Source organism: Bradyrhizobium sp. KZN70725, from assembly GCF_055264925.1.
The window spans coordinates 1-113934 of record NZ_JBUYWT010000002.1 but is presented as its reverse complement, the minus strand read 5'-3'; the positions used below and the strand labels follow the sequence as shown (position 1 = coordinate 113934).

Genomic DNA, 113934 nt, shown 5'->3' with positions numbered 1-113934 from the left:
CTGACCGGCATCGTGCCCTATGACCGGCTCAGCGTGCCCGATCCGATCGCCGTCGGCATCGATGCGATCGGTATCGGCTGGCTCGGTCCGTTCATCAAGCTCGGCATCCTGTTCGGATTGACATCGGTGATCCTCATCATGCTGCTGGCGCAACCGCGGATCTTTCGCGCCATGGCGCATGACGGATTGCTGCCGGGCTTTGCCGCCAAGATCCATCCGCGCTTCCAGACCCCCTATGTCTCGACCATCTTCGCCGGCACCGTGGCCGCTCTTCTCGGTGGGCTGTTGCCGATCGGGCTGGTCGGCGAACTGGTCTCGATCGGCACGCTGTTCGCGTTCACGGTGGTCTCGATCGGCACGCTGGTGCTGCGCGTGCGCGATCCGGAATTGCCGCGTCCGTTCAAGGCGCCGGCGATCTGGCTGGTGGCCCCCGCCGCCGCTGCAACCTCGCTGTTCCTGATGTTCGGCCTGCCGCTCGACACCTGGATCAGGCTCGCGGTGTGGCTCGTGATCGGGCTTGTGATCTATGCGGCCTATGGCAGACGGCACAGCCGGCTGCGGGCAAGCGGCGGGGACCGCGCGGGCCTATAGTGTGCGCGCGTGCGGCCTGCTAGATGTACGCGTTGAGATAGCACCGCAAGCCGCGACAGGCCGGCATTCTCCGGGGAGACTTTTATGCAAAATCCAACGGCACGCGCGCGATGGATGGTCGCCGCGCTCGTCTCGATCAGCATCGCGTCGGCTGCGCCCGGTCGCGCAGCCTCGGTTGCGCCGGCCGCCGCCGAGAACGGGATGGTGGTCTCCGCGCAGCATCTCGCGACCCAGGTCGGCGTTGAGGTGTTGAAACGGGGCGGCAATGCGGTCGATGCGGCGGTCGCCGTTGGTTACGCGCTTGCGGTGGCCTATCCCGCCGCCGGCAATCTCGGTGGCGGCGGGTTCATGACCATCCAGTTCGCCGACGGCCGCAAGACCTTCCTGGATTTCCGGGAGACCGCGCCGAAGGGCGCCACAGCCGACATGTATCTCGACAAGGACGGCAAGGTCATCCCCGGGTTATCGACCAAGGGGCATCTCGCCGTCGGCGTACCGGGCTCGGTGGCCGGCATGGAATATGCGCGCGAGAAATACGGTACGATGAAGCGCGCTGACGTCATCGCGCCGGCGCTGCAACTGGCGGAGGATGGTTTTGTGCTCGACCAGGGCGACGTCAGCATGCTGCAGGCCTCGACCAAGGACTTTCAGGACGATCCGGCCTCGGCCGCGATCTTCCTCAACAACGGCAAGCCGTTCCAGGTCGGCGAACGGCTGACGCAGCATGAGCTCGCCGAGACGCTGCGCGAGATCAGCAAGCGCGGCAGTGATGGCTTCTACAAGGGCTGGGTTGGTGCTGCGATCGTCGCCGCGAGCCAGGCCGGCAAGGGACTGCTGACGCAGGAGGATCTGGACAACTACAGGGTTCGCGAGCTGGCGCCGGTCGAATGTGACTATCGCGGTTACCACGTGGTCTCGGCGCCGCCGCCCAGTTCGGGCGGTGTGGTGATCTGCGAGATGCTCAACATCCTCGAGGGCTATCCGCTGAAGGAGCTCGGCTACCACTCGGCGCAGGCGGTGCACTACCAGATCGAGGCGATGCGCCACGCCTACGTCGATCGCAACAGCTATCTCGGCGATCCGGACTTCGTGAAAAATCCGCTCGAGCGCCTGCTCGACAAGACCTACGCCGCGAAGATCCGTGCCGCGATCGACCCGGCCAAGGCCGGTGTGTCCAGGGACATCAAGCCCGGCGTTCCGCCGCATGAGGGCAGCAACACCACGCACTATTCGATTGCCGACAAGGACGGCAATGCGGTGTCGGTCACCTACACGCTGAACGACTGGTTCGGTGCCAAGGTGACGGCGGCCAGGACCGGCGTGCTGCTCAATGACGAGATGGACGACTTCACCGCCAAGGTCGGCGTGCCGAACCTGTATGGGCTGGTGCAGGGGGAGGCCAACGCGATCGTCCCCGGCAAGCGTCCGCTGTCCTCAATGAGTCCGACCATCGTCTCCAAGGACGGCAAGCCGGTCATCGTGATGGGCACCCCGGGCGGCAGCCGCATCATCACCGCCGTGCTGCTGACGATGATCAACGCGATCGACTATGGCATGAACGCGCAGGAGGCCGTGGACATGCCGCGCTTCCACCAGCAGTGGCTTCCCGAGGTGACCAACCTCGAGGACTACACGCTGTCGCCGGATACGCGGAAGATCCTGGAGGGCATGGGCCACAAATTCGGCCCGCCGCATCCGGCCAACCACCTCGCGGTGATCATCATCGGCGCGCCGTCGCTGGGCGGCAAGCCGGTCGGCAACAACCGCTTCTATGGCGCGAACGACCCGCGGCGCAATTCGGGGCTCGCCGCGGGCTATTGATCGTGACGGCTAGCGACAATCCGTAGCCCGGATGAGCGAAGCGATATCCGGGTCTTGTTGAGCTCCCGCATGTCGCTCCGCTCGTGCGGGCTGCCGCTCCAATTGATCCGCGCTGCGGTCAGGCGACGGCGGTCGACCTGCCGTCCTTTTGCCCGCTGGTCAGCAGCAAGCGCTGGCGGATCGCGTCTTCGATCAGAGCCAGGGATTGCTTGGCTTCGCGCGCCTCGACTTCGGCGGCCTGGGCGCGGAATTCGGCCGCATCGAGTTGCTCCTGTTGGGACTCGATGCGCCGTCGGGCTTCCTCAAGCGCCCGCGACGCATCCCTCAATTTGCGCTCGGTGGCGGCGATGATTTCGAGCTGCGCCTGTTCGGCGGCCTCGGCGCGCGCTTCGCCGGCGCGGGCCCTGTCCTCGATGCTGCGGAACAAATCCGCCGCCTGATAGACGAGGTCCAAGGCTTCTGTGCCCATGGCCGATGCGGGTGGTCTTGGAAATCCAAGAACGTTAGGGTCGGCCGTAAATGGCCGTTTGAATCCGCGCAGTGCCATCCAAATCAGCCCGTCGCGAGTCGGTGTATGCCAACAACTTGCGGTAGTTATGGTTAACAAATCCTTAATGTGATTGGCGCGCCGGCGCTGTCCACCGATTTCTGATGTCGCAGCACCCAAATCGTCGGCCGGATCGGGGAATCGGTCCGTCCGGCCCGCGCTTTTCTTTCGGAACGTGCTCTCCGCGCAAGCGTATCGAGACCGCAGCGCTATCAGGCGCGGTGCGCGAAGCGCGCAGCGCTGCAGCGGCGATCGATGCAGCCTCCGCGGGCGCTGCCAGTCGGCGAGGTCTGCCGATTTGGCTGCGGGCGCGAGCCGGGCTCTATGGCATAAGTTTGACGCCTGGCTTGCTTTAATTCTCCGGTGTTGAATTGCAGGTCCATGGAGCGACCGATATACCGGGCGGCCTAAGTGGCACGCAGCGCGCTCAGAACGAGCGACGTATTCGCCACGGAAATCTGGTCGATGAAATTTCTGTTGCGGTTCTTCGGGTTCCTGTTCACCGCAGGCACCATCCTGTTCCTGGCTGGTCTGGCCGCGGTCGCAGGGCTGTTCTGGCATTTCTCCAAGGACCTGCCCGAGTATTCGCAGCTCCAGAACTACGAGCCGCCGGTGATGACCCGCGTGCACGCGGCCGACGGCTCGCTGCTCGGCGAATACGCCAAGGAGCGCAGGCTTTATCTGCCGATCCAGGCGGTGCCGAAGCTCGTGATCAACGCGTTCCTCGCCGCCGAGGACAAGAATTTCTACGAGCATGGCGGCGTCGACTACACCGGCATGGCGCGCGCCGGTGTCGCCTACATCCAGAACTTCGGTTCCAACCGGCGGCCGCAGGGCGCCTCGACGATCACCCAGCAGGTCGCCAAGAACTTCCTTTTGACCAACGAGGTGTCGTTCACCCGCAAGATCAAGGAAGCCTTGCTGGCGATGCGAATCGAGCGGGCTTACTCCAAGGACAAGATCCTCGAGCTCTATCTCAACGAAATCTATCTCGGCCTTGGCGCCTACGGCATCGCGGCGGCCTCGCTGGTGTATTTCGACAAGTCCGTCAATGAGCTGACGGTCGCGGAAGCGGCCTATCTGGCGGCGCTGCCGAAAATGCCGGCCAGCCTGCATCCGGTGCGCAACCGCGCGCGCGCCGTCGAGCGCCGCAACTACGTGATCGACCGCCTGCAGGAGAACGGCTGGATCACCGCGGCCGACGCCGACAAGGCGCGCAAGGAGCCGCTGACCGTCACCAACCGCAGCAATGGCGCGCACACCTTCGCCGGCGAATATTTCTCGGAAGAAGTCCGCCGCGACATCTTCGAGCGCTATGGCGAGAAGAAGCTCTATGAGGGCGGCCTGTCGGTGCGCACCACGCTCGACCCCAAGGTCCAGGTGATGGCGCGCAAGGCCATGGTGGCTGGGCTCGTGAACTATGACGAGCAGCAGGGCTATCGCGGTGCGATCCAAAGGCTCGACCTGACCAGTGACTGGGGCGTGCCGCTCGCCGAGATCAAATCGCTGTCCGACATCTCGCCGTGGCGAATGGCGGTGGTGCTGGAGAGCAACGACCAGTCGGCACGGATCGGCTTCCAGCCGGGCCGCGAGCTCGGCGGCGCCATCAGCAAGCAGCGCGAGACCGGCATCATCACGATGGACGGCGCGCGCTGGGCCAAGAGCAAGGGCAAGACGCCGACATCGGTGGCGCAGGTGCTGCAGCCAGGCGACGTGATCTACGCCGACCCGCTCTTCAGCAAGGACGGCCAGCGCGTCGAAGGCCAGTACCGGCTGCGACAGATCCCTGAGCTGTCGGGTGCGATGGTGGCGATGGATCCGCACACCGGCCGCGTGCTGGCGATGGTCGGCGGCTTCTCGTTCGACCAGAGCCAGTTCAACCGCGCGACGCAGGCCTATCGGCAGCCCGGCTCGACCTTCAAGCCGATCGTCTATTCGTCGGCGCTCGACAACGGCTACACCGGATCGACCATGATGATCGACGCGCCGATCGAGATCGACCAGGGGCAGGGCAACATCTGGCGGCCCGAAAACTTCTCCACCGGCAAGTATCAGGGCCAGGTGACGCTGCGCAACGCGCTGCGGCTCTCGCTCAACACGGTGACCGTGCGGCTGGCGCAGGAAATCGGCATGCCGCTGATCGGCGAATATGCAAAGCGCTTCGGCGTCTATGACGAGTTGCCGAACTATCTCGCCTACGCGCTCGGCGCCGGCGAAACCACGGTGATGCGGATGGCCACGGCCTATTCGATGATCGCCAATGGCGGCGTCCGCGTGAAGCCGACCTTGATCGACCGCATCCAGGACCGCTACGGCCACACCATCTTCAAGCACGATCAGCGCGAATGCCGCGGCTGCGACGCACCGGAGGGCTGGAAGAACCAGCCGGAGCCGCAGCTCGTCGACCGCCGCGAGCGGGTGCTTGACGCGATGTCCGCCTACCAGATCACCTCGCTGATGGAGGGCGTGATTCAGGCCGGTACCGGCACCGCGCTGAAGGACGTCGGCAAGCCGCTCGCCGGCAAGACCGGCACCTCGAACGAGGCCAAGGATCTCTGGTTCGTCGGCTTTTCGCCGGACCTCGTGGTCGGTCTCTATGTCGGCTACGACAAGCCGCGCTCGCTCGGCCGCAACGCGCAGGCCGGCCATACCGCGGCGCCGATCGCGCGCGACTTCCTGAAGCTCGCGCTGGCCGACAAGCCCGCCACCCCGTTCAAGCAGCCGGTCGGCATCCGGCTGGTCCTGGTCGATGCCAAGACTGGCCAGCGCGCTGTGCCCGGCCAGAACCGGGGCGTGGTGCTCGAGGCCTTCAAGCCGGGCCAGGCGCCGCCGTTCAATGATCCCGGGATGGTCGCCGGCACCGACGTGATCGACGGCACCCAGCAGGGCATTTCGCCGGACGCCGATCGGGCCGTGATGCGGTCTGGGAGGGGCGGGCTGTACTGAGGTCGGGCCGGCAAGGCGTTCACGAGACGCGGCTCGACCTTTTCCACGAACGGGCGGTGCATGCGTAAGCATGACACGTCAGATGACATGCCTTGCGCCGATGTCCCGCGCTAAGGCCTGCGTCCCCACGCTTGGCGCTGATGTCCGGCGGTCTGTGGGCGATCAACTTCGAGGGAGGTGTGTGAACGGCCCGCCGGTGAGCCGCACCAACCAGAGAGAACGGTCGCGACGTCCGCGCGAAGGCGCCGCGGGTGCCGTTGTTAGGGCGGTTACTCCAACAAGCGATTGTGCGTGAGACCAATGATCAAGACGCTCGTTGTCGTGGTTCAGGTAACCTGGACGGTTTCGATGGTTGGAATGGCAACCGTGATCGGCGTGCAGGGATTTGGGTGCCACGGCTGGATCGGCGCGATTGGGTTCGGCACCGCCGGATTTGGTGTTGGAGCCGTGTGGGCAGCCTGGCCCGAACTGCTGCTGGAATTGCTCGCCGGGATGTGACTCGTGTGGCTCGCACCGGTCGGGTCAGTGGCGTCCCGACTTGCGATTTTCGCGCCCGCTCCGCCAACAATGCTTGCCAAGCGTGGGACCAAGCGGGTAGAAGGTCGCTCTCGCGCGGGCGCTGATTTGGCAGGCGAACCCGCTGCACCGAGATGTCCAGTCATCCAGCTAAGCTGTTGATACCACGGACGATTCTTGGGGAATGGTGTAACGGTAGCACAACAGACTCTGACTCTGTTTGTCTTGGTTCGAATCCAGGTTCCCCAGCCAATCCGCCTCGGTGGCGTGATCATCCTCTCAAATCCCGACGAGATAGCCGGCTGCAGCTGCCGACGGAGGACCAGTCGTATGTGTGCCATCACGGCAGGGTGGATTGGTCCGGCGTAATCCACCATGGTCTCGCGCGTGTGGTCCGGCTCGTTGCAACAGAGGTTTAGGCTGATGGACGAAATTCTCTATGCCCGCGAAGCGTCGATCGGCGTCGATGAGTTCATCGAGGTGCTGCGGCAGTCGGGCCTCGGCGAGCGGCGACCGCTGGCGGATACCGACCGGATGGAGCGCATGATCGCCAATGCGAATCTGATCGTGACGGCGCGGAAGGCGGGCAAGCTGGTCGGCGTGTCGCGCGCGCTGACCGATTTCGCCTATTGCTGCTATTTGTCGGACCTTGCGGTCGATCGCGGATACCAGGGACATGGCATCGGCAAGCGTCTGATCGCGGAAACGCGGCGCCTCGCCGGACCTGAATCGATGTGCCTGCTGTTGTCGGCGCCGGACTCGATCGGGTTCTACAAGACCATCGGCATGCCGCAGCCGGACAACGCGTTCCTCTACAAGCGGGAGCGATAGCGGACGGCTACGCTGCGCGGCGCTATTTGATCTTGTCGTAGACCGTCGCGAAGTCCGCAAGCGGCATCGGGATGGAGATGGTTTCCTTGCCGAGATTCTGGAACGACACTTTGAGCTGCTTGCCCGATTTCAGCTGGGTCAGGACATCGGCGGCGATCGGCGTATTGATGTAGCAGCCGCGTGCCTCGCACGTCTGGATCGGCACGTCGACGGCCTTGCCGTCGTCGACCTGCAGCTTGGCGCCGACCGGCAGGTTCAATCCGAGTGGAAGCTGGATCAGCGCCACCGGCGTGCGGGTGTCGCCGGGAACGCGGATATTGACCAGCACGATGAGCTGGCCGGTCTTGGTGAGCACCGCGGTCTGTTCCATCGCGCATTCGAGCGGAGCGTCGCGGCTCGCACTGGTGCAGCGCGCAATCCAGCCGGAATTGTTGGGGGCTGCTGTATCACCCTGAGGAGCCGCGGGCGCAGCTGCCGGAGCGGGCGCGTTCTTGCTCTTGGCCGTCTGGGCGTGGCCAGAGTGGGCCATGCCGAACGCGGTCAGCAGGACGAAGAGCGACTTGGCGACAATCTTCACGGTACCGGCTCCGAATGGACATCTTTCGGATGTGCCGGGATGCCAGCAAAGTCAAGTCACTCGGCGGCCTCCTTGACCGATCCATGCTCGTCGTCGTCAGCATCGTGGTCGGTGCGCGGCGAGCGGCCCCAGTTCGCAAACGCATTCGAGAGCCTGTCGAGATAGAGGTAGACGACCGGCGTCGTGAACAGCGTCAGCGCCTGGCTGACGATCAGGCCGCCGACCATGGCGTAGCCGAGCGGCTGGCGGATTTCCGAGCCGGTGCCGGTCCCTAGCATCAGCGGCACGCCGCCGAGCAAGGCGGCCATCGTCGTCATCATGATCGGGCGGAAGCGGAGCAGGGCGGCTTGGCGGATCGCCGCGACAGGCTCCATGTGCTGGTCGCGCTCGGCCGCGATCGCGAAGTCGACCATCATGATGCCGTTCTTCTTCACGATGCCGATCAAAAGGATGATGCCGATCAGCGCGATCAGCGAGAAGTCGAAGCCGGCCGCCATCAGGATCGCGAGCGCGCCGACGCCGGCCGACGGCAGCGTCGACAGAATCGTGATCGGGTGGATGTAGCTCTCGTAGAGAATGCCGAGGATCAGGTAGACGACCACGAGCGCCGCGAGGATCAACAGCGGCACGGTCGACAACGATTGCTGGAACGCCTGCGCGGTGCCTTGGAAGCTCGAGCTCAGTGTCGGCGGCGCGCCGAGGTCGACCATCGCCTTCTGCACCGCTTCCGTCGCCTGGCCGAGCGCAACGCCCTGCGCCAGGTTGAACGAGATGGTGATCGCCGGGAACTGGCCCTGGTGGCTGATCGAGAGCGGCCGTACCGGCACGCTGGTCCAGGTCGCGAAGGTCGAGATCGGCACCTGTTCGCCGGTCAGCGGAGACTTGATGTAGATCTTGTTCAGCGTGTCGATCGCGCCCTGGAGCTCCGGCAACACCTCGAGGATGACGTGGTAGCTGTTGAGCTGGGTGAAGTACTGCGTCACCTGGCGCTGGCCGAACGCGTCATAGAGCGTGTCGTCGATCAGCTGCGGCTGGATGCCATAGCGCGAGGCGGTGTCGCGGTTGATCTTCAATTCGAGCGTGGTGCCGTTGGTCTGCTGGTCGGTGGCGACGTCGCGCAGCTGCGGCAGCGTTTGCATCTTGCCGAGAATCTTCGGCGCCCATTCGTTCAATTCGGCGAGGTTGGCATCCTGCAGCGTGAATTCGAACTGGGTGCGGGTCGGGCGGCCGCCGAGGCGGACGTCCTGCGCCGCCTGCATGAACAGCCGGGCACCCTCGACCTTCTCCAGCTTCGGCCGCAGCCGGGCGATGACCTGCTGCGCGTTGGCGTCGCGATCCTTCAGCGGCTTCAGCGTGATGTACATCGCGCCGTTGTTGCCGGCGCGGCCGCTGCCGCCGATCGCCATCGCCACCGTCGCCACCGCGGGATCCTGCTGCACGATCTTGCCGAGTTCCTCCTGCTTCCGCTTCATGTCGGCGAAGGAGATGTCCTGGTTGGCTTCCGAGGTCGCGGTGATCAGGCCGACGTCCTGCTGCGGGAAGAAGCCCTTCGGGATGACGACGAACAGGTAGACTGACAGCGCCAGCGTCCCGAAGAAGATCATCAGCGTCGTGAACTTCCAGCGCAACGCGAGGTCGAGCACGCTCTGATAGCCGCGCAGCATGGCGTCGAAGCCGCGCTCGCTGAGCTGGTAGAACCGACCGTGCTTCTCGTCATTGTGGGCGCGCAGGAAGCGCGAGGCCATCATCGGGGTCAGCGTCAGCGACACGAACATCGAGACGAAGATGGTCATCGCGAGCACGACCGCGAATTCGCGGAACAGGCGGCCGATGATGCCGCCCATCAGGAGCAGCGGGATCAGCACCGCGACCAGCGAGATGCTGATCGAAACGATGGTGAAGCCGATTTCCTGCGAGCCCTTGAAGGCGGCAGCCATCGGCTTCTCGCCCTCTTCGATGTAGCGGCTGATGTTCTCCAGCATCACGATGGCGTCGTCGACCACGAAGCCGACCGCGATCGTCAGCGCCATCAGCGACAGATTGTCGAGCGTGTAGCCGAACACCCACATCAGCGCGCAGGCGCCGAGCAGCGCCAATGGCACCGTGACCGTCGGGATCACGGTCGCCCAGAAACTGCGCAGGAAGACGAAGATCACCATCACGACCAGGAAGATGGTCAGCAGCAGGGTGAACTGGACGTCCTCGACCGCCGCGCGGATCGTGGTGGTGCGGTCGCTGATCACGTCGATCTTGATCGCCGGCGGGATCGCGGCGACCAGTCGGGGCAGCGCCGCCTTGATCTTGTCGACGGTGTCGATGACGTTGGCGCCGGGCTGCTTGAAGATGACCAGGAATACGCCGCGCTTGCCGTTGGCCCAGGCGGCCTGCTTGGCGTCCTCGGGCCCGGTGACGGCCTGGCCGATATCACGGATCCGCAGCGGCCCGCCGTTGCGGTAGGCGATGATGACGTCGTTCCACGGGCTCGCCGTGAGCAGCTGGTCGTTGGCGTAGATGGTATAGGCGCGGGTGGCGCCGTCGATGTTGCCCTTCGGACTGTCGACGGTGGCGATGTTGATCGCAGCGCGGACGTCCTCCAGCGACAGGCCCTTGGCGACGAGCTTGGCGGGGTCGATCTGGACGCGAACCGACGGCTTCTGCTGGCCGCCGATGATGACCTGCGCAACGCCCGAGATCTGGCTGATCTGCTGCGCCAGCTGGGCGTCGACGGCATCGCTGACCGTCGTCAGCGGCAGCGTGTCCGATGTCGCCGACAGCAGCATGATCGGCGAGTCCGCCGGGTTGACCTTGCGGTAGGTCGGCGGCGAGGGAAGGGTTTTCGGCAACTGGCCGCTGGCCGCGTTGATGGCGGCCTGCACGTCGTTGGCGGCGCCGTCGATGCTGCGGTTGAGGTCGAACTGGATGGTGACCGCCGCCGTGCCGAGATAGCTGGTCGAGGTCATCTGCGCGATGCCGGGGATCTGCGCGAACTGGCGTTCCAACGGCTGGGCGACCGATGTCGCCATCGTTTCCGGGCTGGCGCCGGGCAGGGTCGCAGTGATCTGGATGGTGGGGAAGTCGACCTGCGGCAGCGGCGCGACCGGCAGCAGGGGATAGGCGACGAGACCAACGAACAGGATGCCCGCCATCAGCAGCGAGGTGCCGATGGGGAAACGAATGAATGGTGCGGAAATTCCGGCGCCGACGCTCATTCCTGCGCAACCTTCGACTGGGACGGATCCGAGCTCGCCACTGCCGTTGTCACCGGGGTTCCCGGCGAGACCTTGTACTGCCCCGCGGTGATCACCTGCTGTCCGGGCGACAGGCCCTCGTCGATCACCGACTTGCCGTCGATCGACTGGCTGACCTTGATCTTGCGAAGCTCGGCCTTGTTCTCCTGATTGACTGAATACGCGTAGAGGCCATCGGTGCCATGCTGCACTGCGTCATCCGGGACGACGGTGGCATCCTTCAAGGTCCTGACCAGAAGGCGGGTCGAGACCGACTGGCCCGGCCACAGCGCGTGGTCCTTGTTATCAAACACCGCCTTCAGCCGGACAGTCCCGCTTGACGTGTCGACCTGATTGTTGATCAGCGCCAGGGTTCCCGTGGATAGCACCCGCTTGCCGTCGGTGGTCAGGGCAATGGTCTTGGGCGGCGCCACGGCCAGCGCCGCCTTGATATCCGGCAGCTGGTCTTCCGGCGCGGTGAAGATCACCGTGATCGGCTCGATCTGGGTGATCGTGACAATGCCGGTCTGGGCCGAGGCATTGACGATGTTGCCGATATCGACCAGTCGCAGGCCGACAATCCCGTCGATCGGGGATTTGACGGTCGTGTAGTCCACCTGGGTCTGGGCGTTGAAGATGGCGGCCTCGTCAGCCGAGATCTGGGCGGTCAGCTGCGCCACCGTGGAGCGCTGGGTGTCGAGCTGCTGGCGTGTCGCGAACTCGCCGAGCCTGGTGGTGCGCTGCAGGTCGAGATTGGCGTTGGCGAGATTGGCTTCGTCCTGGGCCTTCTTGGCCTTGGCCTGGTCGAGCGTCGCCTGATAGGGCCGCGGATCGATCTCGACCAGCGTGTCCCCTGCCTTGACGAACTGGCCTTCCTTAAAAGCGATCCTGGTGATCTGACCGTCGACCCGGGTGCGGACCTGGACCGTGTTGAACGCCTGCACGGTGCCGAGGCCGGTGAGATAGACCGGGAAGTCGGCTTTCTCGACCGGCGAGATCTTGACCGGAACGGCCGGGCGTTGGGCGGATCGCTTCTGCGCGGCTTCGATCGCCTGCTGGTTGCTCGTGTGTTTCTGCCAGCCGAAATAACCGGCGGCGCCGACCGCAGCGATCACTAAAACCCAACCGATGGTGCGTGACTTTGACATGCGGACTCTTGGGTTCGACGTAACAATAAAGGCTGATCGAAACGGTTCACAGAGCTTGCGGATATAATATGCGTGCACTTAATGTGTAAACACACCAAGGCTTGAGAATCCTAAACATTTGGAAAGGTTTAGGTCAGAAACGAGCAGAAACAATTCGCCTGGGAAACGCACCGAGGACCCCTATGTCGCTCGATCTCAAACGCCAGTTTATCGCGCAGCTCGTCGAGAGTTCCCGGCTGCTGCGCAATTATATCGATCATCGCGCCAAGGCGCGAGGCACCACGCGTGCGCAATGGATCGTGCTGTTCCGCCTGCGCGAGCAGGAGGGACTGTCCCAGGTCGATCTCGCCGACGTCCTCGAATTGCAGCCGATCTCGCTGGTGCGGCTGCTCGACCGCCTCGTCGAGCATGGCCTGCTCGAACGCCGTCCCGATCCCAGGGATCGCCGTGCCAATCGCCTGTTCCTGACCAGGAGCGGGCGCCGCCTCGTCGACGATCTCGACAGCCTGCGCGACGCGATCGCCGGCGATGTGCTGCGCGACGTCTCGGACAAGCATGTCGAAAGCGGCCTCGCCACGCTGCGCGAGGTCAAGGATCGCATCAAGGCGCTCGGCGAGGAGGCGGAGCGCATCGCTGCGAAATAGCGCATCTCATCGTGCGCAGATTCCTTCGCTCCATCCATTCACCCGTTGCAGCGTGCGCGAGCCGGTTGAATCGTCGCGGGATGTCGTCCATATCGCGCAGCGACGATGCGAGAGGACGAGGGCTGCGATGGATGAGTTGAACGGGCGCATGATGGCATGCCAGATCCTGGTTACCGGATTGATCGCGCGCGTCGCCAACGAGCAGCGCGACCCGCTGCGCTTTCTCACCGACTTCCGCGACGAGATCAAAGCGGTCGTCAACGGCGTCAACATCGCCGGCCTCGAGAACAGCGACCGCGTGCGGCAGGTCGCGCAGCGGACGATCGACGAGCTGTTTTCGCTGATGAAGCCGCCAAGCGCCGAGTAATCGCGTGGTCGCATGGACAGCGCCCGCACGCGGCAGCCAATGACGGGCGGCATCGATTTAGAACGATTATTAGAACACTTAAAAACTACAGTTTAGAACGATTTCAAACCGTAGATTAGAATCGCTTTGAATTGGGGCGATTCAAGCCGACTGTTGCGCTCGTCGCATTGATAAAAAAGGTCACGCTCGATAACCGATGGAGACAGTTCGTCGCAGCTTCATTTCGCGAACGAGCTGATTTTTCTGGGGCGAGCAAGACATGAGCAATGTGAAGGCGCCGAGATCGCTGCGCTTTGATGCAGCGATCGGTTCGGCTGATGACACCGGTTATTCCGTCACGAAGGTCTCCGCAGTCGCGAGCCTGATCGCGGTGGCGTCGTTTTCGGGGGCTGAAGCGCAGCAATCCAACCTGCCGCCGGTGAATGTCGATGCCCCGGTCGCTCGCCCGCGGCCCGTGACGTCAAGGCCCACTGCGGACCAGGTCCGCGCCCGCAACGCGCTGCGCCGCGCCGCGCGCCGTAACAACCAGCAGGCACAGCAAGCGCCGGTGCCGTTTCCCAACGCCGGCGGTCTTCCCGCCGACCGCGATCCGTACGCGGATCCGGCCGCGCCGTACAAGGGCGACCGTTTGCAGTCGTCCGGGAAATATCCCGAGCCGATCCTGAACACGCCGAAATCGGTCACGGTGCTGACCAAGGACGTGCTCGAAGACAAGAACGCCACATCGCTGAAGTCGGCGATCCTGTCGACCGCCGGCGTCACGCTCGGCACGGGCGAGGGCGGCAATGCCTTCGGCGACCGCTTCTTCATCCGCGGTTTCGATGCGCGCAACGACATCTTCATCGACGGCGTGCGCGACTCCGGCGTCAGCGTCCGCGAGAACTTCTTCACCGAGCAGGTCGAGATCCTGCGCGGCCCGGGCTCGTCCTTTGCCGGCCGCGGCACCACCGGCGGCGCGATCAACATCGTCACCAAGCAGGCGACGACGCAGAACAGCTTCTACAACATGGACACCACGTTCGGCACCGATCGCACCAAGCGCGTGACGCTCGACGTCAACCAGGTGATCAGCCCGACGCTGGCGATCCGCGCCGGCGGCCTGTTCCAGGATGCCGGCGTCGCCGGCCGCAGCTACGTCACCGACGACCGCAACGGCGCGTTCGTCGCCGGAACATGGAAGCCGGTCGATGCGGTGAAGATCACCGGCAACTACATCCACACCGAACTGACCGGACTCCCGGATTTCGGCGTGCCGTACTATCGGCCGAGCACCGCGAGCACGGCCGGCGGTCCGTTCCCGGATTTCGGCGTCAACCGCAACAATTTCTACGGCTTCGTCAACCGCGACTTCTTCAGGACCGGGCAGGACATCGGCACGATCAATGCCGAGGTGCAGATCACGCCGGACCTCGTGGTCAGCAACAAGATCCGGGAATCGCGTTCGACCCAGAACTACATCGGCACGCTGCCGGAAGCGCCGACGCTTGCCGCCGGCGCTCCGTTCACGGCGTATACGTTGAGCGCCAATCCGCAAAGCCGCTACCAGGTCACCGACGTGTTCGCCAACCAGACCGAGGCGACCTACAAGTCGGTCGACGGCCTCGGCTTCAAGCACACGACGACGGCCGGCGTCGAATACGACAACGAGCGGTCGTCGATCGACAGATATCTCGGCCTGAGCTCGGAAATAACGACCGGCACATCGGCATTCACGGGAAGCGGATCGCTCTCCGGCGTCAGCGTGTTCAATCCGCAATACACCAACATTCCGTTCCCGATTCCGTCGGGGCTGTCCGGGCTGCCGACCAAGATCGGGATCGACACCACCAGCGGCTACATCATGGATACCGCGAACTACAATGACTTCGTGATCCTCAATGGCGGCATCCGCTACGACGACTACAAGATCAACACGTCAGGCTATCTGACTTCGGGCGGCAGGACCACATTCGGCAGTCAGTCGGCCGACTTCGGGATGCCGAACTTCAACCTCGGCCTCACCTTGAAGCCGTTGCCGAACGGCAGCGTCTATGCGGCCTATGCGACCTCATCCAACCCGGTCGGCGCCGAATTCGACGGCACCAGCACGGCGTATGGCGGCCTGTCTCCGGTGCTGAACGGCGGCAATACCCAGATCTTCGGGCCGGAAAAGAACAAGGCGATCGAAGTCGGCACCAAGTGGGAATTGTTCGATCGTCATCTGCTGGTGACGGCGGCGCTGTTCCAGACCGAGAAGGAAAATGCGCGCGAATCGCAGAACGTGAACAACGCCACCGCGGCGGCAGCGCTCGGTTGCTCCTATCCGACCGGGACGACCGGCAATATCTCCTGCATCACCGCGGGCGCGGCCTACCGCATCCGCGGCATCGATCTCGGCGTCGGCGGCAAGATCACCGACAAATGGAGCGTGTTCGGCGGTCTCGTGCTGATGCAGTCGGCAGTGACGAGGTCGCTGGCGCCGCCGGCCAACACCATCCTGTACTCCAGCAATGTCGGACTGCCGCTCGCCAACGTCGCGCACCAGTCGTTCAGCATGCTGACCAAGTACCAGCTCACCGACATGTGGGAGCTAGGCGGGCAGGCGGTGTATCGCTCGAAGGTCTATGGCGGCACGCTGCTCGCGGCCAACCAGGGCACCTCGATCCCGAGCTATTGGCGCTTCGACGCCTTTGCCGAAGCTAAGATCGACAAGCACTGGACCATGAAGCTGTTCGTCAACAACATCTTCGACAAGCGCTACTACGATGCGCTGTACCAGAGCGCGGCGCCGTTCGTGCTCGAAGCGCCGGGACGCGCCGCGTATCTGGTTGTTTCTGCGCGTTACTGACGGAGGCTTCGCGGCACGAGATGCTGGTCTGTGTTCCCAACGTATTGAGCAAGGCTGATGTGGCGGACTTCCGCCGCATCATGGCGCAAGCCGAATGGGAGGACGGCCGCTCGACCGCCGGCGCCGCGTCCGCGATGGTCAAGCGCAACGAGCAGCTGCCGCCCGACAGCGAGGTCGCGCGGCAGCTCGGCAACCGCATCCTGTCGGCGCTGTCGGCGAGCCCGCGCTTCATCTCGGCGGCGATCCCGCTTAGAATCTTTCCACCCTTGTTCAACCGCTATGCCGCCAGTGACGGGCACCATTTCGGCCTGCACGTCGACAATGCGGTGCGCGGCGACAGGCTGACGGGCATGAGGATCCGCACCGACCTCTCGGTCACGCTGTTTTTATCGGAGCCGGAGGACTACGATGGCGGCGAGCTCGTCATCGAAGACCTCTACGGATCCCATGAAATCAAGCTGCCGGCGGGCGATCTCGTAGTTTATCCTGCTTCCAGCTTGCATCTGGTCACGCCGGTCACGCGGGGGACCCGGGTAGCGTCTTTTTTCTGGCTGCAGAGCATGATACGGGATGCACACGGGCGCAGCCTGATCTTTGATCTCGATACCGCGATCCAGGCTCTGGTGGAGCGGCTGGGGCGCGATGACCCCGAAACGGTCAAATTGACCGGGATTTATCACAACCTGATCCGTCACTGGGCTGAAGTGTAACTGATGATGACATTCAAGTTCCCCGCTGCATCCGCCATGATCGCCTCGCTGGCGATGCTGATGCTGGCCGCGCCGTCTTCGGCGCAGCAGCAAACGGCGCCTGTAGCGCAGCCCGCACCCGTGACCCGGCCTCAGGCCGCACCCGCCCAGCCGGCGGCGGCCCAGCCTGCGGCGGCTGCCCAGGCCGCGCCGGTGGCCGCCCAGCCGGCACAAGCGGCGCCGCAGGCTCAGGCCGCGCCGGCCCCTGCCGCGGCGGCTCCGGCACCGACGGCGAACGAGGCGTCCCTGGCTGCGCCCGCGAGCGGCGACAGCAAGTCGCTGAAGTCGACCTCGACCGGCCTGCACGAATTGTCGCCGTGGAACATGTTCTTGAACGCCGACATCATTGTGAAGGCGGTGATGCTCGGTCTGGCATTCGCGTCGCTCGTCACGTGGACGGTGTTCATCGCCAAGATGGTCGAGCTGACGGTGGCGCAGCGCAAGCTGCGTGGCGCGCTGGCCAAGATCGCTGAATCGCGCTCGCTGGCCGAAGCGCAGTTCGCGCTCGGTGCCAAGGGTAGCGTGCTGTCGTCGTTCATCGCTGCTGCGATGCGGGAGGGGCGCCTGTCGGCGGGCATCTCGAGCGACAGCGGCATCAAGGAGCGCGCGGCGTCGAGCTTCGCCGAGATCGTGCGCGCCGAAGCCCGCAAGATCCGCATCGGCATGGGCCTGCTCGCGACCATCGGCGCGACGTCGCCCTTCGTCGGCCTGTTCGGCACCGTCTGGGGCATCATGAACAGCTTCATCGGCATTTCGAAGTCGCAGACGACCAACCTTGCCGTGGTGGCGCCGGGCATTGCGGAAGCGCTGCTCGCGACCGCGATCGGCCTCGTCGCGGCGATCCCGGCCGTGATCATCTACAACCACTTCTCGCGCGTCACGAAGGTCTATCTCGAGCTCGTCAACCGAGCCTCGGGCGCCGCCGGACGGCTGCTGTCGCGCGATCTCGATCGCACCCATGGCGACGTTCCGCGCAACGCGCATGCGCGCGCCGCAGCGGCGGAGTAGGCGATGGCAGTCTCGATCTCCGAGAACGATGGCGACGACGATTTCGCGGAATCCCACGAGATCAACGTCACGCCGTTCATCGATGTCATGCTGGTGCTGCTGATCATCTTCATGGTGGCGGCACCGCTCTCGACCGTCGATTTGCCGATCGATCTGCCGACCTCCAGCGCGACGCCGCAGAAGAAGCCGGACAAGCCGACCTATCTCAGCATCAAGCCGGATCTGACGCTGGCGATCGGGGAGAACGCGGTGAAGCGCGTCGACCTGGTCAATTCGCTGGATGCTGTGCCCGACATGACCCGGGACAAATACGTGTTCCTGCGGGCCGATCGGATGGTACCCTATGGCGAGCTGATGGGCGTGATGGAGCTGCTGCGCGCCGGCGGCTACACGCACGTGAAGCTGGTCGCGCTCGAGGGCGTTCCGGGAGCGCCCGCGGCGGCGCAGGCCGATCCTGCCAAACCCTGACGGCGAACGCGATGTCCACCAACCCCGATCTCGATCTGCGGACCTCGAAGCGGCTCTGGGTGATCGCCGCCGTGACGGCAGTCGGGCTGCATCTGGGCGGTGCCGCGCTGGCACTGACCAATTTGCGCGGCGACGACGGCGACGAGGGGCTCGGCGCTGCCGGCGCGGAGTACGCCGTCGAGCTGGCTTCCGCGGATGCGACCGAAGAGGCCCTACCGCCTGGACCGCTGGCTGACGAGCAGCAGGCTATGCAGGAAATGGCGCAGCAGAAGGCCGAGGTGAAGGACACCGACCTGCCTCAGGAAAAGCCGGTGGAGTCCGACGACCCCGATCGCATCGTGACGGAAGACACTGCCAAGAAGCAGAAGGAGGAGGAGGCCAAGGTCGCCAAGGTCGAGGCCAACGCGCAGGAAGCGCAGCAGGCCTCGGAGGCGGCCGCGCCGACCAAATTGGAGGACGCGCGTCAGTCGGAAACCACCAAGGCACCCAACCCAGGCATCGGCAAGGACAAGCTGCTGCTGACCGCCAAGTGGGGCAAGAAGATCAGCGCCTATCTCGACCTGCACAAGAAATTCCCAGAGAAGGGCAAGGCCAAGGAGGCCAAGGTGAAGGTCGCCCTGGTGCTGAATCGTCTGGGCAAGGTGCTGTCGGTTGCCGTGCTGGAATCGTCCGGAGATGCCGCCTTTGACGACGCGGCGATCTCGATGGTCCACCGGTCCGATCCGGTCCCGGCGCCGCCGGCCGACCTGACCGACGATCAGTTCTCGTTCAGCCTCGACGTCAATTACAACAAGCCGAAGAAGTAGCGCGCCGCGGCTGGCTGCGATCAGACCCGGCGTCATTGCGGGGCGCGACAAGTCGCGAACCCGGAATCCATTTCTCCATTGAATGTGCCGCTGGTCGATTCCTGGTTCGCCGTTTCACGCGGCCCGGAACGACGTTGCCTCAGCTCTTCTTCACCAGCGGGCAGACGCTCTTCTCGAGCGGGAGGAAGGCCTCGTCCGCGGGGATGGTGGCGACCAGCTTGTAATAGTCCCACGGATATTTCGAGTCCGACGGCTTCTTCACCTCGAACAGATAGGCGGGGTGGATCTTGCGGCCGTCGACGCGGATCGAGCCCTTGCCGAACAGGAGATCGTCGGTCGGCATCTCCTTCATCTTGGCGACCACGGCGCGACCGTCATGCGGATTGCCGCCGAGCGCTTCCAGCGCCTTGAAATAGTGGATCAGCGAGGAATAGACGCCGGCCTGCACCATGGTCGGTGGGTTCTTCTTGAAGCGCTCCATGAAGCGCTTGGAGAAGGCGCGGGTCTGGTCGTTCATGTCCCAGTAGAACGTCTCGGTGAAGTTCAACCCCTGCGCGACGTTGAGGCCGAGCGCGTTGATGTCGGTGATGAACAGCAGCATGCCGGCAAGCCGCTGGCCGCCCGAGACGATGCCGAATTCCGCGGCCTGCTTGATCGCGTTGGTGGTGTCGCCGCCGGCGTTAGCGAGCCCGACGATCTTGGCCTTCGAGCTTTGTGCTTGCAGCAGGAAGGAGGAGAAGTCCGCGTTGTTGAGCGGATGCTTGACGCTGCCGAGCACCTTGCCGCCATTCGCGGTGACCACCGCCGAGGTGTCGCGCTCGAGCGCCTGGCCGAACGCATAGTCCGCGGTGAGGAAGAACCAGGTGTCGCCGCCGGATTTGACCAGCGCCTTGCCGGTGCCGTTGGCGAGCATGTAGGTGTCATAGACCCAGTGCACCGTGTTCGGCGAACACTGCGCGCCCGTGAGGTCGGACGAGGCGGAGCCCGAGTTCAGGTTGACGACGTTCTTCTCCTTCGAGAGGTTGGCGATCGCGAGTCCGACATTGGAGGCCGCGAGGTCGACGAACACGTCGACCTTCTCGACATCGATCCATTGCTTGCCGATGTTGACTGCGACATCGGGCTTGTTCTGGTGATCGGCCGAGATCAGATCAATCTTCCAGCCCTTCGCCAGCAGCCCGGAATCCTCGATCGCCATCTGCGCCGCCACCGTCGAGCCGGGACCGCCGATATCCTGATAGAGGCCGGACTGATCGCCGAGCGCGCCGACCTTGGCGATCTTGTCCATCGTCTGCGCCGACGCACCGCCGCAGAACGCAAGACTCGTGGCCATGACCAAGGCCGTCGTGACCGAGGCTGCAATGGAACGCTTCATCTTCCCTCCAGTATGATTTTGCTTTTGAGTTCCGGATTATGCCCGGCATCGGGTGCATCGCCTAGAGCGCCGGCGCGTTTGATCGTGCGCTATATTCCGCGCCGCGGCGATTGCGCAGCCGGTGACGCGCGACGGGATGCCGCGGTGCGCGGAGTTCGATCATCAGACGCGGATAGGGTGAAGCGCGGACGGCGCTATTTCCAGTAGTACCGGATCGCGACGTAGATCACGACGAGGCAGGCGAAGATCAGTGCCACCGGCATCGAACGCTTGGCGTTCGGGTCGGAGGTGCTCGTCTTCTTGGGGGGCAGGCGGCGGAACGTCGTGACGTTGCCATTGTCGGCGACCGGCTCGCGCGCGCGCGCCGGAACCTCCGGCGCTTTGCCGGCGCCGCCCATCTCGACATAGTAGGTGCGGTACATCTCCTGGATGGTCGCCTCGCCGGCGTCGGCTTCGCTCATCTGTCCCAGCAGCTTGTTGTAAATGGCCAGGAAATTCTGCGCCTCAGGCGGCAAGGCGGAGGCGCCGTTCAGCTTGGCCATCATCTTCCAGGTCGCAAAGTCGGCCCGCGCTCGGGTGTCGGCGCGTCGTGCAATCAGCATATCGGCAGCTTTGATCACCATGGCCTCGAAGCGTTCCTGTCCTCAACGCGCGACCCGGAAAAATGGCTACCGGTTTTCGGTCGGGTCGTGCGCAGATCAAGGCTATGTGTTTCCGGTAATGAGGAGAAGGGCGTTGATTACATAGCCGGTCAGAGTTCGCAGTATCGTTGAAATAACATCAAGATTTAGGCCGACTTGCTGGCCAATCACCGGCAGCAGGATCAACAGCCCGATCAGGATCAGCATGCCGTAGGGCTCCAGCCGGGCGAGCGGGATCGCCAGCGGCCTTGGCAACAGCCCGACCGCGACCCGGCCGCCGTCCAGCGGCGGGATCGGCATCATGTTGAAGATCGCGAGCACGATATTGATCAGGAAGGCGTTTTTCAGATTGTCCGCGGTCCATTTTGCGGCATCGGCCGGCACCAATGGCACTGCGTGGAATGCCAGCGCCGCGGCGATCGCCAGGATGATGTTGGTGGCCGGGCCGGCCAGCGCCACCCACACCATATCGAGCTTGGGATGATTGAGCTTGCGGAAGTTCACCGGCACCGGCTTGGCGTAGCCGAACAGGAACGGCGAATGCGCGAACAGCAGCACTGCAGGCAGGATCAGCGTGCCGAACGGATCGATGTGCTTCAGCGGGTTGAAGCTGACGCGGCCGAGCTGCCAGGCGGTGTCGTCGCCGAGCCGATGAGCGACGAAGCCGTGCGCGGCTTCGTGAAACGTGATCGCAATGACCACCGGCAATACCCAGACGGAGATGTCATAGAGGGAGATGTTCAATGGCATGCCGCCTCGGGTTCGCTGGGACCGGACCTCAGGCTAGCACGGATTCGCGGAAGGCCTTGCTGGCGAGCGTTGCCGCAGGTCAGCGCATGTCGGGGGCGACCGCGTGCGCCAGAGGCGGCTGGGTGGTCGCGATCCAGATGCCGGCGAACACGGTGACGATGCCGGCCAAAAGATTCCAGCTCAGCGGCTCGCCTAGCAGGGCTGCGCCGACCAGCGATGCCGCGATCGGATTGACGGTGACCGAGATCGCCACCCGGGTCGGCGTCGTCCGCTCCAGCGCGAAGGCCCAGAGATAGAAGGTAAGCGCAGCGCCGAAGGCGCCGAGATAGATCGCGCCGGACCATTGCGGCGCGCCGAAATCGGCAACCGGCGCAAAACTGCCGCGCAGCAGCGAGGCGACAATGAGCACCACCGCCCCGGCGGCCATCGCGAGCGTGGTGAAGGGGATCGGGCCGGCGCGGCGGATATAGGGTTTTGACCAGATGCTGTAGAGCGCCATGCACAGCGCGGCTGCGATCATCAAGAGGTCGCCGCGCCAGGCACCAGGCGGCGCCGTGGCGAGGCCGGAGAGCAGCGCCATCGAGACGCCGAGGATGGTGATCAGGACGCCTGCGGTCTTGCGCGCGGTGAGCGCTTCGGCGCCCAGCACCGCGCCGACCAGCATGGTCAGAAGCGGCAGTGTCGACAGCGCGAGTGCGCCGCGCGCGGCGGTGGTGAAGATCAATGAGGCATTGAACAGGACCGGAAACGCCGCAAAGAACAGCAGGCCGAGGCCGGCAACGCCGAGCCAATCGTGCCGCGTCGGCCAGTTCCGGCGTTGCAGCAGTGCCAGCGGCAGCAGCAGCAGGACGCCGATGCCGAAGCGGAACGCGCCGATCGCCAGCGGGTCGATGGCGCCGACCAGAAACCGCGTCGCCCCGATCGAGGTGCCGCCGAGCGCGCTCGATGCCACCGCCGCCAACACCCCCCAGATCTCGCCCATTCCGTCCGTCCCTTGGTTTTGCTTGCGCAATCTAGGGACGGGGACATAATCAGGAAATGGAATAGATTTGATCGACTAAATCACGGATCGTTATGAGCGCGCCCATCCTGGACCCGGATCTTCTGCAGGCCTTTGTCGCGGTGGCGGAGCATCGCTCCTTCACCCGCGCGGCCTCAGCGCTGAACCGGACCCAATCCGCCGTCAGCATGCAGGTGAAGCGGCTGGAAGAGCGGCTGCAGGCCGAACTGTTTCACCGCAGCACGTCCAGTGTCGACCTGAGTGCAGCCGGCGAGGGATTGCTCGGTTATGCCCGCCGCATCCTGAGCCTCAACGCGGAGGCGGTCGGCCGGGTGCGCGAGCATGGCACGGATGGACGGGTTCGCCTTGGCGTGATGGACGACTATGGGACGATGATCGTCCCGCCGCTGCTCAAGGACTTCATCGCCAGCTATCCGCTGATCCATCTCGAGATGGAGACCGGGTTGACGTCGACGATGACCGATCGGCTCGGCGAAGCCTATGACCTCGTGATCGCGATGCACCCCGAGGGACGCGGCGAGGGCGAGTTGCTGCGCACCGAGCAGGCGGTGTGGGCCGCGAGCGCTGAGCATCGCGTCGAGGAGCTCGATCCGCTGCCGGTCGCGCTCTATCCGCAGGGCTGCCTGTTCCGGAACTGGGCGATGCAGGCGCTGGACGAGGCGAACCGGCCGTGGCGGCTCGCCTTTGTCAGCCACAGCCTGTCCGCGGTCGAGGCGATCGCGGCGCAGGGTCTCGCCGTGACCGTGGTCAAGTCGGGGACGTTTCCGCCGACGCTGCGTCGGCTGACCGCGCGCGACGGCATGCCCCTGCTGCCGCGGGCCGAGATACGGCTGCATCGCGCGCAAAACCTGCCGCACGCGGCGTCACTCCTGGCCGATCATCTCGTCGCGGCGCTTCGGGAGCCGGCGAGGCGAGCGGCGGTTTAATAGGTCGCGCGGCCGCCGGAGATGTCGAACACCGCGCCGGTGGAGAAGGCGCAATCCTCCGACGCCAGCCATGCCACCATCGAGGCGAGCTCCTCGACCTGGACGAAGCGGGCCTTCGGGATCTTCGACAGCATGAAATCGATGTGCTGCTGGGTCATCTGGTCGAAGATCGCGGTCTTCGCCGCGGCCGGCGTCACCGCATTGACCAGGATGTCGTGCTGCGCGAGCTCCTTGCCGAGCGATTTGGTGAGCGCGATCAGGCCCGCCTTCGACGACGAATAATGCGCGGCGTTTGGATTGCCCTCCTTGCCGGCGATCGAGGCGATGTTGACGATGCGGCCGTACTTCCGGCCGATCATGGTCGGCACGATCGCCTTGCAGCAGATGAAGGGCCCCTCGAGATTGATGCGCATCACCCTGCGCCAGTCGTCGAGATCGGTTTCCCATACCGGCTTGTTGGCTCCGGTGATGCCGGCGTTGTTGACGAGAATGTCGATCTTGCCGAACGCCCGCAGCGTTTGATCGCGCGCGGCGTCGACCGCGTCGGGATTGGTGACGTCGGTCTTGATCGCGATCACGTTCTCGCCGATCGCCCGCGCGGTCTTCTCGGCCAGCGGCTGGTCGAAATCCCAGATCGCGACCTTGGCGCCCGACGCGACAAAGCGCTCGGTGATAGCGCGGCCAAATCCCTGCGCGCCGCCGGTGACGACGGCATAGCGGCCGTTGAGATCGATCTTGTTCATGCTGCCTCCCGATTAGAGTGTCCAGCCGCCGTCGATGACATGGGCGACGCCTGTGGTGAACGAGCTTTCGTCGCTGGCGAGATAGACGGCGAGCGCGGCGATTTCCTCGGCGGTGCCGAGCCGGCCCATCGGCTGGCGCGCAACGAACATCTCGCGTCCCTGCGGGCCGGCAGCCGCCGCACGCTCAAGCATCGAAGGCGTCTCGATGGTGCCGGGGCAGATGCAGTTGCAGCGGATGCCCTTGGTGATGAAGTCGGCCGCGACCGAGCGCGTCAGTGCCGCGACCGCGGCCTTGGTGGCGCTATACACGTAGCGGTTCGGCGCCGCCTTCACCGCGCCGGCGGCGGAGGCGATGTTGACGATGGCACCGCCGCCCTGCGCCAGCATGCCCGGCAGGAAAGCGCGCGTGGTGCGGTGCATCGACTTGACGTTGAGGTCGAAGGAGAAGTCCCAGTCGTCGTCCGAACACTCCAGCACCGTGCCGTGATGCACGAAGCCCGCGGCATTGAGCAGGATGTCGGTCTTGCCGGCGCGCTTTGCGATTGCCTCGACCGCTGCGGTGTCGCGCACGTCGAGCTTCGCAACATCGGCGGCGCCTTCCTGCCTGAGCAGCGCAAGCTTGCCTTCGTCGATATCGGTCGCGAACACGCTCGCGCCCTCGCGGGCAAAGGCCAGCGCGCAGGCGCGGCCGATGCCGACGGCCGCTGCGGTTACGAATGCGCGTTTGCCCTTCAGGCGGTCTGACATGCGTTTCTTCCTTCTTTGGCGATTGGCAGTCATGCGCGGGCTTGACCCGCGCATCCATCTTTCGAAGAACGATGGATTGCCGGGCCGCGCCCGGCAATGACGGTTTGCGTCCTAGTGATTGTCGCGCGCCACGCCGACCTTGCCGGCGATGTCGTGGTAGCGCGTCGCGAGCTCGAGACAGGCGCCGGTCGCGTGCTGGCCGACGGTCTTGCGGTAGAGCTCCTGCCACGGCGTCTGGTTGGCCGGATGCGGGAAGCCGCCCTTGGCCTTCAGCTCGGCGCGGCGGGTGCGCAGCTCATCCTCCGAGATCATGATGTTGGCGCTGCCCTTGTTGAGGTCGATGCGCACCTTGTCGCCAGTCCTCAGGATTGCGAGCCCGCCATCGGCGGCGGCCTCGGGCGAGGCGTTGAGGATCGAGGGCGAGCCCGAGGTGCCGGACTGCCTTCCGTCGCCGATGCAGGGCAGGGACAGGATGCCGCGTTTGATCAGCGCGGCGGGCGGCTGCATGTTCACCACCTCGGCGCCGCCGGGATAGCCGATCGGGCCGGTGCCGCGGACGAACAGGACGCAGTGCTCATCAATGTCGAGCGCGGGATCCTCGATACGGTTGTGATAATCCTCCGGCCCCTCGAACACGATGGCGCGGCCCTCGAAGGCATTGAGGTCCTTCGGGTTGGACAGATAGCGGTCGCGGAATTCCTTCGAGATCACGCTGGTCTTCATGATCGCGGAATCAAAGAGATTGCCGCGCAGCACGATGAAGCCGGCGTCCTTCACCAGCGGCTTGTCGTAGCCCCAGATCACGTCGCCGTCGGGCGCAGGTGCTTCCTTGCAATTCTCGCCCATGGTGCGGCCGTTGACGGTGAGGGCGCCTTCGTGGATGCGCTTGTGCTTGATCAGCTCGCGCACCACCGAGGGCACGCCGCCGGCGCGGTGATATTCCTCGCCGAGATAGAAGCCGGCCGGCTGCATGTTCACCAGCAGCGGGACGTCATGGCCGTATTTCTGCCAGTCGTCGATCGACAGCTCGACGCCGACATGGCGCGCCAACGCATTGATATGGATCGGCGCATTGGTCGAGCCGCCGATCGCGGAGTTGACCACGATGCAGTTCTCGAACGCCTCGCGCGTCAGGAAGTCCGACGGCTTCAAATCCTCCCAGACCATGTCGACGATGCGCTTGCCGGTCTCGTAGGCGATCTGGCCGCGCTCGCGATACGGCGCCGGGATCGCCGCGCAGCCCGGCAGCGAGAAGCCGAGCGCTTCCGCGAGCGAGTTCATGGTGGAGGCGGTGCCCATCGTGTTGCAGTGGCCGACCGAGGGGGCCGAAGAGGCCACGATCTCGATGAATTGCTCATAGTCGATCTCGCCGGCGGCGAGCCGTTCGCGCGCCTTCCACACCACGGTGCCGGAGCCGGTGCGCTGGCCCTCGTGCCAGCCGTTCAGCATCGGGCCGCCCGACAGCACGATCGCCGGCAGGTTGACGGTCGCCGCCGCCATCATGCAGGCCGGCGTGGTCTTGTCGCAGCCGGTGGTCAGCACCACGCCGTCGAGCGGATAGCCGAACAGCACCTCGACCAGGCCGAGATAGGCGAGGTTGCGGTCGAGCGCCGCAGTCGGGCGCTTGCCGGTCTCCTGGATCGGATGGGTCGGAAACTCCATCGCGATGCCGCCGGCGGCGCGGATGCCCTCGCGGACGCGGTGTGCGAGCTCGAGGTGATGCCGATTGCAGGGCGAGAGGTCGTTGCCGGTCTGCGCGATGCCGATGATCGGCTTACCCGACTGCAATTCCTCTCGCGTCAGGCCGTAATTGAGATAGCGCTCGAGATAGAGCGCGGTCATGCCCGGATTGTGCGGGTTGTCGAACCATTCCTGGGAGCGGAGCCTGCGGCCCTTGCCCTTGCTGGTCGCGCCTGCGGCGTCGTGCCCGTTGGTGGGGGGTTTTGTCATTGGTTTCTCCCGCAATGCAAACTTGTGGGCCCATTCAAGGGCTCTGGTTCAAGGTCGTTTCTACCTTGCGCAAATCGTCATGCATTACAAACCCGACCGATCACGCACAGGTGTTTCGTGTGATGGATTGGACCTTAGTTGAAGGGTCTTGGTTGCGCTATCATTTTATCATTTTCGCGTCCCTTATGACAGGCAGCTGCCGGGCGACGTCAATTGCGTCGCGCCGAGCTTTGCCGTTCCATGACACTGAAGCCGAGATCGACGACGGGTTCGGTCGGCCGGCGCCCTTCCAGCGTCTCGATCACCATCACGGCAGCGTTTCTGCCCATTTCGTAGCGGTTGGTACGCACGCTGCTCAAGGTCGGCTCGCTCGACGCCATGAATTCGAGGTCATTGAAGCCGACGATCGCCATCTGCTCCGGCACTGCCATGTGCCGCCGCTTGCATTCGAACAGCGCGCCGAGCGCAAGGTCGTCATTGACGCAGAACACGGCGTCGATGTCGGGCGCCTTGGCGAGCAGGTCGGCAAACAGCGTGCCGCCGAGCGTGACCGAGGTCGGGATCGCCGTTGTCACAATAAGCTGTGGATCGAACAGCCCAGCGTCGGTCATCGCGGAGCGATAGCCGTCGAGCCGGCGCTGCACCCGCGGATCCATCCGCGCGCCGAGGAATCCGATCCGCCGGTAGCTCTGCGCCAGCAGGTGGGCGATGGCGGCTTTTGCGGCGTCAAAATGCGAGAATCCGATCATCATGTCGATCGGGGAGGGACCGACCTCCATGATCTGGACGATCGGACAATCGACCGTCTCCATGATGCGGCGGGAATCGGCGGTCTGGTTGATGCCGGTAATGATCAGCCCGGCCGGCTTCTGTGCCAGAAACAGACGCAGCAGGCGCTCTTCCTGCAGGATGCTGTAGTGGGTGTTGGCGAGCTGAATGCTGTAGCGGCTGCCGTCGAGCGCGTCATAGATGCCGCGCAGCACGTCGGAGAACACGTTGTTGGTCAGCGACGGGATCAGGACACCGATCACCTCGGTGCGCTGCGACGCAAGCGCGCGTGCCGCGAGATTGGGCACGTAACCGAGTTCTTTTGCCGCACTATCGACCCGCGCGCGCTTGCCGGCCGAAAGTGCTTCCGGATTCCTGAAGAACCGTGAGGCCGTAATGGGACTGACACCGGCGAGCTTCGCGACTTCGGCGAGCCGGATCTTGCCTGGCGTGATGCGCTTTCGGGCCATTTGCCGCTCATATCACGACGTTCGTCGCAGACAAACTGATATTGACAGCGCTACCAAGCGATTGCTAATCGAACGATTGCCAAAACCGGATAAACTGCGGACAATAACGTCAGTCCAACAGCGCCGCGCACCCAGCGCGGCCGGAACAAAACAGAGCGGTGGCGGCACTCGTCGTACGTCGTCGGGAACTTGAGGGAGGGAAGTGGATGTCGTCGGTCCAGATTCGCGACGTGCGGAAATCGTTCGGCAATTTTGAGGTCCTGCACGGCGTGTCGATCCCGATCGAGGACGGCGAGTTCGTCGTTCTGGTCGGCCCCTCCGGCTGCGGCAAGTCGACCCTGCTGCGCATGCTGGCGGGGCTCGAGAACATCACCTCCGGCACGATCTCGATCGGCGACCGCGTCGTCAACAATGTCCAGCCCAAAGAGCGCGACATTGCAATGGTGTTCCAGAACTACGCGCTCTACCCGCACATGACGGTCGCCGACAATATGGGCTTCTCGCTCAAGCTGCGCGGCGCCAAGCCCGAGGAGATCTCGACCGGCGTCAAGCGCGCCGCGGAAATCCTTGCGCTTACGCCGCTGCTCGAGCGCTATCCCCGCCAGCTTTCGGGCGGCCAGCGCCAGCGCGTCGCGATGGGCCGCGCCATCGTGCGCGATCCCCAGGTGTTCCTGTTCGACGAGCCGCTGTCGAACCTCGACGCCAAGCTGCGTGTTGCAATGCGCACCGAGATCAAGGAGCTGCACCAGCGGCTGAAGACCACGACCGTCTACGTCACCCACGACCAGATCGAGGCCATGACGATGGCCGACAAGATCGTCGTGATGCATGACGGCATCGTCGAGCAGATGGGCTCGCCGCTCGAACTCTATGACACGCCGGCGAACCAGTTCGTGGCCGGTTTCATCGGTTCGCCGGCGATGAATTTCCTCAAGGGCAATGTGAAGGTGAACGGCGCCGCCTATTTCGAGGGACCGAACGGCGTCAAGCTGCCGCTGAAATCGGCGCCGGCCAATTCCGACGGCCAGCCCGCGGTCTACGGCGTGCGGCCCGAGCATTTCACCATCGCCGATGACGGCGCCGAGGCCGAGATCGTGGTGGTCGAGCCGACCGGGTCGGAGACCCAGGTGTTCGCCAAGCTCGGCGGCGAGCAGGTCGTCGCCGTGTTCCGCGAGCGCCATCTGTTCAACCCGGGCGACAAGGTTCGGCTCAAGCCGGATCCGTCGCTGGTCCATCTGTTCGACGATTCGACGGGGAAGCGACTGAACAGCTGACGGACCGATCGATCTTAATGGCCGACCAACAGGCCAGATCAAAAACAACAAAAACACAATCATAGGGAGAAGGACGATGCACGATTTTACTCGCCGCTCGCTACTTCAGGGCGGCACGGCGCTGGCTGCAACCGGCATGCTCACCGGGCCGGCGCTGTTTGACTTCGCCAAGGCCTGGGCGCAGAGCGCGCCCTGGAAGGCGGAGCCCGGCGCCAAGCTCACCGTGATGCGCTGGAAGCGCTTCGTGCCCGCGGAAGACGATGCATTCAACGCCATGGTCGCGGCCTTCAAGTCGGCAACCGGCACCGAGATGAACGTGTTCAGCGAGTCCTTCGAGGACGTGCAGCCGAAGGCCTCGGTCGCCGCCAACACCGGCTCGGGTCTCGACCTCGCCTGGGGCCTGCACACGCTGCCGCAGCTGTTCCCGACCAAGGTTCTCAAGATGAACGACGTTGCCGATTATCTCGGCAACAAGTATGGCGGCTGGACCGAAGCCGCGGCCAAAACCTGCAAGCAGGGCAATGACTGGCTCGGCATTCCCGTCGCGACCATCGGCGGCTATTTGACCTATCGCAAGTCGGCGGTCGAGAAGGCCGGCTTCAAGCAGGTGCCGTCCGATTTCCCGGCCTATCTCGAACTGTGCAAGGCGCTGAAGAAGAACAACACGCCGGCCGGCTTCGCGCTCGGCCACGCCACCGGCGACGCCAATGCCTGGGTGCACAACATCCTCTGGGGCCACAACGCCTGGACTGTCGACAAGGACGACAAGGTCATCATAAACTCGCCGGAGACGATGAAGGCGCTGGAATATGCCAAGGCGCTGTCGGAGACCTTCATTCCGGGTGTCGCGTCCTGGAACGACTCCTCCAACAACAAGGCCTTCCTGTCCGGCGAGCTGTTCCTGACCTCGAACGGCATCTCGATCTACGTCGCGGCCAAGGACGATCCGAGCAAGAAGGAGCTCGCCGAGGACATCGACCACGCATTGTGGCCGGTCGGCTCGATCGGCAAGCCGACCGAATTGCAACTCGCGGTTCCGATCCTCGCCTTCAACTTCTGCAAATATCCGAACGCGGCAAAGGCGTTCATCGCCTTCATGCTGGAGAAGGAGAATTTCGAGAAGTGGCTGTCGGGCGCGCGGGGTTATCTCACCCACACGCTCAATGCCTACGACTCGGCTCCGGTGTGGACCGCCGATCCGAAGAACGCGGTGTTCGGCCAGGCCTCGAAGCGCGCGCTGCCGGCCTCCGGCATCGGTACGCCCGGCGAGAAGGCCGCGACCGCGATCGCCGACTTCATTGTGGTCGACATGTTCGCGAACTACTGCACCGGTGCCAAGGACGGCAAGGCCGCGATGGCGGAAGCCGAACGGCAGCTGAAGCGCATCTATCGCTGATGTGATGGCCGCGGGCGGCGGAGAGCCGCCGCCCGCGTCATCATTGGAATGCCATCATTGGAATATTGCGTAGTCATGCTCAATCCGTTGAGCAATCGGGACATCGCCTATGGCTGACATCGCCCTTGCGCCGCGACGTGCGAAAACCGAAATCCGCGAAGCGACCACCTGGGATCAGCTCCGCCACAACAAGAACTGGCTCGGCTTCTGGTTCATGTTGCCGGCGATGGCGTTCCTGATCTTCTTCCTGGCCTATCCGCTCGGGCTCGGCATCTGGCTGTCCTTCACCGACACCCGCATCGGCCGCGTCGGTCATTTCATCGGCACTGAGAACTATGAATGGTTGTGGGACGATGCCATCTTCTGGCTGTCGGTCTTCAACACGCTGCTCTACACCTTCATCGCGAGCGCCGTGAAGTTCGCGGTCGGACTCTATTTGGCGCTGCTGCTCAACGAGCGCATGCCGTTCAAGGCGCTGTTGCGGGCCGCGGTGCTGATCCCCTTCATCGTGCCGACCGTGCTGTCGGCGCTGGCGTTCTGGTGGATCTTCGATTCCCAGTTCTCGATCATCTCCTGGTCGCTCAAGCATCTCGGCCTGATCACCCAGAACATCAATTTCCTCGGCGACACCACCTGGGCCCGGATCTGCGTGATCTTCGCCAATATCTGGCGCGGCGTACCGTTCGTGGCGATCACGCTGCTGGCGGGCCTGCAGACCGTGCAGCCGTCGCTGTATGAGGCGGCGACGTTGGATGGCGCCTCGCGCTGGCAGATGTTCCGCTACATCACCTATCCCTTGCTGACGCCGATCATCGCCGTCGTGATGACGTTCTCGGTGCTGTTCACCTTCACCGACTTCCAGCTGATCTGGGCGATGACGCGCGGCGGCCCGGTCAACGCCACTCATTTGATGGCGACGCTGTCGTATCAGCGCGCGATCATCGCGGGGCAGCTGGGCGAGGGCGCTGCGATCTCGAGCGCGATGATCCCGTTCCTGCTCGCCGCGATCATGGTGTCATGGTTCGGCCTGCAACGCAGGAAGTGGCAGCAGGGAGAGAGCAATGACTGATCTTCCCGCCTCCAAGGTCGACCTCAAGAGCATCCTGTCGACGCCGTCGCGCGTCGACAACAGCGAGGGCATGAGCTACCTGCAGTCGGTGCCGCGGCGGATCGTGACGCTCTACATCCCGCTGTCGATCATCGTGATCATCCTGTTGTTCCCGTTCTATTGGATGGGGCTGACGGCGATCAAGCCGGACGAGCAACTGCTCGATCTCGACAAGTACAATCCGTTCTGGACCTGGAATCCGACCTTCAAGCACGTCCACAAGCTGCTGTTCGAGAGCTACTATCCGCATTGGCTCTGGAACACGATGTATGTGGCGGTGGGCGCCACCGTGCTGTCGATCATCGCGAGCGTGCTCGCGGCCTATGCGATCGTGCGGCTGCGCTACAAGGGCGCCAACGTCGTCGGCGGCCTGATCTTCCTGGCCTATCTGGTGCCGCCGTCGATCCTGTTCATTCCGCTCGCGACCGTCGTGTTTCAGTACGGCCTGTTCGACTCGCCCCTGGCGCTGATCCTGACCTATCCGACGATCCTGATTCCGTTCTCGACCTGGCTGTTGATGGGATATTTCAAGACCATCCCGTTCGAGCTCGAGGAATGCGCGCTGATCGACGGCGCCAGCCGCTGGCAGATACTGATCAAGATCGTGCTGCCGCTCGCCGTCCCCGGCCTGATCTCGGCCTTCATCTTCTGCTTCACGCTGTGCTGGAACGAATTCATCTATGCGCTGACGTTCCTGCAATCGACCCCGAACAAGACCGTGCCGGTCGCCATCGTCAACGAATTCGTTGACGGTGACATCTATCGCTGGGGGTCCCTGATGGCAGGGGCGCTATGCGGCTCGCTACCGCTGGTTATTCTTTACGCGTTCTTCGTAGAGCATTATGTCTCGGCGATGACGGGTGCCGTGAAGGAATGAGCGCGCAAGGCCCGCAGCTGAATTCGAACAAGACAAGAAAAGGAGCAGGGTCGTGCACATTCTGATTCTGGGCGCCGCCGGCATGGTCGGCCGCAAGCTGACCGAGCGTCTCTTGCGCGAGGGCCGCCTCGGCAAGCAAGAGATCACCCGGATGACGCTGCAGGACGTGGTCGCGCCGGCCAAGCCCGCCAATGCCTCGATCCCGGTCAATGTGGTCGCATCCGATTTCGCCGATGCCGGCGCCGCGGCGCCCCTGATCGCCGAGCGTCCCGAGGTGATCTTCCATCTCGCCGCGATCGTCTCGGGCGAGGCCGAGGCCGAGTTCGACAAGGGCTACCGGATCAACCTCGACGGCACCCGCTATCTGATCGACGCCATCCGTGCCGTCGGCGGCGGCTACAAGCCGCGGCTGGTGTTCACGTCCTCGATCGCGGTGTTTGGCGCGCCGTTCCCCGAGAAGATCGGCGACGAGTTCTTCCATACGCCGCTGACGAGCTATGGCACGCAGAAGTCGATCTGCGAGCTCCTGATCAACGACTACACCCGCAAGGGTCTGCTCGACGGGATCTCGATCCGCCTGCCGACAATCTGCGTGCGTCCGGGCAAGCCGAACAAGGCGGCGTCCGGCTTCTTCTCGAATATCATCCGCGAGCCGCTGGCGGGCGAGGAGGCAGTGCTGCCGGTCTCCGAGGACGTCCGGCACTGGCACGCCTCGCCGAAATCGGCGGTCGGCTTTCTGGTTCACGCCGGCACGATGGATCTCAATGCGATGGGGCCGCGGCGCAATCTCAGCATGCCCGGGATGTCCGTCACCGTCGGCGAGCAGATCGCGTCGCTGGAGCGCGTCGCCGGCAAGAACGTCACCGCGCGGATCAAGCGGGTGCCCGATCCGACCATCATCAGCATCGTCTCGGGCTGGCCGCGCGATTTCGCCACCGACCGCGCGCTGAAGCTCGGCTTCACCACGGCCGAGAAGACGTTCGACGACATCATCCGGATCCATATCGAGGACGAACTCGGCGGCAAGTTCGCCGCCTGAGCAACGTCCGAGCCAAAGCATGATCCGGAGAAGTGCGAAGCGGTTTCCCTCGCGACAAACGCGGAACGCGTTTGCGCGAAGATCATGCTCAGACAAGGGGCTAAGACGCGATGATGATTCAACCAGGCTTCATCGCGCTTTAGCGCGGCGCTTGAGATGACCAGAGTTGCCAGCATCGGCGAATGCATGATCGAGCTGCGCCAGGCTCCTGGCGGCCAGCTCGGCGGGCTGTATTCGCGCTCCTATGGCGGCGACACGCTCAACACCGCGGTCTATCTGTCCCGGCTCGGCATCCACGTCGATTACTTCACGGCGCTCGGCGATGATGCGCTGAGCGATGAGATGATCGCGGGCTGGGCGAGCGAAGGCATCGGCACCAAGCATGTCGCGCGATCGGCGGGCAAGCTGCCCGGCCTCTATCTGATCCAGACCGACGACAAGGGCGAGCGGCGCTTCTTCCACTGGCGTGACAGCGCCGCCGCCCGCGACCTGATGGATCTGCCCGAAACGGAAGACATCCTGAACTCACTCGCGACCTATGACGTCGTCTATCTCTCGGCGATCACGCTCTCGATCCTGCGCGAGGACGGGCAGGAGCGATTGCTGGCGGCGCTGAAGCGTGCGCGGCTGTTGGGGACGCGGTTTGCGTTCGACACCAATTTCCGCGCCCGCGGCTGGCCGGACCTGAACGTCGCGCGGAAGGTCTTCAGCAGCGCGTTCGAGACGGCCGATATCGTGCTTGCCTCGACCGAGGATCTGGCGCCGCTTTATCCCGGCGAGAGCAACACGGCGCTGCTGGCCGGCATCTCGAGCCCCGAGGTGGTGCTGAAGCTGGCCGAGCCGGCCTGCATCGTGCGCTCGGCCGGCGGAACGCGCGAGGTGAAGGCGGAGCAGCTTACCAAGCCGGTGGTCGATACCACCGCGGCCGGCGACAGCTTTGCCGCCGCCTATCTCGCCGCGCGGCTCGGCGGCGCCGAGCCAGAGGAGGCGGCGCGCGCCGGCCATCGGCTGGCCGGTGTCGTGGTGTGCTATCCCGGCGCGATCATTCCGCGCTACGCCATGCCGCCGAAAAAGGCGCTTCGTCTCCCACCATCCCGTAAGGCCTCGCAATGACAACGACATCGAAGCAGGACCGGATCGCCGAGCTGATCCGTCAGGCCACCGTGATCCCGGTGCTGACCATCGAGCGGCTCGAGGACGCGGTGCCGCTTGCAAAGGCGCTGGTCGCCGGCGGCGTGCGGACGCTCGAGGTGACGCTGCGGACGGCGGTCGCGGTCGACGCGGCCAGGGCCATCATCGCCGGTGTGCCGGAGGCAATCGTCGGGATCGGCACGATCCTCAATGGTGACGACCTGATGCGCGCCGAGGCGCTGGGCGCCAAATTCGGCATCAGCCCGGGTGCGACGCCCGAGCTGTTGGCGGCGGCAGCCTCCAGCCAGCTGCCCTTCGCGCCGGGGATCGCGACCGCCTCCGAGTTGATGCAGGCGCTGGCCCACGGCTTCGACGTCGTCAAATTCTTCCCGGCCGAGCAGGCGGGCGGTATCAAGGCACTGCGGGCTCTGGCCGGGCCATTTCCGCAGGTCAGGGTGTGCCCGACCGGCGGGGTCAGCGAGGCCAATGCGGTGACCTGGCTCGCCGAACCGAATGTGCTGGCGGTCGGCGGTTCCTGGCTGTGCCCCGCGGCCGATATCCGCGCCGCCAATTGGGCGGGCATAACCGCCATGTGCGCGACGGCGATGAAAACGCTGAAAGCCGCCTGAAGATACGCTACATAACTCTCCGAACAGGAACAGGGAGATACAGCCATGACCGCCAGCATCGTGGGTTGGGCGCACACGCCATTCGGAAAGTTCGACGCGGAGACCGTCGAGGGTCTCGTGGTCAAGGTCGCCAACGAGGCGCTGGCTGACGCCGGCATCGCCGCGTCCGATGTCGACGAAATTATGCTCGGTCATTTCAACGCCGGCTTCTCGCCGCAGGATTTTACGGCCTCGCTGGTACTGCAGGCCAATCCGGCGCTGCGCTTCAAGCCGACCACCCGGGTCGAGAATGCCTGCGCCACCGGATCGGCTGCCGTGCATCAGGGCATTCGCGCCATCGAAGCCGGCGCCGCGAAGATCGTGCTGGTGGTCGGCGTCGAGCAGATGACGAAGACGCCGGGCCCGGAGATCGGCAAGAACCTGCTCAAGGCGTCGTATCTACCCGAGGACGGCGACACGGTCGGCGGCTTTGCCGGCGTGTTCGGCAAGATCGCGCAGGCCTATTTCCAGAAATACGGCGACCAGTCGGATGCGCTGGCGATGATCGCCGCCAAGAACCACAAGAACGGCGTCGCCAATCCCTATGCGCAGATGCGCAAGGATTTCGGCTTCGAGTTCTGCCGCGCCGAGAGCGACAAGAACCCGTTCGTCGCCGGTCCCTTGAAGCGCACCGACTGCTCGCTGGTCTCGGACGGCGCCGCCGCACTGGTGCTGACCGATGCCGAGACCGCCAAGACCATGGGCAAGGCGGTGAACATCCGTGCCACCGCGCATGCGCAGGATTTCCTGCCGATGTCCAAGCGTGACATCCTGCAGTTCGAAGGCTGCACCACCGCCTGGCAGCGCGCGCTGCAGAAGGCCGGCCTGCAGCTCTCCGACCTGTCCTTCGTCGAGACCCATGACTGCTTCACCGTCGCCGAGCTGATCGAATATGAAGCGATGGGCCTGACGCCGAAGGGACAGGGCGCGCGCGCGATCATGGAAGGCTGGACCCAGAAGGACGGCAAGCTGCCGGTCAATCCGTCCGGCGGCCTCAAGGCCAAGGGCCACCCGATCGGCGCCACCGGCGTCTCCATGCATGTGATGAGCGCGATGCAACTCACGGGGCAAGCGCCCGAGGGCATGCAGCTCAAGAACCCGCAGATCGGCGGCATCTTCAACATGGGCGGCGCCGCGGTCGCCAACTACGTCTCGATCCTCGAGCCGGCGAAGTAGCTTGAACATTGCCGAATGGCTGGCGGCGACGGCACGGGCGCGTCCCGACGCGCCGGCGCTGCTGACCGGTTTCGATCTCGACGCCGACTACGCCACCTTTGCCCGCCGCGCCGCCTCGATCGGGGCGGCGCTGGCGCGCGATCACGGCATTGCCGCCGGCGACCGCATCGCGCTGTTTGCGTCGAACTGCACGCAATATCTCGAATGCCTCTACGGCATCTGGTGGATCGGCGCCGCCGCGATCCCGATCAACGCCAAGCTGCACGGCCGCGAGGCGGCGTGGATCTGCGGCAATGGCGGTGCCGAGCTCGCCTTCGTCTCCGATGACACGATCGGTGCGTTGAACAAGGCGAAGGACGACTGCCCCGCCGGCATGACCACGCTGTCGGTCGACAGCGACGCTTACAAGACGATGCGAAGCGGCGAGGGGCCACCTGCACCGCTGCCGCGCGAAAACAACGATCTCGCCTGGCTGTTCTACACATCGGGCACCACGGGCCGTCCCAAGGGCGTGATGCTCAGCCACGGCAATCTGGTCGCGATGTCGCTGTGCTATCTCGCCGACGTCGATCCGGCGACGCCGCACGATGCCTCGCTCTATGCCGCGCCGATCTCGCATGGCGCCGGCCTCTACAATTTCCCGCACGTCCGGATGGGCGGCCGCCACGTCGTGCCGGAGTCCGGCGGCTTCGATCCTGACGAGGTGCTCAACCTCGGCCGCCAGCTCGACAATGTCGTGATGTTCGCGGCCCCCACGATGGTGCGCCGCCTGGTCGATGCCGCGAAGAAGCGCGGCGAGAACGGCGAGGGGCTGCGCACCATCATCTATGGCGGTGGTCCGATGTACACGGCCGACATCACCGATGCGATGGCGACGATGGGCCAGCGCTTCGTGCAGATCTATGGCCAGGGCGAGTCGCCGATGACCATCACGGCGCTGTCGCGCGGCTGGCACGCCCGGAGCGATCATCCGCGCTATCTCGAACGCTGGCTTCAGTCGGGCTGGCGCAGAGCGTCGTCACCGTGCGCATCACCGACAAGGACGGCACGCCGCTGCCTCCCGGGGAGACCGGCGAGATCGAGGTCAAGGGCGCGACCGTGATGCTCGGCTACTGGAACAATCCGAAGGCCAATGCCGAGACATTGAAGGACGGCTGGCTGCGCACCGGCGATGTCGGCCGGCTCGACGCCGACGGCTTCCTCACGCTGTCGGACCGCTCCAAGGACGTGATCATCTCCGGCGGCACCAACATCTATCCGCGCGAGGTCGAGGAAGCCCTGCTGACCCATCCCGATGTCAGCGAGGTCTCGGCCGTCGGTGTGCCGGATCCGGAATGGGGCGAGATCGTCGTCGCCTGCGTCGTGCTCGCGGACGGCGCCGCCGCCGACGACGGCAAGCTCGACGCGCATTGCCTTGCCTCGATCGCCCGCTTCAAGCGGCCGAAGCGCTATGTCTATCTCGATGCCCTGCCGAAGAACAATTACGGCAAGGTGCTGAAGACCGCGCTGCGGGAGATGCTGGAAGGCATGGGCTAAAGCGGGGCGAGCCTGGGTTGAATCGAAAACATCGAAGACAACCCCATGCACAGTAGGGATTGGGGTCACTAAGGCGGTTAAGGGATATGCCCGGACCTCCCGCCGCGCTAAGCTGCCTGTGCTTGTCACCGGGAGAACGGACCATGGGAATCGAGACGTCTCTGTCGCTGTCGGAAGTGAACGATCGCATCGCGATCCTCCGGGACAATATCAGGCAGCTGATCGAGCAGGCCGCAGGCGCAGCCGGCGCCGAAGTCGAGGAGCGCATCGCCGAGCGGCTCGAGCAGCAGAATGCGGAACTGGAAAAGCTCCTGAAGGCGCGCGAGGTGATGACGGGGCAGTCGCCGGCATAAGGGCGGCGGTGAATACGCTTCGTTTTGCCCAGCCTGCGTTCCGCCGCACGGAAGCGGCCCGGCCGCAGCCATGCATACGCCCATACGCCCGGCGCAGCTTGATCTCTTGGAATAGCTCCCGTTACTAGCTCTATAACCACGACATCCGGGAGCTAACAAGACGATGGGACCACTGCAGGGTATCAAGGTCGTCGACATGACGACCGTGCTGATGGGACCCTACGCCACGCAGATGCTGGGCGATTACGGCGCCGACGTCATCAAGGTGGAATCCCCCGACGGCGACGTGACGCGGCAGATCGGTCCGACGCGGCATCCCGGCATGGGACCGGTGTTCCTCAACACCAATCGCAGCAAGCGCTCGGTCTGCCTCGATCTGAAGAAGCCGGCGGGGCGCGAGGCGGTGCTGCGGCTGATCGCGAAGGCCGACGTGCTGGTCTACAATGTGCGCCCGCAGGCGATGGCGCGGCTGCAGCTCGGCTATGACGTCGTTTCCAAGGTCAACCCGCGGCTGATCTATGCCGGCGTGTTCGGCTTCGGCCAGGAGGGACCTTATGCCGCCAAGCCCGCCTATGACGATCTGATCCAGGGCGCGACCGCGCTGCCGGCGCTGATGGCGCAAACCTCGGACGGCGTGCCGCGCTATGTGCCGAACGCGCTGGTGGATCGCATCGTCGGCCTCACCGCGGTCGGCGCGATCTGTGCGAGCCTTGTGCATCGCGATCGCACCGGGCAGGGCCAACGCGTCGATATTCCGATGTTCGAGACCATGGCCGGCTTCGTCATGGGCGATCACATGGGCGGGTTGACCTACGATCCGCCGCTCGACAAGGGCGGCTATGCGCGCCATCTGTCGCCGGACCGGCGGCCATACAAGACGCTCGACGGCTATATCTGCGTGATCGTCTACAACGACAAGCAGTGGGAGAACTTCTTCAAGGCGACCGGCCGCGACGATCTGCGCAGCGATCCGAAATTCGCGACCTTCGCCGGCCGCGCCACCAATATCGATGTCGTCTACGCCGAGCTCGCGCGCATCCTGCAGACCAAGACGACCGCCGAGTGGAACGGGATCCTCGAAAAGGCCGACGTGCCGGTAATGCCGATGCACGATCTCGAGAGCCTGCTGGAGGACCCGCATATGGTCGCGACCGGCGTCTTCCCCGTGGTCGATCATCCGACCGAGGGGCGGATCCGCAGCATGACGCCGTCGGCGCGGTGGTCGGAGACCAAGGTCGAGCCGAGCCGGCTGGCGCCACGGCTCGGCGAGCACAGCGCGGAGATTTTGCGGGAGGCAGGCTTCTCCACCGAGGAGATCGCGGCGATGGTGCGCGACGGCGCGGCCAAAGCGGTGCAGGCATAGGAGCACGACAGATGGATTTCGCACTCTCCGCCAACCAGGAATCGATCCGCGATGCCGTCGCCAAGATCTGCTCGCGCTTTGACGAAGCCTACTGGCTGAAGAAGGACAAGGAGGGCGGCTATCCGGCCGACTTCCACCGCGCGCTGGCCGATGCCGGCTGGCTCGGCATCTGCATCCCCGAGGAATATGGCGGCTCCGGGCTCGGCATCACCGATGCCGCGATCATGATGCGCACGATCTCCGAATCCGGTGCCGGCATGTCCGGCGCGTCCGCGGTGCATATGAACGTGTTCGGGCTCAATCCGGTGGTGGTGTTCGGCACCAAGGAGCAGTGCCAGCGCATGCTGCCGCCGATCATCGGCGGCCGCGACAAGTCCTGCTTCGCGGTGACCGAGCCGAACACCGGCCTCAACACCACGCAGCTCAAGACCCGCGCGGTGCGCCAGGGCGACAAATACATCGTCAACGGCCAGAAGGTGTGGATCTCGACCGCCCAGGTCGCCAACAAGATCCTGCTGCTCGCGCGCACCACGCCGCTGGAGGAGGTGCGCAGCCCGACCCATGGCCTCAGCCTGTTCTACACCGATTTCGACCGCAAGCGCGTCACCGTGCACGAGATCGAGAAGATGGGCCGCAAGCCAGTCGATTCCAACGAGCTGTTCTTCGAGAATTTCGAGATCCCGGTCGAAGACCGTATCGGCGAGGAGGGCCGCGGCTTCGAATACATCCTGCACGGCATGAATCCCGAGCGCATCCTGATCGCGGCTGAAGCCGTCGGCCTCGGCCAGATCGCGCTGAAGCGGGCGTCGGAATATGCCAAGGGCCGCATCGTGTTCAACCGGCCGATCGGCATGAACCAGGCGATCCAGCATCCGCTGGCGAAGTGCTGGATGGAACTGGAGGCAGCCTGGCTGATGGTGCTGCGCGCCGGCTGGCAGTATGACCAGAACCTGCCCTGCGGCCCCGCGGCGAACTCCGCAAAATATCTCGCGGCGGAAGCCGGCTTCCATGCCTGCGAGCAAGCGGTGATGACCCATGGCGGCTTCGGCTACGCCAAGGAGTACCACGTCGAGCGCTACTTGCGGGAATCGCTGATCCCGCGCATCGCGCCGATCAGTCCACAGCTGATCCTCAGCTTCATCGGCGAGAAGGTGCTCGGCCTTCCGAAGTCGTATTGAGATGACGCAAGTCATTGTAGGTTGTCATTCCGGGATGGTCCGAAGGACCAGACCCGGAATCTCGAGATTCCGGGTTCGATGCTTCGCATCGCCCCGGAATGACGCTCTGAGATAGGTGCGCTGAAATGAGCTTCGTGACCGGCGTCGGCCTCACGTCCTACGGCAAGCATGAGGGCTTGTCCTCGCTCGACCTGATGAGCAAGGCGGCCGAGCTTGCGATCTCGGATGCCGGGCTGAAGCGCTCCGAGATCGACGGCATCCTCTGCGGCTACTCCACGGTCTCGCCGCACATCATGCTGGCCACGGTCTTCGCCGAGCACTTCGGCATTCGCCCGGCTTACGCGCACGCCGTGCAGGTCGGCGGCGCCACCGGGCTTGCGATGACCATGCTGGCGCATCACCTGGTCGACGCCGGTGTTGCAAAACACGTGCTGGTGGTCGGCGGCGAGAACCGGCTAACCGGGCAGAGCCGGGACGCCTCGATCCAGGCGCTGGCCCAGGTCGGCCATCCCGACTACGAGGTGACGCTGGGGCCGACGATCCCGGCCTATTACGGCCTGGTCGCAACGCGCTACATGCATGAATACGGCCTCACGCAGGTAGACCTCGCCGAGTTCGCGGTGCTGATGCGCAAGCACGCGCTGACGCATCCCGGCGCGCAATTCCACGAGCCGATCACGGTTGCCGACGTGATGGCCTCCAAGCCCGTGGCGATGCCGCTCAAGCTGCTCGACTGCTGCCCGGTGTCGGACGGCGGTGCGGCCTGTGTGATCAGCCGCGAGCCGACCGGCGAGCGGCAGGTCCGCGTCCGCGGCTGCGCCCAGGCACACACCCATCAGCACGTCACCGCAGCGCCTGCGCTGAGCGAACTCGGCGCCGAGATTTCGATCGCGAAAGCGAAGCAGGCGGCGGGCGTCGCGATCCCGGACGTGCGCTACGCCGCGGTCTATGACAGCTTCACGATCACGCTCGCGATGCTGCTGGAGGATCTCGGCCTTGCCGGACGCGGCGAGGCGGCGGCGCGGGTGCGCGCCGGCTATTTCAATCAGGATGGCGAGATGCCGCTCAACACCCATGGCGGCCTGCTCAGCTACGGCCATTGCGGCGTCGGCGGCGCGATGGCGCATCTGATCGAGACCCATCTGCAGATGACCGGCCGCGCCGAAAATCGTCAGGTGCGCGACGCCTCGGTGGCGCTTCTGCACGGCGATGGCGGCGTGCTGTCGTCGCATGTCAGCATGTTCCTGGAGCGCGTGCGATGAGCGGACCGATCGTGGACTGGACCAAGGGCACTGAAGCCATCGTCTACCAGACCTGCAACGGCTGCGGCGCGCGGCAATATTTCCGCCGCAGCTTTTGCGCCGCATGCGGTTCGCCAGATCTTGCCGAGCATCGCGCGAGTGGGGCAGGGACGGTGTATGCGACCTCGCTGGTCTGCCGCGCCGCGACGCCGGAGGCGCGGGCGCATGTGCCCTACAACATCGTGCTTGTCGATGCCGACGAAGGCTTTCGCATGATGGCCCATGGCGACAACGACCTTGCCATCGGCGACAAGGTCGCGGCGCGCTTCACGCAATTCGCGGGGAGGCTGGTTCCATATTTCGCAAAGGCGAAATGAGGGGCTGAACGATCCAGTCAGAACGCAAGACCAGGCTGAACAGGTTCGCTCTTGCCCCTCATAGTTTGCGGATCATTTTGGGCATGATCTTTCCGAAAACCGCTACACACTTTTCGGGATCATGCCTCAGTGCCAATAAAAGATCACGCTGGCGATGACGAGCATTGCCGTCACCGCCAGCATTTGCGCAAGCGCTTCCGAGGCCGCCCTCTTGGTGGCTTCCTTCATGCGTTTCCCCTAGACTTGGGCGTGACTCATCGTTGCGCAAATTGCGCGCAAGACGGCCGGATTTTTTACTCGGAACACCCCGCGTCGAGTATTCGCTTTTGACGAGTCCCCACTCAGCGAATATCGACTGTGACAGCGTTGTCTGGGAATGCGGCGGCAATTTGACTCGCGCGTGTCGCTCCTGCGACAGCAGCCCGTACAGAGCGTTTTCGAGCGAAGTGGATATCGGTTCGCGTGAAGAAAACGCGTCGAAACAAGGATCTAGGGCCCCGTTCCGATTTCATCGGAACGGAAAAAGCTCTAGTGTTTCGGAACCCGACAGAAACGACGGCAAGATCAAGGTTAGGAAATGGCCCGTATCGACTACTCCGATCCCGCGAAGGCAAGCCCGCGGACCCGCGAGATCCTCGACAAGAACCGCAACGCCAATATCTTTCGCATGATGGCGCATTCGCCAAGCTACTTTGAACAGTATTGCCGGCTCGGCGGCGCGATCCGCCACAAGGGCGAGCTCGATCCCGTCGTCCGCGAGCTTGCGATCACGCGCACCGGCATTCTCTGCGAGGCGCCCTACGAGATCGTCGCGCACAAGCGGATCGGCAAGAATGTCGGCGTCACCGACGAGCAGAACGCCGCGCTCGAGGATTGGCGGTCCGCGACCTGCTTCAACGATGTGCAGCGCGCGGCGCTCGCCTTCACCGACGAGATCGTCAAGCTCAAGAAGCCGACCGACGCCACCTTCAGGGCGATCGCAGTGAAGCTGACGCCGGCCGCGCTGATCGAGCTGCAACTCTCGGTCGGCTTCTACATCATGACGTCGAAATTTCTCGAGACCTTCGAGATCGACATGCAGCCGGTGACGGAAGTAGTGAGCTGAGCGGATCGCGTCGCGGAGTCCTTCGCCTCGCCCCGCCTGCGGGGAGAGGCCGGAGCGCATGCAGCGAAGCGGAATGCGGTCCGGGTGAGGGGGAATCTCCGCGAGTCTAACTCGAAGTTATTTTGCGGATGCAGCCCCTCACCCCGACCCTCTCCCCGCGAAGGGCGGGGAGAGGGAGAACAGAGAGACCTACCCCGACGTCAGCAGATCCACCTTTGCATTCGCCAGGATCAGCCGTTCGGCGAGGATCTGCGCGAGGTTGCGCATGATCCGCTCGCCGGCGCGCGGATGTCGCTCGCGGAAGCGCTCGAAATCCTCGATCGTCACTTCGTAGGTGGTCGCCGACATGTCGGCGACCACGTCCGCGACCCGCTTCGGCTCCAGCAGCGCCATCTCGCCGAACGCCATGCCGGCAGTCAGCGTCGCGAGCCGGATGCCGTCCGGCAGGGTGACGTGGACCACGCCGCTGCGGAGGAAGAACAGCGAGGTGGCCTCGCTGCCCGCGGCGATGACCTTTTCATTCTGCTGGTAGGTCCGGACCGTGCAAATCGAGGTGAGATCGGCGATCTCGGCTTCGCTCAATCCGGCGAGCAGCGGCTGCTCGGAAAGCTCCGTGGTCTCGAGGAAGTCGATCGAGCCGCCATAGCGGTAGACGATCTGGTCCTCGGCCCACTCGATCGCGGTGTCGAGCAGATAGAAATCCCTGATATTGCCGAGCCGCCTGGTCCACTCGCTGATCGTGGCCCATTCGCGCGAGGTCCGCTTGATGCCGGACAGGATCACGGTGACGCCGAGCTCGGCGAGCTCCTGGAAAGCTTCGGCCACCAGCCTTGCGCCGGCGCGGGTCGTCGCGGTGACGCGGCGCAGATCGAAGATCACGAATTCGGGCCGCGGGCTGCCGGCGAGGCGGCGCGAGACATAGTCGACATTGGAGAGCGACAGGGTGCCGACCAGCTCGATCACTCGGACCTCCTGGAAGTGCCTTGCCAGGATCTCCTGCTCCTGCGGCCGGCGCACCCGCCGCGACGGGTTCTTGCCGATATTGTAGTCGGCGATGATGCTGTGGCGTGCGTCGTCGCTGCGGTTGAGCATATGCAGGTCGTAATGCGCCGACAGCGTCTCGCACACCTTGATGCCGCGCACGCTGTTGCCGTGCTTGTCGAGTTTTGGCGAATAGCTGCCGAGCCCCAGCCGCGCCGGCAGTGCCGCCAGAATGCCGCCGCCGACGCCGCTCTTGGCGGGAATGCCGACGCGGTAGATCCATTCGCCGGCATAGTCGTACATGCCCGACGAGGTCATCACCGATAGCGTGCGCGCGATGGCGTAGGGCGTCACCACCTGCTCCTCTGTCAGCGGGTTGATGCCGCGATTGGCGAGCGTCGCCGCCATCACGGCGGTGTCGCGTGCGGTGACCAGGATGGAGCATTGCCGGAAATAGACGTCGAGCACCGCAGGCACGTTCTCGGTGATCACGCTGTTGGTGCGCAGCAGATAACCGATCGCCCGGTTGCGGTCGCCGGTGGCGCTCTCGGAGGCATAGACCGCCTCGTCGATATCGAGTTCACGTCCGGCGAAGCGGCCGAGCGCCTGGCGGATGTAGTCGAACGCGCCGTCGCCCTTGTCGGCGTGGAGCAGGCCGGAGCAGGCGATCGCGCCGGCATTGACCATCGCATTGAACGGATGGTTCTCGGCATTGAGCCGGATCGAGTTGAAGGGGTCGCCGGACGGCTCGACGCCGATCACGCTTTCCACCCGTTCGGCGCCCAGCGTGTCCAGCGCCAGCGCGAACACGAACGGCTTCGACATCGACTGGATGGTGAACGGCACCCTGGTGTCGCCGACCTCGTAGACGTGGCCGTCGAGCGTCGCCAGGCTGATGCCGAAATGGGCAGGGTCGGCCTTGCCGAGCTCGGGGATGTAGTCGGCAACCGCGCCCGCGGCCTCCGGCAGGAAGTCTGCGTAACAAGTGTGCAGAAACCGCAGCAGCGGCGGCTTCGAGCTGGACCAAGCCGTGGTGGTGGCGGTGACGGGAGGAGGCGATCGTTTCATCGCCTCCTGTTGTGCAACGCAATCAAGGCGCGCGCAACTGGTTCGGAACCAGCGCCTGACGGCGGACCAGCAGCAAGGCGATCAAAACCGTCGGGGCGAGGATCGCGAGCCCCAGCAGCGACACCTGCAGTTGCGACAGCGGGTTGATGCCGCCGCCTGGCGTCGCGAGCACGAAGCCGCCGATCACCAGCAGCACCCGGAGCGGCCATTCCAGGGCACCGGCGCCGCGGAGGTCGCCGACGAAGGCCTGGTAGCCCTGGATGCCGCCGCAGATGAACAGCGTGCCGCAGGCCGCGAGCGCCATCAGGCCGAGGCCGGCGAGATAGGGGCTCGGTCCCTGCATCACCAGCGCCGGGTTCAGCACGAAGAAGAACGGGATGAAATAGATGATGCTGCCGACCCACATCGATTCCCATCCGGTCTTCATCGCGGGCGAGCCGGCGATGCCGGCCGCAGCGAAGGAGGCGATCGCCACCGGCGGGGTGATCGACGACAGCATGCCCCAATAGAAGATGAACATGTGCACCGCCATCCGGTTCAGCCCGAGCTTCTCCAGCGCGGGCGCGACCAGGATGGCGAGGAAGATGTAGCAGGCGGTGGTGGTCAGCCCGAGGCCGAGGATCAGGCTGGTGAAGGCGCACATCACGAGCAGCAGGAACGCGTTGTCGCCCGCAAGCGTCAAAAGATCGTTGGCCAGGCTCGAGACCACGCCGGTCATCGAGAACGCCCCGATCAGCAGACCGCAACCGGCGAGGATGCCGACCAGCTCGACGAAGGTGCGGCCATTGACCTCGAGGAATTTTCCGATCGTCCCGAGCGTCCAGCGGCTCTCCTTGGAGAAGATCTGGTTCAGCACCAGCAGCAGCGCGGTGGCGTAGAACGGCGCGTGGCTTTCGCGCTTGAAATACAGCAGCATCACGATCAGGAGCGCAATGACGAAGACGTAATACCAGCCGTTCTTGATCGTATCCATCACGCGCGGCAGCTCGGCGCGCGGAATGCCCTTCAGCCCGTGGCGTGCGGCGTAGGAGTCGACCTGCATGAACAGGCCGACATAGTAGAGCGCCGCAGGAATGATCGCGGCCACCGCGACCTCCGCGTAGCTGATATTGAGGAACTGCGCGATCACGAACGCGGTGGCGCCCATCACCGGCGGCGCCAGCACGGCGCCGGTGGAGGCGCAGGCCTCGATCGCGCCGGCATAGGAGGCGCGGAAGCCGCTCTTCTTCATGACCGGGATCGTCATGGTGCCGGCGGTCAGCACGTTGGAAACGATCGAGCCCGACATCATGCCGAGCAGGCCGGACGCGAAGATGCAGACCTTGGCGGCACCGCCGCGGAACGTGCCGCACAGCGCGAAGGCGAGGTTGATGAAGAATTTTCCGGCGCCGGTCATCATCAGCGCGGTGCCGAACACCAGGAAGCCGATCACGGTATCGGCGAAGGCCTGGATCGGAATGCCGAGCAGGCTCTCGCCGGACAACACGTGATAGGCGGTGGTCTGGTCGAGCGTCAGCTGCGAGCCGCGGAACGGCCCGAGCCAGCTGGCCTCGGCGAACAGCGGATAGACGGTGAAGGGCAGCACGCTGAGCAGGAGGCTCCAGCCGCCGGTCCGGCGCAGCGCCTCCATCAGCATCACCCACATCACGAGGCCGGCGATGATGACGTTCCTCGGGGCGCCGTCGGACTCCCAGCCATATTGCGCCGCCTTGCGCACGTTCAGCATCAGCCAGATCGAGGCGGCGAAGGTCGCGACGGCGAGCGCGAGGTCATACCAGGGAATGCGGTTCAGCGGCGCGCGCTCCGATCCGGGGAAGATCAGGAACGTGAAGGGCAGCATCAGCGCGATCAAGAGATAGAAATATTCGGTGTTGAGCTGGGTGTAGTCGATGAAGAAGCGCAGCGAGAATTGCTGGTTGATGCAGAGCAGGATGGTTGCGGCGGTTGCGACCACCAGCGCCCAGCGCCACACCCCGCGCAGGGTGCGCACGCGCGTGACCTCGGCCTCCTGCAGATTGTCGAGACCGGCATGCGGATCTTCAAACTCGATTCTTTTCGCAGGCGCAGCCGCGGCGTTCTCGGGCATTGCATCCCCCAATGTTGTCCGTTTTGCCCGTAGCCTAGAGCATGATCCGGAAAAGTGCGAAGCGGTTTTCCGGAAGCACCATGCTCGAACGGGCGCAAGCGCGATGACGACTAACCCGATCTCATCGCGCGTTGGCGGGTCTCACTCAAAGCCATTGGGCATATTGGCTTTCGCAAGCGCGGCAGCGCGCGCCTTCATCCAGCCATCGAGGAAGGCCTTGTCGTCCGACGGCGGGCTCGACTTGCCGTAATCCGTCCAGGCGGCGGCCAGCACCTCCTGGCGCTTGTAAAGCGTGTTGTTGTGCGCGTCCTGCTCGTCGCTCCAGTGGCCGGTTTCCTTGAGCGCCTTCACCGCGCCGGGATGCACGGGGACGACCCAGTTCTTGGTCTGCCGGTCGGCGCCGAGCCCGGCGGCGCCGGGCGCCGAATCCTTGTAGGCGTCGTAGTTGACGATCATCGCCTTGGTGATCGCGTAGATCTGGTCGACCGGCTGCGCCGCATAGGCGACGAAGATCGGGTAGGGGTAATTGCCGAGCTGGATCGGCTTGTCCGGCGAGATGCCGGCGCCGCAGGTTGCGGTTTGCGGGAAGAAGAACGAGCCGACCTTTTTCACCCGTGCCCAGCCTTCCTTGTCGTCGGCGGGCAGCGGCGGCCACATCAGGCCGCGCGGCGAGGTCTCGGCTTCCTTGGCGGGGCCGGTGATCGTGGTGCCGAAGGCGGCATCGGTGTCGTTGTTGATCAGGCCTTTCCACATCGCCCCATAGCTTGCGAACTCGACGATCTTGACGTCCTTCTGGGTGAGGCCGCCGAACGCGAGCATCGCGAGCGAGTTCTGGTTCAGCGCCGGCGAGCCGACCACGAAGCCGACGCGCTTGCCGCGAAGGTCTTTCATTTCCTTGACGCCGGCATCGGCTGCCACGCCGAGCGCGCCGCAATTGCAGTCGACCGACGACAGCATGAGCTGCAGCGGCTGCGGGCCCCACTCCTTGGCGCCGAACTCGAACACGCCTTCCTGCGCGAAATAGGTCCCCGATCCCATCGCCGAGGAGACCGCGCGCTTGGCGCGCAGCGGCGCGAGCCGCGCGACGTCGTTGCCGGCCGGCAGCACGCGGACGTCGGTGCCGTATTTGTCCTTCATCATCTTGCCGACGCCGACCGCGATGTTGAAGCCGGCGGTGCCGGTGTCGTAGGCGGTCACCGCCATGGTCGGCGGCAGCTTGATGTCGTCGGCCGAGGCGGGCAGGGCAGCGAAGATCGAAATGCCGGCAAGAGCGGCAGGCGCGAGCGCCATCAGCCGATGGATCATAATTCCTCCCTTTGTTTCGCTGTGCGAAACTTTTCCGGGCGGAATGATTGCATCGTGATCCGGCGATGGCAACGCTACCTCCGGCGCAAGCCGGCGATTTCGGCCGCTGCATCACCGGACAGATTGTCGCGGCCGGATGGCAGGGGTGGGATCTCAGGTCTCGACGATCGCGACCGCCTGGCCTTCGGCGATGACATCGTCGATCTTGACCAGAATCGACTTGATTTTGCCTGCTGTCGTCGACGTGACCGGTATTTCCATCTTCATCGCTTCGACGAACGCAATCTCGTCGCCATTGCCGATGCTGCTGCCGGTCTCGACAGGAAGCGCGCAAACGCGCCCGGCAACTTCGGTCACAACCTTGATCTCTGGCATTCCACTCTCCGATACCGTCTTGCGGAAATTTCATCCGGCGAACGGCTTTTTGTTGTGGCGGCAGATTGCCTGAGGTAGCTTCTTCTGCAAGTGGAATTTTATTCCGCAGGGCGGAATGGAGCCAAACAGATGGGAAGGCGCTCGGAACGGCTTAGCAGGCAGGGAATGCTCGCCAGCGAGACAGGCGATGGCGATGTCATCCAGGTGGTGTCGCGCGCCTTCGATGTGTTGCGGTGCTTCGAGGGACACGAGGCCCGGCTCGGCAATCTCGAGATCTCGAACCGCTGCGGCCTGCCGCGTTCGACGGTGTCACGGCTGACGCACACGCTGACGCGGATGGGTCAGCTGGTCTATCTGCCGCGCGACCAGAAATATCGCATCGGCCCGAGCGCGGTCGCGATGAGCACCACGATGATGAAGGGGCTGCAGCTGCGCAATCTGATCCGGCTGCGCCTGCAGGATGTCGCCGATCAGTTGCCCGGCACGGTGGGCTTCGTCATCCCCGACCGCTTTCACCTGGTCTATCTGGAGTTCGCCCGCGCGGCGAACGCGCTCGGCCTGCATGAGGCCACCGGCAGCCGGATTTCGATGGCGACCACCGCGGCCGGCCACGCCTACACGGCCGCGCTCGATCCCGCGGTCGGCGACGCGCTGATCGCCGAGATGGAAGGCGAGTTGCCCGACAGCGCCAAGATGCTGACGCCGCGCATCGAGGCCAACCGCCGGCATTTGCAGGAGCACGGCTACGTCGTCGCCTGCGGACTGTGGAGCCCGCACATCAACGGCGTCGCGGTGCCGCTGTGGTCGCCGCAGTATCAGACCTATGTGGTCACCACGATCGGCCTGCTCTCGGCGATGTATGACGAGGCGCGGCTGCATCGCGAGGTCGCGCCGCAAATGGTCGAGCTCGCGGCCGCGCTCGGCAGCCTGCTCGAAGGCGCCGACGGCGACATCTTCAGCAATCGGATCGAGCGCAAGTCGCTTCCGGTGACCGCCCATAACAACAACAAAATCCTCAAGACGGGAGCAGTGAATGAACTGGAAGCCGGAACTCGACGACCTCGCCCGCCGCGAAGCGTTCGCGCGGGAGATGGGAGGCGTTGACAAGGTCAAGCGGCAACGCGACCAGGGCCGGCTCACGGTTCGTGAGCGTATCGACAAGCTCGTCGACCAGAACAGTTTCCATGAGGTCGGTGCCATCTCCGGCATTGCCGAATATGACGAGAGCAACGAACTCAAGCACCTGACGCCGGCGAACTGCGTGTTCGGCCGCGCCAGGGTCGACGGCCGCACCGTCGTCGTGGTCGGCGACGACTTCACCGTGCGCGGCGGCTCGGCGGATGCATCGATTTCCGCCAAGCCGTTGATGGCGGAGGAGATGGCGCACGACTTCCGCCTGCCGATCGTTCGCGTGATCGAGGGCTCCGGCGGCGGCGGCTCGGTGAAGACGATCGAGACCAGGGGCGCGGCCAATCTGCCCGGCGGCGTCGGCGGTACGCGCTGGTACTGGTACACGACCGCCAATTTGGCCCGCGTGCCGGTGGTCGGTCTCGGGCTCGGCTCGGTCGCGGGCCTCGGTGCCGCGCGGCTTGCCGCCACCCACTACTCGGTCATGACCAAGAGCTCCGCGATGTTCGTCGCCGGCCCGCCGGTGGTGAAGCGCCTCGGTCAGGATCTGACCAAGCAAGAGCTCGGCGGCGCCGACATCCAGACCCGCGCCGGCGCGATCGACCAGGCCGTCGAGACCGAAGAGGAGGCGTTCGACTATGCGCGGCGTTTCCTGTCCTATCTGCCGTCGTCGGTCTACGACCTGCCGCCGACCATTCCCTGCACCGACGATCCGGAACGTGCAGAGGAATCGCTGCTCACCGCCGTGCCGCGCAACCGCCGGCAGGTCTACAAGATGCGGCCGATCATCGATGCCGTCGTCGACAAGGGCTCGTTCTTCGAGGTCGGCACCAATTTCGGCCGCCCGATCATCACCGGATTGGCGCGGATCGAGGGCAGGGCGGTGCTGCTGCTCGCCAGCGATCCGTTCCACTATGGCGGCTCGTGGACCGCTGACGCCTGCCAGAAGGTGGTGCGCTGGGTCGACTTCGCCGAGACCTTCCATCTGCCGGTGGTCTATCTGATGGACTGCCCGGGCTTCATGATCGGGCTCGAGGCGGAGAAGACGGCGACCATCCGCCACGGCGTGCGGGCGATGGCGGCGGTCAACCAGAGCACGGTGCCGTGGTGCACCATCATCATCCGCAACGCCTTCGGCGTCGCCGGCGTGGTGCATCAGCCGGCCAACCGCTTCTCGATGCGCTATGCGTGGCCGTCGGCCTATTGGGGCTCGCTGCCGCTCGAAGGCGGTATCGAGGCGGCCTATCGCGCCGAGATCGATGCGGCCGCCGATCCCGCCGCCAAGCTGCGCGAGATCGAGGATCGCCTCAACAAGCTGCGCTCGCCGTTCCGCTCGGCCGAGAAGTTCTGGGTCGAGGAGGTGATCGACCCGCGCAAGACGCGCTCGCTGCTCTGCGAGTTCGCGCGCCTCGGCGAACCGATCCGCAAGGCTGGTCCGCCGAGCAACATGTCGACGCGGCCGTAAGGGCCCTCAGACTCAACGCGTCATGCGCGGGCTTGACCCGCGCATCCATCGAATGAGTCATCCGAAGCGGGATGGATTGCCGGGTCAAGCCCGGCAATGACGGCCTTATTTACTCCGCCTCCCGATGCACGTCGTGGATCACGATGCCCATGCCGTTCTCGGGCATCTTGATCCATTCGCGCCGCTTCAGCGAGCGCTTGGTGTCCTCGTGCCCGCTCACCCAGTGCTCGCGCATCGAGGTGCCGGAGAATTCGTGGTCCTTGGCGTCGCCCTCATAGGCCTTTTGCTGATAGATCAGCTGCAACAGCGTGATGCCCGGCAGCCGGGCGTTTGCCTTCTTGAGCTGGCGCTCCTCGTCCGACAGCTGATCGTCGGGGATCTTCCCCAGCGCATTGTGCAGGGCGGTGCGCAGATTGTAGGTCTTGCGATAGACGTCGGTGTTGTAGCGGGTACGCGACGAATACATGATGTCCTTGTGCCGGGCCATCACGTCCTGGATGTCGCGCGGCAGCGCGCCGCGCGCCGAGAACAGGTCGACCTGGAACACCAGCGAGTTCATGTTGTCTTCCTGGCCGAGCAGATGCTGCAGCGGCGTGTTGGACACGATGCCGCCGTCCCAGAAATGGTCGGTGCCGACCTTCACCATCGGCAGCGCCGGCGGCAGCGCGCCGCTCGCCATGATGTGCTCGGGAATGATCTCGTCATGGGCATTGTCGAAATAGATGAAGTTGCCGGACAGCACGTTCACTGCGCCGACCGCGAAGCGTATCTTCTTGGAATTGATGCGGTCGAAATCAACCAGCTCGAGCAAGGACTCGCGCAGCGGCGTGGTGTCGTAGTAGCTGGTGGCGGTGCGCGCGCCGGCCGCGCTGAACCACGGATTGGCCTGGTGCGGGGTGAAGAAGCCGGGTTGTCCGAGCGTGGTCGTCAGCCATGAGCTGGTGAAATTGCGCGCCTTGCGGAAGACGTCGCCGTCCGGAGTGTAGTGCCAGATCTTGCGGCTGGTGATGCGATCCCAGAATGTGTGCAGCCGCTCCAGCCGCTTTTCGGGCGGATTGCCGGCGATGATCGCCGAGTTGATCGCGCCGATCGAGACGCCGCACACCCAGTCGGGCTCGATGTTGGATTCATGCAGCGCCTGATAGACGCCAGCCTGATAGGCGCCGAGTGCGCCGCCGCCCTGCAGGACCAGGGCCACGCGATCGCAGCGTTCCGGACGCCAGCCCGGCGTCGCGTGATCGATGTCGTCGAAATGCGGGGTTCGCGCGTCCATATCAGACACTCCAGAAATTCGCGGCGAGAATTCAGCGCGCCGATGACGCCGTGATGACAATTGCGGCGCCCACACTCGGCGCATCCGGCATGCCTGCCTGCATGGTTAGCATTGGCCTCGGCAACGCGACGCGGGTCGCGACGCGCAACCGCGGTCATGCGCCTGACGGAAATTCCTCACATCGCTGTCAATCTCGGCCGTTAGCTTCCGGGAAAATTTTTCAAACAGGGGGTTATTGCGATGCGCAGGGAAGATCTGCTCAAGCGTCCGTCGATGCCGGCCGCCGGCCCGAGCTATCCCGCCGGTCCGTATCGCTTCATCGATCGCGAATTCCTCGTCATCACCTATGAGACCGATCCGGAGTTGATCCGCGCCGGCCTGCCCGAGCCGCTGGAGCCGATCGAGCAGGCGTTCGTGCATTACGAATGGATCAAGATGCCCGACAGCTCCGGCTTCGGCAGCTACACCGAGTCCGGCCTCGTGATCCCCGCGCGCCTGCATGGCGAAGAGGTCAACTTCGTCTGCCAGATGTATCTCGACGATGATCCGCCGATCGCGGCCGGCCGTGAGATCTGGGGCTTTCCGAAGAAGTACGCTCATCCCAAGCTCGAGATCGTCAAGGACACGCTGACCGGCACGCTGGAATATGCCGGCCAGCTCGTTGCGATGGGCACGATGGGCTACAAGCACGAGAGCATGGCGGGCAATGGCGACGTCACCCGCGCCACGCTGTCGAAGACGCAAGTTAAGCTGAAGATGATCCCCGGCGTCGACGGGCATCTCGAGGTCTGCCAGCTGGTCGCGATCAACCTGACCGACATCGTCGTCAAGGGCTCCTGGATCGGACCGGGCCGGCTGCATTTGGTGCCGCATGTCAATGCACCGGTCGCCGATTTCCCGGTCAAGCGTGTCGTCGGCGCGCACCACTTCCTCGCCGATCTGACGCTGCCGTTCGGCCGCGTCGTGCATGACTACAACAAGGAGGCCGCGGAGGCGGCGGCGCCGACCGGTCTTGCGGCGGAGTAGGGCGGTCGCTGACATAACACTGTAACAGGCGCGTCCTCCTATGTTCCGTCGAAGGGACGCGCTTGCTCAGCGTTGCGCGTGGGCGAGGCTTTGAACATGTCATTTCGCGCGGTTGCGTTGTCGATTGCCTTGGAGGGCGGCCATGCTGGCTGATCCACCTCCCGCTCCGGTCGGGTCGCTGCTGACCCGTGAGGCGGTCCCCGGTCTGGTCTGGGCGTTCCGCCTGCATCACGACGGCCGTGCCGAGGCGCTTCCGATCGATGCGCCGATCGAGCCGAGCCATGACGGAAGGCTGTGGCTGCACTTCAACCTGACCGACGTCCGCACCCGGGCATGGCTCGCCAACATGCACATCCCGCAGCTCGCGCGGGACCTCTTGCTGTCGAATGACAATTTCCAGCAGATCCACGTCGTCGACAATTGCGTCTACGGCGTGTTTTCCGATCTGGTGCGGGATATCGACGCCGCGACCCGGGAGACCGGCTTTCTCCGCTTTGCGATGACCGAACGCCTCCTGGTCAGCGGCCGCCATCAGGCGCTGTGCTCCGCTGATGCGACGCGCCGCGTGCTCGAGGGTGGCCATCGCGTCGGCAGCGTCGCGGCGCTGCTGGAGAAGATCGTCGACGAGATCGCCGATACCATGGACCGCATGGCGGACAAGATCGGCACCGATATCGATGCGATCGAGGAGCGGGTGCTCGCCGAGGATACCGGATCGGAGCTGCGCAAGAATCTGAGCCGGATGCGCCGCACCTGTGTGCGACTGCATCGCCAGCTCGCCGGCCTGCGCGTGCTGTTTCACCGGCTCGAGCAGAAGAACACCGACAATCTCAGCCCGGCGCTGCGGCTGCAGGCCGGTAAGCTCGCGCAGCGGCTCGACGGCCTCGACCACGACATCGTCGAACTGCACGAGCGCAGCCGCCTGCTCGAGGAAGAGCTGCGCTTCAAGCTCGAGGAGGAGAGCAACAAGCACCTCCACGCCTTGTCCGTCGTCACCATGATGCTGCTGCCGCCGACGCTCGTCACCGGCATCTTCGGCATGAACACCAAGGGATTGCCGCTGACCGACGTCGACAGCGGATTTCTGGTGGCCGCAGGCCTGTTGGCCGGGTCGGCGCTGCTGGCCTATCTGCTGATGCGGCGGCTCGGCATCGTCAAATAGCGCGATCGCACCGCGGCATTTCCCATGTACAGAGTTCTCTCCCCCGCGATGTTGGTGGCCGCGGGCCTCGCACTCGGCGCGCCGGCGCATGCGGAGGACCAGCCCTTCGCCGACCGGATTGCGGATACGCGGGCTGCGCTCGAGGAAGCCGGCTACCAGTTCAGCCTGACCTATATCGGTGAGGGGTTTTCCAACGTCTCCGGCGGCGTCAGCAACGGCGCGGCCTATACCGGCCGTCTCGATCTCGGCACCACCATCGACCTCGAGAAGGCGATGGGCTGGACCGGCGCGACCTTCCACGCCAACATGTACCAGATCCACGGCGACGGGCTGTCGCGGAGCTATGTCGGCAACCTGTTCCTGGTGTCCGGCGTCGAGTCGCTGCCGGCGATGCGGCTCTATGAATTCTGGATCGAGCAGAAGCTGCTCGGCGGCAAACTCTCGGTGCGCGTCGGCCAGCAGGGCTCGGACGTCGAGTTCATCGACAGCCAGTACGACGACATCTTCATCAATTCGGCGCTCGGCTGGCCCGGCATTGTCGGCACCATTCTGCCGGCCGGCGGACCGTCGCCGCCACTTGCCGTGCCCGGCATCCGGTTCAAGGCCAATCTGTCCGATCGCATCACCGCCTATCTGGCACTGTTCGACGGCTCGGCTTCGCCGCCGCAGGGGACGGACGATCCGCAGATATTGAACGCCCACGGGCTGAATTTCCGGGTCAACGATCCGCCATGGTGGATCGGCCAGCTCAAATACAAGTTCGAGATCGGCGAGAGCAGGCTGCCGGCGACCATCACCGGCGGCGCCTGGTATCACGTGGGCTCGTTTGCTGACCAGCGCTTCTCGGCCGACGGGCTGTCGCTCGCTGATCCCGACAGCTCCGGCGACACGCGATGGCTGCGGCGGGACAACGGCATCTTCATGGTCTACGAGCAGCTGCTTGCGCGCGCCAGGCCGGACGCTGACAAGGGCGTGGCGTTCTTCATGCGCGCCTCGGTCAGCCCATCGGACCGCAATCTGATCAGCACCTATGTCGACGGCGGCTTCCTGTTCACCGGCTTCAGCGAGACATATCCGGACGATCGGTTCGGCATCGCCGCGATCTATGCCAGGATTTCGGACGCCGCGCGTGCGCTCGACCGCGACACCCAGATCTTCGCGGGCACGCCGTATCCGATCCGCGACTACGAGGCGATTCTCGAGATCACCTACCAGCACGTGGTGAACCCGAATTTCACCATGCAGCCGATGTTTCAATACATCGCCCATCCCGGCGGCGGCGCCGTCGATCCCAACGATCCGACGCAAACGCATCGGATCAAGGACAGCGTGGTGTTCGGGATGCGCACCATTCTGTCGTACTGACCGGCGCACGTCGCGCGGGAAGCGGCCTCAGGCCGCGACCGGCTTCGGCTCCGCCACCGATTTCGGCTGCGGCCGCGCGATCGCCAGAGCGATCAGCGCGGCAAAGATGCACAGCGCGCCGGCAATGAAGAACGCCGGCAGGTAGCTCTGATAGATCGTGCGCGACAGTCCGGCGCCGAACGCGGCGGCGCCAGCGCCGAGCTGATGGCCGGCGAAGATCCAGCCGAACACCAGGTTGGCACGCTCGGCGCCGAAGCGCTGCGCGGTGAGGCGCACGGTCGGCGGCACCGTCGCGATCCAGTCGAGGCCATAGAACATCGCGAACAGCGACAGCCCGTAGAACGTGAAGTCGGAGAACGGCAGGAACAGCAGCGACAGGCCGCGCAGGCCGTAATACCAGAACAGCAGATAGCGGTTGTCGTAGCGGTCCGACAGCCAGCCCGAGACGATGGTGCCGAAGAAATCGAAGATCCCCATCGCGGCGAGCAGGCTTGCCGCCTGCACCTGCGGGATACCGTAGTCGAGGCACATCGGGATCAGGTGAACCTGCACCAGGCCGTTCGTGGAAGCGCCGCAGACGAAGAAGGTCGCGAACAGGATCCAGAACACCGAGGATTTCGCGGAATCGCGCAGCGTGCCGAGCGCGGCGGCCACGATCGGCGCATTGGCCGGCGGCGGCGCGGGAAGCGGCGCGGTGCCCTCGTCGCCGAACGGACGCAGGCCGACGTCGCTCGGCCGGTCGCGCATCACCATCAGCACGGCGAAGGCGGCGACGCCGAGCATGACGCAGACCAGCCCAAGGGCGACGCGCCAGCCGTAGCGCTCGGTCAGTGTCGCGAGGAGGGGCAGGAAGGCGAGCTGTCCCGTCGCGACGCTTGCGGTGAGGATCCCGACCACGAGGCCGCGCCGCGCCACGAACCAGCGCGCAGCGATGGTCGCGCCGAGCACCAGCGCCGTCATCCCGGTGCCAATTCCGATCACGACACCCCACAGCAGGATGAGCTGCCAGACCTGGGTCATGGCGAGCGAGGCCAATAGACCGGAGACCACGATCAACTGCGCCGCCAGCGTCACGTTGCGCAGGCCGTAGCGGTTCATCAGCGCGGCGGCGAACGGCGCCATCAGCCCGAACAGGATGAAGCGGATCGACAGCGCGGAGGAAATCTCGGCGGTGGACCAGCCGAACTCCTTCTGCAGGGGCACGATGAACACGCCGGGCGCGCCGACGGTGCCGGCGGAGATCAGGGCGGCAAGGAAAGTCACGGCCACCATCACCCAGCCGTAGTGGATGTTGCGGCGGGCGAGGGCGGAAGCAAGCCAGTTCGAGATCATTGTGTTCCGGATCGATTGCGGTGAAAGCTTTGCGTGATGCGCAATATGGCACAGAGGAGCCATGGCTAAAATGCCATAGTTCCCTCGTTTTCGGACTCAGGCGCCAGGCCGTCGTACTGCCTCACGGACGCCTTTCATAACTAACTGTCATTGCGAGGAGCGAAGCGACGAAGCAATCCATCGTTCGGTTTGTGAAAAGAGATGGATTGCTTCGCTTCGCTCGCAATGACGACATACCGGATCAGTGCGCGACCCGCTCGACGGCGATCGCGGTGGCTTCGCCGCCGCCGATGCACAGCGCGGCAACGCCGCGCTTCAGGTTCTGCGCCTCCAGCGCGTGCAGCAGCGTCACGATCAGCCGCGCGCCGGTGGCGCCGATCGGATGGCCGAGCGCGCAGGCGCCGCCGTTGATGTTCAGCCTGTCCCTGGGAATGCCGAGATCGCGCTGCGCCGCCATCGCGACCACCGCAAACGCCTCGTTGATCTCGAACAGGTCGACATCGCCGACGCTCCAGCCGACCTTGTCGAGCAGTTTTCTGATCGCCGGGATCGGCGCTGTCGTGAACCACTGTGGCTCCTGGCTGTGGGTGGCGTGGCCCTTGATCTCGGCCAGCACAGGCAGTCCATCGCGATCGGCGAGCGAGCGGCGGCTGAGGATCAGCGCTGCGGCGCCGTCGGCATTGGCGGAGGAGGCGGCCGGCGTGATGGTGCCGCCCGCGCGGAACGCCGGCTTCAGGCCGGGGATTTTTGCCGGATCGACCTTCAGCGGGTGCTCGTCATTGGCAACGATGCGCGGGCCGGCCTTCTCGGCGAGCGTGATCGGCGCGATCTCGGCCTTGAAGGCGCCGCCCTCGACCGCCTTGCGGGCACGGTTCAGCGTCTCCATCGCGAACGCGTCCTGGTCGGCGCGGGTGAACTGATAGGCCTCCGCGGTCGCCTCGCCGAAATCGCCCATCGAGCGGCCGGTCTCATAGGCGTCCTCGAGCCCGTCCATCATCATGTGATCGATGATGCGGTCGTGGCCGGCGCGATACCCGCCGCGCGCCTTCTGCAACAGATACGGCGCATTGCTCATGCTCTCCATGCCGCCGGACAGCACGATCTCGGCCGAGCCGGCCTTGATGATGTCGTGGGCCAGCATGGTCGCCTTCATGCCGGAGCCGCAGACCTTGTTGACGGTGGTGGCGCCGGTGGCATCCGGCAGTTTGGCGCCGCGCGCGGCCTGGCGGGCAGGGGCCTGCCCCTGACCGGCGGGCAGCACGTTGCCCATGAACACCTCGTCGATGCGCTCGGGCGCGAGTTTCGCGCGTTCGAGCGCCGCCCCGATCACATGCGAGCCGAGCTTGTGCGCCGGCAGCGGCGCGAGCTCGCCCATGAAGCGGCCGAGCGGGGTGCGGGCGGCGGAGAGGATGACGACGGGATCGGTGCTGGTTGCCATGGCAGGAGTCCCTTCAAGGCCAGGGATTTGATTGAATTATTGTCATCATATGATGCAATGCAAAAAATGCAACTGCGGCTCTCATGACAAAATGTCGTGTTCGCATGAGTCGGGGATGGGATCGTTCCGCCATCACCAATGTCGTCCTGGCGAAAGCCAGGACCAATAACCACCGACTTGTGCTGTTGGAGGGTAGCGGCCCCAGCATAGCGAGGCAATTCGCATTCGGGATAATGGGTCCTGGCCTTCGCCAGGACGACGAGGATGGTCCTCGATTCATGATGATGCCGGGGAGAATGAGAGCGCACGGTTGCTTCCCAGGCGTCGTCTCTGCGAAAGCCAGGACCCATACTCCGCAGCGGATATTGTGAATGGGACTCGTCGTTCGGGCGCCGCTCAACAATGACGGCCTGTGGTTATGGGTCCCTGCTCCCGTGCGCAATTGCGCACTAGGCAGGGACGACACCGAATAGGTGTCCGCATATCGACCGTTCGTGACGATCGCGATTCGTCCCTCGATCGGGTGAGACAGACAAACCATACACTCGCTTGGTCGTCGCTTGCGCCGTCGGGCAAATCAGTGATTGAGAATTTTCGCTGGGCGGCGGCGCATCCGAGCTTGTCTGCGACCTGACCTAATCCGACCGCCAGGCGCCGAGCAGAAATCGTCGCTTCGGCGCGGAGCCCGCTTGTTTCTGCACGTCCGGCAGGTCGACGGCATGGCGCTGCATCAGCAGGCGGATTGCGATCGCGATGATTACAAAGGGCGCCAGGTAGATCGCGAAAACTTCGAAGGCGTTCATGTCGTCCTCCGCGGCTTCGGAACAGACATGCTAGTACGATCATCGCGCGCGCGGGCGGCTAAAACTGTACCGGCGCCGCTGAGCTGGCGTTAACCGAATTCCCGGACGCCGATCAATTCAAGGTTGCGGAATACGGGTCTGTTTACCGATCCGGCGCTAGGGCTGGTGGATTGTGCAATGGAAGGTCCCACCGCAATGTCCGTGATCGCCGTCGAGCAGCCGTCCGCCCGCATTCCGCTCTCCGTCAAGATCGGCTTCAGCGCCTTCATGGCTGTCCTGGTGCCGGTGTACACCTACTGCTACGGGCCGACCAACTTTCTGTATTTCTGCGATGTCTGCCTGATCCTCACCTTGATCGGGGTCTGGACCGAGAGCGCGCTGTTGATTTCGATGTGCGCCGTCGGACTCCTTGTGCCGCAAACATTTTGGGTAATCGACTTTCTCGCCCATGTCGCCGGCTGCTCGCTCACCGGAATGACCGACTACATGTTCGACCAGAACCTGTCGCTGTTCCTGCGGTTCCTGTCGGGCTTCCACGGCTGGCTGCCGTTCCTGCTGCTGTTCCTGGTCTGGCGGCTCGGCTATGACCAGCGCGCGCTGATCGCCTGGGGCGTGCTGGCATGGGCGCTGCTGCTGATCTGCTACTTTGTGATGCCGGGACCGCGGTCGGACCCGGGCATGACCCCGGTCAACATCAACTACGTCTTCGGCACCAGCGACAGGGCGGCGCAAGGCTTCGTGCCGCCGCTGGTGTGGCTGGCCGGCCTGATGATCGGCCTGCCACTGCTCGCCTTCATACCCACCCATTTCATGCTGCGGCGCGCCGCGCCGCCGATGTAGGGCCTGCGATTCGCGAGGCTACGCCATCACGTCGCTGCGGATACCATCGTGCATGGCCGCATGCGGCGGCCTCGATTGACACCAATCGACTCGGCGCTACGCTGACGGAACAGAGCGTTCTCCCAAGCGACTCGAGACGAATTCAAAGCGCCGCAAGCACGACCAAGAAGCAAGACCCAGAAGAACAAGGAAAAAGGGCAGGACACGCCGTGACACGCGTCATCGCGTCTTGAGCGGGACCACGCGGACCTCCGCGCTCGCGCCATTTCGCATCCGCAGCTATCGCTTTCAATGGCCGTCCGATCTGCTCACCTCCTGGGCGTTCGAGGTCGAGACGCTGGTGCTCGGCTGGTACATCATGGTCGAGACCGGCTCGGTGCTGCTGCTCACCGTGCTGGCGTCGCTGCAATATGTCGGCACGCTGGTCGCGCCGGTCGTCGGCATGATCGGCGACCGCATGGGGCACCGCGATCTCCTCGCCGTGATGCGCTTTGCCTATACGGCGCTCGCCGGCACCATCATGACGCTGGCGCTGACCGGGCATCTCGCCCCGCTGAACGTCATGATCATCGTCGCGATCATGGGCGTGATCCGCCCGTCGGATCTCGGCGTGCGCGGCGCGCTGCTCGCCGACATCATGCCGCCGGAGCAGCTGGTCGGCGCCATCAGCCTGGCGCGCACCACGCAGGACTCCGCGCGCATCGCAGGAGCCCTGACCGGGGCCGGATTGTTCGCGGCGCTCGGCATCGGCTATGTCTATGTCGGGATCGCCGGCTTCTATTTCGTCGCCGCCATCCTGATGCTCTGCATGAGCCGCCCCAAGTCGCATGGCACGACCGATCTCGCCTCCGGCGACGCGCCGGGTTCAAAGCTGCTGCGCGACCTCAAGGAGGGCATCGTCTATGCCTGGAGCGGTCCGGGCATGCGCGCCGCGCTCTGCGTCGCGTTCCTCGCCAACCTCACGGCGTTCCCGCTCACCAACGGCCTGTTGCCCTATGTCGCGCGCGACATCTTCCATACCGACCAGACCGGGCTCGGCTATCTCTCGGCAAGCTTTGCGGTGGGTTCGCTGATCGGCTCGATCACGCTCAGCATGGCCGGCGGGGTACGCATCGCGCGGCTCCTGATCGGCGCGACGCTCGCCTGGTACGCCATGCTGCTGGTGTTCGTCGAGCTCCGGACCATGCCGGTCGCGATGGCCTGCCTGCTGCTCGCCGGCATCGCGCAGAGCATGTCGATGATCTCGGCCGCCGTGATGCTGATGCGCAACGCCAGCGCGCATCTGCGCGGCCGCGTCATGGGCGTGCGCATGATGGTGATCTACGGCCTGCCGCTCGGGCTGCTCGCCGCCGGCAGCCCGATCGACCTGATCGGCTACACCGCGACCGGCACGCTGCTCGCCGCCGCCGGCTTCATCGCCATGCTGGCAATCGCGCTGCACTGGCGCGCCGATCTCTGGCCGACCCACGCCCCGGCCAACGCCCGGTGAGGGGCGCGGCGCGATGCCGCGCCGCGGTCGCCGATGCGCCAAAAGGACGCGACAGCGCGGGCAAGCTGTCGTAGATCATTTTCGACGCTCCCATTTCCAGTGCCAAGTTCCAGTGCCAGGCCTTTTTCGTTTGATATTGTAATGCTCCGTCTTTTGACCCGCCTTGGACTGCGCTTCGACGACATCGTCGAGGAGCGCCGATTTGTAGACCAGTACGTGCGGGGCAATATCGGCTGGACGCAGGTCGCGATGCTGCTCGGCGCCTTCACCTATGCCGGATATGCGTTCTGGGATTGGGTGCTCTATCCCGACGTCGTGGCGACCACGCTGGCGATCCGCGGCGGGGTCGCCGTGCTGGTCCTGCTGCCGCTCACCGCCTTGCTCTCGGTGCCGGCGATGAAGCCGTGGGCCGAGACGATCTTCCTCGTCTATTGCGTCGTTCCAGGCTGCGTGCTGCCGAGCGTCTACCTCGTGCTGCCCTCGGGATTCACCTATGCGGCACCCGGCGTGATGATGGTGATCCTGTTCGTCTCGACCATGCTGCCGCTGCGGATCGGGCCACTGGCGGTGTTCTGTCTCACGACATGGATTGCCCTGTGCATCGCTGAATCGCTCGGGCCTGCGCTGCCGCCGGGCTTGCGCTTCATCAATCATTCCCTCGTCATCAATGCCTATGCGTTGTCGCTTTACGCCGTCGCCGCCCGCGAGTTCCGCGCGCGCCAGCAGTTTCGAACGGCGCAGGCGCTCAAGCAGGAAAAGGAGCGCTCGGAAGCCTCGTTGCGCGATTTGCACGCGACGCAATCGCACCTCGTGCAGGCCGAGAAGCTGGCCTCGCTCGGGCAGCTCGTCGCCGGTGTCGCACACGAGGTCAGCACACCGCTTGGCCTGGCGCTGACCACGTCGACGACGATGGAGGCGGACCTTCGCGCGATGGGCGAGGCGCTGAACGGCACCGCTGTCCGGCGCTCCGACCTGACAAGGGGCATTGCACGGATCGAGAACGGCCTTCGACTGACCTCGGAAAACCTGCATCGGGCATCCGAGATGGTGCACAGCTTCAAGCAAGTCGCCATCCATCAGGCCGACGAAGAGCGTCACACGTTCGAGCTGGGCGGATGGCTGTCCGAGCTGATCGCAAAGCTCGGGCCGCTGCTGTCCCGTCAGGGATTGATCGTCGAACTCGACTGCCCGCAAGGCATCGTTCTGAACAGCTATCCCGGCGCGCTGGCGCAGGTGATCAGCAACCTGGCGTTCAACGCGGCGGCGCACGCTTATCCCGACGGCCGCGGCGGACGCTTCACCATGACGGTGACGCAGCCGGATCAGGCGCTGGCCCGGATCGCCTGCGCCGACCAAGGCGTCGGCATCCGCGAGGATTTGCAGGCCCGCGTGTTCGATCCGTTTTTCACCACCGGGCGGGAGCGGGGCAATATCGGGCTCGGGTTGCACATCGCCTTCAATACCGTGGTGTCGTCGCTCAGCGGCCGGATCGCGCTGGAAAGCGAACCAGGCCGCGGCACGCTGGTGCTGATCGAGATCCCGGTCTCGAGCTAGCCGCTGGTGGTAGCCCGGCCTCTGGCCGATCGACGCATCGGCGAATGTGTGGCGAGGACGCAGCAAGCGTCGCCCGGATGAGCGAAACGATATCCGGGGCATCCGGCCCCGCATGTCGCTTCGCTCATGCGGGCTACAGATGACATGTTGCGGCGCTCACGCGGGCCACAGGTGCTGAACCGCTACCGCTTGCGATCTAAAAATCCCTGCAGCAGGCGCTGCGGCTCGCCGGTCTGAAACGACTTTCCGAACACGCCGACGCTGAGGTTCACCGACTCGGTCAGCGGCAGCTCTTCCCATTGCCGCAGCAGGTCCTTCTGGATGCGTAGCGCCTCGGGGCCGCATTCCAGCAGCGCCTTGACGGTGTGCTCGACGGCGTCGTCGAGGCCGCCGGGCTTTGCCACGGTGTCGACCAGGCCCCAGGCGAGCGCGGTTTGGGCGTCGAGGTTCTCCGCGGTCATCATCAGCCAGCGGGCGCGGCCCCAGCCGATCAGGCGCGGCAGCAGCGCGGCGTGGATCACCGAGGGGATGCCGACGCGCACCTCGGGCATGCCGAACATCGCGTCATGTGCGGCAACGCGGACGTCGCAGGCGGCCGCGACCTCGAGGCCGCCGCCGAGGCACCAGCCGGGCAGGCGGGCGATCACCGGCGCCGGGAATTTGCGCACGGCCTCGCAGAGGTCGCGCAGCCGGCTGATGAATGCTTCGGCGGATGTCTGGTCGAGCGTCGCCATTTCCTTGATGTCGGCGCCGCCGATCATGCTGCGCTCGCTTTCGCCGGCCAGGATCACCGCGCGGATGCTCGGATCGGCGGCCAGATGCTCAAAACCCTCGCGCACGCCGTTGGTGACCGCGGAACTCACGATGTTCAGCTTGCCGGCGTTGCAGATGGTGAGGCGGACGACGCCTCTGTCGTCGCGGGCGATGCCGCAGTGGGGATTGAGCATGTCCATGGAAAAGCCCCGGCGCAGGAATGGATCGACAAGTCATTTCGGGATGGTGCGCAAGCACCAGACCCGGAATCTCGAGATTCCGGGTCTGGTGCTTGCGTCGCCCCGGAATGACTTGCGCCATGTCCCGGACAAAGCATGGCTCTGTCAAGGGACCGGGTGCGGCGGTTGCGCCGAGGGATGCGGATCTATAGAATTATATGCGTCATATAAATGGAGCCGTCATGACCGCCGCCGAAAGCATCGATCTTCGTTCGCCCGATCTAACGCGCACCCGCGTGGTGGAATGGCAGGCGCCCGGACCGGTGGCGAAAGCGGCGCTGCCGATGTCCGGGATCGAGGCGATGCGCGCGATCCGCGACGGCCGGTTGCCGCCGCCGCCGATGGCCAAGCTGATCGGCTTCCGCATGGCCGTGGTCGAGCAGGGGCGCATCGTGATGGAACTCGAGCCGCATGAGAGCCTGGAAAACACCATCGGCCTGCTGCACGGCGCCACCGCCGCGGCGCTGCTCGATACCGCGATGGGCTGTGCGATCTCGACCATGCTGCCGGCGGGGCAGACTTCGGTGACGCTCGACCTCAAGCTGACCTATCGGCGGCCGCTGTCGGCACGGTCGGGCACCATCAGCGCCGAAGGCAAGGTGATCAAGCTCGGGCGCCAAACCAGTTACACCGAGGGCTTCGTCCGCGACGGCAAGGGCAATCTTGCGGTGCACGCGACCGCGATGTTTTCGATGCTCGGCGGGGAACCGAAAGTGGCCGACAAGGCGAAATAACTGCAGCACTCCGGCCGCAAATCTGCTATTATATGATTAGAAACATTCCATGAGACCGGTATGCGCTATTCGAAAGAACACAAGCAGGAGACCCACGCGCGGATCGTCAAGAAGGCCGCGACGCGGCTGCGCGAGCGGGGCGCCCACGGTATCGGCGTCGCCGACCTGATGAAGGACGCCGGCCTGACCCATGGCGGCTTCTACGCGCATTTCGACTCGCGCGAGGCGCTGGTGATCGAGGCCTTCAGCTACGCGATGGACCGCGCCATCGAGCGCTGGCGCAAGGTCGCCGCGGACACGCCGCCGGAGAAGCGACTTTCGACCATCATCGACGGCTATCTTTCGGCGGTGCACCGCGACGATCCCGGCCAGGGCTGCGCGATCCCGGCGCTCGGCGCCGAGATCGCCCGCGAGAGCCCGAAGACCCGCAAGGCGTTTGCCCTCAAGCTCGACCAGATGATCGACATGATGGCCGACCAGATCATCGACGTGCCGCGCAAGACCGCCCGCAAGCAGGCGATGGCGACGCTGGCGACCATGATGGGCACCATAGTAATGTCGCGCATCGCCGGCAGCGGCGAAATGTCCGACGAGATCCTGAGCGCGGGCCGCGAGGCGGTGCTGGGGCGCGCCGCCGCGGCCAAGGCACCGGCGAAGAAGAAGGTGAATTAGCGCTTAGAGCGCCAACTGGTGCAGCGCGCCTAATACTCGATCCGTCACCCTGAGGAGCGCGCATCGCGCGCGTCTCGGAGGGTCGACGGCCACCAGCCGGGCCGTGCATCCTTCGAGACGCGCTACGCGCTCCTCAGGATGACGGGAATAACACGGTGTCCGCCTCACACCCCGCCAAAAAGCGCGCGCTCGGCTTCCACGGTCTCGTAGATGTAGTCCGCCACCGCGCGGATGCGGGCGAGGTCCTTGCTGTCGGCGTGCATCAGCAGCCAGAAGGTGCGGGAGATCCGCACCTCGTCCGGCAGCACCGGCTGCAACTCGGGGTGGGCCGTTGCCATGAAGTGCGGCAGCACGGCGATGCCGAAGCCGGCGATGGTGGCGTTGAGCTGCGCGATCAGATTGGCGCTGCGGAATTTCGCCGAGATCTTTGGCGAGACCTGCGGCAGATAGTCGAGCTCCGGCGTGAACAAGAGCTCCTCGATATAGCCGACGCACCGATGCCGCGGCAGGTCGGCGCGCGCAGCAATTGCCGGCGCCTGGGCGAGATAGGCGGGTGCGGCATAAAGCCCGAGCGTGTAGTCCAGGAGCTTGCGGCCGACGATGCGGCCTTCCTTCGGCATGGTCAGGCTGATCGCGATGTCGGCCTCGCGCTTGGAGAGCGAGAACAGCCGCGCGGTGGCGACGAGCTGCAGATCGAGATCGGGATACCGCTCGGTGAACTTGACCAGCCGCGAGGCCAAAAAGTGGCTGCCGAAGCCGTCGGGCGCGCCGATCCGCACCGTGCCGGTGAGGTGGGCGCGCGAGCCGCCGATCGCCTCCTGGTTGGCGACGATGGTGGATTCCATCGCCTCCGCGCTGTCGGCGACGCGCTGGCCGGCCTCGGTCAGCAGATAGCCGGTCTTGCGCCGATCAAACAGTTTTGCGGAGAGGTGGCGCTCCAGCCGGTCGACACGGCGGATCACTGTGGCATGATCGACGCCGAGCTGCTTGGCGGCAGCCGAAACCGACCCGCCGCGCACGATGGCAAGCACGAAACGGAAGTCGTCCCAGTCAATTGTGCCGCCGCCTTGATCCAGCATTTCCGCACATCTATGGTGCAATTTATCGGACTTGAATCCCATAAAATGCAGGGTCAATAGGGTTTGTAAAGCGATCCCGCCGCGAGGAGCGGCGATTCAGGTGCTTCAGGGAGGTTTTTCCATGCGCTCAATCGGACATTTCATCGGTGGCAAGGAGGTCAAGGGCACGTCGGGCCGCACGGCTGACGTCTTCGAGCCGATGACCGGCGAGGTCCAGGCCAAGGTGGCGCTGGCCTCCAAGGCCGAGCTCCGCGCCGCGGTCGAGAACGCCAAGGCTGCGCAGCCGGAATGGGCCGCCACCAACCCGCAGCGCCGCGCCCGCGTCATGATGCGGTTCCTCGAGCTGGTGCAGCGCGACTACGACAAGCTCGCCGAGCTGCTGGCGCGCGAGCACGGCAAGACCGTTCCCGACGCCAAGGGCGACATCCAGCGCGGCCTCGAGGTCGCCGAGTTTGCCTGCGGCATCCCGCATCTGATGAAGGGCGAGTACACCGAGGGCGCCGGCCCCGGCATCGACATCTATTCGATGCGCCAACCGCTTGGCGTGGTCGCCGGCATCACGCCGTTCAACTTCCCGGCGATGATCCCGATGTGGAAGTTCGCGCCGGCGATCGCCTGCGGCAACGCCTTCATCCTCAAGCCGTCGGAGCGCGATCCCGGCGTGCCGATGATGCTCGCCGAATTGATGATCGAGGCGGGCCTGCCGGCCGGCATCCTCAACGTCGTCAACGGCGACAAGGAGGCAGTCGACGCCATCCTGGACGATCCCGATATCAAGGCGATCGGCTTCGTCGGCTCGACCCCGATCGCGCAGTACATCTACGAGCGCGCCGCGCAGACCGGCAAGCGCTGCCAGTGCTTCGGCGGCGCCAAGAACCACGCCATCGTGATGCCGGATGCCGACATGGACCAGACGGTCGATGCGCTGATCGGCGCCGGCTACGGCTCCGCCGGTGAGCGCTGCATGGCCGTCTCGGTCGCGGTGCCGGTCGGCAAGACCACCGCCGACCGCCTGATGGAGAAGCTGATCCCGCGCGTCGAGTCGCTCAAGATCGGCACCTCGGTCGATCCGTCGGCCGATTACGGCCCGCTGGTGACCCGCGAGGCGGTCGAGAAGGTCAAGAGCTACATCGACATCGGCATCAAGGAAGGCGCGACGCTCGCGGTCGACGGCCGCGGCTTCAAGATGCAGGGCTACGAGAAGGGCTTCTATCTCGGCGGTTCGCTGTTCGACAACGTCACCAAGGACATGCGGATCTACAAGGAAGAGATCTTCGGCCCGGTGCTCTCGGTGGTGCGCGCCCACGACTATCACGAGGCGCTGGCGCTGCCGTCCGACCATGACTACGGCAACGGTGTCGCGATCTTCACCCGCGACGGCGACGCCGCGCGCGACTTCGCCGCCAAGGTCAATGTCGGCATGGTCGGCATCAACGTGCCGATCCCGGTGCCGATCGCCTATTACACCTTCGGCGGCTGGAAGAAGTCCGGCTTCGGCGACCTCAACCAGCACGGTCCGGACTCGATCCGCTTCTACACCAAGACCAAGACGGTGACCTCGCGCTGGCCGTCCGGCGTCAAGGAAGGCGCGGAGTTCTCGATCCCGACGATGAAGTGATTTCCGGGAACGTCATTGCGAGCGCAGCGAAGCAATCCATCTATCCCCCGCGTGGAAGAATGGATTGCTTCGTCGCTTCGCTCCTCGCAATGACGGTGGGGTAACCTTCAGGGCTAGGCGGCGAGATGCAGTTCGCTCTCAACGAGGACCAGATCGCGGTTCGCGACATGGCGCGGGCGTTTGCGGCGGAGAAGATCGCGCCGCACGCGCTCGAATGGGACGAGACAAAGCACTTTCCAGTCGACGTGATGCGCGAGGCGGCAGGCCTCGGCATCGGCGGCATCTATATCAAGGACGATGTCGGCGGCTCGGCGATGACGCGGTTCGACGCGGCGCTGATCTTCGAGGCGCTGGCGACGGGGTGCCCGACCACGTCGGCCTTCATCTCGATCCACAACATGGCGTCCTGGATGATCGATGCCTACGGCAACGACATCCAGCGCCACACATGGCTGCCGAAGCTCTGCACCATGGAGCTGATCGCGAGCTACTGCCTGACCGAGCCGGGCGCCGGCTCCGACGCGGCCGCGCTGCGCACCCGCGCGGTGCGCGACGGCGATCATTACGTGCTCAACGGCCAGAAGCAGTTCATCTCCGGCGCCGGCAGCACCGACCTGCTGGTGGCGATGGTGCGCACCGGCGGCGACGGTCCGGGCGGCGTCTCGACGCTGGTGATCGACGGCAAGACGCCGGGCGTGTCGTTCGGCGCTAACGAGCGCAAGATGGGCTGGAATGCGCAGCCGACCCGCGCTGTGATGTTCGAGAACGCGCGCGTGCCGGTCGCGAACCGGCTCGGGGAGGAGGGCATCGGCTTCAAGATCGCGATGGCCGGCCTCGACGGCGGCCGCCTCAACATCGCGGCGTGCTCGCTCGGCGGCGCGCAGGCGGCGCTCGACAAGGCGTTGGCCTACATGAAGGACCGCAAGGCATTCGGCAAACGCCTCGACGAATTCCAGGCGCTGCAATTCAAGATCGCCGACATGGCGACCGAGCTGGAAGCCGCACGCACCTTCCTGTGGCGGGCGGCCGCCGCGCTCGACCGCAAGGATCCGGACGCTTCCATGCTGTGCGCGATGGCAAAACGGTTTGGCACCGATGTCGGCTTCGAGGTCGCCAACCAGGCGCTGCAGCTGCATGGTGGCTACGGCTACCTCAGCGAATACGGCGTCGAGAAGATCGTGCGCGATCTGCGCGTGCACCAGATCCTCGAAGGCACCAATGAAATCATGCGGCTGATCGTGTCGCGCAAGTTGATCGAGGGCGCGCGATGAATGATGCGGCAGCAGCCGAGGGCGACCTGATCGCGCGCAAGGAAGGTTCTGCCGGCATTATCCGGCTCAACCGGCCGAAGGCGATCAATGCCGTGACGCTGGAGATGTTCCACGACATCGACAGGGCGCTCGATGCGTTCGAGGCCGATCCCGATGTCGCTGTCATCGTGCTGGAGGGCGCGGGCGAGCGTGGCCTGTGCGCCGGCGGCGACATCCGCGCGCTCTGGGAGAGCTCGAAGGTCAAGGGCGATCTCGGCAAGATCCTGTGGCGCGACGAATACATCCTCAACGCGCGGATCAAGAAGTTCCCAAAGCCCTATGTCGCCTTCATGGACGGCATCGTGATGGGCGGCGGCGTCGGGCTGTCGGCGCATAGCCGCCACCGCGTGGTGACGGAGCGGACCAAGCTCGCGATGCCCGAGGTCGGCCTCGGTTTCTTCCCCGATGTCGGCGGCACCTATCTGCTGTCGCGCTCGCCGGGTGAGATCGGCACCTATTTCGGGCTCACCGGCACCACCATGAACGGACCCGATGCGATCTACGCCAAATTCGCCGACGCCGTGGTGCCGAGCGCAAAGCTGCCGGCGCTGCGCGATGCGCTGACCAAGGTTACGCCGGGTACGAGTTCGGCCGAGATCGACCGGCTGATCGGAGGCTTCGCCACTAGCGAGACGGCTGGCCCTGTCGCCGCGATGCAGGCCAAAATCGACGGCTGGTTCGCACACGGCCGGATGGAGGACGTCGTCGCCGCGCTGAGGGCCGACGGCTCCGACCTGGCGCAGGCCACGCTGAAGACGCTCGGTGAGAAGTCGCCGCGCGGCATGGTGGTGACGCTGAAACTGCTGCGGCTGGCGCGCGCGACCGCGACGCTGGAAGAGTGCCTGAAGCGCGAATATCGCGCCGCGCTCGAGGTGTTCGCCAGCGACGATTTCCGCGAGGGCGTGCGCGCAGCCGTCATCGACAAGGATCGCAATCCGACATGGTCGCCGGCCCGGATCGAACAGGTGACGCCGGAGATGCTCACGCCTTACTTCGCCGAGATCGGCGCTGACGAATTGAAATTTCCCGACAGCAAATAGAAACGTCGCAAGCGGAGGACTTCCCATGGCAAACGTCGCATTCATCGGGCTCGGCAATATGGGCGGGCCGATGGCCGCCAATCTGGTCAAGGCCGGCCACAAGGTGACCGCGTTCGATCTGGTCGCAGCGTCTCGCGATCAGGCCAGGAGTGACGGCGCCGCGATCGCCGAGAGCAGCGTTGCTGCGGTGAAGGGCGCCGATGTCGTCATCACCATGCTGCCGGCCGGCAAGCACGTGCTCGGCGTCTGGAACGAGGTGCTGCCCGCGATGGCCAACGGCGCGCTGATCATCGACTGCTCGACCATCGACGTCGAAAGCGCAAAGCAGGCGCATGTGCTGGCTGCCAAGCACGGCATGGCCTCGGTCGACGCGCCGGTCTCCGGCGGCACCGGTGGCGCCAAGGGCGCGACGCTGACCTTCATGTGCGGCGGCGAGCCGAAGGCATTCGCGGCGGCCCAGCCGATGTTGGCAAACATGGGCAAGAAGATCGTGCATTGCGGCGCGGGCGGTGCAGGGCAGGCAGCCAAGATCTGCAATAATATGATCCTCGGTATTTCCATGATCGCGGTCGGCGAGGCTTTCGTGCTCGCCGAAAAGCTCGGCCTGTCGCACCAGGCGCTGTTCGACGTCGCCTCGACCTCGTCGGGACAGTGCTGGTCGCTGACGACCTATTGCCCGGTTCCCGGCCCGGTGCCGACCTCGCCGGCCAACAACGATTACAAGCCGGGTTTTGCTTCGAACCTGATGGTCAAGGACCTGACCCTGGCGCAGGACGCCGCCAATGCCGCCGGCGCGGTCACGCCGCTCGGCAAGCACGCGCAGGAGATCTATAAGACCTTCGACGCGTCGGGCCACGGCGGGGTCGACTTTTCCGGAATTATCCAGCACGTTAGGGCCCTTGCCCCGAAGTAAATCGCCGTCATCCTGAGATGCGAGCGGAGCGAGCCTCGAAGGATGGAAAGATGGTGTCCGTGGCCATCCTTCGAGACGCCGCGCAATGCGCGGCTCCTCAGGATGACGACAGAATACGTGGTGAAGCCGGATGACCACATTTCAGGGCGCACGCGCCTTTCTGCTCAAGCACCGCACCGACTACGACGCCGCGGTGAAGGGATTTCGCTGGCCCGATCCGGTGCCGTTCAACTGGGCGCTCGATTGGTTCGATGCCGAACTGGCGCGAAATCTTGACAGCCGCGACCGGCCGGCGCTGTGGATCGTCGATGCCGCCAGCGGCAACGAGACCAAGCTTTCCTTCGCTGAGCTGTCGCGCCGCTCAAGCCAGGTTGCAAATTTCCTGCGCGCGCAGGGGCTGAAGCGCGGCGATCATCTGTTGCTGCTGCTCGGCAATGTCGTGCCGCTGTGGGAGACCATGCTGGCGGCGATGAAGCTCGGCGTCGTCGTGATCCCCGCCACCACGCTCTTGACCGCGGATGAATTGCGCGACCGGCTCGACCGCGGCAAGGCGAGGGCGGTGGTCGCCACGCAGGATCAGGTCGCGAAGTTCGTCGGCCTCGGCAGCGACAAGCTCGCCCGTATCGTGGTCGGCGCGACGCAGCCGCAGGACGGCTGGCTGCCGTTCGAGGATGCGGCGAAGGCGCCCGAGGCGTTCACGCCCGATGGCCCGACCAAGGCCGACGATCCGATGCTGCTCTATTTCACCTCGGGCACCACGGCAAAGCCGAAGCTGGTGCGGCACAGCCAGCGCAGCTATCCGGTCGGCCATCTCTCGACCATGTACTGGATCGGCCTGCAGCCCGGCGACATCCATCTCAACATCTCCTCGCCCGGCTGGGCCAAGCATGCCTGGAGCTGCTTCTTCGCGCCGTGGAATGCCGGCGCAACGATCTTTATCGCGAATCAGCCACGCTTCGAGGCGAAGGGACTGCTCTCGATCATCGGCCGCTGCGGGGTGACCACGCTGTGCGCGCCGCCCACGGTGTGGCGGTTGTTCATCCAGGAAGAGCTCGCAAGCTTCAAGGTCTCGCTGCGCGAGGTGTGCGGCGCCGGCGAACCGCTCAATCCGGAGATCATCGACCAGGTCAAATCGGCCTGGGGGCTGACCATCCGCGACGGCTACGGCCAGACCGAAACCACCGCGCTGGCCGGCAACTCGCCGGGACAGGAGGTCAAGGTCGGCTCAATGGGCCGGCCGCTACCGGGCTATCGCGTGCAGGTCACCGACAATGACGGCCACGCCGCGAAGGAAGGCGAGGTGACCTTGCTGCTCGGCGCAGACCGGCCGGCGGGCCTGATGCAGGGCTATCAGGGCGACGACGGCAAGCTGATCGGCACCGACGGCGAGATCTATCGCAGCGGCGACGTCGTGTTCACCGATGACGAGGGTTATCTCACCTTCGTCGGCCGCACCGACGACGTGTTCAAATCCTCCGACTACCGGATCTCGCCGTTCGAGCTGGAGAGCGTGCTGCTGGAGCATGACGCGGTGGCCGAAGCCGCCGTGGTGCCGAGCCCGGACCCGATCCGGCTGGCGGTCCCGAAGGCCTATGTGCTGCTGGTATCAGGCGTCGAACGAACGCCGGAGACCGCGCTGTCGATCTTCAAACATTTGCACACGCGGCTCGCACCGTTTAAACGCATTCGCAAGATCGAGCTGGTCACCGAACTGCCGAAGACGATTTCTGGAAAAATCCGTCGCGTGCAGTTGCGCCGGCTCGAACACGACGATGTCAGAAGCGATGCGTTGCGCGGGATCGAGTTCCGCGAGGAAGAATTTCCGGAGCTGCAGAAGGTGCGGACCTCCGGTTAGCAGAGGTTAGCCAATGAACGAAGTCTGGAAGAAGCCGCCGGTGTCGCTGGAAACCTACCAGGGCATGGTCGGCAAGGAGATCGGCGTGTCCTCGTGGCACCTGCTCGATCAGGGCCGCATCGACACCTATGCCGACGTGATCGAGGATCACCAGTTCATCCATGTCGATCCCGAGCGCGCCAGGAAGGAGACCGCCTTCGGCACCACGATCGCGCATGGCTTCCTGACGATGTCGCTGATGTCGATCATGTCCTACGAGGTGATGCCGGTGCTCGAGGGCACCGCGATGGGCGTCAATTACGGCTTCGACAAGCTGCGCTTCATCTCGCCGGTGCGCTCCGGAAAACGCGTCCGCGGCCGCTTCGTGCTGGCCGAAGCCACGCTGCGCAAGCCGAAGGAGTTGTTGTCGCGCACCAACGTCACGGTCGAGATCGAGGGCGAGGAAAAGCCCGCGCTGGTCGCCGACTGGCTCGGCCTGATCTATTTCAGCTGAGGATCACAAGACACGGTTGTGTTGCAACCGCGAAGGGTTGTGCACCTCTCCCGCAAGCGGGGAGGTGCAGCGAGCCACCTCAATCTGTTTTTCAGGCGGTGCGCTGCTCTGGCCCATGTAGCGCATTGACGGCTGTGTTCCCCGGTGTCCATGATGCCCGCTTTAGGCGGTGCGGTCCCGGGAGTGGCAGCCATGGTGCAAAACATCGTCGCCGGAATTGTCGTAGTCGCTTTGATTGTGATCGGTGCGATTAGCTACGCTCAAGAGCATCACGAGTGCTGGAGCGGGCATGTGCTCAAAAGCCTGAAACCCTGCGGGTCGATGACCCCTTCGGTCTAGCGCGCCCGGTGGCCGCCTGGCCAGTCTCGGCCGGGCTTGACCCGGCCATCCATCGCTGCTCAAAAGCTGCCAATCGCGAGCGTCTCCACCCTCTCCCCCTGTGGGAGAGGGTGGCTTCGCGGCACGCGAAGCCGGGTGAGGGGTCTGTCTCCACGCAAAGACTCTCGCTTGAGCTCGCGGAGACAGACCCCTCATCCGGCGCGCTGGCGCGCGCCACCTTCTCCCACAAGGGGAGAAGGGAAGAACAGGAATTTACGGCATGGCAATCAGGTTTGACGGACGCGTCGCTATCGTCACCGGCGCGGGCAATGGTCTCGGACGGGCGCATGCGCTGGGGCTCGCCAGCCGCGGCGCCAAGGTGGTGGTCAACGATTTCGGCGGCGCGCGCGACGGCACCGGTGGGTCGCTGTCGCCGGCCGAGACCGTGGTCGAGGAGATCCGGAAAGCCGGCGGCACCGCGATGGCCGACGGCGCCGACGTCTCGAACTTCGAGCAGGTCACCGCGATGGTCGAGCGCGCCACCAAGGAGTGGGGCAGCGTCGATCTCCTGTGCGCCAATGCCGGCATCCTGCGCGACAAGTCGTTCACCAAGCTCGAGGTCGCCGACTGGGCCAAGGTGCTCGACGTGCATCTCACCGGCACCTTCTTCTGCTGCAAGGCGGTGTGGGCCGGCATGCGCGAGCGCAATTACGGCCGCATCGTGCTGACGACGTCGTCGTCCGGCCTGTTCGGCAATTTCGGCCAGGCCAATTACGGCGCGGCGAAGGCCGGCATGGTCGGCCTGATGAACGTGCTCGCCGAAGAGGGCCGCAAGAACAACATCAAGGTCAACACCATCTCGCCGACCGCTGCGACCCGCATGACCGAGGAACTGCTGCCGCCGCAGGCGCTGGCGCTGATGAAGCCGGAAGCGATCACGCCCGCGGTCGAATTCCTGCTCTCGGAGGACGCACCGACCCGCACCATCATGGGCGCCGGCGCCGGCTCGTTTGCCGTGATCCGCGTGCTGGAGACCGAAGGCGTCAACCTGCCGCAGTCCGAATGGACGCCGGACGGCGTCGCCGCGCACTTCAACGCGATCAGCGACATGTCGACCGCGAAGGCGCTGCAGGGCGCGTTCGAGCAGACACAGAAGTATGTCGCCCAGGCCGCCGCGCGGGCCGGGATCAAGCTCTGAGCATGAGCGTCGCCGTCATCGGAGCCGGACCTGCCGGCCTGATGGCGGCGGAGGTGCTCGCGCAAGGTGGCGCACAAGTCACTGTCTACGACGCGATGCCGTCGGCTGGCCGCAAATTCCTGATGGCCGGCCGTGGCGGGCTCAATCTCACCCACTCCGAACCGCTGCCGGATTTCCTTGCGCGCTATCGCGAGGCGATGCCGCATCTGAAGGCTGCGGTCGAGGCTTTTCCGCCTGAAGCACTGCGCGTCTGGAGCGAGGCGCTGGGGCAGCCGACCTTCGTCGGCAGCAGCGGCCGCGTGTTCCCCGAGGCGTTCAAGGCATCGCCTCTCTTGCGCGCCTGGCTGCGGCGGCTCGATGCCGCGGGCGTTGCATTCGCATTCCGGCATCGCTGGACCGGATGGGACGCGCGAGGGGGACTGCTGTTTGAGACTTCAGGCGGTCCGCGCGTGGTCAATGCCGATGCAACCGTGCTGGCACTCGGCGGCGCGAGCTGGCCGCGACTCGGCTCGGACGGCGCTTGGGCGGAGATCCTCGCCGCAAAGGGCGTTGCCATGGCGCCGATCAAGCCAGCCAATTCCGGCTTCACGGTTGCCTGGTCGAATATCTTCCGCGACCGGTTCGAGGGCCAGCCGCTCAAGGGCGTCGCGCTCACGATTGGTCCGCATACGGTGCGCGGCGAAGCGATCGTCACCCGCGCCGGCATCGAGGGCGGCGCCATCTATGCGCTGTCGGCGGAATTGCGCGAGGCGGTGCTCGCGAAGGGAACGGCGACACTGACGGTGGCGTTGCGGCCCGATGCCGCGCGCCACGAACTGGTCGCGCGTCTGTCGGCGCCGAAGGGCAAGCAATCCCTTTCCAATTTCCTGCGCAAGGCCGCGCAGCTCTCGCCGGTCGGCATCGGGCTGTTGCAGGAGGCGGCCGTCGCCGTCGGCCGTTCGCTGGCCGCGCTGCCGCCGGCCGAATTGGCCGAACTGATCAATGCGGTGCCGATCCGGATCACCGGCGTGGCACCGATCGCACGCGCGATCTCGAGCGCTGGCGGCATCAGGTTCGACGAACTCGACGCGCATTTCATGCTGCGGCGGCTGCCCGGCGTTTTCGCGGCCGGCGAGATGCTCGATTGGGAGGCGCCGACCGGCGGCTATCTGTTGCAGGCGTCGTTTGCAACGGGCGTCGCCGCTGGGAAGGGCGTGTTACGATGGCTCGTGCAGAAATCGTAGCTCTGTAGGATGGGTAGAGCGAAGCGAAACCCATCAACTTTTTTCCCAGCGGAAGCATGATGGGTTTCGCTGCGCTCTACCCATCCTACGGGATAGGCTCATTCCGAGCCGGTCTTCGTGGCGAGGTCGGTGATGAATCCAAGCACACCGAACGCCGCAGCCACCGCACACACCGCGGTCCAACCACCAAAGCTCCACGCCGCGGACGCCGCTGCCGCGCCCACCGCGCCGCCGATGAAGAACAGCGCCACGAACAGGCCGTTGATCCGGCCGCGCGCCTCGGCGCGCAGCAGGTTGACGGCGCGGCGGCCGAGCGTCTGGTCGGTGGTGATGCCGAGATCGAGCAGGATGGTGCCGAGGCTCAGCGCGACGAGTGCTGCAATCCGCGACTCCAGTACGCCGGCCCAAGCGCACAGCGCGAGCGATGCGGATATCAGCAGGTGCGAGCCGATCAGCATCGGCCGTGCCAGGCCACGGTCGCCCGAGCGGCCGGCCAGCGGCGTCGCGACGGCGCCGGCAACGCCGATCAGTGCGAACAGTGCGATGCCCCTGGCGTCGAGCTTGAACGGCGCGTCCGGCAGGCGTAGCGCCACGGCGGCCCAGAACGCGGTGAACGAGGCCATCACCAGCGCCGCGGTCCAGGACCGGACGCGCAGCACCGGCTCCTCGCGCAGCAGTGTCGGGAACGAACGCAGCAGCGCGCCGTAGCTGACCTTCGCCGCCGGCTGCAGCGTCGGCAGGGTGCGCGCCAGTGCTGCGGCGAGCACCGTCATCAGCACGGCCGAGGTGACATAGTAGCCGCGCCAGTTCCAGCTGTCCGCGATCAGGCTCGCCATCGGCCGCGACAGCAGGATGCCGATCATCAGGCCGCTCATCACATCGCCGATCGCCTGTCCCCGGCGCTCCGGCGGCACCATCGACGCAACCAGCGGCACCACCATCTGGATCGCCGCGCACGACGCGCCGAGGATGAAGGTGGCGGCCAGCAGGATCAACGGCGTCGGCGCCATCGCGGTGCCGATCGCCGCGACGATAGCGCAGGCCAGCGTGCGCAGGATCAGCCGCTTGTTCTCGACGAGGTCGACCAGCGGCACCAGCAGTAGCAGCCCGAGCGCGTAGCCGAGCAGGGTCAACGTCGAGATCAGGCCGGCCTCTAGCGCGGTCATGCCGAGCGAGCGGCCCATCAGACCGACGAGAATCTGCGGCGCAAAGAGATTGGTGACGACGGTGCCGGTCGTGATGGCGCCGATCCAGATCAGCGGACGCACGGCGACGGTGCGCGCCGGGGAGAGTTTGGTGGCTTCGGAGATGGTCATGGGACCTCGCGATGGAGTGGCGAGGCCCCCTTTAGGGGATCGGGATAATATGCTACAATTCAAATAAGATGATGAAGAATATGCGAGATTATTATGAACACCCATGACCTCGTGGCGTTCGTCGCCGTGGTCGAGACCGGATCGATCGTCGCGGCCTCGGCGCGGCTGAACCTGACCCAGCCCGGCGTGACGCGGCGGATCCAGAATCTCGAGGAGATGCTCGGCGCGCAGCTGCTCGACCGGCTATCGAAGCCGCTGAAGCCGACGGCGGCGGGAATCGAAGCCTATGAGCAGGGCCGCCGGCTGCTGCGCATGCTCGACGACCTCAAGTCAGGCGTCGCCAATGACGGCGTGGTGCGCGGCGAGTTCAGGCTCGGCCTGACGCCGTTTTTGTCGGAGGCCGGGCTGACCGGACCGCTCGATGCGGTGCGCGGCGAATTTCCGGCGCTGGCGGTGCGCGTCGTCTCCGGCTGGTCGCCCAACCACATGGAGCGGGTCAGCCGCAACGAGCTCGATGCCGCTGCAATCTGTTTGCCTGACGGCACCGCGCCGCCCGACGATCTCGTGGCCGACGATCTCGGCGCGCAGCCGGTGGTGTTCGTCGTCGCGCGCGACATGAAGACGCCGAAGTCGGTCGATCTCGAATGGCTGTCGCGGACCGGATGGGTGATCAACCAGGACGGCTGCGGCTTTCGCCAGACGCTGAAGCGTCAATTCGATGCGGCGCATCTGCCGTTCAACATCGCGGTCGAGGCGCTCGACAGCGAGCTGCGGCTGTCGCTGGTGGCGCGCGGGCTCGGCATCGGCCTCGTGACGCCGGTGGCGCTGAAACGAAGCCCGATCCGTAGCCGGCTCAAGGCCGTGAAGATCGCGGATTTCAATCCCGCAGTCCGCGCCTGGATCGTGCATCGCCCGCCGGCCGGCCGCCTGGCGCGGCCGATCGAGGTGTTTCGCGCGGCGCTGGACCGCGAGCTGCAGGCGCTGATGCGGGAGTAAATGCGGAGTTCGTAGGATGGGTAGAGCGAAGCGAAACCCATCAACTTCGATCCGCAGTGACATGATGGGTTTCGCTACGCTCTACCCATCCTACAAGGTCTGTGTATGCGGCTACCGCAGCTTGCCCCGCGCCGTCACCGGCAGCGCACCGATGATCTCGTCACCGCGCACCATCACGACCTCGTCCATCATGTTGACGACGACGCAGACGTGATTGGGCACGATCCGCACCACGTCGCCGACATTGGGGCGGGTGTTGCTGCGGGAGAGATCGAGGAAGCCGTGCTCCTCGGCGAAGCGCGCGATCCTGGCCTCCGGATGTTCGAGGATCAGGCCGTGGCCTTCGAGGCCGCCGGTGTCCGAGGTCAGCGTCTTGGAGCCGGCATCGAGGATGCCGCGCTCGGGGCCGGCGCGGCTGACGACGGTGGAATAAATATGCAGCGCGCAATCGTCCCAGGTCGCGACGCCGGCCGCGACCTGCATGCGGTCGTTGTAGATGTAGGTACCGAAGCGATGCTCGGTGCCGCCCTTCAGCTTGCCGAGATTCTTCAGGTTCGGCGTGCCGCCGGTGGAGACGATGGTCGCGTCGAGGCCATGGGCGCGCACGCCGGCTAGCGCCTCGTCATAGAATTTCTGCGCATCGGCCCAGCCGGTCTCGGTCGGATACAGCATGAAGCCCGCGAAGCTGAGGCCCTTGGAGGCTGCGATCTCGCGCGCCAGCGCGATCGCCTCGGCCGGGGTCTCGACGCCGGCGCGCTTGCGGCCGGTGTCGCATTCGACCACGACCGAGAGCGGGCGGCCGGAGGCGGCGGCGGCCTTCGGCAGGTCGCCGACGACGACGGAATTGTCGGCTGCGACGGTGACGTTGGCCTTTGCTTGCAGCGCGCCGAGCCGCGCCATCTTCTCGTCGCCGAGCAGATTGTAGCTGATCAGGATGTTGTCGATGCCGGCGTCCGCCATGATCTCGGCCTCGCCGAGCTTCTGGCAGGTGATGCCTTTGGCGCCGGCCTTGATCTGCAGCTGCGCCAGCATCGGGTTCTTGTGCGTCTTGATGTGCGGACGGTTGGCGACGCCGGCCTCGTCGCAGGCCTTCTGGATGCGTGCGATGTTGCGCTCGACCCGGTCCATGTCGATCACGGCGCAGGGCGTGCCGTATTCCTTGGCGATCTTGGCGGCGAGGGGCGTCGTCATCGGGGTGGCTCCATTGCAGAGTTTCCGTCATTGCGAGCGGAGCGAAGCAATCCATCTGTCCGCGTTTGCAGATGCATGGATTGCTTCGTCGCTCCGCTCCTCGCAATGACGGCAAGAATCATTGTGTTCATGCCTGCTCGATCTCTTCGCGCAGCACCTCTAACTCGAGCCAGCGGTCCTCGGCGGCAGCGAGCTCTTGCTGCGCCTTTGCGATCGCGGCCGAGGCGGCGTCGAATTTCTTGCGATCCTTCGTATAGAGATCGGGATCGTCGAGCAGCTTCTGCTGCTTGGCGATCTCGTTGTGCAGCTTGTCGATGGTCTTCGGCAAGGTTTCCAGCGCGTGTTTCTCGTTGAAGCTCAGCCGGCGCCGCGGTGCTGCCTCGGGCGCTGCCGCCCTGGCTTCCTTCTTCTCTTCGGTCGCGGTATCCGCCTTCACCGTCTCGCGCTTCACGTCGGCGCCGCGCTGCGTCAGCATGTCGGAATAGCCGCCGGCATATTCGATCCAGCGGCCCTGGCCCTCGGGCACGATCACCGACGTCACGACGCGGTCGAGGAAGTCGCGGTCGTGGCTGATCAGGATCACCGTGCCTTCGTAATCGCCGAGCATGTCCTCGAGCACGTCGAGGGTTTCGAGATCGAGGTCGTTGGTCGGCTCGTCCAGGATCAAGAGGTTCGACGGCTTGGCCAGCGCGCGCGCCAGCATCAGGCGGCCGCGCTCGCCGCCGGAGAGCGCTTCCAGCGGCGTGCCGCGCTGCTCCTGCGCGAACAGGAAATCCTTCATGTAGCCGATGACGTGCTTCGACTTGTCGCCGACCATGACGTGGTCGCCGCGGCCGCCGGTCAAGGCTTCAGCCAGCGTCAGCTTCGGGTCGAGGCTCTCGCGGTGCTGGTCGAGGGTTGCCATCTCGATATTGGCCCCGAGTCGCACCGAACCGGAGTCGGGCGGATCGTTGCCGATCAACAGATGCACCAATGTGGTCTTGCCGGCGCCGTTCGGGCCGACGATACCGAGCCGGTCGCCGCGCTGGATCCGGGTCGAGAAGCCGTCGACGATCTTGCGCTCGCCGAACGCCTTCGCGATGTTCTTGGCCTCGATCACCAGGCGGCCGGACTTCTCGGCTTCGGCGGCGGCGAGCGTGGCATTGCCGGTGGCGCCGCGATAGTTGCGGCGCTGGTCGCGCAGCGCATGCAGATTGCCGAGCCGCTTGACGTTGCGCTTGCGGCGGCCGGAGACGCCGTAGCGCAGCCAGTGCTCCTCGTTGACGATCTTGCGGTCGAGCTTGTGCTGCTCGCGCTCTTCCTCGGCCAGCACCTCGTCGCGCCACGCCTCGAAGGCGCCGAAGCCGCGCTCGATCTGCCGGATCTGGCCGCGGTCGAGCCAGGCCGTGGTGCGCGACAGATTGGTGAGGAAGCGGCGGTCGTGGCTGATCAGCACCAGCGCGCAGCGCCGGCTTTCCAGTTCGGCCTCGAGCCATTCGATGGTCGGCAGGTCGAGATGGTTGGTCGGCTCGTCGAGCAGCAGGATATCGGGCGAGGGCGCCAGCACGCGCGCCAGCGCCGCGCGGCGCGCCTCGCCGCCGGAGACAAGCGCGGGATCTTCCTCGCCGCTGAGGCCGAGCTGCTCAAGCAGATAGCGGGCCTGGTAGTGGTCGTCGCCGGGGCCGAGGCCGGCCTCGACATAGGCGAGCGTCGTGTTGTGCTCGCCGAAATCCGGCTCTTGCGGCAGATAGCGGATGGTGGCGCCGGGCTGTACGAAGCGGCTGCCGGCGTCAGGCTCGACCAGGCCGGCCGCGATCCGCAGCAGGGTCGACTTGCCGGAGCCGTTGCGGCCGATCAGGCAGACGCGCTCGCCGGCGGAGACCGAGAGCTCGACGCCCGTCAGCAGCGGCGTACCGCCGAAGGTCAGGCTGATGTCCTTGAGCTGGATGAGAGGAGGCGGAGCCATTGCGCTAACCCGGCTCGCTCGCCTGCGCCTGCTCGGCGCGGCGGCGCTGGATACGGCGGATGGTCTGGTCGAGCGTCGACAGGAAGGTCGAGCGGTCGCGCGGCGAATATGATTTCGGCCCGCCGGTGATCTCGCCCGACGAGCGCAGATCGGTCATCAGATTGCGCACCGCAAGTGTCATGCCGATCGACTGTTCGGTGAACGGCTTGCCGTTCGGCGCGATCACATCGGCGCCGGCCTTGACGCAGCGGCTCGCCAGCGGAATGTCCGCCGTGACCACCACGTCGCCTTCATGCGCGCGTTCCGCGATCCAGTCGTCGGCGGCATCCATGCCGGAACCGGCGGCAATGCGCTCGATCAGCGGATCCTGCGGCACGCGGATGAAATTGACCGCGACCACGCTGACGGGCACGCCGAGCCGGATCGCGACGCGATAGATCTCGTCCTTCACCGGGCAGGCGTCGGCGTCGACATAGATGCGGGTGGGAGCAGGGGTTTCAGTCATCGATTCCAGGGTTGGCAGGCGCGGCCTGCGTGTACTCCATCGGGCGGAAAATTGCGAGCAAAACGAGAGGCTTGTCACGCTGCCCGGTTCGACTACGATTGCCTGAGAAAAACAACGGAAATAAGGGGAAACCCCATGGATTCGAAGACGGCTTCGCTGACCTACCGCGTCTCGGCGTACAACACCTCGAAACTGTCGGAGAACAAGATCCATGACGACACGGTGGCGCGGAAGTTCGGCTTTTCCGGCGGGCTGGTGCCCGGCGTCGACGTGATGGCCTACATGATGCACCTGCCGGTTGAGAAATGGGGCCGCGATTTCCTCGCGCGCGGCCTGATCGAGGCGCGCTTCGTCAAGCCGGTCTATGACGGCGAGATCGCGGAATTGACGGGCCAGGAGACCGGCAATGGGCTCACGATCGAGCTCCACAGCCGAGGCGAGCTCTGCGCGACCGGCACCGCGTCGCTGCCGGCATCGGCGCCGAAGTTCGTGCTCGACGACTACAAGCAGGTCGCAGCTGTCGCCGAGCGCAAGCCGGTCAGCGCGTCGTCCTATGAAGAGGGCAAGTGGCTCGGCACCATCCCGCGCGACTGGTCGGGTGATGCCGCGAAGGAATATCTCGCCGATATCCGGGAGACCGACCCGATCTACCTGCGCGAAGGTCTCGGCCATCCCGGCCTGCTGCCGCGGGTGATGAACAAGGTCCTGGTCGACAATGCGATCCTCGGGCCCTGGATCCATGTCGGCACCCGCATGCAGCTGCTGTCGGCGGGCAAGATCGGCGACGAGCTGACCGCGCGCGCCAAGGTGACGGGCAATTACGACAAGAAGGGCCACCGCTTCGTCGAGCTCGACGCGCTGGTGCTCGGCAACGGTGTGCCGCTCGCGCATTGCTGGCACATCGCGATCACCCAGCCGCGCGAGCAGGCCGCGGCGTAACTTTCCACCTCTCCCCGTTCTTCACGGGGAGAGGTCGGATCGCATCGCAGATGCGATCCGGGTGAGGGGCAAGGCACAATTCCAGTTACAACGACCTTGCTCGCCGGATGGAGTCCCTCACCCCAGCCCTCTCCCCGCAAGAGCGGGGCGAGGGAGCAGGAGAGCCCTTATGCCGCGCTCGCCTTGGCGTCCTGGATCGCGCGCCAGACGCGTTCGGGCGTCAGCGGCATGTTGATGTGCTTGATGCCGTACTCCGACAGCGCGTCGACCACGGCGTTGACGATGCAGACGAGGCTGCCGGCGCAGCCGGCCTCGCCGCAGCCCTTGGTGCCGAGCGGGTTGGATTTCGCCGGCGAGGGATGATCGCCGACCAGCATCGACGGCACGTCGCCGGCGCGCGGCAGCGCGTAGTCCATGAACGAGCCGGTGATCGGCTGGCCGGAGGCGTCGTAGCTGATTTCCTCCATCAGCGCCTGGCCGATGCCCTGCGCGACGCCGCCGTGCAGCTGGCCCGCGACGATCATCGGATTGACCACGACGCCGAAATCGTTGACCGCGGAGTAGCGCACGATCCGCGTCACGCCGGTGTCCGGATCGATCTCGACCTCGGCGACGTGGCAGCCGTTCGGGAAGGTCGACGCCGTCTCCTTGGTGGCGTGATCGACGTCGAGCGTCTCCGGCGTGCCTTCCGGCATCTTGCCGGCGCGCATCCGCTCGGCGAGCTCCATGATGCCGATCGAGCGGTCGGTGCCGGCGATGGTGAAGCGGCCGGCGCCGAATTCGATGTCGGCCTCGGAGGCCTCCAGCATGTGCGCGGCGGCCTTCTTGCCCTTCTCGACGACGAGCGCGGAAGCCTCGACGATCGCCTGTCCAGTCGCGGTGATCGAGCGCGAGCCACCGGTGCCGTTGCCGAAGCGGACGAGATCGCTGTCGCCCTGTTCGAGCGTGATCTTCTCGAAGGGGACGCCGAGCTGGTCGGACAGCACCTGCGCGAACGGCGTGGCGTGGCCCTGGCCGTAATCCAGCGTGCCGGTGGTGAGCTTCACCGAGCCATCGGGCTCGAAGCTGATCTTGCCGAGCTCGCCGCTCGGCGGCGCGGTGACCTCGAGATAGGAGCCGACGGCGATACCGCGCAGCTTGCCGCTCTTCTTGCTCTCCTTCTTGCGCTTGGCGAAGTTCTCATAGTCGGAGATCTCCAGCGCCTTCTGGAACACACCGGCGAAATCGCCGCTGTCATAGGTGACGCCGGACGCCGCCGGGAACGGCAGCTGCGACGGCTTGATGAAGTTGCGCTTGCGCAGCGTGAAGCGGTTGATGCCCATCTCGTCGGCGGCCGCATCGATCAGCCGCTCCATGTAGTAATTGGCCTCGGGCCGGCCGGCGCCGCGATAGGCGCCCATCAGCGTGGTGTTGGTCAGGACCGTCTTGATGTCGACGCCGAGCAGCGGCGTGCGATAGACGCTGGCGAGGTTCTTGCCGGTGTTGAGCGACAGCGGGCCCGGAGCGACGCCGGTGATATAGGCGCCGAGATTGCCGTAGCCGGACAGCCGCACCGCGAGGAACTTGCCGTCGGCATCGAGCGCGAGCTCGGCGTGGATCAGCTGCGCACGGCCCTGGCTGTCGGAGAGGAAGCTGGTCGAACGCTCATCCAGCCACTTCACCGGGCGGCCGAGCTCACGCGCCGCATGCGCGATGCAGGTGTATTCGGGATAGTTGAGATTCTTCATCCCGAACGAGCCGCCGACATTGCCGGTGAGGATGCGGACCTTGTCGGCGGGCACGTTGAGCAGGCGCGCTAGGATCGCCTTGTTGCCGGAGACGCCCTGGGTCGGCACCTGCAGCGTGAAGCGTTCGGTTTTCTTGTCGTAATGCGCGAGGGCGACGCGCGGCTCCATCGAGACCACGGCGACGCGGGTGTTGACGATGTCGAGCTTGGTGATGTGCGCCGCGCCGGCGAACGCCGCCTCGATCTTGGCGGCGTCGCCATAGTGATAGTCGAGCGCGACGTTATCGGGGATGTCGTCGTAGAGCTGCGGCGCGCCGGGCCTGGCGGCTTCAGCTGCGTCGGTCACCGCGGGCAGCGGCTCGATATCGACCTCGACGGCCTCGGCGGCATCGCGCGCCTGCGCCGCGGTCTCCGCCACCACGAAGGCGACGGGATCGCCGACGAAGCGCACCTTGTCGGTCACCAGCGCGGGGCGGTTGGTCTGCTTGAGCGGCGAGCCGTCGCGGTTCTTCAGCGGCAGGCCGCAGGTGAAGGGGTTGTAGCCGGCGGCCGCAAGGTCGGCGCCGGTCCAGACCCCGAGCACGCCGGGCATCGCCTTGGCGGCCGCCGTATCGACCCCCTTGATGATTCCATGGGCATGCGAGGAGCGAACCATCCAGCAATAGGCCTGGCCGGGCAGCGAGAAATCGTCGGTGTATTTGCCCTTGCCGCGCACCAGGGTGTCGTCCTCCTTTCGTCGAACAGGCTGTCCGACGCCGTATTTTTGCAGTGCGATAGCGTTTTCGAGGGAGGCAGGCGGCGTGTGATCTTGCATCGAAAATGACCTGAAATGCCCGGATTTGCTGGAGTTTGGGGGCGCTGAGGAGATAACGCACACCCCCCTTAACGACAACGCCCGATTGGGCATGGACCCAATGTGAACGGAGTTTGCGTAGGGCTTTGACGCTGCTAAAGTTTCCGTGAACGATAATTATTCGGCGGGCCTAAAGGATCCTACGGATCCCCTGGGGTCCCGTGGAAAGACAGTTTTGATGAACGACCATGTGCGGCTTTGCGACGGCCCTCCGGCCAGCGAAGCCCCGCCAGGGTTGGTTGCGGCGGCGGCGGAAAGTGGCGTCTACGCCGCGCTGGACCTTGGCACCAACAATTGCCGGCTGTTGATCGCCTGTCCCACCGGCGACGGGTTCCGCGTGGTCGATTCATTCTCGCGGATCATCAGGCTCGGCGAGGGCATCGCCGCCACGGGCTCGATCAGCGAGGCCGCGATTGAGCGGGCTATTGCCGCACTGGCCATCTGCAGCGACAAGATTCGCTATCGCAAGGCGCGCCGGCTCCGCCTGATCGCCACCGAGGCCTGCCGCGCCGCCGGCAATGCCGAGAGCTTCCGCGCGCGGGTGGCGGCCGAGACCGGCATCAAGCTCGAGGTGATCGATCGTGAGACCGAGGCGACGCTCGCCGTGATCGGCTGCTCGCCGCTGCTCGATCCGAAGGGGCGGGGCGCCATCCTGTTCGATATCGGCGGCGGCTCGACCGAACTGGTGCGGATCGAGCGCGACCCCAACGCGCCCGACGCGGCGCCACGCATCAAGGCGTGGATGTCGATCCCGCTCGGCGTCGTCACGCTGGCCGAACATTTCGGCGGCAAGAACGTCACCAGGGATATGTATGCGCGAATGATCGATGAGGTTGCGCGGCACGTCGCGCCGTTCGCGGCCGAGCACGGCAAGGATCTGCGCGACATGCACATGCTCGGCACCTCCGGCACCGTGACCACGCTCGCCGGCGTGTTCCTCAACCTGTCGCGCTACGACCGCCGCCGCATCGACGGCATCTGGATGAACGATTGCGACGTCACCGCGACGATCCAGAAGCTGCTCGGCATGAGCTATGAGGCTCGCGTCAACAACAACTGCATCAGCGTCGAGCGCGCCGATCTGGTGCTCGCCGGCTGCGCGATCCTCGATGCGATCCGCAACGCGTTCCCGATGCCGCGGCTCCGCGTTGCCGATCGCGGCCTGCGCGAGGGCATGCTGGTCGAGATGATGCGCGAGGACGGCGCGCTGCGGGCGTGCTAGAGTTTCTCTTGCCTCGCCCCGCTTGCGGGGAGAGGCCGGATTGCATGTCAGTGCAATCCGGGTGAGGGGGACTTTCCACGAGCGCATCTCTCATCTTCATTGCGGAAACATTCCCTCACCCCAACCCTCTCCCCGCAAGAGCGGGGCGAGGGAGTAGAGAAGCAGTATGGCGAAAGACACTACCGGGCGGCTGCACGTCACGGTCAAGAGCGGCGGCAAGCGCAAGCTGTCGTCAAAACTCTGGCTCGAGCGCCAGCTCAACGATCCCTATGTCGCCAAGGCCAAGGCGATGGGCTACCGCTCCCGCGCAGCTTTCAAGCTGCTCGAGATCGACGACAAATACCGTCTGCTCAAGCCGGGCATGACCGTGGTCGACCTCGGCGCGGCGCCCGGCGGCTGGAGCCAGATCGCGGCCAAGCGGACAGGAGCAGCCGACGGCAAGGGCAAGGTGGTCGCGATCGATCTCTTGGAGATGGGCGAGATTCCCGGCGTCACCTTCGCGCAGCTCGACTTCCTCGACCACGACGCGCCGGAGAAGCTGATCGCGATGATGGGCGGCCGCGCCGACATCGTGATGTCCGACATGGCCGCCAACACCACCGGCCATCGCAAGACCGATCAGCTCCGCATCATCGGCCTGGTCGAGACCGCCGCGCATTTCGCCGGCGAAGTGCTCAATCCCGGCGGCACGTTCCTGGCAAAAGTGTTCCAGAGCGGGGCCGACGCCGAGCTGGTGGCGCAGCTGAAGCGCGATTTCGCCACCGTCCGCCACGTCAAGCCGGCCGCCAGCCGGCAGGATTCGTCGGAGCGCTATGTGCTGGCGACGGGATTTCGCGGACAGGTGAACGAGCGATAAATCGCGGCGCTTTGCGCCGCTGGGCGAGCCCTCGAAGGGTGCGCGGCCCGGCTGGTGCCCGTCGATCCTTCGAGGGCCGCCGAAGAAGCGGCCACCGCAGGATGACGGTGATAGACCGAGCACATAGAAATACATTTCATAGTGACGGGCGGGAACCTTGGCGCGCGGCTGGAGTCGACTCCTTTGCTCCCGGCCAATGCCCCCCAAGCCCACCGGGAGAAAACCCCCCACGGGTTGGCGGCCTTGATGCAGCGTCAGTTTCGCGCACCGGGGCCGTTTCGCGCCGGACTAGAAAATCGGCCGACGCAAGCGCATATTTGCCAGATGGCGACCATTGTTCAATGCAATTGCGGCGCCGAGTACAGACGCACCGAAGAGAAGTTCTTGGTGCCGCATACGGGTGATGCGATCTGCACGGTCTGCGGAGCTGCGTTGGAATCGTGGCTGGAAGCGACCCACGTTCCCACATACGAACTAATCGAACGTCCGGATCGAAAACAGCCAGGCGGAATGACCGGCCACCCCTGATGGTCTGGTCGTGACCCTGACGGCGACTCGCGGTGTCCGTGCCTCGGGAACGGCTCGTTCGATCGACTAGCCGAGGCGTTGATCGCGCGCGTTCTGGGTGTCCTCGGTCGCGACCTTGACGGCTTCGGTCGCGGCGCGCTTCTCGGCGCCCTTGCGGCTCGAGATGTCGATCGCCTTGCGGCCGGCGATCTCGTTGCCGGCCTCAGCCGGCATCTGCCAGAAGAACCAGGCCGAGGCCGCCGAGATCAGCGATACCACGATGAAGGCGGGCGCGAACACGTCGGCGGAGAGCTCGGTCTGGTGATGCAGCGCCAGCGTGGTTTCAACCGAGAACGCGCCGACCGCGACGCCGGCGGACACCGCGAGCTGCTGGTTGACGCTGACGAGGGTGGTGGCCCGGCTCATCTGCGGCGCTTCGACCTCGGCATAGGCCACCGTGTTGATTGCGGTGAACTGCAGCGAGCGGAAGAAGCCGCCGACCACCAGGATGGTGAAGATCAGCATCAGCGGCGTCGAGATTGTGAACAAGGCGCAGGCGGCGAGGAAGGCCGAACTGACCACCGCGTTGACGGTCATCATGTTGCGGAAGCCGAAGGCGCGGATGATGCGCGCCGCCAGCGTTTTCATCCCCATGGCGCCGACCGCCGACGCAAAGGTGACGAGACCGGACCGGAACGGCGACAGGCCGAAGCCGACCTGCATCAAGAGCGGCAGCAGGAACGGCAGCGCGCCGATGCCGAGCCGGAACATGAAGCCGCCGACGATCGACGCGCGCATGGTCGGCAGCCGCAGCAAGCCGAAATCGAGCACCGGCGAACCGGTCCGCCGCGCGTGGATGACGTAAAGCGTCATCGAGACCGTGCCGACCCCGACCAGCGCGGCGACGATCGGCCACGGCAGCAGATTGAGCCCGGCCACCGACAGTCCGAAGGCGATGCCGGCGAGGCCAATGCCAGCCAGCACCAGTCCTATCAGGTCGAAGCGCTCGGGATCCTCGCTCTTGATCGGGTCGATGTATTTCAGCGCCAGAAAGATGCCGAGCAGCCCGATCGGGATGTTGATCAGGAAGATCCAGTGCCAGGAGAAATAGGTGGTGATGAAGCCGCCGAGCGGCGGCCCGATCACCGGGCCGATCAGCGCAGGGACCGTCACCCAGGCCATCGCGTTGACCAGCGCACTCTTGTCGACCGAGCGCAGCAGCACCAGCCTACCGACCGGGGTCATCATCGCCCCGCCGAGGCCCTGCAGGATGCGGGCGAACACGAAATCGGTCACCGAGGACGACAGTGCGCAGCCGATCGAGCCCAGCATGAACACGCCGACGGCGCCGGCAAACACGATGCGGGCGCCGAAGCGGTCCGCGGTCCAGCCGCTCGCCGGGATGAACACCGCGAGCGACAGCAGGTAGGAGGTGATCGCCAGTTTCAGCGTCAGCGGGCTGGTGCCGATATCGGCGGCGATCGCCGGCAGCGAGGTCGCGATCACCGTGGAGTCCATGTTCTCCATGAACAGGGCGGTGGCCACGATGAGCGGGATCAGGCGTTGCTTGTTCATCAAAACAGGACAGCTGTGCTGAAAAGGCGGGCGAGCGGGCCATATCATCCTGCCCTCGGCCACGCTATTGCGGAACCGGCCAAACGCCCTAAATCCTGCGTGACGCTGGTATGCATCCGCCCGTGTCCAAAGGTTCGCCGTGATCTACGTCCTTGCCGCCCTCTTGCCGCCGATCGGACTGCTCCTGAACGGACAGCCGTTTTCGGCCATCTTTAATCTGGTCCTGATCGTGTTTTGCGCGGTTTTCGGGCTGTTTTTCCACGTGTTGCTGCTGGTGCCGTCGGCCCATGCCGTGATCGCGGTCCACATGAAGCGCGAGGACCGGCGCCATCGCGAAATGGTCGAGGCGATCCGCCGCCATGGGCCGCCGCCGGGTTACCGGGCGCCCTGAACCGGACCCTAAAAAGGCCTGTGCATGGCTGGCAAACACTTTGATTCGTCATGCGGCCATGCTATCGACCAGCGTCAACCCCACCGATGGGCGCCGATTCGACGGTGACGCAGCGAGCGTCGCCGCAGGTAGCGTTCATCCGTAAGACCATCGCGGCTGGGCCGCAGATAAAGGAGTTGGCAATGGCCACGGGATTTCCGGCTATCCGCGAAGCCTTCACGTTCGACGATGTGCTGCTGAAGCCCGGTTTGTCCGACGTGCTTCCCTCGGAAGTCGATATTCGCTCGCGCGTCACCCGCGCGATCTCGCTCAACATCCCGATCATGGCGTCCGCGATGGACACCGTCACCGAGGCGCGCATGGCGATCGCGATGGCGCAGGCCGGCGGTCTCGGCGTCATCCACCGCAACTTCGATCCGGAAGGGCAGGCCGCGCAGGTGCGGCAGGTCAAGAAGTTTGAGTCCGGCATGGTGGTCAATCCGCTGACCATCGGCCCCGACGCCACGCTGGCCGATGCGCTGACCCTGATGAAGGAGAACGGCATCTCGGGCATTCCGGTCGTCACCGGTGCCGCCAAGAACGTGCCGGGCAAGCTGGTCGGCATCCTGACCAACCGCGATGTGCGTTTCGCCAGCGATCCCCGGCAGAAGGTCTCGGAGCTGATGACGCACGAGAACCTCGTCACGGTGCGCGAGGGCGTCGGCCAGGACGAGGCGAAGCGGATGCTGCACAAGCATCGCATCGAGAAGCTGCTCGTCGTCGACGACCAGTATCGCTGCGTCGGCCTGATCACCGTCAAGGACATCGAGAAGGCGGTCGCCCATCCGCTCGCCTGCAAGGACGAGCACGGCCGCCTGCGCGTCGCCGCTGCCACCACGGTCGGCGAGACCGGCTATGAACGCACCGAGCGGCTGATCGATGCCGGCGTCGACGTCGTCGTGGTCGACACCGCGCACGGCCATTCGCGCCACGTGCTCAATGCCGTCAACCGCATCAAGCGGCTCTCCAACGCGGTGCAGGTGGTGGCCGGCAACGTCGCGACCGAGGGCGGCGCGCAGGCGCTGATCGATGCCGGCGCGGACTGCATCAAGGTCGGCATCGGCCCGGGCTCGATCTGCACCACGCGCATCGTCGCCGGCGTCGGCGTGCCGCAGCTCACCGCGATCATGGACGCGGTGGCGGCGGCGAAGAAGGCCGACGTGCCTGTGATCGCCGACGGCGGCATCAAATATTCCGGCGACCTCGCCAAGGCGCTCGCCGCCGGTGCCGACATCGCCATGGTCGGCTCGCTGCTCGCCGGCACCGACGAGACGCCGGGCGAAGTCTTCCTGTGGCAGGGCCGCTCCTACAAGGCCTATCGCGGCATGGGCTCGGTCGGCGCGATGGCGCGCGGCTCGGCCGACCGCTACTTCCAGCAGGACATCAAGGACACGCTGAAGCTCGTCCCCGAAGGCATCGAGGGCCAGGTGCCCTACAAGGGCCCGGTCGGCAATGTGATGCACCAGCTCGCCGGCGGTCTCAGGGCGGCGATGGGCTATGTCGGCGCCAAGGACATCAGGGATTTCCACGACAAGGCCGAATTCGTCCGCATCACCGGCGCCGGCCTGCGCGAGAGCCACGTCCATGACGTCACCATCACGCGCGAAGCCCCGAACTATCCGGGCGGGGTGTAAGCCCAAGCACCGTCATTCCGGGGCGGTCCGAAGGGCCGAACCCGGAGTCCCGGGAGCCCGGGATGCCGTCATCCGCTAGGCGAGCCAGCGCTTGCGTCGCTTGTAGTGCTTCACATCGCGGTATGATTTTCGCTTCTCTCCGGCGACGCCAAGATAGAACTCCTTGACGTCCTCGTTCGCGGCAAGGGCGTGCGCTTCGCCGTCCATCACCACGCGGCCGTTTTCGAGGATGTAGCCGTGGCTTGCATATCTGAGCGCCATATTGGTGTTCTGCTCGGCGAGAAGAAACGACACACCTTCCCTGGCGTTGAGATCCTTCACGATCTCGAAGATCTCTTCGACGATCTGCGGCGCGAGGCCCATCGATGGTTCGTCGAGCAGGATCATCTTCGGGCGTGACATCAGCGCGCGGCCAATCACGCACATCTGCTGTTCGCCGCCCGACGTATAGCCGGCGGTGGAACTGCGTCGCTCTTTGAGGCGGGGGAAATAAGCGTAGACACGTTCAAGGTCCTGCGCGATCGCGAGCTTGCCGTCCGTCCGTGTAAAGGCGCCGGTCAGGATGTTCTCCTCGACCGTCAGATGAGGGAAGGCGCGCCGCCCCTCCATCACCTGGATGCAGCCGCGTCGCACCACCTCGTTTGGCGACAGGGACTTCACCTCGACGCCGTTGAACAGGATCGAGCCCTTGGTGACCTCGCCGCGCTCTGCGTGCAGCAGATTGGAGACCGCCTTCAGCGTCGTCGTCTTGCCGGCGCCGTTGGCGCCGAGAAGCGCAACAATGCCGCCTCGCGGGACCTCCAGCGAGACGCCCTTCAACACGAGAATGACGTGATCGTAGACAACCTCGATATTGTTGACCGATAAAATCAGCGCTGCCGCTTCCGTCGCAGCGGTGACGACCTTGGCGATTGACATGCGCAGACCTCCAAACTGAGCAGGGGCTGGGATCCGGGAGCAGGCAATCCTGCCTCCCGGATCACTCGCACGGGTCAGGTTTCCTTCGCGCAGTCGCGCGGCTTGATCTTCTTCTCCGCGGCATACTTCGCGGACACATCGGCGACGAGTGGTTCGATCAGCGATTCGTCAGCCGTGTACCAGTCGGAGATCACTTTCCAACCCTTGCCATCCCATTGCTGGACGCGCCCGTAGCGCGCGCCTTCGTGGTCGGAGCAGGAAATGCTGACCGGCTTCAACATACCCTCAAAGCCGAGCTCCTTGATTCGTGCATCGGTGAGTATGAGGTTCTCAAGCCCCCAACGGACCTGCTCGCCCGTCAGCGGTTGCTTGCCGAATTTTTCTTGCGCCTTGCGGATCGCCTCTACGCCGAGCATGGCATTCGTGATGCCGCGGTTGTAGAGAACTTCGCCGATCTTGCCGGGTTCTGTCGAACCCTTTCCCTTGGCGTAGACGTACTTCTCTATGTCGGCGTGCGCGGGGAATTTTCCTGCGCCATGCTGAAGCATCAACGATTTGTAGCCGCTGGCCTGATCGCCCGCCGGCGTCACATCCGGCTCTGCGCCTGACCACCAAACACCGATCATCTTGTCACGCGGATAGGCGACGGCGGCCGCTTCCTTGATTGCCGTGCTGTTCATGACGCCCCAGCCCCAGACCAGGACATAGTCCGGCCGGTGCTGGCGGATCGCCAGCCATTGCGACTTCTGCTCGACGCCGGGATGCGTGACGGGAATCGGCGTGAACTCAAAGCCGTACTTCTGCGCCAGCACTTGCAGCATCGGGATTGGCTCTTTGCCATAGGGGCTGTCATGGTACAGCAGCGAAATCTTCCTGCCTTTCAGCTTGTCGAAGCCGCCGAGTTCCTTAGCGACGTGCTGGATCGCGATGTCGGCCGCGGACCAATACGTGCCGAGCAATGGAAAATTATATGCGAACACCGCGCCGTTCTTGGAATCGGCACGGCCATACCCCATCGTAATGATCGGGATCTTGTCAGCCGCGGTCTTTTCGGTGAGTGCGAAGGTGATCCCGGTCGACAGCGGATTGATGAAGGCCGCGCCGGTTGGTCCTTTGCTCTTGAGACGCTCGTAACACTCCACTCCCTTGTCGGTCGCGTAGCCCGTCTCGCATTCCTCGATCAGAATCCTGACGCCGTTGATGCCGCCGTCACGTTCATTGATCAGGTTGTAGTAGTCTACCACGCCGTTTGCGTAGGGCGCGCCGTTCACAGCGTACGGTCCGGTCCGGTAGGACAGAATTGGGATGAACTGTTCGTTTTGCGCTGCGGCCGGTGCGCTAAGCGCCGCGCCGGCCAAGGCGATCGCGAGTATCAGTAACCTGCGTGCAATACTTGCCATATTGATATCCTCCTTGCGGTACTTCCTTCCTCTCCGTTGTCGGCGGCCGTCACCCGATTGCGATCAAGGCACGATCACTGCCTCAATAGGGAAACGGCCAAAGCCTGAGCTTCTCCTTGCCGATCGAGATCAGCCGGGCGAAGCCATGGGGTTCCTTGATGAGCAGATAGCAGATCAAGGATCCGAAGATGATGAACTGGAGGTGAGTGATCGTTTGCGTCGACAGTGGCAGGCCGAGCTTGGTCGGAATCACATTCAGCGTGATCGGCACGATGAGGATGAACGCTGCTCCGATGAACGAACCCATGATCGAGCCGAGCCCGCCGATGATGACCATGAACAGAAGCTCAAGCGAGCGGTCGATCGAGAACGCGAGCGGCTCCCATGAACCGAGGTAGACGAACGCCCAGAGCGCACCCGCCACCCCGATGATGAACGAAGAGACCGCGAAAGCCGTCAGTTTTGCATAAAGCGGCCTGATGCCGATCAGCTCGGCGGCGATATCCATGTCGCGGATCGCCATCCACTGCCTGCCGAGATTGCCGCGCACGAGATTTTTCGCCAACACCGCCATCACGGTCACGAAGAGCAGGCACAGCAGGTAACGCTCGACCGGCGAGCGAACGACCATACCGAAGAAATCCAGTTCCGGCGCATTCACTGATCCCGACGGGGCGTAGTTGGTGAACCACGGGAGCCGCAGGAACGCCCAATCGAAGAAGAACTGCGCGGCGAGCGTTGCGACCGCCAGGTAGAGACCCTTGATCCGGAGACTGGGAATGCCGAACAGGATTCCGGCACCCGCCGCCATGAGCCCGCCAAGCAGAATGGATGCCAGCACGGGCAACGGTGGGATCGCGATCGCGAAGCCAAGCCAGGCAAGCGGGATATGAACGCCGGTCGCCAGCTTGTAGGCGGAATAGGCGCCGATGGCCATGAACGCGCCGCTGCCGAGCGAAATCTGGCCGCAATAGCCGACGAGAATGTTCGTCCCGATGGCGGCGAGCGCCAGGATGAGGAAGGGCAGCAGGATGGCCCACAACAGATAGTCGGTGCCGAACGGCCAGATCCGGAAGGTGGCCAACAGCGGCACGCCAATGAAAGCAATCGCGAGCAAGACGGCGAGGGCGATACGATCCTGCCGGATCGGGAAGATCGCCATATCCTCCGCATAGGTCGCCTTGAACTGGCCAGCTTCGCGATAGAGCACAACGACCTCCCTGCCTCAGACACGTTCGATGATGCGTTCGCCGAACAGGCCCTGCGGCCGCAAGAGCAGCACCGCCAACGCCAGCACATAGGCAAACCAATATTCGATGCCGCCGCCGATGGATGGCCCGAGATATACCTCTGCGAGCTTCTCACCGGACCCGACAATCAGCCCGCCGACGATCGCTCCGGGAATGGAGGTGAGGCCGCCGATGATCAGGACCGGCAAAGCCTTCAGCGCGAGAAACGTGATGGAGAACTGCACGCCAAGCTTGGTTCCCCACACGGTCGCCGCGACGAGTGCAACGAGTCCGGCAACGAGCCAGACCACGAACCAAATCCAACTGATTGGAATCCCGATCGAGTGCGCGGCCAAATGGTCGTCGGCCACGGCTCTGAGCGCGCGACCGGTCTTGGTGCGCTGAAAGAAGACCGCGAGGCCGGCGACCAGGACGCCCGCGATCAATGCGCCCCAGACATCCAGCTTGTTGACCAGAATCCCGCCCGGGAACAGGCCTTCAAACAAGAACCAGGCGTCGGTCGGGAACAGCCGCAGCGGGTAGACATCCGATCCGAAGATCATCTCCGCGGCGCCCTCGATAACGAATGTCACGCCGATCGTCGACATGAACAGCGTCAAGCCATCCTGATTGACGAGAGGTCCGATCACGAACCGCTCGATGAGCCAGGCGGTTGCTGCCATGATCACGGCGGCAAAGCCGATAGCGAGGATGACCGCGACCCAAAGCGGAAGGCCGTTGGCGACCAGGAGGTCGAGGGCGCGAACCAGCGCCAATCCCGCGAGCAACACCATTGCTCCCTGCGCATAGTTGAATACGCCGGATGCCTTGAAGATCAGCACGAAGCCGAGCGCGACCAGCGAATAGAGCACGCCGGACATCAATCCGCCGATCAGGACCTCGAGAAACTGACCCAGTGCGATCATGGACGCACCTCAATGCGCGACGCCAAGATACGCGTCGATGACGGCTTGACTTCTCTTCACTTCATCAGGCGTGCCGTCGGCGATCTTCACGCCGTGATCAAGCACCGCTACGCGGTCCGACAGATCCATGACCACGGCCATGTCGTGCTCGATCAGGGCAATGGTCGTGCCGTAATGGTTGTTCACATCAATGATGAACCGCGACATGTCCTCCTTCTCCTCGAGGTTCATGCCTGCCATCGGCTCGTCCAGGAGCAGAAGGTCGGGCTCCATCGCCAGGGCGCGACCGAGTTCGACACGCTTCTGCAAGCCGTATGGCAGACGCCCGACGGGTACCTTGCGGATTGTCTCGATCTCCAGGAAGTCGATGATCTCCTCGACCTTGCGCCGATGCTCGATCTCCTCTGCGAGGGCAGGGCCATAACGCAGCAGCTGCCACAACAGCCCCCGGCGCACCTTCAAGGTGCGGCCTGCCATGATGTTGTCGAGCGCGCTCATGCCCTTGAACAAGGCGACATTCTGAAAGGTGCGCGCGATGCCGCCGCGCGCCGCCTCGAACGGCTGCATTTTGGACCGGGTGCTTCCCTTGAAGGTGATGGCGCCATGGTTGGGGTGATAGAACCCGTTGACGACGTTCAGCATTGAGGTTTTGCCGGCGCCATTGGGGCCGATGATGGCGCGAATTTCGCCTTTTTTGACGGTGAACGAGACGTCCCGCAGCGCCTTGACGCCGCCGAAGGCCAGTGCCACGCCCTCGACCTGCAGCAGGATTTCGTTGGTGTTTGGGGCTCTCATGCCGCTCTTCCCAGCGATTCTGCCGGACCGATGATTTGCATGTCGCGAATCTCGACTCGTGCAGCGATCGTGCCCTTCCGGCCATCCTCAAACGTCACTTCCGTGGAAATGTCGGCGTCATGCGCTCCGTTGTAGAGTGCCGTGACCAGCGACGCATAGCGTTCGGCAATGAAGCGGCGGCGCACTTTCTGCGTGCGGGTCAGCTCGCCGTCATCCGCGTCGAGCTCCTTGTGCAGAATGAGGAAGCGGCGAATCTGGGCGCCCGCAAGCACCGTTTCCCCTGCCAGGGAGCGGTTCACCGCGGCAACGTCTCTGGCGACCATGTCGTAGACCAGCGGATGCCCGGCAAGCTCCTGATAGGACCCGTAGGCGACGTTGTTGCGTTCCGCCCAATTCGCGACCGCGACCGGGTCGATGTTGAGCATGGCGCATACGAACTCTCTGGAGTCACCGAACGTGATCGCTTCCTTGATATTGGGATAGAACTTCAGCTTGTTCTCAAGGTACTTGGGAGCAAACATCGTGCCGTCAGCCAATCGACCGACGTCCTTCGCACGATCGATGATCTTCAGATGCCCGGTTTTCTCGTCGAAAAAGCCCGCATCGCCGGTCCTGACATATCCGTTGGACGTCATCGCTTCCGCGGTCTTTGCCTGATCCTTGAAATATCCGAGGAACATGCCGGGCGAGCGAAACTGCACTTCGCCCGAGTCCGCGATGCGGATGTCGACGTTGGGCGCCGGCGGACCAACCGTATCCGGATAGATCTCGCCATCGGGCTGACACGTTACATAGAGGAACGCCTCGGTCTGGCCGTAGAGCTGTTTCAGGTTCAGTCCGATCGCGCGGTAGAACGCGAACAGATCCGGACCGATAGCTTCGCCTCCGGTGTATGCGACGCGCACCTGAGACAGGCCAAGAACGTTCTTGAGAGGCTCGTAGACCAGCCAGCGTCCGAGCGCATAGAGCAATCGGCCTGACAGCGGCACCGGACGTCCCGTCAAGACTTGCTCGCCATACCGCCGCGCGACGTCCAGAAAGTAGCTGAACAATCGCCGCTTGATCGGCGCCGCGTCCTCCATCCGGACCATCAGCCGCGTCAGCATGGCCTCGTAACCGCGTGGCGGGGCGAGGTAGAAGGTTGGTCCTATCTCATGCCGATCCTGTTCGATTGTGTTGCTGCTCTCGGGGCACGCCATGCAGAATCCGGCAACCAGGCCCTGCGCGTAGCTGACGTAATGATCGCCCGCCCAAGCCAGCGGCAGATAGGCCAGCACCACGTCCTTGTCGGTCAACTTGTCGAACCGCGTGGTGTCGGTTGCAGCATCGATGCAGCCTCGCGCCGACAGCATGACGCCCTTGGGCGCGCCGGTCGTTCCCGAGGTGTAGAGGATGATCGCGATGTCCGAACCGTTGCCGGCCCGAATGGATTCATCGATCCGTTCGCCAAGCGCCGGGTCGGCTGCAAGCGCGGCGCGGCCGTCATTGATGATATCGCCGATTGCGATCAGTCGACCGTGGTCGTAGCCGTCGATTCCGCGCGGTTCGTCGTAGATAATCCTGTTGAGTTGCGGCAGTCGGTCGGACACCGACAGGACCTTGTCGACCTGCTCCTGGTCCTGCGCCGCGACCAGCGTCACCTCGGCGTGAGCGAGAACAAAAGCAAGCTCATCAGCCACTGCATCGGAGTAGACCGGAACGGGGATTGCGCGCAGCGTCTGCGCTGCCATCATGGTCCAGTAAAGCTTGGGCCGATTGGAGCCGACGACCGCGATTGTCTCGCCAGGCCGCAAGCCGAGGCGATGCAAGCCGGCAGCGTAGCTACGTATGATCTCGGCAACCTCAGCCCAGGTCCAGCTCTGCCAGATGCCAAGATCCTTGTGCCGGAACGCTGGCCGCGTGCCAAATTGTGCCGTGTTTCGCAGCAGCAATTTGGGAAACGTATCATACGATCCGTCGCCGGCCATGTCGGTCTCGATCCAAAAACCGAAGCGTTGGTTATGGTGATGCCTGCCCCATTTTTGGGTAACAGACATGCGAGTGCCGCATGGTCCGAGATTACAGCGAATCGAAAGTCCGACAAGTGCCAGATTGATAGGTCGCGTTTTTGCCGCGGGCGCGCGCGGCAGAGATAGGTCTACCGGCTGCCAATTCGCCGAAGGTGAATCCGGCCGCCACCAGACGGACATTGCGGCGCGAAGACGCTGATCGGCTCTCAAGAGGTAACCCCAATGCTTCGGAGAGCCTCACGTCCATCGGACGATCCCGCGAAGCTGACTGGAGTCCTGCGCCACTCAGGTTTCGAGGGCGACCGGAAACCGGTTGCCGATTTGCTGCGCGGCCGCCCTCGTTGCGACCATGGAGGGCCGCCTGACCGCCTGGCTCCGCCGTGCCGGATCGCGAGGTCGGGTCAGGCGACTTGACGATGGCCGCTTCGTTTGCCGGTGGCGCGCCGTGACAAACTGCCGCCACCAGGGGGCCCTGCGAACCGCCGCGACGTGACGGTATCGCGTTGGCGCCAATGTGCCTGGCATGATGGCTGTCATTTCAAACAACATTTCAAACAACGCAACGCGAAGACAGCAAATCCATTTCCCTTGCGGGGAGGTGGATTGCATGACTACGTGTGCGCCACGAACCAATCATCCCAAGAGGAAATCATGTCCCAAGGAAAGCGCATCGTTCTGGCTTCGCGCCCGCACGGCGAGCCCACGTCGGCCAATTTCAGGCTCGAGGACTACACGCCGCCGGCACCGGGTGCGGGCGAGGTGCTGCTCCGCACCATCTGGCTGTCGCTCGATCCCTATATGCGCGGCCGCATGGCCGACGGTCCGTCCTATGCCGCACCGGTGCCGGTCGGAGGCGTGATGGAAGGCGGCACGGTGAGCGAGGTGATCGCCTCCAACAATCCCGGCTTTGCCAAGGGCGATATCGTACTGTCGCGCGCGGGCTGGCAGACGCATGTGCTGTCCGACGGCAAGGGCCTTGCCAAGATCGATCCGAAGATCGCGCCGATCTCGACCGCGGTCGGTGTACTCGGGATGCCCGGCATGACCGCCTACACCGGCCTGCTCGAGATCGGCAAGCCGCAGGCGGGCGAGACGGTGGTTGTCGCGGCGGCGTCCGGCGCGGTCGGCTCGGCGGTCGGCCAGATCGCCAAGATCAAGGGCGCGCGGGCGATCGGCATCGCCGGTGGCAAGGACAAGTGCGCCTACGTCAAGAACGAGCTTGGCTTCGACGAGTGCCTCGACCACCGCGATCCCAATCTCGCAGCGAAGCTGAAGGAAGCCTGCCCGAAGGGCATCGACGTCTATTTCGAGAATGTCGGCGGTGCGGTGTTTGACGCGGTGTTTCCGCTGCTCAACGCGTTCGCGCGCATCCCGGTCTGCGGTCTGATCGCGCATTACAACGACACCGAAGCGCATGCCCCGAAATGGGCCGGCGCGATGATGCGCAACATCCTGACCAAGCGGCTGACCTTCCGCGGCTTCATCGTCAGCGACTTCGCCGCCATGCATGGCGACTTCCTCCGCGACATGTCGCAGTGGGTGCGCGAGGGCAAGGTCAAGTACAAGGAGTTCGTGACCGAGGGCCTGGACAGCGCGCCGGGGGCCTTCATGGGCCTGCTCAAGGGCGCCAATTTCGGCAAGCAGCTGGTCCGGGTCGGGCCGGACAAGGCCTAAGTTACAGGCCCCGGAAGCTCCCATTCCGCGCAACAAAGTATCAAAAGCGCCACAATGGCGGGGATTTGGGGGCCTTTCGGCCCCCATTTGCTTGACGGAGACCCGCAGCAGTTGATTCAATATGGCTATATTTCAGGTGTAGCCATGATTTTTGAAGCTATTGTTTTCGGGGTCATTCTCCTCGCCGTCGGCTATTGGGCGACGATGTTCGTCATGGGCCGCCGCGACGACGTCTTGCATGGAAAATTCGTCGAGGAGCAGCCGGACACGACGCCGGTCCGCTTCATGCCGCACGTAGCTTGCGTACGGCCCGCGCAGGCGGCACCACAGCCCGACAAGGACACGCTGCAGGCGCTGCTCACCGTGATCAAGCAGGACCTGCACGACGCGGCGCGGAGCTGACGCGGCTCAGGCCGGCTGCTTGCCGAGCAGCATGTCCAGGTCGACATCGACCTGGCCCTTCGCCCTGAGGTGGCGGACCTCGAAACTGTCGGGCTGGAAGCGGTATTCGACGAGACCGGTTTCCTTGATGCCGATCACCTCCTGCCGCGCGTCGGAGATGACGAAGCCGGCCGAGGGCGCCCAGATGTGTCTCACATGCTCGAACGTATAGTCGCGACGCTGGTGCACATGGCCGCTGCCGACCAGACGCCAATCGACCTTGCCGAGCATCTCGATCAGGCGGCGGCGCGCCGGCTGCGGCACGAAGCGGATCGCGGTCTCGGCGTGCTCGGCATCGTAGGGCAGGTCGAGATAGATCGGCTTGTGCAGGAACAGCGCGACCGGCCTGCCGACCGCCTTGTCGAGCGCGCCTGCGAGCCAGTCGAACTGCTCGGCCTCGCTGTCGAGGCCGGTGTTCATGATCAGCGAATTCAGCCCGATGAAGCACCAGCCGGCAGCGTCGAAATGCCAGCGGTCCTCGCCGAGCACCGAGGTGAAGGCGCCGCGCGTCTCCTCGGTCGGCAATTGTGAAGGCGTGGGGCCGACCGCGGTCGGATTGTCGCCGATGTCGTGATTGCCCGGCAGATAGAGGCAATCGACCGGCAGCGCGTTGTGCAGCTCCTTGGCGAATGCGAGGTCGTCGCGGCTGGTCGGCCCGTCGAACGAGACGTCGCCGGAGTTGAGCACGAGATCGGGACGCGTCGCGTCGATGTGCTCGCTGACGCGATGAAAGTTGTCGATCAGCGGCTTGAAGCGGCGCGCGAGATGGGTGTCGGAGATCTGTGTCAGGCGAAATTGGGGCATGCATCGCTCCTTTCGGCCGGAGCATAGGTCGGCGCGAAGTCGGAACGATGACGATTTCGCCGTCTTGTTCGATGCTCTGTTTGATGCCCTGTTTGATGTGTTGTTTGGCTTTGCGCCTTTTGGGGCGGTCGCTGGATCGCCAGTTGCCGCACCGATGCCGGCGAGCCCGCCGTCACCATGCCGGGCACGCCGCTGCCGGGGGCCGCGCTGTCGAGGATCAGGGTGATGATGCTGATCGGGCCAACCTTGAGGGGCTGAAACCGCCATTGGTCCTGGGAGTTGGTCACCCGGGCTCGGATCACGGTTCAACGGGTTACCGCGCACGCTTCATTGTGTTGGGCGCGAGCGGCGGCTAAGAGGGCGGCCGGGCGCCCGCGGCTGAGGGAGATTTTTGATGTCGGTTCAAATGGTTCTGTTACCGGTCTTCATCCAGATCGGGCTCACCTTCGCGCTGTTGTTCGCCATGGCGACGACGCGCACGAGGGCGCTGACGAGCGGCGAGACCAAGATCGCCGATATCGCGCTGCGCGAGCCGAACTGGCCGGCCCAGGCCACCAAGTTCGGCAACTGCTTCGCCAACCAGTTCGAGCTGCCGATCCTGTTCTATGTCCTGATCGCTATTGCGCTGCCGCTGCGCCGTGCCGATCTGTTCATCGTGTTGATGTCCTGGGTGTTCGTGGTGACGCGGTTTGCCCATGCCGGCGTGTTCGTCACCGCCAACGACGTGCGGCCGCGCTCGCTCGCCTGGTTCGCCGGCGCGCTGGTGCTGGCGGCCATGTGGCTGTATTTCGCGCTCAGACTGCTGCTGCTGATCTGATGCGCCCAACCGAAAGAGACCAATGACCCCCGCTGCCCGGCTTTCCGCCGCGATCGAGCTGATCGCCACCATCGACGCACAGCGCATTCCCGCGGCGAAAGCGCTGAAGGAATGGGGCACCGCGCACCGTTATGCCGGCTCCGGCGATCGCGCCGCGATCTCCGGCCTGATCTGGGACGTGCTGCGCCGGCAATCCTCCGCGGCCTATTTGATGGATGACGCCAGCGCCCGGTCGCGCCTGCTCGGCATGCTCAAGCTCGAACGCGGCATGGACATCGCCACGATCCAGGCGCTGTGCGACGGCGGCCGATTCGCGCCGGATCCGCTGACCGCGACCGAGGAGGCCGCATTGGCCTCGCGCTCGCTCGAGGATGCGCCGGCGCATGTCGCGGGCGACTATCCGGACTGGCTCGACCCGCATCTGGCAAAGGTGTTCGGCGACGACCGCGCGGCGGAAGCGACCGCGATGGCGAGCCGCGCGCCGCTCGATCTGCGCGTCAACACGCTGCGCGGCAAGCGCGAGAAGGTGCTGCCGCGGCTGTCGCATCTCGGCGCCAGGGAAACGCCGTGGTCGCCGCTCGGCCTGCGCATCGAGCTCGGCGCCGACGCGCGCAATCCGGGCATCCATGCCGAGGAGGATTTCATCAAGGGCGCCATCGAGGTCCAGGACGAGGGCTCGCAGCTCGCCGCGCTGTTCTCGGCGGCCAAGCCCGGCGAGCAGGTGATCGACCTCTGTGCCGGCGCCGGCGGCAAGACGCTGACGGTGGCGGCGATGATGCAGGGCAAGGGCCGGCTGATCGCGACCGACAGCGACAAGCGCCAGCTTGCGCCGATCCATGAGCGGCTGTCGCGCGCCGGCGTGCACAATTGCGATGTACGCACGCCGCGCGGCGAGGAGGAGGTGCTGTCCGACATCAAGGCGTCCGCCGACCTCGTGCTGATCGACGCGCCCTGCACCGGCACCGGGACCTGGCGCCGCAATCCCGACGCCAAATGGCGCATGCGCCCCGGCGCGCTCGAGGTGCGGCTGAAGGATCAGGCCGAGGTGCTGGAGCGCGCCGCGCCGCTGGTGAAGGGCGGCGGACGGATCGCCTACATCACCTGCTCGGTGCTCTCCGAAGAGAACGGCGAGCAGGTCAGGGCCTTCATCGCGCGGCATCCGGAGTTCTCCGTGCAGCCGCCGGAGCAGACCGCAGCGGTGCTGTGGGACAAGGCCGAAGCCTTTGCCGAGGCCGCGCTGCAGTCGGCGGAGGGCTTGCTGATGACGCCACGCCGCACCGGCACGGATGGGTTCTTCGTCTCGGTACTGAGGAAGGCGTAACAGCGATCGTCATTCCGGGGCGTCCGTAGGACGAACCCGGAATCCCGAGGTTCCGGGTTCAATGCTTACGCATTGCCCCGGAATGACGAAATCCACGTCATGAGTGCCCGCAATCATACGCCGCACCAACTGCCGCCGGCATCCGGCTCACCACGATCACCCAGTACAGCAGCGCGCTGCCGCTGATCGCGGCGCCCAGTACGCAGACGCCGGGCCAGCCGGCGGCCGCATAGGCCATTGTCGAGCTGATCGCGCCAAAACCTGTTCCGATCGAATAGAACACCATGTAGCCGCCGACCAGCCGGCTCGCCGCGTCGGGGCGCGCGGCGACGATCAGGCTCTGGTTGGTGACATGGATCGCCTGCACCGCGAAGTCGATCATCAGGACGCCGGCCACGACCAGCCATAGCGAGGTGTTGAGGCAGGCGATCGGCACCCAGCCGGCGAGCATCAGCAGCAGCGACAAGCCGGTGGTGCGCTGCCCCCAGCCGCGGTCGGCGAACTGACCGGAATTGCGTGCCGCCAGCGCGCCGGCGAGGCCTGCGATCCCGAGCATCCCGATCGTGGTATGCGACAACGAGAGCGGGGGTGCCGCGAGCGGCAGCACGACCGAGCTCCAGAACACGCTGAAGCTTGCGAAGATCAGAAGCGCGAACACCGCGCGTTCGCGCAAGACCTGCTCCTCGACGAACAGCGCGAGCGTCGAGCGCAACAGCTTGGCGTAGGACGATCCGGCCATCGGCTGCGGCGCATGCCGCGGCAGCGCGCGTGCCAACAGCGCCGCCAGCACCAGCGTCAGCGCGGCCGAGGTGAGGTAGACCACGCGCCAGCCGCCGAGATCGGCCAGCGCGCCGGCGGCAAACCGTGCGAGCAGAATGCCCGAAACCACGCCGCTGGTGACGGTGCCGATGGTGCGGCCGCGGTCGGCCGGCGCCGCCAGCGTCGCGGCGTAGGCGACCAGCACCTGGATCACGACGGCGAGCAGCCCGACCAGCACCATGCCGACAAGCAGTACCGCGGCGTTCGGCGCGGCGCCGACGATGGTGAGCGCGATCGCCGACAGCACGGTCTGGCCGACGATCAGCCTGCGGCGGTCCCAGAGGTCGCCGAGCGGCACGATCAGCATCAAGCCGAAGGCATAGCCGATCTGGGTCAGCGTCACGACGCCGCCGATCACCGCCGGCGCGATGGAGAGATCCTGCGCCATGGTGTCCAGCAGCGGCTGCGCGAAATAGATGTTGGCGACGCTCAGCCCGCAGGCGACGGCGAACAGCAGCACGACGGCGGGAGACAGAGCGCGAGCCGTGGTGTGGTTGGGCCTGTTGTGCGTCTTGTGATCGGCTTCGGCCGGTCCGGCCTTGGCCATGGTCTGGTTCGTCATGACGTCTCCGCTGCAGTCTGGTCAATCTGGTCTTATAACGAGACCAGTTGCGCCGGGCGCTGTCTAGTCCTATTTTAGGACCAGTTCGGAATCGTGATCGAGAAAGGTTGGCCGCGATGAAGCGGACCGGATTCGCCAAAGCGGAATGCCCGGTGGCGCGCGCGCTGGATGCGATCGGCGACTGGTGGTCGCTCCTGATCGTGCGCGACGCGTTCGACGGCCTGCACCGGTTCGGCGACTTCCAGAAGAATCTCGGCATCGCCAAGGGCATGCTGACGACGCGGCTGCGCACGCTGATCGAGCTCGGCGTGCTCGAGCAGGTCGCAGCCTCCGACGGCAGCGCCTATCAGGAATATGTGCTGACGAAGCGGGGCCACGACCTGTTCCCGATCGTGGTCGGCTTGCGGCAATGGGGCGAGGCGCATCTCTTTGCGCGCGGCGAGCCGCATTCGGTGCTGCTCGACCAGGCCGGCCAGGCGGTCGGGCAGCTCGTGCTGCCGTCGAAGAGCGGCAAGCCGCTGGGCTGGGCGGACACGAAGGTGAGGAAGGTCGCTGCGCGGAGGCGGTGAGCGAAGGGCGAACTCTCTCCACGTCATTGCGAGGAGCGAAGCGACGAAGCAATCCATGTCTCGGCAAGCGGCGCGATGGATTGCTTCGCTACGCTCGCAATGACGGGGATGGAGCCGGGCCGTCGCCCTTCGAGACGCGCTACGCGCTCCTCCAGCGACAAAGGCGAAGCCTTTGCGCGGGGGCGACGGACGACGTGTGTTCAATCCACAATAAACAGCGTCGCACCCGTCTTCGTCGACGAACGATGTGCGGCGTCGCCGAAGTCGGAGACCTGGTAGCTCATGCCCGGCTTCAGCGTGAATCTGCGGCCGTCGCGCAGCTCGGTGTCGAGCTCGCCCGTGACGACGTAGAGCACATGGCCGCGATCGCACCAGTGATCGGCGAGGTAGCCGGGCGAATATTCGACCATCCGGACCCGCAGCTCGCCGATGTTGAGCGTGCGCCACAGCGCCTGTCCGGTCTCGCCGGGATGCACTGAAGGCTCGAGCTTGTTCCAGTCGGTGACGGTGAAGGGCAGGGTCGGGATTTTCATGCGCGTGGTTCCTGACGTTCTGTTCAACCTACGAGTCCTCTACTGTCATTGCGAGGAGCGAAGCGACGAAGCAATCCATCGTTCCGCATATGCGGACAAAATGGATTGCTTCGCTTCGCTCGCAATGACGGCTGAGAAGCAGCCTCACCCCACCAGATGGTTCGCCGAGCCCTGCCGGATCTTCCCCTCGGCGTCGAGCCGCAAATACTCGCAGATCTTCTTGCCGCTTTCGTTCTGGTAGAACACGACGACGCTGTCGGGCGAGACATAGAGGTCGATCAGCTCGAAATGCAGCTCGGGCAATTTCGCCAGCGCCGTGCTCCAATAGGCCCGCAAGCTCACCTTGCCGCGCACGGTGCCTGACGCGCCGAAGCCGAGCGGCGGGATCCGGTCCGAGGTCATCTCGGCATCCTCGGCATACATCGCCAGCACACGCTCGAGGTCGCGCGCGTTCCAGGCGGCGATCCAGTCGCGGCCGAGCGCGGCAAGGCGGGGCGGGTCGTGAAAATCCGGCATTGGTTTCCTCCATGTGGCTTATGGCCAAATTAGGTCAATAATACTGACCTATACGGATTTGTCCATGCCCAAAGAAGAATGTGGGCGCCCCTTCGAGCGCGGTTGCGGGGGCGGGCGCCGTCGCGTATCTGCTTGCCATGACAGCCCAGCACACAGCCCAAGACACAGTTCAAGCACCGTCGACGCCCTCCGTGGCCTCGGCGCATGACAAGATTCTGATTGTCGATTTCGGCAGCCAGGTGACGCAACTGATTGCCCGCCGCGTCCGCGAGATGGGCGTCTATTCCGAGATCGTGCCGTTCCAGAAGGCGGAGGCCGCCTTCAAGGAGATGAAGCCGAAGGCGGTGATCCTCTCCGGCGGTCCGGAATCGGTGCATGAGACCGGCTCGCCGCGCGCGCCGCAGCTGATCTTCGAGTCGGGCGTTCCAGTGCTCGGCATCTGCTACGGCCAGATGACCTTGGCGGCCCAGCTCGGCGGCGAGGTCGAGGGCGGGCACCACCGCGAGTTCGGCCGCGCCGATGTCGAGGTGAAGACCGACAGCCAGCTGTTCGACGGCATCTGGGGCCATGGCGAGAAGCACCAGGTGTGGATGAGCCATGGCGACCGCATCACCAAGATGCCTCCGGGCTTCTCCGTCGCCGGCACCTCGCCGAATGCGCCGTTCGCGATCATCCAGGACGAGACGCGTAAATATTACGGCCTGATGTTCCATCCCGAGGTGGTGCACACGCCCGACGGCGCCAAGCTGCTGCGCAACTTCGTGCGCAAGGTCGCGGGGCTGACCGGCGACTGGACCATGCGCGCCTTCCGCGAGGAGGCGATCGAGAAGATTCGCGCCCAGGTCGGCACGGGCAAGGTGATCTGCGGCCTGTCCGGCGGCGTCGATTCCGCCGTGGCGGCGGTCTTGATCCACGAGGCGATCGGCGACCAGCTCACCTGCGTGTTCGTCGATCACGGCCTGCTGCGGCTCGACGAGGCCAAGACCGTCGTCGACCTGTTCCGCAACCACTACAACATCCCGTTGGTCCATGTGGACGCGTCGAAGCAGTTTCTGGGCGAGCTCGAGGGCGTCACCGACCCCGAGGTGAAGCGCAAGACCATCGGGCGCCTGTTCATCGACGTGTTCGAGGCCGAAGCCAAGAAGATCGGCGGCGCCGAATTCCTGGCCCAGGGCACGCTCTATCCTGATGTGATCGAGAGCGTCTCCTTCACCGGCGGCCCGTCGGTGACCATCAAGTCGCACCACAATGTCGGCGGCCTTCCGGCGCGCATGAACATGAAGCTGGTCGAGCCGCTGCGCGAATTGTTCAAGGACGAGGTGCGCGTGCTCGGCCGCGAGCTCGGCCTGCCCGAAGTGTTCGTCGGCCGCCACCCGTTCCCGGGCCCCGGCCTCGCCATCCGCTGCCCCGGCGACATCACCAGGGAAAAGCTCGACATCCTGCGCAATGCGGACGCGGTCTATATCGACCAGATCCGCAGACACGGCCTCTATGATGCGATCTGGCAGGCCTTCGCGGTGCTGCTGCCGGTCAAGACCGTCGGCGTGATGGGCGACGGCCGCACCTACGAATACGTCGTCGGCCTGCGCGCCGTCACCTCGACCGACGGCATGACCGCCGACTTCTACCAGTTCGACATGAAATTCCTGGCCGAGACCGCGACGCGCATCATCAACGAGGTGAAGGGCGTGAACCGGGTGGTGTACGACGTGACCAGCAAGCCGCCGGGGACGATCGAGTGGGAATAATTCGGACCCGTCCGGGACTATCCCGCTCTGTCCATTTGCACGACTTAACAGACTGATTTTGCGATCTAAATCGTCATCTGCATTCGAGAACTATCGGCGCGCATAAAACCGGACAGACGGAGCGCCTGACGGTGTCGCCGTCCATTGAAACCATCGATCCCGATCAATACCGTCATGCGCGAAGATGCGTCTGACGGTATTTTTCTTTGTTCAAGTGACTGTAAAACAAGGAAATCTCTGATCAAACGCAGCGCAAAAGTGGCTGACGGTATTTACCTGGAGGGGAAGTCCTTGCTGACAGACGCTGCGCTTAAGGCGCTGAGACCAAAGGAAAAATCATACAAGGTCACCGACCGAGACGGTATGTACGTGGTTGTGTCGCCCGCGGGGACGCTGTCGTTCCGGCTCGACTATCGTCTGCATGGTCGACGCGAGACTGTGGTTCTCGGAAAGTACGGCCCGACAGGGTTGTCGCTCGCACGCGCTCGCGAGAAGTGCATCGATGCGAGGCGCGCAGTAGGCGAGGGGCGATCTCCCGCTATCGAGAAGCAGCGCGAGAAACGGCGTCTTCTTGAAGCAAGGAGTTTTGGCGAGCTCGGAGAGAAGTGGCTTGTCGCGGCACCCATGGCTGACAGTACCCGCGCAATGCGGCGATCGATCTTCGAACGCGAGCTGCTGCCCGTTTGGCGAAAGCGCCTATTGAATGAAATCGCACCGGACGATCTTCGTGCCCATTGCGCTGCCATCGTGGAGCGCGGCGCACCCGCAACGGCGATCCATGTCCGCGATATTGTGAAGCAGATCTACGGATTTGCGATCCTGCATGGCGAGAAAATCGCCAATCCGGCGGACGAGGTGGGACCCGCGTCGATCGCGAACTTTGTCCCGCGAGACCGTTCGCTGTCACCGACTGAAATTCGCATCATGGTCAAACAGCTGGACCGTGTCGCGACATTGCCCACCATTCGACTGGGAATGCGATTGTATCTGCTCACGATGGTCCGCAAGAGTGAACTGCTCGATGCCACGTGGGGCGAAGTCGATTTCGAGAATGCGGTCTGGACGATCCCCAAGGAACGTATGAAGCGTTCGAAGGCGCACAACGTGTATCTCTCGAGACAGGTGCTCGATATCTTCATTGCGTTGAAGACTTGCGCAGGAAATTCAAAGTATGTGCTGCCGTCGCGCTATGACGCCGACGCTCCGATGTCGCGCGCAACGTTCAACCGGGTCACATACTCGGTCGTTGGGCAGGCGAAAAAGGAAGGACTTCCGCTGGAGCCGTTCACGGTTCATGACTTGCGAAGGACCGCGTCAACTCTCCTGAACGAACTCGGATTCAACAGTGACTGGATCGAGAAGTGCCTTGCGCACGAGGACGGACGGTCATCGAGGGGGGTCTACAACAAGGCCGAATACGAGGTCCAGCGTCGTCATATGATGCAGGAGTGGTCCAACATCGTTGATGCCTGGACTGGTGGTCAGAAATACATCCCGATCCTCATCCCCCCTTCAATGCCACTCCTGCAACCCGATCCGGCCCTTTGACCGGCCGGGTTCGACGCTGCCTTACATCTGGATGCGGTGCACGAGCGAGAGGCGCCGATCTGCGCGCAGCCAGCCAGTTTTCGACCTCTGCGAGGTCCCACACGACGCAACGGGGCGAAAGCGCGAACCGCCTCGGAAACTCTCCGCGCTGCTCCATCTCATAAATGGTGCTGTCGGCGAGCGGGACCATCTCGCGAAGCTGATCTCGCCGGATGGTGCGTTTGATGGGGGTTATTTCCCGACGTGCCATATCGCTGTTCTGCAGGCGATTGAGATTGGTGCCGTGGAAGTAGAGCTCTTGGCTTTGCCCAGCAATTGGCCAAATAACGGGTCGTACAAAAAGAAATGTTTGGGCGCATTTGCCAACGGTTCGGTCGCGCATTGGAGCTTCGCTGACAGCGCCTCCAAGTGGCGCAGGTGACTCTAGCGTGGTTTGGGCGACTCACGCTAACCAATCATCATCGATTGCCTCACTACACGATAGGGACGACATGGTTGCAGCCACTCGTCAACTGCCAGCTTCTGGTTACGCGCTTGAAGTGGACGGCCGACTGAAAGCTGAATTTGCCACCCGGGACGGCGCCAGGACAGGTGGAGTAGAGCTGAAGATGCGTTTTCCAAGGCTTCAGATTAGAATCTATGACGCCGAAACCAAGGCTCGAGAGGAGATCCAGTTTCCCTGAGCCCCTGTCTTCGCTGAATTTCTGTTTGCGCGCAGCCAGCCATGCTTCGATCTCCCGCGCAATATAATGTGTCGCTCGCACTCGCTCGCGGCCCCCGCCGTCATTGCATGCCGGCGTCGCTATCACTGTCCCACGTTCGGGTGCCTTCTTAACCGGTCTCGCGACTGCACTCGGTCCCGGGTCCCGCCGCTACGCGTCGGCGCTATGCTGACCCTCCTGCGGGTGCCTCTTTTGCCTTAACATTGTTTAGCGCACTGCTTGCACCGCGCGCACGGACCTTGCCTCTCTCTAAGAAGCTAGTGGGCGCAGCGCCTCGCCTGCGCCAGGGTAAGGCGCCGGCTGACGCCGGCGCCGCCCGGAGCGGTCTCCCTGGTCTTCCGCGCTTTCTCTGATCCTTATAGCGCGACAATCTGGCTGGGAAGCGCGCGACAATCAGGATGGCGAGTCGGTGTCGCGGCGAGGTGATGATTGCCGCGATGATTGTCGCGCGCAAGAGTTTTGTTGGC

The 113934-nt window shown here is 64.8% G+C and carries 100 protein-coding genes, 1 tRNA gene and 1 pseudogene (1 of these 102 only partly in view); 62 read left to right on the top strand and 40 right to left on the bottom strand.

Going from position 1 to position 113934, the window contains the following annotated elements:
• Together ACZBJS_RS02410 and ggt are read left to right on the top strand one after the other, a co-directional pair.
• Positions 1–591: the final stretch of an amino acid permease gene (locus tag ACZBJS_RS02410; RefSeq protein ID WP_410469694.1), read on the top strand. 909 nt of this gene lie to the left of the window's left edge; only the last 591 of its 1500 coding nucleotides appear in the window; its start codon lies beyond the left edge, outside the window; the stop codon is at positions 589–591.
• A gap of 84 nt (positions 592–675) precedes the next feature.
• Positions 676–2412, top strand: coding sequence for a gamma-glutamyltransferase (gene ggt, locus ACZBJS_RS02405; RefSeq protein WP_316394925.1), 1737 nt, complete (start codon positions 676–678; stop codon positions 2410–2412).
• A 118-nt stretch (positions 2413–2530) separates the two neighbouring features.
• Here ggt and ACZBJS_RS02400 read toward each other — a convergent pair whose 3' ends face one another.
• On the bottom strand, positions 2531–2866 hold the full coding sequence (locus ACZBJS_RS02400; RefSeq protein WP_316394926.1) for a hypothetical protein: 336 nt from the start codon (positions 2864–2866) through the stop codon (positions 2531–2533).
• 558 nt (positions 2867–3424) lie between these two features.
• Here ACZBJS_RS02400 and ACZBJS_RS02395 point away from each other — a divergent pair.
• From ACZBJS_RS02395 to ACZBJS_RS02380, 4 genes are all read left to right on the top strand, one after another.
• Positions 3425–5905 carry a penicillin-binding protein 1A gene (locus ACZBJS_RS02395; protein WP_463438302.1) on the top strand — a complete coding sequence of 827 codons (2481 nt, stop codon included), beginning with the start codon at positions 3425–3427 and terminating at the stop codon, positions 5903–5905.
• A gap of 300 nt (positions 5906–6205) precedes the next feature.
• Positions 6206–6403, top strand: a complete 198-nt coding sequence (locus ACZBJS_RS02390) for a hypothetical protein (protein ID WP_463438301.1) — start codon at positions 6206–6208, stop codon at positions 6401–6403.
• 196 nt (positions 6404–6599) lie between these two features.
• A tRNA-Gln gene (locus ACZBJS_RS02385) sits at positions 6600–6673 on the top strand.
• A 171-nt stretch (positions 6674–6844) separates the two neighbouring features.
• On the top strand, positions 6845–7252 hold the full coding sequence (locus ACZBJS_RS02380; RefSeq protein ID WP_018271115.1) for a GNAT family N-acetyltransferase: 408 nt from the start codon (positions 6845–6847) through the stop codon (positions 7250–7252).
• A gap of 22 nt (positions 7253–7274) precedes the next feature.
• Here ACZBJS_RS02380 and ACZBJS_RS02375 read toward each other — a convergent pair whose 3' ends face one another.
• The 3 genes from ACZBJS_RS02375 to ACZBJS_RS02365 all read right to left on the bottom strand — a co-directional run bounded on the left by ACZBJS_RS02375 (position 7275) and on the right by ACZBJS_RS02365 (position 12204).
• The gene (locus tag ACZBJS_RS02375) at positions 7275–7781 is read right to left on the bottom strand and encodes an invasion associated locus B family protein (protein ID WP_225160697.1); all 507 of its coding nucleotides are present in this window, start codon (positions 7779–7781) and stop codon (positions 7275–7277) included.
• Between the two features lie 104 nt (positions 7782–7885).
• Positions 7886–11038, bottom strand: a complete 3153-nt coding sequence (locus tag ACZBJS_RS02370; RefSeq protein WP_310884787.1) for an efflux RND transporter permease subunit — start codon at positions 11036–11038, stop codon at positions 7886–7888.
• Positions 11035–12204, bottom strand: coding sequence for an efflux RND transporter periplasmic adaptor subunit (locus tag ACZBJS_RS02365; protein WP_076826513.1), 1170 nt, complete (start codon positions 12202–12204; stop codon positions 11035–11037). The genes ACZBJS_RS02370 and ACZBJS_RS02365 overlap by 4 nt, the downstream gene beginning before the upstream one ends.
• 182 nt (positions 12205–12386) lie before the next feature.
• Here ACZBJS_RS02365 and ACZBJS_RS02360 point away from each other — a divergent pair, with 182 nt between their 5' ends.
• The 7 genes from ACZBJS_RS02360 (at position 12387) to ACZBJS_RS02330 (ending at position 19073) form a co-directional block, all read left to right on the top strand.
• Complete coding sequence (locus ACZBJS_RS02360; RefSeq protein ID WP_016841339.1) at positions 12387–12848, top strand: MarR family winged helix-turn-helix transcriptional regulator; 462 nt, start codon at positions 12387–12389, stop codon at positions 12846–12848.
• Positions 12849–12975: 127 nt separating this feature from the next.
• Positions 12976–13215, top strand: coding sequence for a hypothetical protein (locus tag ACZBJS_RS02355; protein ID WP_028344615.1), 240 nt, complete (start codon positions 12976–12978; stop codon positions 13213–13215).
• Positions 13216–13474: 259 nt separating this feature from the next.
• Entirely contained in the window at positions 13475–16042 is a 2568-nt protein-coding gene (locus ACZBJS_RS02350) for a TonB-dependent receptor (RefSeq protein ID WP_316394955.1), read from the top strand.
• 20 nt (positions 16043–16062) lie between these two features.
• A complete protein-coding gene (locus tag ACZBJS_RS02345; protein ID WP_076826517.1) occupies positions 16063–16752 on the top strand; it encodes a Fe2+-dependent dioxygenase in 690 nt (229 codons plus the stop codon).
• Positions 16753–16755: 3 nt separating this feature from the next.
• A complete protein-coding gene (gene exbB, locus ACZBJS_RS02340; RefSeq protein ID WP_143270793.1) occupies positions 16756–17799 on the top strand; it encodes a tonB-system energizer ExbB in 1044 nt (347 codons plus the stop codon).
• A 3-nt stretch (positions 17800–17802) separates the two neighbouring features.
• Positions 17803–18267 (top strand): TonB system transport protein ExbD, encoded by a 465-nt coding sequence (exbD, locus tag ACZBJS_RS02335; protein ID WP_076826519.1) that lies wholly within the window; start codon positions 17803–17805, stop codon positions 18265–18267.
• An 11-nt stretch (positions 18268–18278) separates the two neighbouring features.
• Positions 18279–19073: a cell envelope integrity TolA family protein gene (locus ACZBJS_RS02330; RefSeq protein WP_316394957.1), complete on the top strand. Its 795-nt coding sequence runs from the start codon at positions 18279–18281 to the stop codon at positions 19071–19073.
• A gap of 139 nt (positions 19074–19212) precedes the next feature.
• Here ACZBJS_RS02330 and ACZBJS_RS02325 read toward each other — a convergent pair whose 3' ends face one another.
• From ACZBJS_RS02325 to ACZBJS_RS02310, 4 genes are all read right to left on the bottom strand, one after another.
• Entirely contained in the window at positions 19213–20406 is a 1194-nt protein-coding gene (locus ACZBJS_RS02325) for an ABC transporter substrate-binding protein (protein WP_410469695.1), read from the bottom strand.
• Positions 20407–20642: 236 nt separating this feature from the next.
• Entirely contained in the window at positions 20643–21050 is a 408-nt protein-coding gene (locus ACZBJS_RS02320) for a hypothetical protein (RefSeq protein WP_316394971.1), read from the bottom strand.
• A 102-nt stretch (positions 21051–21152) separates the two neighbouring features.
• The gene (locus tag ACZBJS_RS02315; RefSeq protein WP_316394972.1) at positions 21153–21833 is read right to left on the bottom strand and encodes a site-2 protease family protein; all 681 of its coding nucleotides are present in this window, start codon (positions 21831–21833) and stop codon (positions 21153–21155) included.
• A gap of 85 nt (positions 21834–21918) precedes the next feature.
• Positions 21919–22821, bottom strand: coding sequence for a DMT family transporter (locus ACZBJS_RS02310; RefSeq protein WP_316394959.1), 903 nt, complete (start codon positions 22819–22821; stop codon positions 21919–21921).
• Positions 22822–22913: 92 nt separating this feature from the next.
• Between ACZBJS_RS02310 and ACZBJS_RS02305 the strand changes: the two genes are divergently transcribed.
• Entirely contained in the window at positions 22914–23786 is an 873-nt protein-coding gene (locus tag ACZBJS_RS02305; protein ID WP_463438300.1) for a LysR substrate-binding domain-containing protein, read from the top strand.
• Here the strand turns inward: ACZBJS_RS02305 and ACZBJS_RS02300 are convergent.
• The 4 genes from ACZBJS_RS02300 to gntR form a co-directional block, all read right to left on the bottom strand.
• Positions 23783–24529, bottom strand: a complete 747-nt coding sequence (locus tag ACZBJS_RS02300) for an SDR family NAD(P)-dependent oxidoreductase (protein WP_316394961.1) — start codon at positions 24527–24529, stop codon at positions 23783–23785. The genes ACZBJS_RS02305 and ACZBJS_RS02300 overlap by 4 nt on opposite strands.
• A gap of 12 nt (positions 24530–24541) precedes the next feature.
• Entirely contained in the window at positions 24542–25276 is a 735-nt protein-coding gene (locus ACZBJS_RS02295) for an SDR family oxidoreductase (RefSeq protein ID WP_316394962.1), read from the bottom strand.
• Between the two features lie 111 nt (positions 25277–25387).
• Entirely contained in the window at positions 25388–27226 is a 1839-nt protein-coding gene (locus tag ACZBJS_RS02290; protein WP_141339954.1) for an IlvD/Edd family dehydratase, read from the bottom strand.
• 209 nt (positions 27227–27435) lie between these two features.
• Positions 27436–28464 (bottom strand): HTH-type transcriptional regulator GntR, encoded by a 1029-nt coding sequence (gene gntR / locus ACZBJS_RS02285; RefSeq protein WP_463438299.1) that lies wholly within the window; start codon positions 28462–28464, stop codon positions 27436–27438.
• A gap of 206 nt (positions 28465–28670) precedes the next feature.
• On the opposite strand from gntR, the gene ACZBJS_RS02280 reads away from it, so the two are divergent.
• The 15 genes and pseudogenes from ACZBJS_RS02280 to ACZBJS_RS02210 all read left to right on the top strand — a co-directional run bounded on the left by ACZBJS_RS02280 (position 28671) and on the right by ACZBJS_RS02210 (position 44286).
• Positions 28671–29738 carry an ABC transporter ATP-binding protein gene (locus ACZBJS_RS02280; protein ID WP_028334988.1) on the top strand — a complete coding sequence of 356 codons (1068 nt, stop codon included), beginning with the start codon at positions 28671–28673 and terminating at the stop codon, positions 29736–29738.
• Positions 29739–29814: 76 nt separating this feature from the next.
• Positions 29815–31134 carry an ABC transporter substrate-binding protein gene (locus tag ACZBJS_RS02275; protein WP_057019733.1) on the top strand — a complete coding sequence of 440 codons (1320 nt, stop codon included), beginning with the start codon at positions 29815–29817 and terminating at the stop codon, positions 31132–31134.
• Between the two features lie 109 nt (positions 31135–31243).
• A complete protein-coding gene (locus ACZBJS_RS02270) occupies positions 31244–32203 on the top strand; it encodes a carbohydrate ABC transporter permease (RefSeq protein ID WP_057019734.1) in 960 nt (319 codons plus the stop codon).
• Complete coding sequence (locus ACZBJS_RS02265; protein ID WP_057019735.1) at positions 32196–33119, top strand: carbohydrate ABC transporter permease; 924 nt, start codon at positions 32196–32198, stop codon at positions 33117–33119. The genes ACZBJS_RS02270 and ACZBJS_RS02265 overlap by 8 nt, the downstream gene beginning before the upstream one ends.
• Before the next feature lie 52 nt (positions 33120–33171).
• Positions 33172–34158 (top strand): D-erythronate dehydrogenase, encoded by a 987-nt coding sequence (gene denD / locus ACZBJS_RS02260; RefSeq protein ID WP_028344631.1) that lies wholly within the window; start codon positions 33172–33174, stop codon positions 34156–34158.
• 156 nt (positions 34159–34314) lie between these two features.
• The gene (locus ACZBJS_RS02255) at positions 34315–35271 is read left to right on the top strand and encodes a sugar kinase (protein ID WP_057019736.1); all 957 of its coding nucleotides are present in this window, start codon (positions 34315–34317) and stop codon (positions 35269–35271) included.
• Positions 35268–35918, top strand: a complete 651-nt coding sequence (gene eda, locus ACZBJS_RS02250; protein ID WP_076826536.1) for a bifunctional 4-hydroxy-2-oxoglutarate aldolase/2-dehydro-3-deoxy-phosphogluconate aldolase — start codon at positions 35268–35270, stop codon at positions 35916–35918. The genes ACZBJS_RS02255 and eda overlap by 4 nt, the downstream gene beginning before the upstream one ends.
• A gap of 45 nt (positions 35919–35963) precedes the next feature.
• Positions 35964–37133 carry an acetyl-CoA acetyltransferase gene (locus ACZBJS_RS02245; protein WP_028344634.1) on the top strand — a complete coding sequence of 390 codons (1170 nt, stop codon included), beginning with the start codon at positions 35964–35966 and terminating at the stop codon, positions 37131–37133.
• A gap of 1 nt (position 37134) precedes the next feature.
• Positions 37135–38669: pseudogene (locus ACZBJS_RS02240) on the top strand (class I adenylate-forming enzyme family protein).
• Positions 38670–38812: 143 nt separating this feature from the next.
• Entirely contained in the window at positions 38813–39022 is a 210-nt protein-coding gene (locus ACZBJS_RS02235; RefSeq protein WP_057019739.1) for a hypothetical protein, read from the top strand.
• A 163-nt stretch (positions 39023–39185) separates the two neighbouring features.
• Entirely contained in the window at positions 39186–40385 is a 1200-nt protein-coding gene (locus ACZBJS_RS02230) for a CaiB/BaiF CoA transferase family protein (protein ID WP_057019740.1), read from the top strand.
• An 11-nt stretch (positions 40386–40396) separates the two neighbouring features.
• Positions 40397–41563, top strand: a complete 1167-nt coding sequence (locus tag ACZBJS_RS02225) for an acyl-CoA dehydrogenase family protein (protein WP_463438298.1) — start codon at positions 40397–40399, stop codon at positions 41561–41563.
• A gap of 125 nt (positions 41564–41688) precedes the next feature.
• Complete coding sequence (locus tag ACZBJS_RS02220; RefSeq protein WP_076826540.1) at positions 41689–42825, top strand: thiolase family protein; 1137 nt, start codon at positions 41689–41691, stop codon at positions 42823–42825.
• Complete coding sequence (locus ACZBJS_RS02215; protein ID WP_076826541.1) at positions 42822–43181, top strand: Zn-ribbon domain-containing OB-fold protein; 360 nt, start codon at positions 42822–42824, stop codon at positions 43179–43181. Before ACZBJS_RS02220 ends, ACZBJS_RS02215 begins: the two co-directional genes overlap by 4 nt.
• Before the next feature lie 577 nt (positions 43182–43758).
• Entirely contained in the window at positions 43759–44286 is a 528-nt protein-coding gene (locus ACZBJS_RS02210; protein ID WP_076826544.1) for a carboxymuconolactone decarboxylase family protein, read from the top strand.
• 189 nt (positions 44287–44475) lie between these two features.
• On the opposite strand, the gene glsA is transcribed toward ACZBJS_RS02210, so the two are convergent.
• The 4 genes from glsA to ACZBJS_RS02190 form a co-directional block, all read right to left on the bottom strand.
• A complete protein-coding gene (gene glsA, locus ACZBJS_RS02205; RefSeq protein ID WP_076826546.1) occupies positions 44476–46335 on the bottom strand; it encodes a glutaminase A in 1860 nt (619 codons plus the stop codon).
• Positions 46336–46357: 22 nt separating this feature from the next.
• Positions 46358–48421: a TRAP transporter permease gene (locus ACZBJS_RS02200; protein ID WP_038384113.1), complete on the bottom strand. Its 2064-nt coding sequence runs from the start codon at positions 48419–48421 to the stop codon at positions 46358–46360.
• Between the two features lie 141 nt (positions 48422–48562).
• Complete coding sequence (locus ACZBJS_RS02195) at positions 48563–49726, bottom strand: TAXI family TRAP transporter solute-binding subunit (protein WP_076826550.1); 1164 nt, start codon at positions 49724–49726, stop codon at positions 48563–48565.
• Between the two features lie 153 nt (positions 49727–49879).
• On the bottom strand, positions 49880–50101 hold the full coding sequence (locus tag ACZBJS_RS02190) for an acyl-CoA carboxylase biotin carboxyl carrier protein subunit (protein ID WP_076826552.1): 222 nt from the start codon (positions 50099–50101) through the stop codon (positions 49880–49882).
• A 129-nt stretch (positions 50102–50230) separates the two neighbouring features.
• On the opposite strand from ACZBJS_RS02190, the gene ACZBJS_RS02185 reads away from it, so the two are divergent.
• Both ACZBJS_RS02185 and ACZBJS_RS02180 read left to right on the top strand, forming a co-directional pair.
• Entirely contained in the window at positions 50231–51205 is a 975-nt protein-coding gene (locus ACZBJS_RS02185; RefSeq protein WP_057019748.1) for an IclR family transcriptional regulator, read from the top strand.
• Positions 51135–52694 (top strand): acyl-CoA carboxylase subunit beta, encoded by a 1560-nt coding sequence (locus ACZBJS_RS02180; protein WP_463438297.1) that lies wholly within the window; start codon positions 51135–51137, stop codon positions 52692–52694. Before ACZBJS_RS02185 ends, ACZBJS_RS02180 begins: the two co-directional genes overlap by 71 nt.
• 109 nt (positions 52695–52803) lie before the next feature.
• Here the strand turns inward: ACZBJS_RS02180 and ACZBJS_RS02175 are convergent, their stop codons facing one another.
• The gene (locus ACZBJS_RS02175) at positions 52804–53967 is read right to left on the bottom strand and encodes a patatin-like phospholipase family protein (protein ID WP_463438296.1); all 1164 of its coding nucleotides are present in this window, start codon (positions 53965–53967) and stop codon (positions 52804–52806) included.
• A gap of 240 nt (positions 53968–54207) precedes the next feature.
• Between ACZBJS_RS02175 and ACZBJS_RS02170 the strand changes: the two genes are divergently transcribed.
• The 3 genes from ACZBJS_RS02170 (at position 54208) to ACZBJS_RS02160 (ending at position 57520) form a co-directional block, all read left to right on the top strand.
• Positions 54208–54993, top strand: coding sequence for an acetoacetate decarboxylase (locus ACZBJS_RS02170; protein ID WP_463438295.1), 786 nt, complete (start codon positions 54208–54210; stop codon positions 54991–54993).
• A 142-nt stretch (positions 54994–55135) separates the two neighbouring features.
• Positions 55136–56155 carry a transporter gene (locus ACZBJS_RS02165; RefSeq protein WP_092085466.1) on the top strand — a complete coding sequence of 340 codons (1020 nt, stop codon included), beginning with the start codon at positions 55136–55138 and terminating at the stop codon, positions 56153–56155.
• 24 nt (positions 56156–56179) lie between these two features.
• The gene (locus tag ACZBJS_RS02160) at positions 56180–57520 is read left to right on the top strand and encodes a carbohydrate porin (RefSeq protein ID WP_463438294.1); all 1341 of its coding nucleotides are present in this window, start codon (positions 56180–56182) and stop codon (positions 57518–57520) included.
• A 27-nt stretch (positions 57521–57547) separates the two neighbouring features.
• On the opposite strand, the gene ACZBJS_RS02155 is transcribed toward ACZBJS_RS02160, so the two are convergent.
• The 3 genes from ACZBJS_RS02155 to ACZBJS_RS02145 all read right to left on the bottom strand — a co-directional run bounded on the left by ACZBJS_RS02155 (position 57548) and on the right by ACZBJS_RS02145 (position 61093).
• On the bottom strand, positions 57548–58852 hold the full coding sequence (locus ACZBJS_RS02155) for an MFS transporter (RefSeq protein ID WP_168855690.1): 1305 nt from the start codon (positions 58850–58852) through the stop codon (positions 57548–57550).
• Between the two features lie 241 nt (positions 58853–59093).
• The gene (locus ACZBJS_RS02150) at positions 59094–60290 is read right to left on the bottom strand and encodes an acetyl-CoA C-acyltransferase (protein WP_253587115.1); all 1197 of its coding nucleotides are present in this window, start codon (positions 60288–60290) and stop codon (positions 59094–59096) included.
• A gap of 635 nt (positions 60291–60925) precedes the next feature.
• Positions 60926–61093, bottom strand: coding sequence for a hypothetical protein (locus ACZBJS_RS02145; protein ID WP_168855689.1), 168 nt, complete (start codon positions 61091–61093; stop codon positions 60926–60928).
• A 177-nt stretch (positions 61094–61270) separates the two neighbouring features.
• Here ACZBJS_RS02145 and ACZBJS_RS02140 point away from each other — a divergent pair, with 177 nt between their 5' ends.
• The 3 genes from ACZBJS_RS02140 to ACZBJS_RS02130 all read left to right on the top strand — a co-directional run bounded on the left by ACZBJS_RS02140 (position 61271) and on the right by ACZBJS_RS02130 (position 64976).
• Positions 61271–61933: a hypothetical protein gene (locus ACZBJS_RS02140; RefSeq protein ID WP_316396979.1), complete on the top strand. Its 663-nt coding sequence runs from the start codon at positions 61271–61273 to the stop codon at positions 61931–61933.
• 229 nt (positions 61934–62162) lie between these two features.
• Entirely contained in the window at positions 62163–63422 is a 1260-nt protein-coding gene (locus ACZBJS_RS02135; RefSeq protein WP_463438293.1) for an MFS transporter, read from the top strand.
• Between the two features lie 141 nt (positions 63423–63563).
• On the top strand, positions 63564–64976 hold the full coding sequence (locus ACZBJS_RS02130) for a sensor histidine kinase (RefSeq protein ID WP_253587112.1): 1413 nt from the start codon (positions 63564–63566) through the stop codon (positions 64974–64976).
• A 182-nt stretch (positions 64977–65158) separates the two neighbouring features.
• Here the strand turns inward: ACZBJS_RS02130 and ACZBJS_RS02125 are convergent, their stop codons facing one another.
• On the bottom strand, positions 65159–65929 hold the full coding sequence (locus ACZBJS_RS02125; protein ID WP_316396978.1) for an enoyl-CoA hydratase: 771 nt from the start codon (positions 65927–65929) through the stop codon (positions 65159–65161).
• Between the two features lie 221 nt (positions 65930–66150).
• Between ACZBJS_RS02125 and ACZBJS_RS02120 the strand changes: the two genes are divergently transcribed.
• A complete protein-coding gene (locus ACZBJS_RS02120) occupies positions 66151–66702 on the top strand; it encodes a PaaI family thioesterase (RefSeq protein ID WP_463438292.1) in 552 nt (183 codons plus the stop codon).
• Between the two features lie 60 nt (positions 66703–66762).
• Entirely contained in the window at positions 66763–67374 is a 612-nt protein-coding gene (locus ACZBJS_RS02115) for a TetR/AcrR family transcriptional regulator (protein ID WP_057019760.1), read from the top strand.
• Positions 67375–67538: 164 nt separating this feature from the next.
• Here ACZBJS_RS02115 and ACZBJS_RS02110 read toward each other — a convergent pair whose 3' ends face one another.
• The gene (locus ACZBJS_RS02110) at positions 67539–68453 is read right to left on the bottom strand and encodes a LysR family transcriptional regulator (RefSeq protein WP_463438291.1); all 915 of its coding nucleotides are present in this window, start codon (positions 68451–68453) and stop codon (positions 67539–67541) included.
• A 121-nt stretch (positions 68454–68574) separates the two neighbouring features.
• On the opposite strand from ACZBJS_RS02110, the gene ACZBJS_RS02105 reads away from it, so the two are divergent.
• The 9 genes from ACZBJS_RS02105 to ACZBJS_RS02065 all read left to right on the top strand — a co-directional run bounded on the left by ACZBJS_RS02105 (position 68575) and on the right by ACZBJS_RS02065 (position 78421).
• Positions 68575–70071: a CoA-acylating methylmalonate-semialdehyde dehydrogenase gene (locus ACZBJS_RS02105; RefSeq protein WP_057020030.1), complete on the top strand. Its 1497-nt coding sequence runs from the start codon at positions 68575–68577 to the stop codon at positions 70069–70071.
• A 125-nt stretch (positions 70072–70196) separates the two neighbouring features.
• The gene (locus ACZBJS_RS02100; RefSeq protein WP_229191190.1) at positions 70197–71342 is read left to right on the top strand and encodes an isobutyryl-CoA dehydrogenase; all 1146 of its coding nucleotides are present in this window, start codon (positions 70197–70199) and stop codon (positions 71340–71342) included.
• Entirely contained in the window at positions 71339–72421 is a 1083-nt protein-coding gene (locus ACZBJS_RS02095; protein ID WP_316396976.1) for an enoyl-CoA hydratase/isomerase family protein, read from the top strand. The genes ACZBJS_RS02100 and ACZBJS_RS02095 overlap by 4 nt, the downstream gene beginning before the upstream one ends.
• Positions 72422–72446: 25 nt before the next feature.
• Positions 72447–73334, top strand: coding sequence for a 3-hydroxyisobutyrate dehydrogenase (gene mmsB, locus ACZBJS_RS02090; RefSeq protein ID WP_076826580.1), 888 nt, complete (start codon positions 72447–72449; stop codon positions 73332–73334).
• 130 nt (positions 73335–73464) lie between these two features.
• Complete coding sequence (locus ACZBJS_RS02085) at positions 73465–75189, top strand: AMP-binding protein (RefSeq protein ID WP_316396975.1); 1725 nt, start codon at positions 73465–73467, stop codon at positions 75187–75189.
• A gap of 13 nt (positions 75190–75202) precedes the next feature.
• Positions 75203–75682 carry a MaoC family dehydratase gene (locus tag ACZBJS_RS02080; protein WP_016846543.1) on the top strand — a complete coding sequence of 160 codons (480 nt, stop codon included), beginning with the start codon at positions 75203–75205 and terminating at the stop codon, positions 75680–75682.
• Between the two features lie 192 nt (positions 75683–75874).
• Entirely contained in the window at positions 75875–76021 is a 147-nt protein-coding gene (locus ACZBJS_RS02075; protein WP_229191194.1) for a hypothetical protein, read from the top strand.
• A 259-nt stretch (positions 76022–76280) separates the two neighbouring features.
• Positions 76281–77198 (top strand): SDR family NAD(P)-dependent oxidoreductase, encoded by a 918-nt coding sequence (locus ACZBJS_RS02070; RefSeq protein WP_057019767.1) that lies wholly within the window; start codon positions 76281–76283, stop codon positions 77196–77198.
• 2 nt (positions 77199–77200) lie between these two features.
• A complete protein-coding gene (locus tag ACZBJS_RS02065; RefSeq protein WP_316396974.1) occupies positions 77201–78421 on the top strand; it encodes a BaiN/RdsA family NAD(P)/FAD-dependent oxidoreductase in 1221 nt (406 codons plus the stop codon).
• A 98-nt stretch (positions 78422–78519) separates the two neighbouring features.
• On the opposite strand, the gene ACZBJS_RS02060 is transcribed toward ACZBJS_RS02065, so the two are convergent.
• Positions 78520–79737 carry an MFS transporter gene (locus tag ACZBJS_RS02060; protein ID WP_316396973.1) on the bottom strand — a complete coding sequence of 406 codons (1218 nt, stop codon included), beginning with the start codon at positions 79735–79737 and terminating at the stop codon, positions 78520–78522.
• A 93-nt stretch (positions 79738–79830) separates the two neighbouring features.
• On the opposite strand from ACZBJS_RS02060, the gene ACZBJS_RS02055 reads away from it, so the two are divergent.
• Positions 79831–80733, top strand: a complete 903-nt coding sequence (locus ACZBJS_RS02055) for a LysR family transcriptional regulator (protein WP_057019769.1) — start codon at positions 79831–79833, stop codon at positions 80731–80733.
• Positions 80734–80844: 111 nt separating this feature from the next.
• Here ACZBJS_RS02055 and ACZBJS_RS02050 read toward each other — a convergent pair whose 3' ends face one another.
• The 3 genes from ACZBJS_RS02050 to ACZBJS_RS02040 form a co-directional block, all read right to left on the bottom strand.
• On the bottom strand, positions 80845–81924 hold the full coding sequence (locus tag ACZBJS_RS02050; protein ID WP_076826591.1) for a D-TA family PLP-dependent enzyme: 1080 nt from the start codon (positions 81922–81924) through the stop codon (positions 80845–80847).
• 127 nt (positions 81925–82051) lie between these two features.
• Complete coding sequence (locus ACZBJS_RS02045; protein WP_316396972.1) at positions 82052–83869, bottom strand: ABC-F family ATP-binding cassette domain-containing protein; 1818 nt, start codon at positions 83867–83869, stop codon at positions 82052–82054.
• Positions 83870–83873: 4 nt separating this feature from the next.
• Positions 83874–84374: a YaiI/YqxD family protein gene (locus ACZBJS_RS02040; protein WP_253587102.1), complete on the bottom strand. Its 501-nt coding sequence runs from the start codon at positions 84372–84374 to the stop codon at positions 83874–83876.
• Positions 84375–84509: 135 nt separating this feature from the next.
• On the opposite strand from ACZBJS_RS02040, the gene ACZBJS_RS02035 reads away from it, so the two are divergent.
• A complete protein-coding gene (locus tag ACZBJS_RS02035; RefSeq protein WP_137479678.1) occupies positions 84510–85313 on the top strand; it encodes a hotdog family protein in 804 nt (267 codons plus the stop codon).
• A 167-nt stretch (positions 85314–85480) separates the two neighbouring features.
• On the opposite strand, the gene ACZBJS_RS02030 is transcribed toward ACZBJS_RS02035, so the two are convergent.
• The gene (locus ACZBJS_RS02030; RefSeq protein WP_316396971.1) at positions 85481–87853 is read right to left on the bottom strand and encodes a xanthine dehydrogenase family protein molybdopterin-binding subunit; all 2373 of its coding nucleotides are present in this window, start codon (positions 87851–87853) and stop codon (positions 85481–85483) included.
• Between the two features lie 217 nt (positions 87854–88070).
• On the opposite strand from ACZBJS_RS02030, the gene ACZBJS_RS02025 reads away from it, so the two are divergent.
• Entirely contained in the window at positions 88071–89114 is a 1044-nt protein-coding gene (locus ACZBJS_RS02025) for a Ppx/GppA phosphatase family protein (protein WP_082653981.1), read from the top strand.
• 166 nt (positions 89115–89280) lie between these two features.
• Positions 89281–89970, top strand: coding sequence for an RlmE family RNA methyltransferase (locus ACZBJS_RS02020; protein WP_316396970.1), 690 nt, complete (start codon positions 89281–89283; stop codon positions 89968–89970).
• A 594-nt stretch (positions 89971–90564) separates the two neighbouring features.
• On the opposite strand, the gene ACZBJS_RS02015 is transcribed toward ACZBJS_RS02020, so the two are convergent.
• A complete protein-coding gene (locus ACZBJS_RS02015) occupies positions 90565–92052 on the bottom strand; it encodes an MFS transporter (protein ID WP_316396969.1) in 1488 nt (495 codons plus the stop codon).
• A gap of 139 nt (positions 92053–92191) precedes the next feature.
• Between ACZBJS_RS02015 and ACZBJS_RS02010 the strand changes: the two genes are divergently transcribed.
• A complete protein-coding gene (locus ACZBJS_RS02010) occupies positions 92192–92443 on the top strand; it encodes a hypothetical protein (RefSeq protein ID WP_018271177.1) in 252 nt (83 codons plus the stop codon).
• A gap of 182 nt (positions 92444–92625) precedes the next feature.
• Positions 92626–94116: an IMP dehydrogenase gene (gene guaB, locus ACZBJS_RS02005; RefSeq protein ID WP_028335041.1), complete on the top strand. Its 1491-nt coding sequence runs from the start codon at positions 92626–92628 to the stop codon at positions 94114–94116.
• 75 nt (positions 94117–94191) lie between these two features.
• Here the strand turns inward: guaB and ACZBJS_RS02000 are convergent, their stop codons facing one another.
• From ACZBJS_RS02000 to ACZBJS_RS01975, 6 genes are all read right to left on the bottom strand, one after another.
• Positions 94192–95034, bottom strand: a complete 843-nt coding sequence (locus ACZBJS_RS02000; protein WP_057019776.1) for an ABC transporter ATP-binding protein — start codon at positions 95032–95034, stop codon at positions 94192–94194.
• 74 nt (positions 95035–95108) lie between these two features.
• Entirely contained in the window at positions 95109–96434 is a 1326-nt protein-coding gene (locus tag ACZBJS_RS01995) for an ABC transporter substrate-binding protein (protein ID WP_057019777.1), read from the bottom strand.
• A gap of 82 nt (positions 96435–96516) precedes the next feature.
• Positions 96517–97644, bottom strand: coding sequence for a branched-chain amino acid ABC transporter permease (locus ACZBJS_RS01990; RefSeq protein WP_316396968.1), 1128 nt, complete (start codon positions 97642–97644; stop codon positions 96517–96519).
• A 15-nt stretch (positions 97645–97659) separates the two neighbouring features.
• Entirely contained in the window at positions 97660–98589 is a 930-nt protein-coding gene (locus ACZBJS_RS01985; RefSeq protein WP_082653982.1) for a branched-chain amino acid ABC transporter permease, read from the bottom strand.
• Between the two features lie 9 nt (positions 98590–98598).
• Positions 98599–99384 (bottom strand): ABC transporter ATP-binding protein, encoded by a 786-nt coding sequence (locus tag ACZBJS_RS01980; protein ID WP_316396967.1) that lies wholly within the window; start codon positions 99382–99384, stop codon positions 98599–98601.
• Positions 99381–101351 carry an AMP-binding protein gene (locus tag ACZBJS_RS01975; RefSeq protein WP_316396966.1) on the bottom strand — a complete coding sequence of 657 codons (1971 nt, stop codon included), beginning with the start codon at positions 101349–101351 and terminating at the stop codon, positions 99381–99383. Before ACZBJS_RS01975 ends, ACZBJS_RS01980 begins: the two co-directional genes overlap by 4 nt.
• Before the next feature lie 693 nt (positions 101352–102044).
• On the opposite strand from ACZBJS_RS01975, the gene ACZBJS_RS01970 reads away from it, so the two are divergent.
• Positions 102045–103067: an NADP-dependent oxidoreductase gene (locus tag ACZBJS_RS01970; protein ID WP_316396965.1), complete on the top strand. Its 1023-nt coding sequence runs from the start codon at positions 102045–102047 to the stop codon at positions 103065–103067.
• Between the two features lie 54 nt (positions 103068–103121).
• Positions 103122–103469 (top strand): hypothetical protein, encoded by a 348-nt coding sequence (locus ACZBJS_RS01965; protein ID WP_307720386.1) that lies wholly within the window; start codon positions 103122–103124, stop codon positions 103467–103469.
• A gap of 6 nt (positions 103470–103475) precedes the next feature.
• Here ACZBJS_RS01965 and ACZBJS_RS01960 read toward each other — a convergent pair whose 3' ends face one another.
• Both ACZBJS_RS01960 and ACZBJS_RS01955 read right to left on the bottom strand, forming a co-directional pair.
• Complete coding sequence (locus ACZBJS_RS01960) at positions 103476–104312, bottom strand: metallophosphoesterase family protein (RefSeq protein WP_316396964.1); 837 nt, start codon at positions 104310–104312, stop codon at positions 103476–103478.
• Positions 104294–104599 (bottom strand): hypothetical protein, encoded by a 306-nt coding sequence (locus tag ACZBJS_RS01955; RefSeq protein WP_316396963.1) that lies wholly within the window; start codon positions 104597–104599, stop codon positions 104294–104296. Before ACZBJS_RS01955 ends, ACZBJS_RS01960 begins: the two co-directional genes overlap by 19 nt.
• A 107-nt stretch (positions 104600–104706) precedes the next feature.
• On the opposite strand from ACZBJS_RS01955, the gene ACZBJS_RS01950 reads away from it, so the two are divergent.
• A complete protein-coding gene (locus ACZBJS_RS01950; protein ID WP_316396962.1) occupies positions 104707–105129 on the top strand; it encodes an MAPEG family protein in 423 nt (140 codons plus the stop codon).
• Between the two features lie 22 nt (positions 105130–105151).
• Positions 105152–106450: an RsmB/NOP family class I SAM-dependent RNA methyltransferase gene (locus ACZBJS_RS01945; RefSeq protein WP_316396961.1), complete on the top strand. Its 1299-nt coding sequence runs from the start codon at positions 105152–105154 to the stop codon at positions 106448–106450.
• A 97-nt stretch (positions 106451–106547) separates the two neighbouring features.
• On the opposite strand, the gene ACZBJS_RS01940 is transcribed toward ACZBJS_RS01945, so the two are convergent.
• Positions 106548–107831 (bottom strand): MFS transporter, encoded by a 1284-nt coding sequence (locus ACZBJS_RS01940; RefSeq protein WP_463438290.1) that lies wholly within the window; start codon positions 107829–107831, stop codon positions 106548–106550.
• A gap of 116 nt (positions 107832–107947) precedes the next feature.
• Between ACZBJS_RS01940 and ACZBJS_RS01935 the strand changes: the two genes are divergently transcribed.
• Entirely contained in the window at positions 107948–108400 is a 453-nt protein-coding gene (locus ACZBJS_RS01935; RefSeq protein WP_316396959.1) for a winged helix-turn-helix transcriptional regulator, read from the top strand.
• Between the two features lie 200 nt (positions 108401–108600).
• Here the strand turns inward: ACZBJS_RS01935 and ACZBJS_RS01930 are convergent, their stop codons facing one another.
• Both ACZBJS_RS01930 and ACZBJS_RS01925 read right to left on the bottom strand, forming a co-directional pair.
• Positions 108601–108933 carry a DHCW motif cupin fold protein gene (locus ACZBJS_RS01930; RefSeq protein ID WP_076826624.1) on the bottom strand — a complete coding sequence of 111 codons (333 nt, stop codon included), beginning with the start codon at positions 108931–108933 and terminating at the stop codon, positions 108601–108603.
• Positions 108934–109077: 144 nt separating this feature from the next.
• Positions 109078–109449 (bottom strand): nuclear transport factor 2 family protein, encoded by a 372-nt coding sequence (locus ACZBJS_RS01925; protein WP_076826626.1) that lies wholly within the window; start codon positions 109447–109449, stop codon positions 109078–109080.
• A 137-nt stretch (positions 109450–109586) separates the two neighbouring features.
• On the opposite strand from ACZBJS_RS01925, the gene guaA reads away from it, so the two are divergent.
• Positions 109587–111197, top strand: a complete 1611-nt coding sequence (gene guaA / locus ACZBJS_RS01920) for a glutamine-hydrolyzing GMP synthase (protein ID WP_316396958.1) — start codon at positions 109587–109589, stop codon at positions 111195–111197.
• A gap of 291 nt (positions 111198–111488) precedes the next feature.
• Positions 111489–112745, top strand: coding sequence for a tyrosine-type recombinase/integrase (locus ACZBJS_RS01915; protein WP_316396991.1), 1257 nt, complete (start codon positions 111489–111491; stop codon positions 112743–112745).
• On the opposite strand, the gene ACZBJS_RS01910 is transcribed toward ACZBJS_RS01915, so the two are convergent.
• Positions 112699–112995, bottom strand: coding sequence for a helix-turn-helix transcriptional regulator (locus ACZBJS_RS01910; protein WP_316396990.1), 297 nt, complete (start codon positions 112993–112995; stop codon positions 112699–112701). The two genes, ACZBJS_RS01915 and ACZBJS_RS01910, sit on opposite strands and share 47 nt — an antisense overlap.
• Positions 112996–113236: 241 nt before the next feature.
• On the opposite strand from ACZBJS_RS01910, the gene ACZBJS_RS01905 reads away from it, so the two are divergent.
• Entirely contained in the window at positions 113237–113428 is a 192-nt protein-coding gene (locus ACZBJS_RS01905; RefSeq protein WP_316396957.1) for a hypothetical protein, read from the top strand.
• The last annotated feature ends 506 nt before the right edge of the window (positions 113429–113934 follow it).

Excerpts from the sequence above, each read along its gene's own strand:
- ACZBJS_RS02055 (WP_057019769.1), top strand. The coding sequence starts at position 79,831 with ATGAACACCCATGACCTCGTGGCGTTCGTCGCCGTGGTCGAGACCGGA.
- ACZBJS_RS02360 (WP_016841339.1), top strand. The coding sequence starts at position 12,387 with ATGTCGCTCGATCTCAAACGCCAGTTTATCGCGCAGCTCGTCGAGAGT.
- ACZBJS_RS02045 (WP_316396972.1), bottom strand. The coding sequence starts at position 83,869 with ATGGCTCCGCCTCCTCTCATCCAGCTCAAGGACATCAGCCTGACCTTC.
- ACZBJS_RS02185 (WP_057019748.1), top strand. The coding sequence starts at position 50,231 with ATGGGAAGGCGCTCGGAACGGCTTAGCAGGCAGGGAATGCTCGCCAGC.
- ACZBJS_RS02170 (WP_463438295.1), top strand. The coding sequence starts at position 54,208 with ATGCGCAGGGAAGATCTGCTCAAGCGTCCGTCGATGCCGGCCGCCGGC.
- glsA (WP_076826546.1), bottom strand. The coding sequence starts at position 46,335 with ATGAAACGATCGCCTCCTCCCGTCACCGCCACCACCACGGCTTGGTCC.
- ACZBJS_RS02210 (WP_076826544.1), top strand. The coding sequence starts at position 43,759 with ATGGCCCGTATCGACTACTCCGATCCCGCGAAGGCAAGCCCGCGGACC.
- ACZBJS_RS02100 (WP_229191190.1), top strand. The coding sequence starts at position 70,197 with ATGCAGTTCGCTCTCAACGAGGACCAGATCGCGGTTCGCGACATGGCG.
- ACZBJS_RS02175 (WP_463438296.1), bottom strand. The coding sequence starts at position 53,967 with ATGGACGCGCGAACCCCGCATTTCGACGACATCGATCACGCGACGCCG.
- ACZBJS_RS02370 (WP_310884787.1), bottom strand. The coding sequence starts at position 11,038 with ATGAGCGTCGGCGCCGGAATTTCCGCACCATTCATTCGTTTCCCCATC.
- ACZBJS_RS02150 (WP_253587115.1), bottom strand. The coding sequence starts at position 60,290 with ATGGCAACCAGCACCGATCCCGTCGTCATCCTCTCCGCCGCCCGCACC.
- ACZBJS_RS02030 (WP_316396971.1), bottom strand. The coding sequence starts at position 87,853 with ATGCAAGATCACACGCCGCCTGCCTCCCTCGAAAACGCTATCGCACTG.
- ACZBJS_RS01980 (WP_316396967.1), bottom strand. The coding sequence starts at position 99,384 with ATGAGAGCCCCAAACACCAACGAAATCCTGCTGCAGGTCGAGGGCGTG.
- ACZBJS_RS02160 (WP_463438294.1), top strand. The coding sequence starts at position 56,180 with ATGTACAGAGTTCTCTCCCCCGCGATGTTGGTGGCCGCGGGCCTCGCA.
- ACZBJS_RS02180 (WP_463438297.1), top strand. The coding sequence starts at position 51,135 with ATGAACTGGAAGCCGGAACTCGACGACCTCGCCCGCCGCGAAGCGTTC.
- ACZBJS_RS02300 (WP_316394961.1), bottom strand. The coding sequence starts at position 24,529 with ATGAACAAGATCGATCTCAACGGCCGCTATGCCGTCGTCACCGGCGGC.
- ACZBJS_RS02200 (WP_038384113.1), bottom strand. The coding sequence starts at position 48,421 with ATGCCCGAGAACGCCGCGGCTGCGCCTGCGAAAAGAATCGAGTTTGAA.
- ACZBJS_RS02065 (WP_316396974.1), top strand. The coding sequence starts at position 77,201 with ATGAGCGTCGCCGTCATCGGAGCCGGACCTGCCGGCCTGATGGCGGCG.
- ACZBJS_RS02310 (WP_316394959.1), bottom strand. The coding sequence starts at position 22,821 with ATGGGCGAGATCTGGGGGGTGTTGGCGGCGGTGGCATCGAGCGCGCTC.
- ACZBJS_RS02125 (WP_316396978.1), bottom strand. The coding sequence starts at position 65,929 with ATGGACATGCTCAATCCCCACTGCGGCATCGCCCGCGACGACAGAGGC.
- ACZBJS_RS02040 (WP_253587102.1), bottom strand. The coding sequence starts at position 84,374 with ATGACTGAAACCCCTGCTCCCACCCGCATCTATGTCGACGCCGACGCC.
- ACZBJS_RS02020 (WP_316396970.1), top strand. The coding sequence starts at position 89,281 with ATGGCGAAAGACACTACCGGGCGGCTGCACGTCACGGTCAAGAGCGGC.
- ACZBJS_RS01905 (WP_316396957.1), top strand. The coding sequence starts at position 113,237 with ATGGTTGCAGCCACTCGTCAACTGCCAGCTTCTGGTTACGCGCTTGAA.
- ACZBJS_RS02350 (WP_316394955.1), top strand. The coding sequence starts at position 13,475 with ATGAGCAATGTGAAGGCGCCGAGATCGCTGCGCTTTGATGCAGCGATC.
- ACZBJS_RS02390 (WP_463438301.1), top strand. The coding sequence starts at position 6,206 with ATGATCAAGACGCTCGTTGTCGTGGTTCAGGTAACCTGGACGGTTTCG.
- ACZBJS_RS01945 (WP_316396961.1), top strand. The coding sequence starts at position 105,152 with ATGACCCCCGCTGCCCGGCTTTCCGCCGCGATCGAGCTGATCGCCACC.
- ACZBJS_RS02130 (WP_253587112.1), top strand. The coding sequence starts at position 63,564 with ATGCTCCGTCTTTTGACCCGCCTTGGACTGCGCTTCGACGACATCGTC.
- ACZBJS_RS02255 (WP_057019736.1), top strand. The coding sequence starts at position 34,315 with ATGACCAGAGTTGCCAGCATCGGCGAATGCATGATCGAGCTGCGCCAG.
- ACZBJS_RS02275 (WP_057019733.1), top strand. The coding sequence starts at position 29,815 with ATGCACGATTTTACTCGCCGCTCGCTACTTCAGGGCGGCACGGCGCTG.
- ACZBJS_RS02245 (WP_028344634.1), top strand. The coding sequence starts at position 35,964 with ATGACCGCCAGCATCGTGGGTTGGGCGCACACGCCATTCGGAAAGTTC.
- ACZBJS_RS02110 (WP_463438291.1), bottom strand. The coding sequence starts at position 68,453 with ATGCTGGATCAAGGCGGCGGCACAATTGACTGGGACGACTTCCGTTTC.
- ACZBJS_RS01995 (WP_057019777.1), bottom strand. The coding sequence starts at position 96,434 with ATGGCAAGTATTGCACGCAGGTTACTGATACTCGCGATCGCCTTGGCC.
- mmsB (WP_076826580.1), top strand. The coding sequence starts at position 72,447 with ATGGCAAACGTCGCATTCATCGGGCTCGGCAATATGGGCGGGCCGATG.
- eda (WP_076826536.1), top strand. The coding sequence starts at position 35,268 with ATGACAACGACATCGAAGCAGGACCGGATCGCCGAGCTGATCCGTCAG.
- ACZBJS_RS02270 (WP_057019734.1), top strand. The coding sequence starts at position 31,244 with ATGGCTGACATCGCCCTTGCGCCGCGACGTGCGAAAACCGAAATCCGC.
- ACZBJS_RS02220 (WP_076826540.1), top strand. The coding sequence starts at position 41,689 with ATGAGCTTCGTGACCGGCGTCGGCCTCACGTCCTACGGCAAGCATGAG.
- ggt (WP_316394925.1), top strand. The coding sequence starts at position 676 with ATGCAAAATCCAACGGCACGCGCGCGATGGATGGTCGCCGCGCTCGTC.
- ACZBJS_RS02280 (WP_028334988.1), top strand. The coding sequence starts at position 28,671 with ATGTCGTCGGTCCAGATTCGCGACGTGCGGAAATCGTTCGGCAATTTT.
- ACZBJS_RS02345 (WP_076826517.1), top strand. The coding sequence starts at position 16,063 with ATGCTGGTCTGTGTTCCCAACGTATTGAGCAAGGCTGATGTGGCGGAC.
- ACZBJS_RS01950 (WP_316396962.1), top strand. The coding sequence starts at position 104,707 with ATGTCGGTTCAAATGGTTCTGTTACCGGTCTTCATCCAGATCGGGCTC.
- ACZBJS_RS02120 (WP_463438292.1), top strand. The coding sequence starts at position 66,151 with ATGACCGCCGCCGAAAGCATCGATCTTCGTTCGCCCGATCTAACGCGC.
- ACZBJS_RS02085 (WP_316396975.1), top strand. The coding sequence starts at position 73,465 with ATGACCACATTTCAGGGCGCACGCGCCTTTCTGCTCAAGCACCGCACC.
- ACZBJS_RS02225 (WP_463438298.1), top strand. The coding sequence starts at position 40,397 with ATGGATTTCGCACTCTCCGCCAACCAGGAATCGATCCGCGATGCCGTC.
- ACZBJS_RS02230 (WP_057019740.1), top strand. The coding sequence starts at position 39,186 with ATGGGACCACTGCAGGGTATCAAGGTCGTCGACATGACGACCGTGCTG.
- guaA (WP_316396958.1), top strand. The coding sequence starts at position 109,587 with ATGACAGCCCAGCACACAGCCCAAGACACAGTTCAAGCACCGTCGACG.
- ACZBJS_RS02140 (WP_316396979.1), top strand. The coding sequence starts at position 61,271 with ATGGAAGGTCCCACCGCAATGTCCGTGATCGCCGTCGAGCAGCCGTCC.
- ACZBJS_RS02295 (WP_316394962.1), bottom strand. The coding sequence starts at position 25,276 with ATGTCAGACCGCCTGAAGGGCAAACGCGCATTCGTAACCGCAGCGGCC.
- ACZBJS_RS02195 (WP_076826550.1), bottom strand. The coding sequence starts at position 49,726 with ATGATCCATCGGCTGATGGCGCTCGCGCCTGCCGCTCTTGCCGGCATT.
- ACZBJS_RS01925 (WP_076826626.1), bottom strand. The coding sequence starts at position 109,449 with ATGCCGGATTTTCACGACCCGCCCCGCCTTGCCGCGCTCGGCCGCGAC.
- ACZBJS_RS02395 (WP_463438302.1), top strand. The coding sequence starts at position 3,425 with ATGAAATTTCTGTTGCGGTTCTTCGGGTTCCTGTTCACCGCAGGCACC.
- ACZBJS_RS02035 (WP_137479678.1), top strand. The coding sequence starts at position 84,510 with ATGGATTCGAAGACGGCTTCGCTGACCTACCGCGTCTCGGCGTACAAC.
- ACZBJS_RS02190 (WP_076826552.1), bottom strand. The coding sequence starts at position 50,101 with ATGCCAGAGATCAAGGTTGTGACCGAAGTTGCCGGGCGCGTTTGCGCG.
- ACZBJS_RS02165 (WP_092085466.1), top strand. The coding sequence starts at position 55,136 with ATGCTGGCTGATCCACCTCCCGCTCCGGTCGGGTCGCTGCTGACCCGT.
- ACZBJS_RS01935 (WP_316396959.1), top strand. The coding sequence starts at position 107,948 with ATGAAGCGGACCGGATTCGCCAAAGCGGAATGCCCGGTGGCGCGCGCG.
- ACZBJS_RS01985 (WP_082653982.1), bottom strand. The coding sequence starts at position 98,589 with ATGATCGCACTGGGTCAGTTTCTCGAGGTCCTGATCGGCGGATTGATG.
- ACZBJS_RS02105 (WP_057020030.1), top strand. The coding sequence starts at position 68,575 with ATGCGCTCAATCGGACATTTCATCGGTGGCAAGGAGGTCAAGGGCACG.
- ACZBJS_RS02115 (WP_057019760.1), top strand. The coding sequence starts at position 66,763 with ATGCGCTATTCGAAAGAACACAAGCAGGAGACCCACGCGCGGATCGTC.
- ACZBJS_RS02095 (WP_316396976.1), top strand. The coding sequence starts at position 71,339 with ATGAATGATGCGGCAGCAGCCGAGGGCGACCTGATCGCGCGCAAGGAA.
- ACZBJS_RS02145 (WP_168855689.1), bottom strand. The coding sequence starts at position 61,093 with ATGAACGCCTTCGAAGTTTTCGCGATCTACCTGGCGCCCTTTGTAATC.
- ACZBJS_RS02235 (WP_057019739.1), top strand. The coding sequence starts at position 38,813 with ATGGGAATCGAGACGTCTCTGTCGCTGTCGGAAGTGAACGATCGCATC.
- gntR (WP_463438299.1), bottom strand. The coding sequence starts at position 28,464 with ATGGCCCGAAAGCGCATCACGCCAGGCAAGATCCGGCTCGCCGAAGTC.
- exbB (WP_143270793.1), top strand. The coding sequence starts at position 16,756 with ATGATGACATTCAAGTTCCCCGCTGCATCCGCCATGATCGCCTCGCTG.
- ACZBJS_RS02365 (WP_076826513.1), bottom strand. The coding sequence starts at position 12,204 with ATGTCAAAGTCACGCACCATCGGTTGGGTTTTAGTGATCGCTGCGGTC.
- ACZBJS_RS02290 (WP_141339954.1), bottom strand. The coding sequence starts at position 27,226 with ATGACAAAACCCCCCACCAACGGGCACGACGCCGCAGGCGCGACCAGC.
- ACZBJS_RS01910 (WP_316396990.1), bottom strand. The coding sequence starts at position 112,995 with ATGGCACGTCGGGAAATAACCCCCATCAAACGCACCATCCGGCGAGAT.
- ACZBJS_RS01965 (WP_307720386.1), top strand. The coding sequence starts at position 103,122 with ATGGCGGGGATTTGGGGGCCTTTCGGCCCCCATTTGCTTGACGGAGAC.
- ACZBJS_RS02075 (WP_229191194.1), top strand. The coding sequence starts at position 75,875 with ATGGTGCAAAACATCGTCGCCGGAATTGTCGTAGTCGCTTTGATTGTG.
- ACZBJS_RS02355 (WP_028344615.1), top strand. The coding sequence starts at position 12,976 with ATGGATGAGTTGAACGGGCGCATGATGGCATGCCAGATCCTGGTTACC.
- ACZBJS_RS02015 (WP_316396969.1), bottom strand. The coding sequence starts at position 92,052 with ATGAACAAGCAACGCCTGATCCCGCTCATCGTGGCCACCGCCCTGTTC.
- ACZBJS_RS01930 (WP_076826624.1), bottom strand. The coding sequence starts at position 108,933 with ATGAAAATCCCGACCCTGCCCTTCACCGTCACCGACTGGAACAAGCTC.
- ACZBJS_RS02265 (WP_057019735.1), top strand. The coding sequence starts at position 32,196 with ATGACTGATCTTCCCGCCTCCAAGGTCGACCTCAAGAGCATCCTGTCG.
- guaB (WP_028335041.1), top strand. The coding sequence starts at position 92,626 with ATGGCCACGGGATTTCCGGCTATCCGCGAAGCCTTCACGTTCGACGAT.
- ACZBJS_RS01940 (WP_463438290.1), bottom strand. The coding sequence starts at position 107,831 with ATGACGAACCAGACCATGGCCAAGGCCGGACCGGCCGAAGCCGATCAC.
- ACZBJS_RS01975 (WP_316396966.1), bottom strand. The coding sequence starts at position 101,351 with ATGGCCGGCGACGGATCGTATGATACGTTTCCCAAATTGCTGCTGCGA.
- ACZBJS_RS02050 (WP_076826591.1), bottom strand. The coding sequence starts at position 81,924 with ATGACGACGCCCCTCGCCGCCAAGATCGCCAAGGAATACGGCACGCCC.
- ACZBJS_RS01970 (WP_316396965.1), top strand. The coding sequence starts at position 102,045 with ATGTCCCAAGGAAAGCGCATCGTTCTGGCTTCGCGCCCGCACGGCGAG.
- ACZBJS_RS02070 (WP_057019767.1), top strand. The coding sequence starts at position 76,281 with ATGGCAATCAGGTTTGACGGACGCGTCGCTATCGTCACCGGCGCGGGC.
- ACZBJS_RS02155 (WP_168855690.1), bottom strand. The coding sequence starts at position 58,852 with ATGATCTCGAACTGGCTTGCTTCCGCCCTCGCCCGCCGCAACATCCAC.
- ACZBJS_RS01960 (WP_316396964.1), bottom strand. The coding sequence starts at position 104,312 with ATGCCCCAATTTCGCCTGACACAGATCTCCGACACCCATCTCGCGCGC.
- ACZBJS_RS02305 (WP_463438300.1), top strand. The coding sequence starts at position 22,914 with ATGAGCGCGCCCATCCTGGACCCGGATCTTCTGCAGGCCTTTGTCGCG.
- ACZBJS_RS02330 (WP_316394957.1), top strand. The coding sequence starts at position 18,279 with ATGTCCACCAACCCCGATCTCGATCTGCGGACCTCGAAGCGGCTCTGG.
- ACZBJS_RS02375 (WP_225160697.1), bottom strand. The coding sequence starts at position 7,781 with ATGGCCCACTCTGGCCACGCCCAGACGGCCAAGAGCAAGAACGCGCCC.
- ACZBJS_RS02325 (WP_410469695.1), bottom strand. The coding sequence starts at position 20,406 with ATGGCCACGAGTCTTGCGTTCTGCGGCGGTGCGTCGGCGCAGACGATG.
- ACZBJS_RS02000 (WP_057019776.1), bottom strand. The coding sequence starts at position 95,034 with ATGTCAATCGCCAAGGTCGTCACCGCTGCGACGGAAGCGGCAGCGCTG.
- exbD (WP_076826519.1), top strand. The coding sequence starts at position 17,803 with ATGGCAGTCTCGATCTCCGAGAACGATGGCGACGACGATTTCGCGGAA.
- ACZBJS_RS02380 (WP_018271115.1), top strand. The coding sequence starts at position 6,845 with ATGGACGAAATTCTCTATGCCCGCGAAGCGTCGATCGGCGTCGATGAG.
- ACZBJS_RS02080 (WP_016846543.1), top strand. The coding sequence starts at position 75,203 with ATGAACGAAGTCTGGAAGAAGCCGCCGGTGTCGCTGGAAACCTACCAG.
- ACZBJS_RS02060 (WP_316396973.1), bottom strand. The coding sequence starts at position 79,737 with ATGACCATCTCCGAAGCCACCAAACTCTCCCCGGCGCGCACCGTCGCC.
- ACZBJS_RS02215 (WP_076826541.1), top strand. The coding sequence starts at position 42,822 with ATGAGCGGACCGATCGTGGACTGGACCAAGGGCACTGAAGCCATCGTC.
- ACZBJS_RS02025 (WP_082653981.1), top strand. The coding sequence starts at position 88,071 with ATGAACGACCATGTGCGGCTTTGCGACGGCCCTCCGGCCAGCGAAGCC.
- ACZBJS_RS02320 (WP_316394971.1), bottom strand. The coding sequence starts at position 21,050 with ATGCTGATTGCACGACGCGCCGACACCCGAGCGCGGGCCGACTTTGCG.